The organism is Fundidesulfovibrio putealis DSM 16056 (genome assembly GCF_000429325.1).
Classification (GTDB): Bacteria; Desulfobacterota; Desulfovibrionia; order Desulfovibrionales; family Desulfovibrionaceae; genus Fundidesulfovibrio; species Fundidesulfovibrio putealis.
The window spans coordinates 284,396-396,575 of the sequence record NZ_AUBQ01000004.1; the positions used below are offsets into that span (position 1 = coordinate 284,396).

Consider the following 112,180-nt stretch of genomic DNA (forward strand, 5'->3'; position numbering starts at 1 on the left):
CCAAGGCATCCATCTGGCCCTGCACCGGGCCATCCTGCGCCTCGGGAAGATGCCCAAGGTGGTCTACCTGGATAACGGAAAGGGCTTCAAAGCCAAGGTCTTCACCCAGGATCTGGACTTGAGCCAGACGGGAATGGCGGGCCTCTATGGCCGCCTGGGCATCCTGACCGTGTTCGCCAAGCCCTACAACGCCCGTTCGAAAGTCATCGAACCCTTCTTCAAGACCTACGGCGATCACTGCGAACGCTTCATGCCCAGCTATTCGGGTGCATCCATCATGGACAAGCCTGCCCGCATGCGCCGCAACGAGAAGTTCATGCAGAGTCTCGCTCCCGGTGCGCCCATCAGCCTCGAACAGGCCGCGAACGCCTTCGAATCCTGGCTCGAACTCTACTACCGACAACGCCCGCACTCGGGCCTGGGCAAGCGCTCACCGGGTGAAGTGTTCATGGCCGGGCGCGGCGAGGGCGTGGACGCTTCGGATCTGCGTTTCCTCATGATGCACGAGGAAGTGGCGCACCTGGAGAACAACGGCGTGCCCCGCTTCGGCGGCCACTACTGTCACGACGCCCTCTATGGCCTGCGCACTCGGGTGCTCATCCGCTACGACTGGCACGATCTGCGCTCGGTCCACGTCTACGACATGGACGGCAACTACATCTGCGAGGCCAAACGCACTCAGGGCGTGCATCCCATGTTCGCGTTGATCGGGGGCAAGAACGCCCCTGGCTATGCGGAATTCCGAGAGCAGAAGAGGGCTCAGGAGGCGCTCAAGCGGGGCACCAAGAAGATCGTGGCCGAGGCCGCGCGCCTGGGCAAACTGGACGGAATCCGCGAGGTGCTGCCCATCGCCGCCGACCCGCGCATGCTCGCGGATCTGGAACGCATCGCAGCCGAGAACACGCCTGCCGCGCACCTGCCGGACATCGAATTTCCCGAAGAAACCCTCCCAGCGAGGCCGGGCAAGCTCATCGACCCGACCTCGCTGGATTGGCTTGACCAAACCGACCTGGACGACGCCTGCCAGCGCGCCCAGGCAAGCACAAGGAGGTAGCCTTGCGCAAGCAGTTCGCCATGACGGCCAACGTAAAACGCTACGTGACAGCGGTCAACAATGCGGTGGCCAGCCCGCCGGGCATCGACAAGTTCGTGATCGTCACGGGCGAGGTGGGCCAGGGCAAAACTGAGACGAGCCTATGGTGGAAGAACCATCACAGCCCGCATTCGGTGCTGGTTCGCGTGAAAAAGGCCATGGGTCCCAAATGGCTGCTTTCCGACATCGCCAGCGAATTGGGGCTGATGCCCGCAAAAACCAGCCAAGCGCTCTTCGACCAGATCGTGGAGACGCTCATGGGGTCCGACCGGGCGCTGATTCTCGACGAGGTGGACTACGTGGCGGACAAAAACACGCTGGTGGAAACCATCCGCGACATCGGCGACATGGCGGGCATCCCCATCATCCTGATCTGCATGCCCTGGGCCGACCAGCGGCTCAAGCGCTACCCGGCGCTCATGCGCCGCGTGAGCCAGCGGGTCGTATTCCAGAACCTCGAATTCGAGGACATGCGCATGGTCATGGACCAGATCTGCGAGGTCAGTGTGTCGGATGACGCTCTCCATGCCATCCTGGCCAGCGAGAAATCCATGCCGGTCTATAGCCTCTACCGCTGGGCGCAGGCATGCGAAACGCTGGCCCGCAAGCACACCGTGTCCGAAGTCCGGGCCGAGCACCTGGCCCGCAAGGGGTAGGACGTGACCAACCTGACCGTGCTTGGGCCGGTGAAGGCCCTTCTGGCGGAACTGAGCGTGAAGGACGGGACCTTCAGGCCAGGGGCGGAAGTGAGCCTGGAACAGGCCATGGACCGCCTGACCGGGCTCAAGCGTTCACCGGTCTTGCGAGTGCTCGAACGGCTCCGCCGGGAAGGAGACCTTGAGCTGGTTGAGGAGACGAAAGCCGACGTCAAACCAGGGGAGAATGGTCCGCGCCGCCGCAATCCGACGTTCAAAGTCGTTCGAGACATCCGACAACGCCGGGATGCCCAGGCCAAAGGGGAAGTCACCTGCCGCGACAAGGTTTGGGGGACGCTCCGAGGGCTTCGCCCACGGGCCACGACCATATCGGAACTAGTTCGCTTGACCGGCTGCGAGGAACAGACCGTCCGTGAATCGATCAAGGCTCTGGAGGCGGGGGGCTTCGTTAAAGCCAGGGGCAAGATCGGACGGGAAAAAGCCTGGATTCTCATGAAAGACGCCGGGGTGAAACGCCCTGAGATTCCCGAAACGGAACTGAGGTCGGCATGAACTGGCTCTCCATCCTGAACGAGGCCGTGCAGGCTCAGGGCATGGCCACGGTGGCCGCCGCGCTGGGCTACCGTTCCAAGTCAGTGATCTGCGAGGCGCTCAAGGGCACCTACAAAGGCAATCTGGAGCGTCTGGAGGCGCGGGTGCTGGAAGCCTTCGGCCAGCCTGAATCCGCTTGTTGCCCTGTTCTCGGCACGATCACGGGAGAAGCCTGCGCCACCAACCGCGACCTGGCCAAACGCCTCGGCGTGCGTGGTGGCAACGCCCAGACCATCATGCTCCGCAAGGCGTGTCTGACGTGTCCGAACAACGATTCGAACGCCCGTTCGAACGGGAAAACCACAAAGGAGGTGGTGCATGCTGGTGCTTAGCGTCGAGCAAAGCGCGGCACTCGTCGAATCGGCCATTGGTGATCTGGGCTCGGTCGTCGGCAGTCACGATCCGGTCGAGATCAAGGCGAAGTCCTATGCCGCTTGGAAGAAGCTGGGAGAAGCCAGGGCTCTGCTGCGCAGGCCCGACCTGTTTTCCCCTCAACCCGCTCCGGTCACTCCGGGGGCTTGCCCGGAGGTGCCCCGTGGCTAGGCGTAAACCTGATGAAACGCAGGCCATCACCAGCCTGGACGCGGCTGATGCCGCCCTGGTGGAGCTGGCCAAGCTCGATCGCGAAATGAGGATGATCGAGATCTGCCTGAACGAGGACATTGAAGCCGCGCGAAAGCGCGCCGACGAATTGGCCGCTCCCTTGCGCGAGAAGCGCAGGCTGTTGGAATCAGCGCTGACCACCTACGCGACCGCCAGTAAGGAGGCCCTGTTCAAGAAGGGCAAATCCATCAAGCTGACGCATGGCGTCTTCGGCTTCAGGGCCTCTGACGAACTCAAACCTTTGCCCAAGGGCACCTGGAAGGAGGTGCTCGGCAAGCTGAATGGCATGGCGGCCAAGCTGGCAAAGTTGGAACTGCCCGGCTGCATCCGCATCAAGGAGGAGCCGGACAAGGAAGCGCTGCGGAAGCTGCCCGAAGATCTGCGCGCCGAGGCAGGCGTGCGCATCGTGGGCAAGGACACGTTCTACTACGAACTGAAAGACGAAAACGTCGCCGTGAAAGCGGCCTGAATGCGAAACCGCCCTCCAGGGCGGTCGCCGGGACGTGGTGGTCCCGGCCTGATGAGCAGCCGAAGGAGTCACCCGTGACCATCGCCTACGCAGAACGCCCCAAAGACGCGCCTACGCAGTGCCCATGCATCACCTGCCACGACCACGGGTCTTACTGCGCCGTGAGCTGCGCCCTGTTTGAAGCCTGGGAACGCGCCGGGAAACCAGGGCGCACGTCTTCGACGCAACCTGCACAGCCGCAAGGAGCATGACCATGGAGATGATCACCTCGGGACAGATCACGAAGATCCACGCGCTGAAGAACGCCATCGGCCTGGACGACGCGGCCTATCGGGACATGCTTGATGAACGCTTCGGCGTGTTTTCCAGCAAGCAGCTCACCGCCAAGCAGGCCGCTTTCATCATCGGCGACTGGGAGAAGAAAGCCACCGACGCCGGATCATGGAAGCCCCACCCTGGCCGCAAGCGCTACCAGGAGTTCAAGGGACGCTCGCCGCACCTGGCCTCGCCCAGGCAGCTGCGCATGGTGCGGGCCATGTGGGACCAGGTGGCCCGCGCGCCCAAAGATCAGCGCGACGCGGCGTTCGACAAACTTCTGCGCCGTGTCGTGAAGCGCGACTCCATCAATTTCCTGCGCAAGACCGACGTAGCCGCCGTGGTCGAGGCCCTGGAGGCCATGGGCGCGAAGAAAGAGGCTGCGTGATGGCCATCCATCCCGACGTGCTGGCCCTGGTTACGGTTGATGACCTGGAGGGCGACCTGAAGCTGGTGGCGGAGCAGTGCGGCCTGAACGTCGCCCTGAGCCTCTTTGAGGGCATGGCGGGATGCGTGGTGAACGTGCGCAAAACGGCGTTCAAACGAGCGCTCGATCGGTACGTGCGCGAACACTACGATGGCCGCAACGCCAACCTGCTGGCCATGCGTTGCGGCCTTACCGAACGGGCGATCTACCAGATTGTGGAGAAGGCCCCCATCAAGAACGACCAGCATCTGCTGGTGTGACTCGACCAGCATAAACAATTGTTGCTTGCCACATGTGACGCGTGTCACAAGAGAATCTTCATACACCACAACTTTAAATTTCGTCACCGTTGTCAGGTATTGACCATTTTATATTGACAGATCGTATGCCATTCCATGCGACACAAAGCTGTATAGCAGAGAGAATGCTGGCAACAGAAATAGACCCTATCAGTTTTGACAGTTGATCGAGAGACCAAGTGGCAAACCACCACGTTTGCTTCTCGTCTTTTGTCGTGTATGTCCAATACAAACTAATTGCTACCAATAGAATAAAAGTGAGTCCACCAACTATGGAAACCCAAAATTCGACATGCCGCTTACGCTTCACTTCAGCCCACATGTCTTTTTTAATCACAAGAACTTTGCCAAAGATAATGGGGCGACGAAGCTTCATTTCCAGGATGGTTACAGGTCTTACAAATTGCAAGTCTTTCCCATTTCGTTTGCAATAATCTGCAATATGTCCAACGAGTGCTTCGCATGTCTCCCTTAACGAATATATACCTTCATTCTTTACACGTATTACGTATTGTCCGTCTTCAACGGACACAAAGCCGTAAGACTCGTGCATGGGATAAAAAAAGACAAACAAAGCACCTTCGTGTGCCTTGGGACGATCTTCGTCAGCAACATAATCCATCAATTCATCCAGAATCCTAGTGCCTTCTGAACCAACCGTGAGATCCCAAACTATAGTCTTATTGTTGTCAGGGAAGATTGCTTTAATAACATCACTCTTTAGGGTACTCGTTAAGACAATCTTTGCACGCACATTAACACCTCCGAATTATTGAAAAACGACATCCGGCTCCGCCGTAATCGAAAATCTAATAAATTATATCGCGAATCAAGAGCTTCGGCAATAGGTGGGAAACGGCATCTTGAGATAATACCCTGAAATAACATACACACTCAACCAAGTTGAAACTTGCCCTTAGACAACGCATGGTCTATTCAAGGCAATAGGATAACGTGGGGAGACAGCATGGTTGCGTTTGCAGATTTGTTTTGTGGGGGCGGACTGGGGGCGAGAGGCGCTGTTGCCGCCGGTTGCCGCCCCCTTTTGGCCGTGGACGCATGGACTCCCGCCGCGACGACCTATGCCGCCAATTTCCCTGAAGCCAAGGTGTTCAACGGCAAGGTCGAGGAGATCGACCCCCTTGAAGCCCTTGAGGGCCAAAAAGTCGATTTGCTTCTTTCCTCCCCGGAATGCACCAACCATTCCCCGGCAAAGGGCGCGAGGGAACGCAGCGAAGCCAGTCGCTGCACGGCTTTGCAAACCATCCGATGGGCCAAGGCGCTCAAGCCCAGGTGGATCGTCCTTGAGAACGTCCCTCAGATAGCCTCCTGGCCGCGCTGGTCCGAGATGGTCGAAGAATTGAAAAACACCGGCTATCAGATCGAGCAATACATCCTGGATTCAGAGAAGTTCGGCGTGCCCCAATCCCGCCGCCGCCTCTTCATGGTCGGCGATCTGGAAAAGACCCCTCCCGTTTGCATCAAGGGCAACACTACGTCTTCAACTGTCGAATCAATCCTAGACCCTCCTGGAAGGTGGAAGACGACGCTTCTTTACCGTGCCGGACGTGCCGAACGCACCCTGAAGCATGCCGAGCGGGCTATGGCTGAGAAAGGCCAGGATGCTTCGTTTTTGGTTGTTTATTACGGGTCGGACGGCTCAGGCGGCTGGCAATCACTGGACATGCCTCTCAGGACAGTGACGACGCTCGACAGATTCGCATTGGTAGTCCCCTCCCCGGACGGGCACCGCATGAGAATGCTCCAACCTTCCGAACTGGCTCGCGCGATGGGACTTCCACCGGAACACAAGTTGGTCGCTCCCACACGCAGGGACAGAGTCAAACTCTGCGGCAACGGAATCTGCGCCCCGGTCATGAAGGCCGTCATCGAGCAGGCCGTACTGGCTTCTCGCTAAGGACGTCCCTGACCCGCGTAACGCAATCCTGAAGAGCCTTTTCCACCTCGTGCTCCCAAAATCTGAGAACAACCCAGCCTTCCTTCTCCAGCCTTGCGTTTGTCTCCCTGTCCCGCTCGATGTTTCTGCCGATCTTGCGACTCCAGAATTCTTGATTGGTGCCGGGCATGACTCCGTGCAACGGACAGCCGTGCCAAAAGCAGCCGTCCACGAATATGGCAACCTTCCGGGAGATGAACGCTATGTCTGGTTTTCCCGGCAAGGCGGGGTGAGTACGGTATCGCAGGCCGGAAGACCACAATGCCCGGCGCAAAGCCAATTCGGGGCCGGTATCGCGGCCTCGAATTCGTGACATCACCTCACTCCGTTTCTCAGGAGTGAAACAGTCGCCTTTGCCTTTTTTCATGTCGAAGACGGTTTTATCGGCATGCGCCTGTTTGAAGGTATTGCGAATCCCTTGGCTTTCGGCTTACGAAAAGCGCGGCAAAAAGAGGCAAATCACGTATGCAGGACACCACCAAGAATACCGGCGAAGCACAGATGCGCCCAAGGGCTCGTCTCGTCAAACTGATCGGGGATGAACTGATCAGCGACGAACCGGTCGCCCTCGTCGAGCTCGTAAAGAACGCCTATGATGCTGACGCGAGCGTCGTCAATGTCGTCTTTGAGGGAGCAGACCCGGACAGCCTGGACAGGATCATCGTTGAGGATGACGGTTTCGGGATGTGTCTAGATGATATCCTTAACAAATGGCTGGAGCCAGGGACCATCTCCAAGCGGGGCAAGGAAATGACGCCCAAGGGGCGCATCCTGCAAGGTGCCAAGGGGATTGGTCGATTTGCATCTGCAAGACTCGCGGAACGCCTCATCCTCGAAAGTAAAATGCTTGATCATCCAGGCGTCGTAATCATCATCGATTGGGGTGTTTTCGACGATGATAAATATCTTGAGGAAGTCATTGTTGAATGGGAGGAGGCCGACCCGACTAGCTTACCGCACGGGACACGAATCACCTTGGAAGGGCTTCGGAAAAATTGGAATGCAAAAGATTTCACGCTACTGCACTCACGCCTTGGCAGCCTTATTTCGCCATTCAATGACGTAGTCGACTTTGACATTCACATTGCCATTCCAGGGAATTTCACGGGACATGTTACACCACCTGAAATAATCATGAGCCCGCGCTATAGACTGGAAGGATGCTTAACTGATGATGGCATGTTCACCGGTCAAATAGAGATAGAAGGAAAGGACGTTCATTTTTGCCATGATCTGCGGATACGAGACAAAAATACTAGCGTACTTTGCGGGCCGTTCATGGTTGAAATCAGAGCATGGGACAGAGACACAGAGAGCCTAAAGCCACTTGCGGATAGATTTGGTCAAAGTGTAACCAAGCTACGATCTACTTTGAACGAATACTGCGGTGTAGGTATTTATCGTGATGGATTTCGTGTTCACCCATATGGACAAAAAGGTGAAGATTGGCTTAACTTGGATTTAAGAAGTAGACAAAACCCATCAAAGAACCTTGCGAATAACCAGATAGTCGCCTCAATCCGAATAGGACGGGATCGGAATCCCAATGTAATTGACCGAAGCACACGGGAAGGCTTGGTCATCAATGACGAATTCAAGGATCTCCAGCAATGGTTCGAGCACATATTGAACGTGCTTGAAGGTCATCGATACAAAGCAAAGCCTCGATCCAATGATGTCCGAGCTGATGCTGCATTTTTCGATGGACTCGATCTCAAGGATGAAGTCCAGGCCGCACAGAAAAGCCTTGGTCCAGACCATCCGGTAGCAAAGTTGATGGTCCAGGCCGACAAAAGGGTTCGGGATAGAGCAGAGAGAATTCAAGAACACCTGAACAGACTTTTAACTCTTTCCGGACTTGGTCAGATGGTGGACCTTGTGATGCATGAAATCGGTGCTCCACTCGGCAAGATAAACCGCCGAATTGAAATATTCGAAAACAAACTATTGCCATTTGTATCAGGAATGCCTGGTTCATGTCATGGTTCTGAATCAAAGTGGTTTCGCGATCAGGTGCCTTCGAACATCCGCGACATAAAAGAGTGGTGTGAACAAATCAATCTTCTGAGAGACAGACTTGACACACAAACGCCGGCAAAGCGTGGAAAGGCAACTGCATTTGACGTACGAGAAGAGATTGCTAATACACTTGACCTGTTTTCTATGCTCATTGATCGCCAAAAAATTGTTGTCAAGTGCGACATCCCAACAGAACCATTTATGGTAAAAATGTCCAGAGCCAGTTTAGGGCAGGTCATGTCTAACCTTGTAGACAACGCATTATACTGGCTGACCAAACACCACGGCAAAGGATCAGGTGGCCTACTACAAATTGACTTAGACCCACTTCCATCTGGATTTAAAATCATTGTTGCCGACAATGGTCCTGGGATTTCAGAAGAAGACAAAGAAAGAATCTTTGATTCATACTACACAACGAAACCGGCTGGGATGGGACTTGGACTTTATGTTGCGAGGCTAGCTATGGATAGTTATGGAAAATTGCTTTGCTCAGACAACTGCGACCAGCCGGGAGCATGCTTCGAAGCTATATTCGAAAGGAGTATTGGGCGATGAACGTCTCAGTATCGCGCCTCAAGTGCATAATGATTGATGATGACCATGACTACTGTAAACTGTTTGAAGAAAATCTACCAACTGCTGACGGGATAGAATTAGAGTGGGATGTGTGCAATGCATTTGACATCGCATTGAAAAAAATAGAGTCAAATCATTACTGTATAATTGTGTCAGACATTTACAATGGTGACCCCAGCCGCCGAGACACTCGAGGGGCTTCGGTCTTGACAGAGATCCGAACTAAAAGTTTCACTCCAGTCATCCTTACAAGCACCAGTCCAAAACCTCCTAACATTACAGAATCGAGCTTCGTTAGATTTGTTAAAAAGGTTGGCACACAGAATGATTTAAAACAGGCTATTCAGTCTATAGTTGATACTGGGATACCGCAACTGAAAGAGCGACTCCGAATGGAGATTGACCGTGATGCAAGCGGATTCCTATGGCAATTTCTTGATCAGGAATGGGACAAAATTAAAGAATCTGACATTGTACAACCTGAAAAATTATATGGATTCATACGGAGAAGAACTGCCCAATCCCTTGGACGACTAAAGCAAGGACCCGGTGCAGCTGAGCAATCAACTGTCGATGCGACAGATTACTACATATATCCATCTATCTCAGGTGATGTCCTTAGGATGGGACAAATCATTCGTGAAACCACAACGTCCAAATACTATATTGTTTTAACACCTCACTGCCTTCTTGAGAACCAAACTAGTGTCGGTGTTCGCGCTGACTACATCCTGCTTGCCCCCCTTCGGAAAGCAAAAGATGTATGCAAAGAGCAAGGGGCACACGTCAACGAAATTCAACAATGGGTCGCTCACCCTTGTGGTAAAGGCAAGCCTTCAGGAAGATATTTCTTCCTCCCACGTTTTCTTGAAATGGAAGACATGTATGCAGACATTCTTGCGATTACAAGCATTGCAGGGAGATGGCCACTTACTGATTTTGAAAGACTTGCATGCCTGGATGCGCCATATGCTGAAGCATTGCAGTCGCAATTCTTAAAACTGTATTCAAGTGTCGGCCTCCCTGTTCTTGCCCATACTCAATATGCGGAACTTGCGGCTTTGCGAGATGAAATTTTTTCTGCAAACGACCTAGGCGTACAGGCTGTTGAAAAAAAGACCATGATCAATCAAATAACCATATCAAGAATCCCGACTGATGTATCTCGGAAAGAAGTTGAATTTTGCATAAAAGACGCCGGGATGGCCCTAAATAAACCTACAATTTCCTGGAGTGACTTGAAAGGCAGGTGCAAGAAGCAACAATAGCGCAATTATATCTCGGACAACGTGCGAGCATGATGGCTTAATCAACATGAAACTTGGGCTCTTCACAGTATTTTTCTTAATGCTACTGACGACATCTGCCGCAGCCAGGCCAGTCAACGACTTCACAGTCAAGGACGGCCAGGGTTCGTATCCGTTTGCCCTGTCGGACACGGAGATGAAGCTCTTTTTCTACAATTCCCAGCGCCAGGATTTCGGCGACATGCGCAGCAAGGTGTTCAGCTACAAGCCGATCGGCCCCGCGCCACTGGACAGCGCCCTCGCACGCGAGGAGATTGCCAAGATGGTCAAATGGCTGTTCTTCAACGAAACGGCCAGGGTTGATGCCGCCCGACCGATGGAGTTGCCCGGCGGCATCATCTGCTACCCCGTTGTCATGATAGCTGACGGTTCAGGCATGGATGGGTTGGGCCTGCGCATAACGGTGGAAAGCGGGGCTATCCGCATGGTGGAGGTGGCTGCATGCATGACCTGCGGGGTGATGGGCAGTCTCATCAAGGATTATGAAGGCAGGAAGTGATTTCGAAAACCATGCGAACGCATTCAAAAGGGCGGCTCCCCTGCGGGTAACCGCCCTTTCTCATGCTCTCTATTTTACTTTTATGCGCCCGCTAGCGTCCTGACTGGAGGTTTTTCCCGGCGGAATGGCTACGACTCTTCCATCCTTGCCTTCGCGGGAGGTTCCACCTGGAGGAATGGCTACAACTCTACCATCTTTGCCTTGGCGAGAGGTGTAGCCTTTGGGGATGGCCACAACACGCCCGTCTTGGCCTTCGCGAGAGGTTCCACCTGGTGGGATGGCTACAACTCTTCTATCCTTGCCTTCGCGAGAGGTCCCACCTGGTGGGATGGCTACGACATGTCCATCTTTACCTTGACGAGAGGTATACCCCACTGGAATTTCGACTGCTTCACCATCTGCTCCTGTTCTTTTCATATAATTCTCCTTTTTTGAATCCCTGCCACAACGGCTTTGGACATGGACGAGATAAATATGGCCGAGGTGAATAATGTCAAGACGAGTCTTGATATTTTTATGCCCTACCGCAAGTCATCGAATATCGCCTTGACCACCCGCTCAAGCCGCCTCTCGTCATCCTCGCCGAGCTTCATGAACTCGCGCGCCGGTACCTCCACCTTCTTGCCCCTCCCGGCTTTGCCGCCAAGGTTCTGGATGGCCGCGTAGATCTTGTTGGTGCCGACCGAGGCGGATGTGTCGTCATAGTGGCGGCTGATGGAGCTGGCCAGTTGGCCGGAGCGCTGAAGCATCTTCCCCGGCCAGTTGCCCCTCCGCTCCCGGTCCTTGATGGTGGCAGCTGACAGGGACGGCCAGCGTGGGCGGCCTTCCTCCTCGAAGTTCTCCTCCACGGCGTCGGCCATGATGCCTGCGGCCTTCCTCATGAACGGCTCCAGGATTCGGCCCTTGGCCGCCAGTTGCCTGAGTTTGTCCAGGCCCTCGGTGTTCGTGACGCGGATCTCGATCATCTCTTGCCACCTCCGCCCGTGGGCGTTATGTAATTCTCGTATTTGAAAGTCGGCGGGGTCTGAATCCTGGAGCGTCCGGGCGCTGAGAAGGGAGGAGGCACTGTCGTGGGTCCCAGGAACCCACGGGGGTCGGACCCCCGCCGATTTTTCATTTTCCGTGCAGCAGTTTCCCGACGCGCTGCTTGTTCATGCTCTTGTCGTCCGCCTGCATCATGTTCCAGAACAGGCTCCCGTCTTGGTTGACCCTGGCCACCACCATCAGATCGTTCTTGCCCTTGAACAGCCCCAGATAGCGCTCACGGAAACCGTCCTCGTATTCGGTCAGGTAGACCTCGAACGGATTTTCGAACGTGGGCAGGATGAAGTTCGCGTAGCGTTCGCGTCCGTGCTCGGTCTTTTCCACCATGTGCGCGAGCAGCTCGTGGCGCATGAACAGCTTGCCCACCGGCGTCTGGACCGTGACCAGCGGTTTCGCGTCCAGTCCCAGAGCCCTGGCCATCATGTCGCGGGCCTCAGCCTGGGTTGCAGCGCGCGGCAGAAGCTGCGGCGCGTCCTGGCGTTGACTGGCCGCGACGGTTCTCAGATCCTGGCGGCCCTGGCTCTTCCAGTCGGGCTGGCCCGCCACGATCCTGATGCAGCCGGTCTTGCCGTCCTTTTCAGCGAAGGATGCACCCGTGCAGTCCGGCAGATGCCCGGCCTTGTCGAACAGCGGCCATTGCTGGCCGGGGTTGTAGGCCCAGCCGGGGTCTGTGCGCACTTTTGCGCCCTCGGGCGTGGTATAGACCGCCGCCGTGGTCGGGCGGAGATCGCGCCCCACCGGCACTTCCACTAGCTCCATGCGCCCGTTCGAATCCTCAACAGTGAGGCCCTTGGACGCCACGTGCTCGCCGTCCATGGCCCGCACCCGGCAGCGGCAGTTCCATCCGTTGGGCGGGTACATGGAACCCCAGAGCGGATCGCCATGATGGAAGACGCGCCCGTTGAGCACCCGGTGCGCCGGGCGGGTGCGGGCGTCCATCACGGCCACGTACTGCCAGTATGGCTGGTTGTCGGCGTTGGCCTTCTGTTCGCGGTAGCGCCCGGCCATGTAGGCCGTTTGCAGGTTGGTCTGGTAGATGGTCTTGAGGCGGCGCGGGCTGCCGAGCTGGACCTTCTTCACCTCGCCGGTGAGGGGGTCGGCCATCTCCTGCTTGCCCCACCAGCCCAGGGACTTCAGGCGCGGTTCGAGGGATTTTCGGAACTGGGAGAGGGTCAGGCCCTGGTCCAAGGCGCGTTGGGTTTCCTCGCGGATGGCCTGGAGCACGTCCAGCTTCATGGCCTTAGCCACAGTGAAGGCTTTGGCGTGGGCTTCGGCCAGCATCTCGCGCCAGTCGAAGGTGATGGCGTAGCCCTTGGCCTTGAAGTAGGCGATGGCCCGTTCTGGCGGCAGGCCCAGGGCGAAGGAGAGGTCAACGTCCTTCGGCGGCATTCAGCATCCCCCAGAGGTCTGCGATAAAGATGGCCATGGTCAGGCGCTTCTCGAACTCCTCCGTGTCCAGGTCCGGGAAGGCATCCACCAGCCCGGTCATGATGTCCTCGATCGAGGCCGCCTCGCGGCACAGCGCCAGCACCGGCCCAAGCAAAGCCTCGGCCTGGGCTTGCAACTGCTCTGGCGGGATATTCCCGGCCAGCATGTCGATGGCCGTCTGGTCGGAGATGTCCTCGCCCTCGTTGAATTCGGCGGGGGGCTGGCCGGGCGGAAGGCTTGAGGCGGGCTTTTCCTCCACCAGCTCGATGTCGTCCTCTTCGAAACCGTAGGTGCGCATCCAATACTTCTTCGAGAACCGGAGCTGGCCGGTGTCCGCGAGAGTCTTGTCCCGCTCGGCCTGCTTCTGGTCCACGTCCTCCTCTTCGAACAGCACGAACTCAGGGCGTTCGCAGTCACCAAAATTGAAGTGGCAGATCCAGTCGATGAGGCGGTTGAACGCCTTGGCCACGATCTTCTTGTCGCCGTCCTTGATCTCGCGGCGCACGCGCTCGTGGACCTCGGCAGCAGCCAGGGAGCCGCCCGACACGTTGGTGGTCAGGTTCTGGCCCAGGATGGAAATGGCGATGTCCTCGTCGCAGGAATTCTTCAGGTCCCGATAGAGCGCGGAGCTGCCGGACTTGCCCGCCGCCTCCTTGAGTTCCACCGAGGCGTCGTCCGGCACCACGATGACCGCGTCCTGGACCGCCGCCTCCAGGGCTTCGGCCAGCTCGCGGATCTCCTTGTCCTCGCAGCCGCGCGGGTGCCGCCCCATCAAATAGGGCATGCCGAACTTCTCCACGAACCGGACCCAGAACTCCATACCGCCGCGCTTGAACACCACGGGCCAGAACACCCGCGAAAGCACGCGCTCACCGTAAGGATCATCAAACGTGGCGTTGTAGCGCGGCAACAGGAACTTGCGCTCCGGCAGTTCCTCGCCCTCAAGCAGGTTGTCCCTGGTGCGCAGGCGCAGGTTGTTGTCCGCATCGAACACGAACCAGCGAAGCGGTTTGCCCACCACGTCCACCGGCACCACGGACCCGCCTACCTTGCCCCAGTCCACTTCCATGGGCTGCATGCCGAAAAGCGGCGCGTCCAGAATCTCGCGGATAATGCGGTCCAGGTCGAGATCCTTGAACACCCCCTCTACGAACTTGGCCTGGCGGCTCTTGGCCCGGCCTCGGCCTATCTCCCATTCCATGGAGATGACGGCGGCCTTGCGCGACTCCACGCAGGGACCGACGCGCGGGTCGGAGAGCAGCTCCTTGTAGACGGACACGTCCTGCCCCAGCTTGCGCAGCACCGGATCGGGGTCCGGGATGGTCTTCAGAAGGCCGGAAAAGTCCGGCGACCGCTCGCGTGTGGCGAACTGATCGAACAGGGACCGGCGCGGCGAGGCCGAGGCGAAATTGACCGCTTTGCGGTTCCGGCGTGGATGTCGGGTCATGGCAACTCCTGGACAACGCCGTTTTGGCGTTCGAAAGGCGTTCGAATTCAACGATGAAGCATTCGCCGCGCCAATGCCTTGAGAAAGGCCCCTGCGCGCGTTCCTGGGGCATTCTCGCGCGAAGCGGTCAGAATGCCTCCGCGCGGCGCGGCGGTGACAATGGTGGGCATGCTCCCGCCGTTGCCTGCGGCGTGGTTGGCCAGGGCCGCAGCCCAGAACCGGTCGGCGTGTCCCTTGGCCTCGGAGGCGGTCACGTCGAACCGGATGTTCCCGGCGATGGTGGTGGACTTGCGTACGCTATGCAGGTCCTCGCGGATCTCGTGGTCGGGCGGGATGAGGAAGGCGCGGTCCTCGATGGTGGTCCGCAGCCCGAAGGCCATATCCTCCTTGACCTTGGCCGAGAAGGTCACGGCCTCCACGCGGCTTTTGCCGAACTTCGTCTGGGATTCCTCGGCGAGCTGCATGCCCAGGCCCGTGGCGTCGATGCAGGCCCGGCGCATGCGCGGATGGGAGAGCACGTCGAACAGGATGCGGCGCTGCTCCGCGAAAGGCATGCGTTCCAGGACGATAACCTGGCGGGTGATCCTGACGGGACCCACGGCCTGGATCACCCAGATCACCGTGAGGTCCTTCTTGCGGCCTATGTCCACGCCCGCGAACAGCTCGCCGCCGGAGACTTCGGAAAGAGGGGCGAGGATGCTCTCGCGCTCCACGGTGGCCAGCATCTCATAGGTGAGGAAGGCGGCTGCCTCGTCCACCGGGACGCAGCAGTATTCCTGAAGCCAGGTTTCTTCGTCGCCTGTGTCGGCGCGCTCCTCGGCCAGCCACGCCTCGCGCTCGGCCTCGGTGAGCGTGCGGCCCGCGATGCGGTCGGCCAGGCCCTCGGCCACGGCCAGTTGGATGGGCGTGGAATGCAGGCTCCACTTGAGCTTGCCCTTTTTCACGTCCTCCACGAAGCGGTAGTAGCGCCCAGCTCGGCCATTGTAGGTGGAGAGTATGCGCAGCGGGAAACCCCAGGTGATGCAGGGGCGGGCCGCCTTCCACATGGCGTCGGGGTCGTCGTGGAAGGCGAATTCGTCCAGCACGGCCTTGCCGCCCTTGGAGCGGAATCCCTTGGGATTCGAAGACAGGGCGTTGATGCGCGCGCCATTCTTGAACGTGATGGAGTAGACCCGGACGTCCTTGTCGTCGAGCAAGGGCATCTCCAGGTAGTCGGCAGCCACCTTGAACAACCCGGCCCATTTCTGACCGTATTGGATGTACTCGCGCGCGGCAGAGTCGTCGGCGGAGGTGAACCACACTGCGGGCACGGCTCCGGTGACGCAGTCCTCCACGTCTTCGTAAGCCTGGACGTAGGTCGCGCCGATGCGGCGGGACTTCTCCCAGATCTTCACGCGGGCGCGGTCGGCCAGCCAGCGGCGCTGGTAGGGCAGGAAGTAGGGATCAGGAGGGGCCAAGGAGCTGACTCCGTATAAGATCCACGACATCCTCGGGCCTGGCCCCTCCTGCGGGATGATCCTGCCTTGCCTTGGCCACGGCCTCGTAGTCCTTCACGTGGACCAGCTGCGGCAGCAGCCGGGCCAGGAAGTTCATGCGGCTCGGGGACACCTCGCGTTTTTCCTTGATGTCCTCCCGGATGGACGCGGCGATGTCGCGAGCCAGGTCGTAAAGCTCTTCGTGAAAGGACTGCTTGCTGGCCAGCAGGTTCTGGCGCTTGAGTTCCCAGTCGCCGCCCTCCGCCTTGGCTTTTTCCTTCCAGTTGCGAAGCGTCCTCTCGGCCACGTCCAGGCGCTTGGCGATCTCGGCCAGCGTGCATTGCTCGTTGACGTAAAGGTGCTCCACCAGGGGGAGCAGATCAGTCCTGGCCAAGGAAGCGCTCCAGGTCCTTGATTTCGCGATTGGCCGTGAGAAGCTCCTCGCGGATAGCCTCCAGATCCTTCAGGTGCAGCCCTGCGGCCTCGATGTCATATTCGCCGATGTCCTGGGTGAACTGGGACAGGGCTTGACGGATCAGCGCGGCATTGGCCTTGCCCCGGATCTGAAGCTCCTTGACCCGCCGTTTGGCGTCCGCCAGCCGGAATCTCGCTTCCTGGACTTCGCTAGCCACGGGCCTGCCCCCTGTCCTTCTGGTTCGGGCTCAAAAGGCAGAACATCTGCCGGTGCTGTTCCTCCAGTTGCGTGGTCTTCACCACCAGGGCCTGAGTGGCCTCCAGGAGCCCCAGGTAAAGCTGGTGCTGCTGCCCTTCACGGGTCATGTCGTCCGCGCGCCGCTGTTCCCAGGCTTTCATCTGGTCCCGATGGTAGATGAAGAAGATGAGGAAGATGAGCCCCGTGACGCCGTTGTTCACGACTACCTGCGTGATGATTTCCTGCATTCCGGCTACGCCTCCGACTTTACTGCGTTTGATTCCATGAGCATGACCTAGCCGCACAAACAAGAAAGCCTCCACTGAACCGTTCAGTGGAGGCTTTTCGCGTTGTTCCCCTAGGGTGCGCAACATGAACGCAAACGTCAATACCGGAGCGCAGTACAAACTGCCCCTGCTCGGCAAGGTCATCACGCTCGCTGGCGGCGACGCCTTCGAGCGCATCATTCCCTTCACCCAGGCCTACGAGGGCGGCGAGTCGGACGACGCTGACGATCCCGGCGGCTGGACCCGCTACGGCTGGACCCTGGCCACGTTCCTGACGCTGGCCCCGTCCCTGGCCGACTTCGACGGCGACCACGATGTGGACCTGGAGGACTTCCACCAGCTCAGCGTGACCAGGTCGGTGCCTCTCTACAGGGCCGTGTTCTTCGACAAGTACGCCCTGGGCAAAATCGGCGGGCGCACGGCTGCCGTCACTTTCGACGCCTCCGTGAACACCGGGCCGGGCCGTGGGGCGCGCTTCCTCCAGCAGGCGTTCAACGACCTGCCGCTCTCCGTTCGGGAGTTCGCGCCTGTTCTCAGCCTCACGGCGGACGGCGCGCTCGGCCCCAAGACCCTGACTGCGGTGGCGAACGTCTGCGCCCGCCCTGGCGTGGACGCCGAGCTGGCCCGCAAGGCGCTGAAACACCGGCTCGCCTACTACGACTCCATCAAGGACGCGCCCGTCACCAAGAACGGCGTCGTCACCTATCCGTTCCGCAAGTTCCACGGAGGACTCACCAACCGGGTGATGGACCTGGCTTCCTTCCTGGAGCGGGTCTTCCAATGATGTCCAGGATCGTGACCGTTGCCGCCGCCCTGGCGCTGGCCGCCGTCCTGATCCTGCTTTCCAATGAACTCGTAACGGCCCTGAACTGGAATCGATAACCCGACCGACAACCCAAAGGAGACTTATGAAACGCCTTCCCGTCCTTCTCCTGCTGCTGGCGCTCCTGGCCCTGGGGGCCGCCTGCACCGTGCCCGCCGGTCCGTCCGGCGAGGCCGTACCGGACAGCTCCAAGCTGTCCATCGCCGGGCATGTCCTTGATCTTTCCGTGATGGCCCTGGAAAGCGGCGTCGGCCAGCTGAAGGCCAGCCACCCGGACAAGGCACAGGCCCTGGATGAAAAGACCGCCCCGGCCCTGGCGGGCGCGAAGATCGCGCTGGCCGCCTACCACGCCGCCGTGGCGGCTGGCGATTCCACGCAATCAACCGATGCGCGCTGGGCTGCGGTGAAGAGCGCCTTGGGCGAGGTCATCGACGCCGCCATGCCCATCGTGGGCGGGGCTGCCATGGCCGCGCTGGGGCTCTGACAGTCTGACGTGAATCAACAGGCGTGATCCCAGGGGGCCGCGTGAGTGCGGCCCCCATCCCAACACCATGCCCAACACCATGCCCAACACATGGAGGTCCCATGAATTTCAACGGCGCATTGGCCGGACTCGGATGGAAGACCATCCTGGGCGGCGTTCTCTACGCGGCGGGGCAGCTGGCCCCCATGATCCCGGTCCTGGCTCCCGCCGCCCCGGTGTTTCTGGCCGCTGGCGCGGTCCTTGGCGGGGTGGGCGTGTCCCACAAGGTGGCCAAGGTCATCACCATCTTGAAAGAGCCGAGGGCCTAGCCATGTCCAAGGCCATGTTCAAGGCCGTTGAGGTCTTTCGGGCCGGTTCCCACGTCGATTCCAAGGGGCAGCCGCACGTCTTCACCGAGGCGGATCTGGACAGGATCGCCGCCAGCTACGACCCGGCGACCCACGAAGCCCCCGCCGTCATCGGCCATCCCAAGGACAACGATCCGGCCTACGGCTGGGTGGAAAAGGTCTGGCGCGACGGGACGGTGCTCAAGGCGGACTTCACGGACGTGGCCCCGGAGTTCGCGGACCTGGTTTCAAACAAACGGTTCAAGAAGCGTTCGATCAGCCTCTACCCGGACGGGACGCTTCGCCATGTGGGCTTCCTGGGGGCCGTGCCCCCGGCGGTGAAGGGCCTCAAGGACGTGAGCTTCGCCGAGGGTGAGGCCCTCACGTTCGAGTTCAGCGAGGACTACCGCGTCAGCGCCCTGAGCCGGATCATGATCCGCCTGCGGGACTGGATCATTTCCAAGTTCGGCCAGGAGGCCGCCGACACCATCATGAACACCTGGGACGTGGAACAGGTGCTCGAAAAACCGGAGGACCCGACGTCCTTCGAGGAGGAAGTGATGCCTGGCAATCCCGACATCATGAAGCAGCTCAAGGCGCTGCAAGACCAGGTGGCCAGCTTCAGCGAGAAGCTGACCGCTGTGGAGAAGGAAAACGCGGACCTGAAGCAGGCCAACGCGGACCTGTCCGGCAAGGTGAACGCCCAGGCGGACAGCCAGGTCGCGGCGTCCTTCGCCAGCTTCGCCGAGGGGCTTGTGAACACGGGCAGGATGACGCCCGCCCAGCGCGACAAGGCCCTGGCGCTGCTCCCGTCCTTGTCAGGGGCCAAGCCCCTGGAGTTCGCGGAGGCCGACGGCAAGACCACGTCCGTGCCCGCCGTGGACGCCCTCAAGAGCTTCCTGGAAGGCCTGCCGGTGCAGGTCGATTTCAAGGATCGGGCCACCCGTGACCGCTGTGCCGAGCTGCCGCCTGGCGTGAGCGACGGCAAGGCTTTCTCGGAGAAAATCGAGAACGTCATGAGCGAGCACGCCAAGAACGGCAAGGCCATCAGCTTCTCCGAGGCCGCCGAGATCGCGGAACGCCAGCTGAAGCAGGAGGGCTCCAAATGAACCGTGGACTCGTGAAGGTCTACACCGCCGAGGGGACCATCGCCCCCTGCCGCATCGTCAAGCACGGAACGGCTGACGGCGCAGCTGCGCTGGCCGCTGCCGCCACCGACGCCATCATGGGCGTTTCCGACACCCAGATCACCCGCGACGCCGGGCAGCGCCTGGACGCCGTCAAGAGCGGCATCGCCGCCGTGGAGCTGGGCGGCACCGTGGCCAGGGGCGAACCCATCACCTCCGACGCCAACGGCAAGGGCGTGAAGGCAGCCCCCGCAGCCGGAGCGAACGCCCGCATCGTGGGCTTTGCCGAGGTGTCCGGCGTTTCCGGCGACATCATCGACGTGGCCATCAGCCTGGGCCAGATCCAGGGATAAGGAGTAGTTTTCATGCCTGGCAGTTATCCGTTTCCGGTCGACCCGGTCCTGACCGGTCTGGCCATCGCCTACCAGAACCGCAAGTGCATCGCCGACGAGGTGCTGCCGCGCGTTCCCGTGGGCAAGAGCGAATTCAAGTGGTGGAAGTACGACTTCGCCGAATCCATCACCATCCCCGACACCCGCGTGGGGCGGCGTTCCAAGCCCAACGAGGTGGAGTTCTCGGCCACCGAGCAGACCAGCTCCACCGATGACTACGGCCTGGACGATCCCATCCCGCAGAAGGACATCGACAACGCGCCCCCGAACTTCAGCCCGGTGAAGCGCGCGGTGGAGGGCATCACCGACCTGATCGTGCTGGATCGCGAAGCGCGCGTGGCCTCGCAGGTGTTCAACCTGAACGCCTTCCCCGCCGGGCAGCGGACTACCCTTTCCGGCGCGTCGCAGTTCTCGGACTACACCAACTCCGACCCCATCACGGTCATCATGCAGGCCCTGGACATCCCCATCATGCGTCCGAACATCCTGGTCTTCGGTCAAGGTGCCTGGACCGTGCTGCGCATGCATCCCAAGGTTGTCTCCTCCGTGAACAAGAACAACTCCAACGCGGGCGTCGTGTCCCGCGAGGAACTGGCCGACAAGCTGGAGGTGGACGAGATCCTGGTGGGCATGGCCCTGGTCAACAACGCGCGCAAGGGTCAGGCCCCCAGCATCGTCAAAGCCTGGGGCAAGGACATGGCCGCCCTCTACCGCAACAGGCTGGCCACCAACACCAGCGGCGTGACCTTCGGCTTCACCGCCCAGCACGGCGACCGCGTGGCAGGCCAGTGGGAGGACAAGGACATCGGCCTGAAGGGCGGCGTCCGGGTTCGCGCCGGTGAAGAGGTGAAGGAAGTGATCTGCGCGCCGGATTGCGGCTACCTGTTCAAAAACTCCGTGGCCTAGGAGGGAATCCCATGAGCTTCAAATATCAGGTGCTCGACACCCTGGACCACGACGGCAGGCGCTTTGAGCCCGGCGAATTCATCGAACTGGAGGACGGGCAGGCCACGAATCTGTCCAGGATCGGCGTCGTCTCGGACACCCCGGTCGAGATGGATGACTCCGGCCTGACCGTCAGCGGCGGTTCCTCGCCCCGCGCCGCCTCCGGCGCTGCCAGGAAGGCCAAGGACAAGCCCGCGACCGAAGCCGGGAAGGACCAGGCTCCCGAAAACGCCGACGCCAACGAAGCCGATGGCGGCGACACCGGGGCCAAGGAGTAGCGCGTGGCCTACTGCACCCAGGCGGACATCGAACGCACGCTGCCCAGGCAGCTCCTCGTGCAGCTCACCGACGATTCGGACATGCCCGAAACCGTCGACCAGGTCGTTCTGGACGGCCTGATCGAGGACGCAGGCGAGGTGATCGAGGGCTATCTGCGCGAGCGTTACGTCCTGCCCCTGGAGCCCGCGCCCAAGCTGCTCACGAAGCTCGCCGTGGATCTGGTGGTCTTCGCCCTCTACGGGCGCAGGCCGGAGACCCACGGCGAGCCTCCCAAGCAGGTGCTGGAAAGCTGGCGGCAGGCGTTCAAAACCCTCGAACACATCCAGAACGGCAAGGTGACGCTTGGGGCGACCGGCCAGCCGGACCCCGAAGTTAAATCCGCCGTGATCCGCGTGAACAAGACCCCCGAGGACCGCATCTTCGGCGGCGGCTTCCTGGAGAAGTACCGGTGATCAAGCAGATCGAGGACGCAATTCTCGCCCGGTTGAAGGCTGAAATTCCGGGCTACGAAGTCAGGAGCTTTCCCGAGAAGCCCGGCGAATTCCGCCTGACCCACCCCAAGGGCGCGGTACTGGTGGCCTACAGCCGGGGCACGTTCGGGCGTTCGGAGAGCACGGACGACACCTCGCGCCAGCAACGGCGCATGGAGTTCGACCTGTTCATGGTGGTCAGGAACCTGCGCGAACACGGCGGTGCCTACGATCTGTTGGACGCGGTGCGCCTGGCTCTGACCGGCTGGGGGCGCGATACGCTCGGCGGGGCGTTCTTCCCGGTGTCCGAGGGCTTTCAAGACGCGGCCAACGGCGTGTGGACCTACCGGCTTACCATGGCCGTGATCATCCCGGCCCAGGCGCTGGAAACCGACCTCACCCGAGCCGTTGCCGCCGCGCCCACGGCCTCGGAGATCCGGGCGGCCAACCTTGGCGAACTCATCATCGTCAACAACCCGTAAGCGAGCGCAACATGGACAAAATCTACATCTACAGCGGCCCGCCCTCGGGCGTCACCCTGCCGGACGGGCGCGAGACCATGCTCCACCCCGGCCAGGATGCGACACTGCCCGAGGACAACGCCTGGGTGCGCACCAATCTGGCCCTGGGCAACCTGACCGAGGCCCCGGAGCCGGAGAAGCCCGCCCGCAAGCGCAAGGAGGAACCCACCGATGCCAGCTAACTTCCTGCACGGCGTCGAGACCATCGAAATCGACTCCGGCCCGCGCCCGATCCGGCTGGTGAAGACCGCCGTCATCGGTCTGGTGGGCGTCGCGCCCATCTATCAGCTGGCCGACGCCGACCGCACCGTGGACAAACCCACGCTCATTTTAAATGACAAGGCCGCCGCGCAGTACGGCGGCGCGGTCACGCCCGGCTTCACCATCCCCCAGGCCATGGACGCCATTTTCGACCAGCAGTTAAGCGGCAGGGGCAGCGGCGCGGTGATCATGGTCAACGTGTTCGACCCGGCCCGGCACAAGACCTCCGTGGCCGCAGCAAACAAGACGTTCGACGCCGACGGCCTGGTCGAGCTGGGGCACGCGGGCGTGGCCGCCGTGGTGGTCAAGAGCCAGGACGGCGCGACCACCCACATTGCCGGAACCGATTACACGCTGGCCCCCGCCACGGGCGTGATCACCCGCGTCGGGACCGGGGCCATCGCGGCAGGGGCCACCGTCCAGGTGTCCTACGACTACGCAGACCCCTCCAAGGTGACGCCTGCGGACATCATCGGCGAGGTGGACCCGGTCACGGGCAAGCGCACCGGCATGCAGGCTCTGCGCGACTGCTTCGGCCTGTTCGGCTTCAAGCCCAAGATCCTCATCGCGCCGGGCTTCGGCGCGCTGGCCTCCGTGGTCGCGGAGCTGGACGTGATGGCCAACGCCTTGCGCGCCTTCGCCTACGTGGACGCCCCCATCGGAACCACCTTCCAACAGGCCATCGAAGGGCGCGGACCCTCCGGCGCCATAGCCTTCAACACCTCCAGCAAGCGTCTCATGCTCTGCTACCCGCACGTGAAGGTATACGACGAGAGCCAGCCGGACAGCACGCGGCTCCAGCCCTATTCGGCCATCCTGGCGGGCATGCGCGCCGCCGTGGACATGGAGAAAGGCTACTGGTGGAGCAGCTCCAACCAGGAGATCAAGGGCGTCATCGGCATGGAGCGCCTGCTCACCGCCGACATCGCCGACCCCAACTCCGAAGTGAACCTGCTGAACGAGTCGGGCATCACCACCATCTACAACGCCTGGGGCACGGGGCTGCGCACCTGGGGCAACCGCTCGGCGGCCTGGCCCACGCTGACGCACCCCCGCAACTTCGAATGCGTGCAGCGCACGGCGGACGTTATCGCCGAATCCATTGAGTATTTCGCGCTCCAGATGATCGACGCGCCCATCACCAACGCCTGGATCGACGCGGTCACGGAGTCAGTCAACGCCTTTATACGCACACGCATGGCCGAGGGCGCGGTCATCGACGGGCGCTGCTGGTACGACAAGGGCCACAACGAGGCCACGGAGCTGGCCGCCGGGCACGTCACCTTCGACTACGACTTCATGCCGCCCACCCCGGCGGAGCGCATCACGTTCCGGCAGATCGTCAACATCGAATACCTGAAGTCCCTGGGCAACAAGACCTGGGCGCGCGAGGAGGCGTAAGTCATGGCCATCACAACGAACCAGCTGACCAACGCCAACGTCTTCCTGGAGGGCAAGGGCCTTCTGGGGTGCGCGGAAGAGGTCAAGTGCCCCGGCCTCAAGCACCTCATGACCGAAAAGAAGGCCCTGGGCATGGTGGGCAAGACTAAGCTGCCCAGCGGCTTCGACGTCATGGAGGCCGAGTTCAAGTGGAACGGCTTCTACGCCGACGTGTTCGCGGCAGCGGCCAACCCCTACAAGGTGTGCGCCATCCAGGTGCGCTCCTCCAACGAGACCTGGAGTGGCCAGGGCCGGGAAAAGGAAGTGGCTCTTGTGGTCCACATGCGCGGGCGCTTCGAGGAGATCGCCCTGGGCTCGTTCAAGCCCCACGACAACGCCGAATACCCCAGCAAATTCATCTGCGACTACATAAAGGTCGTGGAGGACGGCACGGAGATCCTGGAGGTGGACGTGCTGGCCAACATCCACAAGGTGAACGGCGAGGACATGCTCGCCACCTACCGCCAGAACATCGGCCAGCAGTAAAAGGAGCTGATTCATGAGCGAGAAGAACATCACCGGCGCTGCCGGACAGAATGGGGCCGGTGCCGCCGGGCAGAACGGGGCTGGCGCTGCCGGATTGGCCGGGGCTGCCGGACAGGATTCGAACGAAGCCGCGAACGCGCCGCAGGACAAGGAAATCACGCTTTCCGACGGGCGCAAGGCCATCGTGCGCAGGGGCAAGGGACGCGATCTGCGCGAGGCCATGCGTCGCGGCAAAATGGACCCGACCCAGATTCAGTTCGAGCTGATCGCCGTGCTGTCCACCATCGACGGCAAGCCGGTCTTCTCGGACGAATTGATGGACATGTCCATCGAGGACGTCACGGCCCTGATGGGGGGCGGAGAAACGCCGGATTTTACCCTGAAGACCGTCACCTCCTCCACCTAGCCTCGGTATCCGGCTGGACCCTGGAGCAGCTCCTGAACATGGAGGCGCGGGAGCTGTGCCACTGGGTCAAGGAGGCGGTGAACTACCACAACTCGATGCACAAGGCGGAATGACGATATGAACACCTGGCAGCTCGGCATGGTCCTGATGGCCATAGACAAAATGTCCGGCCCCATCACCCAGGCGTGCAGCACAGCCTCTCGCGGCCTTGGCGGTCTTCAGGCCAAGGCCATGGAGACCGCCAGGAAGATGGCCGAGATCGGCACCGCCGCCAGTCTGGCCGGGCATCAGATCCTCCAGGCCATGCAGACCCCCATCACCGCCTTCGCCGACCAGGACGCCGCCTTCAACAACCTAGGCGTGGCCCTCATGGACAACCTGGGGCGCATCCCGCCCCAATTCGCGGAAATCAAGAGCCAGGCCCTGGAGCTGGGCAACCTCCTGCCCGGCACCACGGCGGACATGATCAACGCGGCTGCCGCCCTGTCCGAGAAGGGCGCGGGGCTGGAAGCCATCGTGGGCGGGGGCCTCAAGGCCTCCGCCTACCTGGCCGTCCTCCTCAAGCAGACGCCTGCATACGCCGCTGAAATGGTGGCCAAGTTCCGCGAAGCCTACGGCCTGAGTGAGAACGAGCTGGTCAAGATGGCGGACCTGACCCAGAAGGCCAAGTTCGCCTTCGGCATGGCTCCAGACGAGATCAAGGCCGCCGCGTCCTATTCCGGTGCCATGCTCAACACGCTCAAGCTCACCGGAGCGGAGAACGCCAAGATGATGCTGGCGTTCCAGGGCGCTGCCAGCCAGCGCATGCTGGAGGGCAGCCAGTTCGGCACCAACTTCTCCATGATGCTCTCCCAGATCGGCCAGCTGGACTCCAAGCTGGGGCGAAACTCCAAGGCGATGAAGCAGGTCAACGCGGAGCTTGATCACTACGGGATCAATCTCCAGTTCTTCAACAAGAAGGGAGAGTTCGGCGGCCTGGAAAACCTGTTCAAACAGATGGAAAAGCTCCGGGTGCTCTCCCAGGAAGAGCGGCTCCTGGTTCTGACCAAACTGTTCGGGCAGGAGGGCATGCGCCCGGCCAGCCTCGCCGTGGACATGGGAGTGACGGGGCTGCACGAGGCGGTGGCCACCCTGGACCGGCAGGCCGACATCATGCAGCGCATCGACCACGCCACCAAGTCGGCCAAGAATACCTGGGAGGCTTTCACCGGCACCCTCACGAACCTGGCGGCTGCCCTGGGCGGCCCCATGGTCACGGCCTTGTACCCCCTGCTGAACAAGCTCAACGAGCTGACTGGAGGCCCGCTCATGCTTTGGGTGGAGCAGAACCAGGATCTTGTGAAGTGGTTGGGCATCGGCGCGCTGGCCACGGGAGTGCTGCTCATCGGCCTTGGCGGCCTGGGCATCGCCGCATCGTTTGCGGCGCGCGGATTCGCGGTGGCCGCCGGGGGCCTCAAGCTGCTGGCTGGCGGCATCGGCTGGGCCGTCACGGCGGTCAGGGGGCTTTCCCTGGCCATGCTTTCCAACCCTGTCGGGCTGATTGTGGGCGCGCTGGTCGTGGGAGCGCTGCTCGTCTACAAGTACTGGGTTCCCATCAAGAACTTCTTCATCGGCTTCTGGGAAGGGCTCAAGCAGGGGCTCGCGCCGGTCCTGCCGCTTTTCGCGCGTCTGGGGGCGGTGTTGTCCTGGGCGGCCACGCCTCTCAAGATGCTGTGGCGGTGGTTCATGAACCTGCTCACGCCCGTTGACGATGCCGGAAACAAGGCGCTGGCGTTCGGCCAGAGAGTGGGTTTGGCCCTGGGAAAAATCGGCCACTACGCGATCGCCGCCGTGACCGGTCTGGCGGAGCTGCCGAAAGTGTTTTTCGAGGCTGGTTCGAACATCATCACCTCGATCTATCAGGGTGTGCAGTCCAAGGCGCAGATGCTGCTGGACAAGGTCAAGGAGATCGCGGGCAAGGTCCGCGCGTACTTCCCGTTCAGCCCGGCCAAGGAAGGCCCGCTGCGCGACATCCACAAGATCAAGTTCGTGGAGACCATCGCCGCAGCCATGCAGCCCGGCCCGCTGGTCAAGGCCGCGTCCGGCGTGGCGGCTGCGGGCATGCTGGCCCTGGCCCCTCTTTCGACCCCGAACGCCCTGGCCATGCCGCGCCCGGCCCCGACGCTGGCCTCTGGCTCTGCGGCCCATGCCCCTGGAGCAGGCGGAGCTGGCGGACAGATCACCGTCAACTTCTCGCCCCAGATCACCGTGAACGGCCAGGGCGGGCAGGAAAGCGCCGACCAGGTGCTTGCCGCCCTGCGCTCCAAGATGCCCGAGCTTCTGCGCATGATCTCCCAGGCCCAGGCCGTCCGGGACAGGAGGGCCTTCTAAATGTGGGCGCAACTGGGCGAAGTCGTCTTCGACATCCTCACCGCGCCTGATTCGTTCGAAGGCTCGAACAGCTGGGACTACGCTGAGCACAAGGTCGTCGGGGGCAAGCCCAAACTTCAGAGCACCGGCCAGGGGTTGGAAGAGCTAAACCTCGGCTACAGCCTGCACGTCAGCTACGCGGACCCCAAGGCCAGCCTGGACCGCTTCAAGGAAGCCGCCGGGAAGAAAGAACCCCTGGCGCTGATGATGGGCAGCGGCGAATACCGGGGCCGGTACGTCATCACCGCGTTGTCCGAGACGTATGGCCACACGGCCCCGGACGGGCGCATCCTGTCCATTTCCGGCAGGCTCACCCTCAAGGAGCATGTGGGGCAGACCGCCGCGCCCCTGGGCGAGGCGCAGATCCTGGCCGGGGAGTCCCCCGCCGTGGCGGTCAAGGCGCTGGCGGACGCCGTCCCCGAAACCGGGCAGGAGGATGGCGTCAAGCCCTGGGTCAACCCCAACCTTCTGCCGGAAGACGTGGAAGCCTCCCTGCATGATCTGGACATCACTCCGGTCGAATGGCCGGACGCCCGCAACGTCCTGGAGAAGGGCTCGGAGCTGTCCGGCTGGAAGTCCTCCACGTTCGTAAAGGGCGTGACCGAGGTGGCCAAGGCGGCGGCAGGCATCGGCGCGACCGGCGTAAACGGGCTGGCCACCTCCGCAGCCGGGCTGCTCACCGCCGGGATGACCACGCGCGACCCGTCCCAGGCCGTGGGCATGACCAAGGGTTTTCTCAGCTCGGTCCCCACCACGGCCATCTGGCAGACCGTTCAGCCCGCCATGCAGGGCGACTTCTTCGGCACCGCAGCCACCGCTGCGAAGAAGCTGGCCGGAAACCGCCTGGACACCCTGGCCCAGCACTTCCCCACCCGCGAAGCCGAGCAGATGGCCAGGACGCTCGTCACCCGCCTGCCGGTCTATACCAAAATGCGCGGGACGCTGCTTGAGGCCGCCAACCGGGAGTCGCCGGTGCCGCGCGACCTGTTCGGGCAGGGCCGCTCCTTCTCCTGGATGCGCGACCAGGTGAGGTTCCCCACGACATGACCACCTTCCTGGAACACCTGACCGTGGAGGGCGAACGCTGGGACCTGCTGGCCTGGCGCTACTACCGCGACGCCCTGGCCTACGAGCGCATCATGGCCGCCAACCCGGACGTGCCCGTGTATCCCATCCTGCCCGGCGGCATCATGCTGCTCATTCCCGTGGTCGAGGTCCAGACCGCCGCGCCCAAGGAGAAGCTGCCGCCATGGAAACGATAAGGGAAACGGTAAGGGAACCCGCCTGGTTCATCACCTGGTCGGGCCGCGAGGCGTCCACCGCGCTTGGGCCGTACCTCGAGAGCCTCACCTACACGGACGCGGCCCACGGCGAGTCCGACGAGCTGACGCTCACCCTGGAGGACGCCGAGGGCGGCTTCATGAACGAATGGTACGTCACCAAAGGCGACGTGATCAGCGCCCGCATCGGCTACGTGGGCGAGGCCACGGTGGACTGCGGCCTGTTCGAGGTCGAAGAGGTGGGCTTCGACGGCCCGCCATCCATCGTGAACATCCGCGCCCTGGCCGCCGGGGTGTCCAAGACGCTTCGAACCGAGCGTTCAAAAGCCTACGAGGGCAAGACCCTGCGCCAGATCGCCCAGGAGATCGCGGGGCGGCACGGCTTCACGGTGGTGGGCGACGTGGCGGACGTGGAGCTCAAGCGCGCCACGCAGAACCAGGAGAAGGATCTGTCCTTCCTCAAGCGTCTGGCCGAGCAGCATGGCCACCTGTTTTCGGTGAAGGGCGACCAGCTGGTGTTCGCGCGCTCCGGAAGCCTCACCTCGCGCGCGCCGTCCTGCGTGTTCAATGAAAAGACCCAAGTCACCTGGAGCTTCAGGGACAAAGGCGTCCAGACCTACAAGTCCGCCCACGTGGCCTACCACGACCCGGCCACCAAGCGCGTCAACGAGCACACGCAGCGGGAAGACGCCCCGGACGGCGTAGCCGACACCCTCAAGCTCACGAAGCGGGCCGAGAGCAAGGCCCACGCCGCACTCATGTCCAAGTCCGCCCTGGACGCCGCCAACGACTCCCGGTTCGAGGGAACGCTCACCATGGAAGGCGATCCCCTGGCCATGTCCGGCAACACCGTGGCCGTGGCCGGGTTCGGAAAGCTGGACGGGACCTGGTTCATCGACAAGTCCACCCACACCATCACGCGCGGCGGGGGCTACTCCACCAGTCTGGAGGTGAAGCGTGGGGCTTAAGTTCGGCGTGGTCTGCGCCGTGGACGCGGCCCGCGCCGTTGTCCGCGTGAAGTTCGCGGACAACGAGGATCTGGAATCCTGGTGGCTGCCGGTGGCCGCGCCGTTCACCCTGGCCAACAAGGCGTACCTGCTGCCCCAGGAGGGCGAGCACGTGGCCTGCCTGATGGACGAGAACTGCGAGGCGGGCGTGGTGGTCGGCGCGATCTACTCGGAGGCGGACAAGCCGCCGGTGGACGAGGCCAGCAAGTTCCACATCCTGTTCGAGGACGGAACGGCGCTGGAATACGACACCAAGGCCCACCACCTGAAGGCGCTGGTGAAGGGTTCAGTGGAGCTGACAGCGGAGAAGTCTGTACGCGTGGAGTCGGAAACGGAGCTTGAGCTGGTGGGACGACGGCGCATCGTGATGCGCTCCCCGCGCATCGAATGGCTGCCGCTCGAAGGCGAGGAAGACTGCGAGGCCGAGGTGGCCGCCAACTTCCGCCTCCGGGGAACGCTCCGGCACGAAGGGCTTTACGACCACGTGGGCGATCAAGTCAACGACGGCGACGTGAAGGTCACCGGAGAAATCAGGGACGAAAAGGGCAACACGAACCATCATGAGCATTGACGCGCGCAGCATCAGATCGGCGGACTGGTCGCCGGAGGTTGGGAGCATCGGCCAGGTGGTCGAGGCCCTGAACGACATCCGCCAGGCCATCTCCATCCTGCTCAAGACGCCCAAGGGTTCCGACCCGCACCGCCCCGAATTCGGCTGCGACGCCTGGCGCTACCTGGACAAGCCCGTGACCGTGGCCGTGCCCAACGTGATCCGCGAATGCACCGACGCCGTGGAGCGCTGGGAGCCCCGCGCCAAGCTCAAACGCATCACCTGGAGCGTGGACGGCTCCACCCTGGAACTCACCCTGGAATGGACCGCCGCCCTGGCCGGACAGACGCAAACCCAGCAGGTTTCCTATGGCTTCGTCGACGCTGCCTGAACCCTCCTTCGTGGACCGCGACGGCGCGTCCATCACGGCGGACGCGGTGGCCATGTACGAGGCCATGACCGGCAAGACGCTCTATCCCGCCCAGCCGGAGCGCCTGCTGGTGGACGTGGTGGCCTACCGCGAGCTGATCTGGCGCATCGCCCAGAACGAGGCGGCGAAGCTGAACCTCGTGCGCTACTCGCGCGGCCCCATCCTGGACTACCTGGGCGAGCTGGTGCGCGTCTACCGCTTGGAAGCCCAGCCCGCGCGCTGCACGGTTCGCGTGCGCCTAAAAGAGGCCCAGGCCGAAGCCGTGGTCATCCCGATGGGAACGGCCCTCACGGCCAAGGGCGGCGAGCTGACCTTCTCCACCATGGCGGCGCTCTTGATCGAGCCGGGACTGATTACCGGGCAGGCGGAGGCCCGCGCCGATGCGGCGGGTACTTCGGGCAACGGCTTCATGGCCGGTGAAGTGGAGGCCGACGGCGTGCTGCCGGACGCGGTGGAATCCATCAGTTCGATCACCATGACCTACGGCGGCGCGGACGTGGAGGACGACGAGCGCCTGCGCCTGCGCATCCTGCTCGGGCCTGAAGGGTTCGCGGTGGCCGGTCCTTACGACGCCTACCGCGCAAACGCCCTGGCCGTGCATCAGGACATCGTGGACGTGGGAGTGTCCCAGCCCTGGCCGGGGCTTGTCGCGCTCTATCCGCTCATGAGGGCCGGGCAGCCCTCGCGGGAAATCCTGGATCTGGTGTTCGCGGCCTTGAACGACCGCTCGGTGCGGCCCCTGTCGGACACGGTGTCCGTGCGTCAGCCGCGCCGGGTGGTCTTCGAGATCCGCGCCGGAATCACCCTGGCATCCTGGGCCGATTCTGTTTCCGTGACCGCACAGGCCAAGGCTCTGCTGGAAGACCACGCCGCCGGGCTGCGTCTGAAGCTCGGCGGCGCGGTGGTGGCCAGCCGCATTCTCACGCTGATCGGACAGGTGCCGGGCGTGCAGGACGTGGTCATGGAGGCCCCCGCTGCCAATATGACCCTGGCCGCCAACGAATACGCGGACTGCACGGCCATCGCCGTGAACGTGACGGGGTTCGTCAATGCTGACTGAAGATCTGCTGCCGCCCGGCATCGCCGACGAATCGGGCAAGGCCCTGGCCGCCATCGTGGACGGGATCGAGCTGCTGGACCTGTCTGTGCCCCTGGTGAATCTGGTGGACCGGGCAGCCCCGGACATCCTGCCGCACCTGCTCGATCAGTTCCACGTGGACTTCATCCGCCCCGACGCCTCCGAGGAGGACAGACGGGAGAAGGTCAAGAATTCGGTGGACTGGCACCGCCGCAAGGGAACGCCCGCCCACCTGGAAGCCCTGGTCCGGGAGATGACCGGGCTCACGTCGCGCATCCGCGAGAAGAAGTATTTCCTGCTCGGACGCACCGGCCTGGGGCAGCCCCTGGCCCAGCCGCCCAGGTCGGGCTTTAGGCTGGGAAGCTCCAAGCTCGGCAGGGACGGCCTGGGCATGCCCGACCGCTGGTTCGAATTCGACATCAACCTGGACAGCCGCCAGGCCCGCGAGTCCGCCGTCGCCGCCCGCGACGTGGACGCCCTGGCCACGGCGGTCAAGCCCGCCCGCTGCCGCCACGTCACGCGCTTCGGCCCCATCCTGCTGGGACATCCGCAGTACGCCCGGCTGGGCGTGGACACCTTTTAGGAGACACTATGCCGATACCCGCATTCGCCACCGGCCCCGGCTACATCAAAGGCCGTTCGCACACGTTCGAACACGAGGAACCGTTGCCCGAGCAGATGGTCAACCTGCTCCAGGACGATCTTTCGCTGCTTTCGGGCGCGCTGACCACAACCATCGCCCAGCTGTTCATGCCCGCCGTGTTCACTACGGACCACAAGATGCCCTGCATCGCCGGGGCGGACCAGGTCACGGTGGAGGACAACGTGCTGTTCATGGTGGGCGGGGTGCTCTTCAACACCCGCGACCTGACCAGCCGGGTCTTCCAGGTGCCGGACTACGCCACACGCTTCCTGCGTGCCTCCGTTGCCCCAGAGTGCGGCGAGCTGGCGGCCTACGAGACCCTGCCCGGAGTCATCGCCGACCCGTTGGACCGGCAGCTCAAAGTCACCCTGGCCATGGTGAACGGCGACGAGACCGACCCGCCCGGCACCGGCGGCGGAGCCACCACGCGCACCAACATGCGCCTGCTCAAGGCCGTGAAGGGCGGGCCGGGCAGCATCCCGGCCATCACCCTCTACGCCAACGCACCCAGCGAGGTGGCCCAGAGCGGAGGAGCGTCCGGGGCGCTGCCCGCCGGTCTCATCGTGCCCAGCACGAATCCCGTTGAACCGTGCGCCCTGCGCTGCAACGGCGGAGTCTACAGCCGGACCACGTATTCGGCGTTGTTCGAACGCCTGGGCACCATTGAGGGCGACATCCTGCCCGCCGATGGCGTGAGCGCCATCTCCGTGGACTCCAGCTCAGACCGCGTCACCATCGACCGCGCCCTTCCGGTGGGTTCGGTCATCCGCCTGTCCAGCACCGGCAGCCTGCCGGGCGGGCTTCAGCCCGGCACGGACTACCATGTGCGCGAACAGTCCGGCGCGTCCTTCAAGGTGAGCGAGACGCCCAACGGCCTGATCGTGGACCTGACCAACAACGGTTCCGGCACGCTCACGGTGCTTTCATGGAGTTTCCGCACGCCGGTGCTGGGCGGCTACTTCCTGCGCGGCGTGGACGACGGCGCTGGCGTGGATCTCGGTGCCGAGACGCGCCAGGCGCGCGGCGACGGCCAGACCGGAGACAAGCCGCTCACCGTCCAGATGGACAGCCTGAAAAGCCACATCCACCCGCTCGACATGGGCCTGCAAGGCATTGGCGAGGGCAGCGCCTGGGCGTTCGGCGACCGCGAGGCGGGCCAGTGGGGCAACCCGAATCCCTGCCCCATGAACACCACGACCTGTCAGCCCACCGGGGGCGTGGAGAACCTGGTCCGCAACAAGAGCGTCTACTACCACATCACCCACGGACTGCCGTTCTAAGGAGGCGTTCGAATGCTGTTCTATCGCTATCACCCGGTCACGAAGGAATACCTTGGCCCGGTCCAGGAATACCCGGACCCGCGCACCGGCGGCCACACCGCCCCGGCCAACGCGACCCATGTGGATCCTCCCGCCGTGGCGCGACGGCAGGTGGCCATCTTCGACGAGGTGCAGGGCAAGTGGTCCGTGGCCGCTGACTTCCGTGGCGTGCTCTTCTGGGACATAACCTCCGGCGAGCAACTGGCCATCACGCAGATCGGCGTGACCCCGGACGCGGACATGACCGAGACGGCCCCGGCAGCGCCGGTCAAGACCGAAGCCGAGCTGGCCAGGGAGGCCCTGGCTCGTTCCGACTCCATGGACATGGCCCGCGTCTCCGAAGACCTTATCGACACGCTGGTGGCCAAGGGGGTGATCGCCATGGCCGACCTTCCCCAGGCCGCCCAGGACAAGCTGATCGCCCGCAAGGCCGAGCGCGCCAAGCTCGCGCCCCAGCTCACGGGAGATGCGTCGTGAAGGAACTGATCAACCGCTCAGATTACGTCCGCACGCTGCTCGGGGTCATCCCGACGCCCGACCACGTGGACAACCTGGTGCTGGCTGCGGACGTGTCGCAGACCGTTCCCGTACCCAGCGGCGCGGTCCACGTGCTGATGACCGGCGAGATGAACTACTTCGTCAAATACGGCCCCGGCCCCGCGCAGATCCCGGCGGAGTCGGTCACGAACGGAACCGGCCTGGAGTTGAACCCGCAGGGCAGGCGGCTGGAAGGCGTCACCCACATCACGGTGGCGGCCAGGGAGCCGGGCATCGTGCAGCTGGCGTTCTGGGGGTAAACCATGGCGTACAACCACTTCCCACGCACCGGCAAGGCCGGGCCGCAAGGCGTCAAAGGGGACAGGGGCGACCCCGGCCAGCAGGGTGCCCAGGGGCCGCAGGGTCTTCAGGGTGCGCAGGGCGCTCCAGGCCCGGAAGGTCCGCAGGGGCCTCCCGGCCAGAACGCCTCGGGCGGCAGTGACCTCTTCTTCGCAACCATCCGAAAGCACTTCGGGGACTGGGGGTAATCATGGCGACCGAAATCTCCTGGCCGGGCACTCCCCCGGTGTCCGTGGGCCTCGCCGTCACCAGCGCGGACAACGGAGCCTGGAAGAAGTTCTATGACAGCCCGGTGGACGGCAACGGCACGTTGCTCGGGCGCGTGCGCGCCGTCAGCGACGACACGGCGGGCGTGAGCCTGCTCGCCGCCCGCAACATCGGCGGAACCTACTATCCCATCGGCTGCGTCACCGTGCCAGCGGGCGCGGGCAACAGCGCGGGCGTGGCCTGGAAGGACCTGCTGGCTGACCTGAACCTGGGCGAGTCCATGGCCCTGGCCCCGTCCGAAGGGCTGTACGTCAAGCCCGTGACCAACGTCACCGCCGCGAAGACCATCTGGCTGCACCTCGAAGGCGCGCCGCTCTAGGGGGATGGCATGAGTCTCTATTCACTGAAAAAGGCGGGCGGGGCAGCCCAGACTTGGGCCTGGACCTGGACGCCAGGCGCGAATCTGGCGAACTTCTTCGCCCTCTATGATAGCCGAGGCGACGTGACTATCAGCGTGCCCACTTCCATCGCCACCAATCTGGATGGCCCGATTCAGGTGGTCCGCTACGGGGCGCTCGTCGTAAACGCTGCTTTAACCGTCACGCAGCGCTGCCGGGGCCTGATGCCCATCGCAGACAGCCTCTCCATGGGGGCGTCCGGGTCCATATCCATGACCGGAATGGGCGCTCACGGGTCACGGCATTGGGCCGTCTCTCGGGATATATTCGTCCCGCAATCTATCACGTTCACCGGGCGCAACACATCGCTCAAGCAGTTCCTGGATTGGATTCGGGCCACCAGCTACTGCATTTTCGACCCATCCATGTATGCCGCGCCCCTGCCGGGAATGGGTGATGTGCAGTGCGACTGGGCAACGTGGACGCCGTTCGGCGGAACAATCATTTCGGTGTCCGGCTGCGGTGCACAAGTGAAGGTAAACACTGGCGGAGCCGCAGTATCTGCCGGCAATGCCGGTGTAAACGCGCCTGGATCAGGAGCCACAGGATACACGCAGAATGGTGGCAGCGCAGGAGGCCCTGGACGTACATGGGGAGGTGGGTCTAGCGGCGGGTCATCATCGTATAGCGCCAGCGTAGCCGACCAATACGGAGGCCCAGGCGGAGAGTCCGTATATGCTGCGGGTGTGTCGCAGGGCGGCGGATTCCTATGTTGTATCGTTCGAGGAAATGTATCTCTCACTGCGGGGCACGTTTTTACCGCAAACGGGACAGCAGGCATCCCTGGAAACTCTTATGCAAGTGGTGGATCAGGTGGTGGTAAGTGCGGTGTTTACTACCTTGGCACATTGACTGGCACATTTAACCAAATGGCTTCCGGTGGGCCTGGAGGTGTGAACGCCGGATTCAATGGTGCTGCTGGCGGTGCTGGGCATACTGAAAGCAAAACTTTCGCTGTTATGGGGTATTAATCCATGATCTACATCCTTCTCCACGACCCCAACAATGCGGCCTCCCGAATCCTTATGGCAGAACTCGGCGGCGAACCTGCCGGAACCGACGTGAATATTATTTATGACGGGCGCGAGGTTCGCGTCATCTCCAAGCACACCTTGGCCGTGGCTGCCTGCCCGAACTTCAGCGCCTACCCGGCCATCGTGGTCCAGGACGGCGAGATCGTGCGGGTCAAATCCCCCGTGGTGTCCTGGGCGGACTGCCTGGACTTCATCGACAATCCGCCCGCGCCGTCGATCCCGACCCCGAAGATCGAGCACACCAAGCTCGAATTCTTAGCTCTGTTCACCGACGAAGAGAAAATACGCCTCAAGGCCCTGGAAGCCACGGACCCCACCGTGGGCCTGTTCTGGGAGGAGTACCGCACGGCGGACTCCATCCGCCTGGACGATCCGCGCACCGTCCGGGCCGTAGAGTACCTGGCCGCCCAGGGCTACATCACGGCGGCGCGCAAGGCCGCGATCCTCGGCCTGTAGCAGTTCGGCTCTTTGACATTGGCCGCGCATGTGCGGCCACCATGAAGGGATTGTCCAGAAGTGGAGGAGGCGGGGCGCTACGAACGCCCCACCGGCCCGGTGCGCTAACACCGGACCACGGCCAAGGCCGCTCCTCCCTGCCCTTAACGTGTGGACGCGAAGGGTAGGGAGTTCTAGGCCAAGGCAAACCAATAAAGCAAGGAAGATGCAGGAGATCAGATGCGCCAAGTGCAATAGGTTGTTGGCCAAAGGCAGCGCGGCGGAGCTTGAGATCAAATGTCCGCGCTGCGGCGTTTACAATCACTTGAGGGCCATGCCGAGCCCCGACCAAGAGCCCCAAGAGGCCATTCAGCCTGGAGGGGTTCGTGTATGTGGGAAGTCTGTTCAGCGGGGCGGGGCTTGGTGACCTTGGGTTGCACCGGGCGGGCCTCAAGCATCGGTGGTTCTGTGAGTGTGATCCGTATGCCCGGAAAATCCTGGCCGCACGGTGGCCGGGCGTGCCGATCCTGGAGGATGTAAGGGATGTCAGCGCAGAAACAGCCCATCCAGTCGACGTCCTCGCCGGAGGATTCCCGTGCCAGGACGTCAGTTCCGCAGGAAAGCGCAGAGGCGTCAAAGAGGGAACCAGGTCCGGCCTCTGGTTCGAGTACCTGCGTATCATTCGCGAGATTCGACCCCGCTACGTCATCGTGGAGAACGTCAAAGCCCTCCTCAGCAACGGAATGTCCACCGTACTCCAAGGCTTGGCCGAGAGCGGGTATGATGCGGAATGGGACGTGTTTCCGGCGGCCGCCTTCGGCGCCCCTCACCTGCGTGAGAGGGTTGTCATTGTTGCCTACCCCCACGGCCTTCGACAACCAGGGGCTGGCCCAATACTTGAGGCGGACGCACACTTGGCAAAATGTGGGCGTCCTGACGGCCCGTCTGATTGGAATGGTCTACGGCTTGAAGGACCGCGAGCCCAGGCCGCCCTATCGGCTCATCCCGGACCCGTCCTTCGTCGAGTGGATGATGGGGGTCCCTACTGGGTGGACCGACTGCGCTGTCTCGGAAACGGCATCGTGCCGGACCTGATGGAGCATGTGGGGCGGCTGGTTCTGGCGGCTGAAACATGCAGAGCAGCCAACCCATAGCAGCACAAAACATAAGGGCCATCGGCGTCTCAGTCGATGGCCCTTTACTGAAAGGGGTAAAGGTGGTTGGAACAAAGGACTACATTGCCATAACAGTAGGATATTTGTATAATATCCTGGAATAATGAAAAAAATGCCCTTTAAAGTGAGGCCGTCATGGCGAACCAAGAGCATCTGGACATACTGGCCAAAGGCGTTGAGGCCTGGAACGCATGGCGGGGAGAGAATCCCATCGTGGTTCCTGATCTTAGTTATGCGGAACTTGCTAACAGAGCCCTGGCGGTTAATGAACCTAACCTGGATAAAGTGGGGATTAATCTTTCTGGGGCCATCCTCAGGGGGGCCATTCTCGAGGGGGCCGTACTCGTTTTTGCCACTCTCAAGGGGGCCGATCTCACATGGGCCAACTGCAGTGTTACCAATCTCTATGAAGCCAATCTCGAAGGGGCCTTTCTCTTTGAAGCCAATCTCGAGAGGGCCTATCTCTTGAATGCCAATCTCAACGCGGCCTGTCTCGTTGGGGCCGATCTCAATTGTACCGATCTAAATTGTGCCAACCTCAGTTGTGCCGATCTCAGGTGGGCCAATCTCAGGGGAGCCAATCTCTCGAGGGCCGATCTCAAAGAGGCCAATCTTAAGGGAGCTAATCTTTCAGAGGGCGATCTCGAGGGGGCTGACCTCAAAAACGCCGATTTAACATCAACTAACCTCGAAAACGCGAACGTCGCAGGCGTTAAATTCAACGGTAAAGCACTGTATGAAGGCATCCGTGTTGATTCATGCTACGGAAGCCAGATGTTCAAAACCTTTGCAATGGATCAGAACTACATCGAAGAATTCCGCAATAAATCGAAATGGAACCGGTTTCTCTATCGTCTGTGGTTGGTTACTTCCAATTGCGGCAGATCGATGCTGCTGTGGGCAGCATGGTCCGCTGTGTTGTTGGCTATCTTCGCCTGGGTGTATCATCTGCTTGGCCACAACGCGTTTGTTCATCCCACCTCCGTCGGTTCCCCCCCACCCACACCTGGGACTGGCTCGCGCCGATCTACTTCAGCTTCGTCACCTTCTCCACTCTAGGGTTTGGTGATATTCATCCGGTAACCCCGGAAGCACGAATATGGGTCATGGCCGAAGTGATGCTCGGCTACATCATGCTCGGCGGGTTGATCTCCATCTTAGCCAATAAACTGGCCCGAAGGGCTTGAGCCTCGTTCCGAATCCTCGGGATTAACTTCCCGGCCCCCTTTTCCAACCATGTCCCCAAAGGGCCAACAAGCCAGTCCGAGGCGCTGATCTCGGGACGCCGATACGCCTAGTGAAGCGTTCACCAGAATTCTCAAACTATCTTGCAGGAATTCTCAAACTGTTTTGCGCGTTCTACCTGCCCCAAAATCCGCTTCACGGTACCGGACTCGTTGTCGCTTGCCTGGAGCTGCGTCCTGGTTGGGCCTTCCGAGCCTCGTACTTCTGCGCCCAGTGGCGAAAGGTCGCAAGCTTGATGCCGATGGTCCGGGGAAACCGGCCTGCTGCCCGTCGGGCTAACCATTCTGCCGGATTTCTCCGGACTGATTCCATCCGGAAGGCCATGACGTCCTGCTGGGTTGACGTCCGGCTCGACCCTTCCCGCACGCCCGAGGGACTGCGACAGCAGACTTCTTGCGCATCGGCTGATCGTTACGATTGCACTCTTTTGCCGTTGTAGCTACTGCTGATCATTCGAACTTGATAGTCCTGTTTATTACGCCGTTGGGCTTCGCTCCACCCGGAAGGATCAGCAATGAAAATCAACAACGTCAGTATTGGAACCCGCCTGGCTGTCGGATTCGGCCTGATGACCGCCATTACGGCGCTGACCGGCCTTCTGGCGATCTTCCAGGCCTACCAGTTGTCCGGGTTGACGGACGCCCTGTACGACCATCCTTACACCGTTACGAATTCCATGCGCGACATTCGGGGCAATATCCGCATGGTCGAGACAGCCCTTGCGGACATGCTTGTGGACCCGAGCCCCGCCAAAATCGATCACATGAGATATGAAATCCTGGATGCGCAGAAGAACATCCGTCAGCTCTTTGCCATCGTCAACGAACGCTTCCTGGGCAACAAGGCCGACGTCGCTGCCGCCGAGGACGTCTTCAACGAATGGGTCGTCCTGCTGGACAAGGCGCTGGCGGCGCAACGCGACAACCTCAGCGACGCTGCCAAGAAAGCCGCCATCCAGGAAGCCAGGGCACTTACCACCCGACTGGTCCGCAAATCCCAGGTGATGATCGACTTCGCCACAAATAAAGCGGTCGAATTCAATGATGAAGCTGCGAAGCAAGGCCAGCGCGCCACTATTGTCCTCATCGTGATTGTGGCTGCGGCCTGCCTGGCGGGACTGGTCGTCTCCAGGTTCATCTCCAACAGCATCACCGTCCCGCTCTCGGCCATGATCGCCCGGGTGAAAGGCGTCGCCCGGGGGGGCATCGGGCAGGATCTCGACTATTACAGCGAGGATGAAGTCGGCGATCTGGCCGATTCCTTCCGGCTCATGCGCAAGAATCTGCTCAGCAAAGTCCGTATTGCCGAAGCCGTGGCCGCAGGCGACTACAGCGTCTCCGTGGATACTGTCGGCGATGAGGATGTCTTGGGCAAATCGCTGGCCATAATGACGAAATCCCTCAAGGATGCCGCCGATGCCAACACCAGGACGGACTGGATCAAATCCGGACGGAACAAGCTCAATGCCGTGATCGCTGGAGAGAACGACCTGCGCTCCCTGTGCTCGAACGTCATCAGCTTCCTGGCTGGCTACATGAACGCGCAGATCGGTGCCGTGTATGCCTTGTCGTCCGATGGCAGGCTCGTCCTTGCTGGCAGCTACGCCTTCACCAAACGAAAGGACCTGGCGGACTCCTACGCGTTGGGAGAGGGCATTGTCGGCCAGGCAGCCCTTGAAAAGAGCATGATATCCTTAAGCAATATTCCCGATGATTACATCAGGATCAAATCGTCGCTCGGGGACGCCCATCCGCGCAACATCGTGGTCCTGCCGCTGCTGCACGTGGGCGAGCTCAAGGGTGTTATCGAGCTGGGTTCGCTCGAGGAATTTTCAGACACCAAGCTTGAGCTCCTCCAGGCCGTGTCGGAGACCATGGGCGTCGCCCTGCAATCAGTGGACAGCCAGGACAAGCTGCGCGCCCTGCTGGAACAAACCCGCCTCCAGGCCGACAAGCTCCAGGCCCAGCAGGAGGAACTGCGGGTCAGCAACGAAGAGCTGGAGCAGCAATCTTCGGCACTGCGCAGCTCCGAGGAGGAACTCCGCCAGCAGCAGGAAGAGCTCCAAAGCATCAATGAGGAACTTGAGGAAAAGAACCATTTCCTCGAGCTGCAACGCGCGGAGATGGGCATCAAGAACACCGAGCTGAACAACATCCGAAAAGGGCTTGAGATAAAAGCCAGGGAGCTGGAGCTCACCACCAGGTACAAGTCCGAATTCCTGGCCAACATGTCCCACGAACTGCGCACTCCGCTCAACAGCCTGCTGCTGCTTTCGCGCAGCCTCATGGAGAATTCTTCCGGCAACCTGAACGAGGCCCAGGTCGAGTATTCCCGCATCATCCACAGAAGCGGCAACGACCTGCTCTCGCTCATCAACGAGATTCTCGACCTCTCCAAGATAGAAGCTGGCAAGATGACCATCACGCCGGAAGATGTTCCGGTGCTCTCACTCGTGGAGGCCATGGCCGCCAGTTTCAAACCCCTGGCCGAAGAGAAGCAGCTGGCGCTCACCTTCCACGTCGACGAGCGGATTCCAGCGGTGATCCAGACCGACAGGCAACGCATCGAGCAGGTTCTGCGCAACCTGCTCTCCAATGCCATCAAGTTCAGCGATCAGGGCTCGGTAAGTCTTTCGCTGCGCCCCCCTACCCCTGAGGAATGCGTGAATCTCGATGGGCTTTCTGAAGCAAACGCGTTGGCCGTGGCCGTGACCGATACGGGTGTGGGCATCGCAGCCGAGAAACAGCAGGAAATCTTCGAGGCCTTCCGGCAGGTGGATGGCGGCACCGACCGAAAATACGGCGGAACGGGGCTCGGTCTGACCATCTCCCGGGAACTGGCGAAGCTGCTGCACGGCGCTTTGAGGCTCCAAAGCTCGCCCGGCCAGGGTTCCACCTTCACGCTGGTCATCCCGCAACGGCTCGACCAGGGCAGCGCGGACCAGCCGTTGGACGCCACAACAGGCCCTGCGCAGGGCGGCGGGGAGCCCCCCATCCCGGTTCAGGCCAAATTCATGGCATGCACTGCGGCTGCGCAACCGAAGCATCTGGCCGATGACCGCAACGGAGCTTCCGCCGGACCCGGCTATATCCTCATCATCGAGGACGACCCTGCCTTCGCCAGAATCCTCATGGACCAGTGCCGCTCAAAGGGCTTCGGCGTGCTCCACGCAGCCAGCGGCGAGGAAGGCATCGAGCTCGCCCGCAAGTACGCAGTCGGCGGCATCGTGCTGGATATCCGCCTGCCCGGCATGAACGGCTGGCAGGTGCTGGAAGAGTTCAAGCAGGACCCTGAGCTGCGCCATATACCGGTTCACATCATGTCCGCCGAGGAGGCAACCCTGGACGCCCAGAAAAAGGGCGCGGTGGGTTTCCTGGCCAAGCCGGCTTCCCGCGAAAACCTGGACGAAGCCCTGGAACGGCTCGAAGGGTTCATGTCCAAGAAGGTCAAGGACCTGCTGGTCGTCGAGGACAACCAGGACATGCGCAAGGGCGTGCTCAGCCTTTTAGGCGACGCGAACATCCGCATCCAGGAAGCGGACACGGGCGTAAGAGCACTGGAAGCCATGCGCCAATGCCGGTTCGACTGCGTGATTCTCGACCTGGGGCTCCCGGACATGACCGGCTTCGAACTGCTGAACCTGATCGAGCAGGATAAAAATCTGCACATTCCGCCCATCATCGTCTACACCGGTCGTGAACTCACCCGGGAGGAGGAGCAGGCGCTGCACGGCCACGCCGAGTCGATCATCATCAAGGGCGTGAAGTCCGAAGAGCGCCTGATCGATGAAACGGCGTTGTTCCTTCATCAGGTGGTCAAGGCCATGCCGGTGAAAAAGCGTGAGCTCATCGCCACCCTCTACGACAAGGACAAGGCCCTGCGCGACAAAGTCATCCTGCTGGTGGACGATGACATGCGCAACCTCTACGCCCTGTCCCATGTGCTTCAGGAGAAGGGCCTCAACGTGCTGAAAGCCGAAGACGGAGAGAAAGCACTGGAGATGCTCGAGGCCCGCCAGGATGTGAGCCTTGTCCTTCTGGATATCATGATGCCGGTGATGGACGGCTATGAGACGCTGGCGCGCATACGCGCCAACCCGCGCCTGTCGCGGCTGCCCGTCATCGCGCTGACCGCCAAGGCCATGCTCGAGGACAAGGAGCGGTGCATCGCGGCTGGAGCCAGCGATTACCTCTCCAAGCCCGTTGACCTGGACCGCCTGCTCTCCAAGCTGAGGGTCTGGCTGTACAACCAGGAGTCCGGAAGTCGGCGGACCTGATGGAAGACCATGAGATAGAGCACATAGAGATCGATCTCTTTCTGGAGGGCGTCTTCAGGCGATACGGGTACGATTTCCGCAACTATGCGCGGGCTTCGGTGCAACGGCGCATCAGGAGGCTCATGGAAATGACCGGGCACAAAAGCGTGGTGGCGATGCTTCCGCCCATGCTGCACGACCGCGCGTTCCTGTCCCAGGTGGTGGACGCGCTGTCCATCAACGTGACCGAGATGTTCCGTGACCCCCAGTTCTTCCTGGCCCTGCGCCAGACAGTGATCCCCTACCTGAAGACCTATCCCTTCATCAAAGTATGGCACGCCGGTTGCGCCAGCGGAGAGGAGGTCTACTCCCTGGCCATCCTCTTCAAGGAGGAAGGGCTCTACGACCGCACGACTTTTTTCGCCACCGACTTCAACGCCACCACCCTGGAAAAAGCCAAAGCCGGGATATATCAATTGTGCTCCATGCGGGCGTTCACCGACAACTACCAGGCTGGAGGCGGCAGGGAGGCATTTTCCGACTATTTCCTCGCGGACTATGACAGCGTCATCATCCAAAACTCCCTGAAAAAGAACATCACCTTCGCGCTGCACAACCTGGCCACGGACGGCGTGTTCGGAGAAATGCATCTGATCCTGTGCCGCAATGTCCTCATCTATTTCGACAGGCGCCTCCAGGCCCGCGTGTTCAAGCTCTTTGACGACAGCCTCATCCATGGCGGCGTGCTGGCGCTCGGCAGCAAGGAGAGCCTTCAGTTCGATGAAGTTGCCGAACGCTACGACATGATCGACGCCAAATGGCGGCTTTACAAGAAGCTCGGCCATACCGCAGTCAACATGCTGTGGGGGTCGCCGTCATGAGCATGCCCGGACGTAGGATCGAAGCCGTGGTCATGGGCGGTTCTGCCGGTGGTTGGGAGGCGATTTCCCTGATTCTGTCCAGGCTGCCAGAAGATTATCCGCTGCCCGTCGCAGTGGTTCTGCATGTCCACCCCGACCAGGGAGAGGACTTCGCGGAACGGCTGGGCCGGACATGCAAGGTCAGGGTCAGGCTGGCCGTCGAAAAGGACTCCATCCTTCCCGGCGTTGTCACGCTCGCGCCGCCGGACTACCATCTTCTGATCGAATGGGATAAGAGCTATGCGCTCTCTGCCGACCCAAAGGTGTGCTTTTCACGTCCCTCCATCGATGTGCTGTTTGAGAGCGCGGCATCGGTGTATGGTCCAGCGTTGGTGGGAGTCCTTCTTACGGGGGCCAGCCGCGACGGCAGCGCCGGAATCCTCAGGATCAAGGAACTCGGCGGCATAACCGTGGTCCAGGCCCCGGAAACCGCTGAACACCCCACCATGCCCCGCGCCGCTGTGGAAAAAGCGTCCCCCCTGCACGTGCTTTCGCTCGAAGAAATCGCCCTGTTCCTGCAGCGCTTGGGAGAAGAGGCCAGAAACGCAGCTGGCCTCACGCATCTGAACATTCTGTCCGAGGGGAACCCGCAGTGATATCCGTACCCAAAATCCTCATCGTCGACGACAAGTCTGAGAACCTGATCGCCCTCGAAAGCGTGCTCAGCCGCCTGTCGGTAGAGATTCTCAAGGCCACCACAGGGGATGAGGCCCTGCGACTGGCCCTGCGCCACTCCTTTGCCCTGGCGATCCTCGACGTGCAGATGCCCGGCATGGACGGGTTTGAGATCGCACGGCTCATGCGTTTCGATGAATCGTCCAGGAATACGCCGATCATCTTCCTCTCGGCTGTCTACTCGGACGACTATCACCAGTTCCTGGGCTATAAATCGGGTGCCGTCGACTTCATAACCAAGCCGTTCAACCCGGAATTCCTCCTTCAGAAAGTCAATGTGTTTCTTGAAATATTCAAGAGCAGCCAGGCGTTGATATCCAGCAAGTTGCAGCTTGAGGAGGTTCTTCAGGCGCAGCGCCAGATGAACGAGGAACTGCAAAAGGAAATCGCCCAGCGCAAGGTCGTTGAATTCCAGCTCCAGGCCGCAAAGGAGCAGGCCGAAATATCGAGCAGCACCAAAAGCGAATTTCTGGCCACCATGAGCCACGAGATACGCACCCCGCTCAACGGCATCATGGGCATGCTCCAGCTGGCGCAGATGATGCCCATGGACGAAGAATTGAAAGACTGCGTGGACAACGCCCTGTCCTCCAGCAGGAGCCTCCTGCGCATCCTGAGCGACATCCTGGACATCTCCAAGGTGGAGGCAGGCGCGCTGCGGCTGGTGATCGAGGATTTCGACATTGACGAGGTCCTACGCCCGATTATGGCGTCCTTCAGCGAAGTCGCCAGCCGTGCGGGGATAGAGTGCAAAGTGCTGGTGGACCCGGCGGTTCCCAGACGACTTACGGGCGATCCCAGCCGTCTGCGCCAGATTCTCTTCAATCTGGTGGGCAACGCCGTCAAATTCACGTCCTCCGGGTCGGTGGTGGTCGAAGTGTACATGCTGCCCTACTGCGCCAAGCCAGGGCACCGGAACATGCACTTCTCGGTGACGGACACGGGCCTTGGCATCCCTCACGACAAGGTTGACGACATTTTCGGACTCTTCACCCAGGTAGAGGGGAGCTACAGCAGACGATACGGCGGAACCGGCCTTGGACTGGCGATCGTCAAAAGGCTCGTCGACCTCATGGGGGGGAGCATCACCGTCTACAGCGAGCTGAAACAAGGCACCCAGATGCACGTCACCCTTCCCTTGATGACACCATTCCAGAAAGAGACGTACCTGGAAATGCCTGGTGCGGGAAACATCTGCCAGCCTCCGAAAATGACCGGCAGGGTATTGGTGGTGGAAGACGAAAACACCAACCGCCTGACAGCGATCCGCTTTCTCCAGCGCCTGGGATTCGAGGCCGAAGGAGCCGCCGACGGCCTGCAAGCCCTGGAGATGCTCGGCGAGTCGCACTTCGACGCCGTCCTCATGGATATCCAGATGCCGGAGATGGATGGCCTGGAGGCAACGCAACGTATCCGGCAAAGCATCGGCGCTGCGTTCGATCCGCGCATCCCGATAGTCGCGCTCACGGCCCACGCCATGGCTGGCGACCGGGAACGTTTTCTTACCGCCGGCATGGACGACTACCTGACAAAACCCCTGGAAATGGCGGCGCTGCGTTCGGTGCTTGCCAAGGTGCTGCCCGCCAGCGTCCCCTGCTGATTATGGAATGTTGACAGCCAAGGCGCGCACTCCACAGGATATCCCTGTGTGCAACGCCACTTCCTGGGCAGCCTTCTGGTTTCTTCCTCATGCTCCATATTGGAGTGAAACTTTTTACCTCGCCGCTCCCTCTATCCTCAAGGACCTCTTTGAATGTGCATGGTACTGCCCTGCCACCGCAGGCACGCTTCCTGCTTTTAATCCCGTGGGGAAATATTTTCCCAGTTTCTCACGAAACGGACGCGCAGAAGCCCTGAATAATTATTGCACATACTTTCAAGGTGTTGACAATGTCTCAGAGTACGTTCCCGGTCGAGGATACCAATATTGACCTGGTGGTTTCGGGGGAAAAGGCCGCCTGGGATCATTTTGTGGAAAAATTTTCCGGGTTGCTCTTCGGCGTGACCATCAGGACTTTGCGGGCGCGTACCGCAAGCCTGGACCAGGAAGACGCCAAAGACGTGGTGCAGGACATCTTCCTGCGCCTCGTCAAGGACGACTTCAAGCTGCTGCGCACATACGATCCCGAACGCGCTTCCCTCTCCACCTGGCTCACGGTCGTGGCCAGATCCATGGCCATCGATTATCTGCGCAGGCCCGAACGCAGCCGTGAAACAGTGGAGCTGGACGACACCATGGCCGCCGATGGCGACGCGCCATTCGGAGGACGGCTCGAACTTCCCCAGGGTCTCCTCTCCGAACGCCAGGCCCAGATACTGCGCCTGCTCTTCGACGAAGACATGGAAGTCGCCGAAGTCGCGACGTTCCTGCGCGTCCAGGCCCAGACCGTGCGGAGCCTTAAGCACCAGGCCCTCACGAAACTTCGCGAGCACTACGGAGCGCTCCGCCCCGCCTAACTTCCGCCCGCCCTCTAAAGTTACCGATCTGTCAGGTCGATAGTGTCTTGCGCCCTAGTTCTTGACCCTTAGGTGCACGCACGGTATTGAAATCCACCCAATAGTTGAAAATCGTACGATGTTTGGCACGGGAGCACGCATGTCCATGGACTGCGGCACGAACGGACCAGACCCCAAGGAAGGGGTGAATCCCGAAGCTATGGAAAATTGCCCTGACGAAATGACCCTGGCGGCCTACCTGGACGCACGGCTGGACGCACAGGAGCTGTCGCGGATGGAGCTCCATCTCGCCCGTTGCGAGAAGTGCGCGAAAAGCGTTCAGGAATTGCGTGACATCCTGGGCCAGGTGGAACTTGCCGAGGAAGACCCTGCCCTGTTGCGCGAGGTTGCCGAGCGCGCCAAGAAGATAATCGACCGCTGACGCGCAAGGGCTCTGTCCTTGACCCGGCGGGCTCCGCCCTGCACCCGCCAGGGGGATGATCCCCCTGGACCCTGCAATTAGCTTCGCGTAACGCCCTGCTACAAATTAGAATATTGGCAAACAAAAGCCCTGAAGCGCGCAAAGCCGCGCTTCAGGGCTTCTTTCTTGAAATCGCCGTATTGGACGAGCGCTGGCGCTGGGTGCTGTCACGGTCGGGTTCTGGCGGGCGGGCGACGAATCGTCTTCAAATCGGTTCTAGCCCGCCCGCCAGGACACGAACGGGACAGCACCCAGCGCCTGGCCCCAGCACTCAGCAGTGCTACGAATCAAGCTGGGCGATCTGCGACTCCAGGCTGGTCTGGAGCGCGTCGTATTGACCGAGCAACGTATCCAGGCGGGAGTATCTGTCTCGCAATCTGGTCTCCATGGTAGCTATTCTCTTGGTTTCATAATCAATCTTTTCCTGGATGTTGTCGGAGATCGTTGTGTAGTTATCCTCAAGAATTGCCAGAGGCCCGGTGTCGGCGTTGGTCAGGTCGGCCAGCCGGTCCACCAGCTCCCCCGCCTTGCCCTGGCGCAGGTTGACCTTGTGGGTGTAGGTCCCATCGGTCAGGTTGCCCACGGTGAGCACCATGCCTGCTTCCGCGAACCCGGACTGACCGGTGATGGTGGATGAATTGGAATAGAAGATCGCTGCGTGTCCGCCGATGCTGGCGGAAGTGATCTTGCCGTTCTGCACCGTGTAGCTCACGTCGTATACTCCGGCCTTGGTGATGCCGTCGATGTAGGAGGTGTAACTCACGTCGGCGCTGTCGGTGTCGCCGATGTACTGCGCTCCGAAAATTCTGCCCACCGCGTTGGCGTTGGAGGCCAGGGCCGCCTCAAGTATGTCCTCGTCCAGCAGGAGCTGGCCGAAGGTGCTGGAGCCTTCCGTGGCGTCTGTGCTTATTCCCAGGGACGACAGCGAGATGTATGTATCGCGCTCGGAACTGAACCCAACGCCTGGCGCCGACGTAATGCTCTTGATCATCGAGTCGATCATCTGCAGGCCGTAGTTTCCGGTCAGCAGGGAGCCGGTTTCGGTCGTGGAGTCGTACTCGGTCAACTCCTTCAGCATCGCCTTCACCTCGTTCACCTGGTCGATGAAGTTCTGCACGTTTTCGACCACGGCGTCAGTGTCGGTCTCTACGGTTATGTTCCCCGAGCCTGTAGATTTCAAACTGAGGCTCAGCCCGTCGATCACGTCAGTCACGGTGTTGGTGGACCTGCTGATCCAGGCGCCTGAAAGCGGCCAGCCGTTAATTTTCAGCTTGGCGTCCTGACATTCCTGCGTGACCATGAAGTCCGACCCTGTGAACCCGGACAGGGTGCTGGCCCCCGAGATGACCAGATCATTGGCTTCACCGGTATCCAGGCCCCGCAGTTGCAGGTAGTAGTTGGAGCCGTCGTAGATGGTGGAGGCGCGCACCCCTGTGTTGGCCGAGTTGGTGTTCACGATGTTCACGATGTCCGTGAGGGTGGATCCCGCCGGGATGGCGTCGGACACGGTGACTCCCGCGTAGGTGTACACCAGCGACCGGGACGCGCCGGTGGAATTCACGACGGTTGTCAGCGATGAATACCCCGAGGTCGTGACCATCATCTTGTTCTTGGCCAACTGTCCCACGGTGAAGGAGTAGGAGCCCGTTTCGGCGTCTCCGTCCGCCGTGGCGGAAAGGACGTCCGTGTCTGAGGAACTGGCGCCCTTTTGCAGGAATTCGCTGATGGTATCCATGCTTTGCAGCGCGGTACGCATGGACAGCATGGCGGTGTTCAGTTCCTGGAAGGCCGTTTTTTTGTCCTCCCAGGTCTGCTGCCAGGTCTTGTAGGTGGTCACACGGGACGACTCCACCTCCACGAGCTTGGTGATAAGGGTATCGAAGTCGGTACCGCTGCCGATGCCTGTGAAGTAGATGCCGCCCGAAGTGCTCATTCCCGATGTGACGTCGCCGATAGCCATGACTGATCCTCCCGTGAGGCCGGTTATCTTTTTAGATGTAGTCGAGAAGGCTCATGCTCATGATCTTGGACGATGAGGACAGGACGCTCTGGTAGGCGTACTGGTACTTCGCGAGGTCCAGCAGCAGTTGCGAGAGGTCCGCGTCCTCCACGGCGGAGAGCCGGGTGTCCGCGTTGTCGCGCAGCACCTCGATGGTGTTCTCCGCGAAGTCCAGGCGGTTTTCGCGCGCTCCCACGTCTGCCGCGCAGGATTCCAGATGTTCCTGGGCGGTGGTCAGCTTCTCCAGGCAGTCGCCAACGCCGTCCATGTTGTTGGTTTCCAGGAAGCCGACCAGCTCGCCCACTGTCTCGAAGATGTTGATGTTTGCCCCGGCCCCGAACACGGGCGAGGCGTTGCTGGCTCCGGATTCTCTGTAGAGGCCGCCGAAAACGTCCTTGCCCACGTTGTTTATGACGATGCCCCCGCTGGGCGAGATGTTCACCGAGATGTCCGCCGTATTGGGGACGATGGTGAACTGGTCGCCGGCGGCCAGGGTGTTCCCCGCGCCGGAACTCAGTTCCAGGAAGCCGCCCGGCACGGGGAGCTTGGCGCCGCTGGCCACGTTGCCCCCGACCCAGGAGAGGCCGCCGTCGGTGCTGTAAGAGTAGGAATAGGGTCCGGGAAGACTGGCGTTGGAATCCAGGCGGACGCTCACGTTGACCGAGAACACGCCGTCGGCTGCGGCGCTCACCTGGCCGCTCCCGTAGCTGCGCACCGTGGCTCCGTCCTGGTCGTCCCCCAGATAGACGGCCGAAGGGCGTACAACCAGGGAGGTGCCCTCCCCGCTTCCCGTTTCGGTGAGGTGCGACCCGCTCTTGAGCGTTACGGAGCACCCGCCCAGGTCCAGGGTGTTCTCCCCGGCCGCGAGGGTCTTCACGGTCCAGGTGGTCCCGCCGTCAGAGGAATAGCGGTAGCCGATGTCGTCCGTTCCGCCCACGTCGCCGCTTTCGGTGAACTGCACCAGCACGCTGGTGTCGCTGCCGCCCTGCACCTTGACCACGGCGTCCTGGGTGAGGGTCTTGTCGGACACGGTGGCGAAAATCGTCTGGGTGAAAGCAGCCCCGCCGGTTTTCTGGCCCGCAAACAGGCTCTTTCCGGTCACAGAGGTGTTGGCCAGGGAGACCATCTCCTCAAAATAACCCCGCACCTGCGCGGCGATCTGCTTGCGGTTTTCGTCGGAGAGCGTTCCCGTGGAGGCCTGTTCGGCCAGCTCCTTGATGCTGGTCATGAGCGTACTGGCCTCAAGCAGCGTGGAGTCGGCCTGACTCAGCCAGGACCTGGCCACGCCGATGTTGTCCGAATACTGGTCCAGCCCCTTGATGATGGAATCGATCCCACGGGCCTCGGCGTACCCGGAAGGGTCGTCCGAAGGGCGGTTGATCCTCTTCTGGCTGGCGTTCTGCTCGTTGGCCTCGGCAAGCTTGGACAGGGAGCCGTTCATGTAGCCGATGGACGACGAATAGAGCATATTTTGCGAGATACGCATGGGTTCCCCCCTACTTGAGGCTCATGACCACATCGAACATTTCGCCTGCGGTCTGTATGAGTTTGGCCGCCGCCTGGTAGCACTGCTGGTACTGCATGACGCGGGTGAGCTCCTCGTCCAGGCTGACGCCGGAAACGGATTCGCGTTGCGTGGTGAGGTCCTCGCTGAGTGTGGCGGCGTAGGTCTGCTGCGTCGCGGCCGCCGAGGTGTCGGAGCCCACTTTGGAGCAGAGCGAGTTCATGTAGTCCTGGAGCGTGCCGCTGGTAGTTCCGCCCGCCTCCTTGAAGGAAACGGAGGTGCCTGCCAGGGCTGCCAGAGCCAGGGCCGTGGTGTTGTCTCCGGTGTTGACCTCGCCCGCGCCGTTGACGTGCCCTGCGCACAGCCTGGACGGATCGTTGGACACGGCGCTGGCCAGGTCCACGTTGGAGGCGTCCGTGCCCGAGAACAGCGTGTTGATGCCAAGCCCGGCCAGCAGTCCAGACGTGTCCTCCGCGAACTGGAATTCCACACCGCTGGCGGCTTGAAGCGAAAGCTGGCCGTTCTGGATGGAGGCCGTGAGCTGGCCGGGGTAGCTTGCGTTTATGGCGTCGCGCACGTCCTCCAGCGAGTGCACTGAGGGATCGAAGTTGGAGGTTCCGGGGGTGACCGAGCTGAAATCCAGGGCGGTCACGGAGAGGTTGTCCCCGGTGGTCGCGTCGTAGAGCGCGATGGAAATGTTGCCGGACTCCAGCCTGTCCGCCCAGTGCAGCCCGCTTTGCGCAAGCGGCAGGCTCTGGTTGTCCACCGCGTATTCACCCTGCGCCGAACTCATGTTGGTCAGGCCAGCGCCTTGGCTGTGCACGCGGTTCATGTTCCAGATGAAGCTCTCGGCGAAGGCGTCCAGCTTGTCCTGGTATTCGCCCACGTACTCGTCGCGAAGCGTCAGCAGCGCGGCCAGCGATCCGCCGGAAAGCCTGCCCGCCGAATCGTTCCCGGTGAGTGGGGTCACGTTCACGTCGCCGCCCGCGCTGGTCACCCAGTAGACGCCGTTTTTCGGCATGATCGTGAACTTGTCACCGGCACTGATGGAGGTGCTTGGCGCGGTTTCCGCGTCCGTGGCCGTGCCGAACCAGATGGAGACGCCGTCCACGGTCTCTTTGTGGCTGGTGTCCCCGGCAGTGAAGACGCGTGTATTGCCGTCCTCGTCCTCCACCCAGGTCTTGCCGCCGTCGAGAGACACCTGGTAGGTGGCGGCTCCGGCCCCGCCGGACGTGTCGCCGCCGGTCACAAACCGCACGGTCATCTCGTTGGAGGACGCCCCCTCGAAGTAGATCTTCCCGTCGAAGCCGGAATCCGCGCTCAGGGCAGCCACGGACTTGGGGCCTTCCACCTTGAGCGTATAGGACGACGCGCCGTCCACCAGGGACTGGCCTTCGCCGGTCGTCACACGCACCTGGCCGTCGTCCTGGGTGACCACGTTTATGTCCACGTATTCGGCCAGGTCGCGCAGCAGCTGGTCGCGCTGGTCCAGCAGGCCGCTCGATTCGGAGCTCCCGGATATGGACTTGTTCAGCGCGGCGATCTGCTTGGTCAGGCTGTTGACCGATGAAACCTGGCTGGCGATGGAGGCGTCCAGGGATTGGGTGATGGAGTTCAGGCTGTCATCCATGGACGCGAGCATTTCTGTCAGCGACCGCGCCGTTTCAATGGCCTCGGTGCGCACCGCGGCGTTGGATGACGTGGCCGAGAGGTTCTCCAGGCTGGCCATGAAGTCGTCCAGGACCGCTGATATGCCGGAATCGCTGGAGCTGTTGAACAGCGACTCCACCTGGGCCAGGTTGGTGGCGATGGTGTCGTAATAGGACGTCTTCGAGGACTGCGTCAGGCAGCGCCGCTCCAGAAATGCGTCCAGCTCGCGCACGATGCCCTGGATGCTGGCCCCCACCCCGATCTTGCCTGTGGTGACGCCATCCGTGGCGAAATCCACGGTGCGGCGCACGTAGCCCGTGGTGGAGGCGTTGGCGATGTTGCCGCCGTGAACGTTCAAGGCAACCTGGAAATTGGAGAGGGCCGATTGGCCTATGGTCAGCAGATTGTTCAGCATGGCTTGCCGCTCCCTGCCGCGCAATGCGCGGCGGGTTTTGTGGTCTCGCCGCAACCGGACCGGCTGTCCCTGCCAGTGCGGTTGCGATGCTTCGCGTGTGCCGAAGCGTTCATGATCAATGCGTCCATGCTTTTCACCTGTTCGTATTCAAGGCACTGTTGCGTTCTCAAATGATTGTGTTTGTGTTTTTCACAAACGCGACACTAGCGTTTGAGCTGAATGACTTCCTGGAGCATGGTGTCCACGGTGCTGATCACTTTGCTGTTGGCCTGGAAGCCGCGCTGGTAGCTGATCATGTTGACCATCTCCGTGGCGGTATCCACGTTGGACTGCTCCAGCTTTCCCGAGGCGATGCTGCCCATGCCCGCGCTTCCGGCAGTGCCAATGCGCGGCTCGCCCGAGTCGATGGTCTTGCTGTAGAGGTTGCCGCCCTCGCGGCGCAGGCCCTGGAGGTTGGTGAAGTCGGCCATGCCCACCACGAAGAGGTTCTTGCTCTGGTTGTTGGAATAGGTTCCCACCACCACGCCTTCGGAAGTGACGGAGACTCCCTGGAGGAAACCGCTGGCGTAGCCGTCCTGGGCTTCATCGTTGATGCTGAAGGCGTCGGAGTAGCTGGTTGTGGTGGTGCTGCTGGTGGTGGACGCGTTCATTGTCGGCAGGTTCGTGATGTCCGTGCCAACCTGGGACGCGTTGGTGATGCTGCTGGTCCAGCCGCCGTAACTGTTCGTACTGTGGATGCCGAGGTCCAGCTTGATATTGGCAGCGTTCGTCGACAACGATGAACTGGCGTTGGACGAGGCCGTGAAGTTGGCCGTCAGCTGCGGATAGCCGTCCTGGGAGAAGGTGGCGGGCACCCAGTTGGAAAGGTCCTTGTAGTTGCCGGAGGCGTTTGAACTCAGAACGAAGGAGGTCATGTTGGTGATGCGCCCGGCCGAATCGAAGCTCAGGGTGCCGGTCATGAGCAGGCCAGCCGAGGACGTGGTGGAAAGCTGGGTGCCGTTGATGGTCCGGCCGTCTTCGTCAGGGGCGCAGGCCACGACGTATTCCCAGACGTTCTTGCCTGCGGCGTTGCTCACCTTGTCGTAGTAGATGCTGACGTCGTGGGCGGTGCCGGACTCGTCGTACACCTTGATGGTGCTCTGATAGGAGTAGCTGGAATCCGACAGGGCAGTATCGGCCTGCCCGGACCAGCTCCCGAACAGGGCGAAGAAGGGGTTGGTGGCGTCGGTGGTCTTTTCGGTGGCGTTGGAGTTCAGGTTGGTGACCATGCGCAGCGTGGTGGTGGCCGAAGGCGCCAACTGGAAGCTGTCCAGCTTGATGTCGCCAAGCGAGCCGATGTTGGAGACCTCGCCGGTCTTGGTGTCGGTGGTGGCGCGCCAGCCCTGCACCGTGTAGCCGTTGGTGTCACGGAGGTAGCCGGTCTTGTCGAAGGTGAAGTTGCCGGCCCGGGTGTAGTAGATGTTCCCGGTGTTGTCGTTTTGCACCATGAACATGCCGTTGCCGGAAATGGCCATGTCGGTTGCGGAGTTGGTGTCAAGGAAGGCTCCCTGGGAGAAGTCGCCGTAGATGCTGGCGATGTTCGCCCCTAGGCCCACCTGGCCGAAGCTGTTGCCGGTGGCGATGTTCGAATAGAAGAAGTCCTCGAACTGGGTGCTGGAGCGCTTGAAGCCCATGGTGCTGGTGTTGGCCAGGTTGTTGCCGACCACGGACATGGCCTGGCTATGGATGCCCAGGCCGGAAATGCCGGTGTACATCGCGGACATGAGTGACATGGCGAATCTCCTTTTGGCTTGGGTTAGGCGTCGACGTCTTTGACGCTGGAGACGTTGGCGAGGCTGACTTCCCTGCCGTCCTTGAGGGTCAGCATCACCACGCCGCTCTTCACCGCCACTCCGTTCACCACGCCGGATATGGTGGTGCTGGCCGTGAGTTCCGCTCCGTCCGTGCCGGTCCCGGCAATGGCGATGGAGTAGGTTCCGTCTTCCATCACGTCGCCGTCGTCGTCCTTGCCGTCCCACTGGTAGTCGTACTCGCCCGCCTTCTTGGCCCCGATGTTCTCGGTGCGCACCAGCGACCCGTCCTCGTCGTAGATGTAGGCCTTGAGGGTGGCCGCGTCGGATTCCAGCGTGTACGTGCTGGAAGATGCTTTTCCGTCCTCCACCGAGAGCGTGTAGCCCGAAGCCATGACTGTTTTGCCGATGTAGGAGACGGAGCTTGTGGCGGTCTGGAGGTTGAGCGCCGAGAGCCCTGTGGTGAGGGTCTCGTTCATGTTGGTCATCTGCTCCAGCATGGAGAACTGGGTCAGCTGGCCAATCATTTCCGCCGGATCTGTGGAGTTGAACGGGTCCTGGTTTTCGAGCTGGGCGACCAGGATGGCCAGGAAATCGTCCTTACCCATGGAGGAGGACGCCGTGTCAGACGAGCTGCTGGTCTTTATGCTGTTAAGATATGACGTGGTGTCGACGTACATGATGATTGCCTCCTGCTCGCGAAAAGTGTTTCACCGTTCCAGACGCAACAATGTGCGGGAAAATCAATGCGACCTGGGATGCGAAGAAGACAATCGGCGTAAAATCATCTTTGCGTGTCGTCGCGATATGCGATGTTTTCTATGCTGTGCTTAGTTATGCGGCAGTGTTCTCCGTTTTCATCAGTTGCGTGTTCCAGGAACCCCGTAGCGAAACCCGTTTGCGTTGGTCTGGCGCGGATGGGAGCCGTCCACCAGAGACATGCTCCTGGTAAGGCACTCCTCGCCGGGATCGAGCGGTTCCAGGAGCAAAAGCATTTTCAGTTCTTCCAGATCCTTGCGGCATTTGAGGCACTGCCGGAAGTGGTCATCCCAGCGGATGCGCTCCGCGTGGGTTACGGCTCCGTCCAGATAGGCCGCCATTTCATTGGTTTCAGGACATCTCACGGCAACACTCCCTGTTGACTCGTCCGGCGATGCGAACAAGCGTGATTCCACCATCCCGGATCGCGAACCGACGGATTGACCGGTGCGCGCCCTCCCCCACCGCTTCAGCAACGTCCGCCCTTGCGGAGCGTCAGCCATTCGTGCTGCAAAAGTTCCATGGCCTGCCATTGGAGCGTCTGAACCTCCTGCGGAGAAACGCCCAGCATTCCGGCAGCCTGGATGACCGTGCAGCCTTCACCGTAGATCAGGCGCAGCACGCAGCGCTGCGAGGGGGAAAACATCTGATCCAGACCGTCCAGGTACGGCCCCGCACCCTCCACATCCACGTTCATGGCCCTGAAGATGTCCGCCAGAGAGGACTGCGCGTAATGGGCGCTGCGCACGTAGTTGAGCGTCACCTCGCGCGTCATGACCACGATGCAGGTCTGAACGGAGCAGCGCTCCACGTCCTCGTAGTAGGAAGGGTTGTCCACTTCCTGAATCAGGCGATTCAGGATGACTCTTTTGACGCGGTCAACGTCTTTGTGACTGTAACTGCCCATATGCTTTGTCAGACAGATGCGTGTCACACGGTCAATCATGGTCCATGCGTCCCGAGCTGTGTTCATGTTCACCATGAACACCTTCGTCAACAGGTCATGTGCGCAACTTTCGATAATGCTCTGCATACGATTAACCCCACTGAAAAGATGTATCCTCAGCCGGACAGATCACGCTAAAGACGCCGATTGTCTTTTTCGCATCCCATGCATGAGATACGAGGGGAGATCGGCAAACATCCACGGAGGGCGAAAAAAAAGACGCCAAAGGGCGTCCAAAAGTGTGGAATCTGGTGAAAATCAAGGCGATTTATGGCAATTATTTCATTTTATTTCATGTGATTACATGTACTTTAGGGGTGTTTTGAAAATATCTTTCCCAAGGCGGCCAAATTCCTCGTCTGAGGCTCTTCCAAAGAGCCTTTGGCCACCGACTCAGGACCTGTGAATCGAGCCTCCTGGACTTCGATGAGTTGGCATGCCCTTCTGCGCTTCGCGGCGCGTCCGTGAAGAACTGGACATATTTTTAACCAACAATAACAAATTGTTATCTTCTCTTTGTTCAAAAATCATACGAACGAACCATGAGGACACTAAACGAGGGGCACGCCAGGCGTGCTTCACTGGACTGCGAAGAGAAAACCAACCGGAAGAACCTGGGGCAAGTCGTGTCCGGTAGTAGACCAATTCGGACTGAATACTTCCCGTGGTTGACTTCCCGCCTGTTTGCTTTCATGAAATTGTACAACTCTCGAACCATAGAGTTCCTGTTGGCCATCGCCGCATGCGCCAGCCTCACATACACCACGGGACACCCATGATACGACGCCGCGTTTCCATCATTCTGCCGGTCTGCGCACTGCTCTGCCTCGCCCTTCTTCCCGGATGCGGCAAAGAGAGTCCGCCTGCTCCCAAAGCACGTACGATCACGGCAAAGACCCAGCAGATGCGCTCCGAGGAGGTGGTGGAATGTCGCTCGTTCCCGGCCCAGGTGGAGTCTCGAAACAGCGTGACCCTGGCCAGCAAGCTCTCGGGCAGCGTTGTGGAGGTCTTCGCCCAGGAAGGCGCGGCCCTTCGCGCAGGCGCGCCCATCCTGCGCATCGACGACAAGGACCTGCAAAGCCGCGAACAGGGCCTCACGGCCACCGTGGCCCAGGCCGCGTCCGAGCGCCAAGCCGTGGCCGCCAAGGCCGCCCACGCCAAGGCCAACCTGGACCGGCTCCAGAAGCTCCTGACACAGAAGGTCATAAGCCAGGACGACTTCGAGCGGGCACGCACGGAATACCTGGCCCTCTCGCGCGAGGAAGAGGCCATCGCCGCGCGGGAGCGCTCCGTGGCCGCCCAAAAGGGCGAACTCAAGGCGCTCGGCGGTTACACCCGCATAAACGCACCCTTCGACGGCGTGCTGGCGCGGCGCTACGTGGATCTGGGCGCGTTCGTGAACGCAGGCCAGCCCCTTGCGCTCCTGGACGACGTTGCCAGCGGTTTCGACCTGACCGCCCAGGTGGACGAGAGCCTGCTGTCCAGCCTGAATGCTGGGCAGACCTTGATAGGCGTCGTCCCCTCGCTCTCGCGCGATCCGTTCGCCGCCAAGGTCAGCGCCGTAATCGGACGGGTGGACCCGGCCACGCGGACCTTTCGCGTGAAGGCCGAGCTGCCCAGGCAGGCTTGGGAGCGCGGAGCCGGTGACGCCGCCGGGCTTCAGGCCACCCCGCTCCCTAAGGCAGGCATGTTCGGACGCCTGTTCACCCCGGCCCGCATTTCCAAGAAGCTCCTGCTGCCTTCCGACTGCCTGCGCATGCGCGGCGACCTCCCCTCGGTGTTCACCGTTGACGGCGACGGGCTGGTCAGTTTCCGGGTGGTCAAGCCGGGCGGGCGCTTCATCAAGGTCGTGCTGGACGGCAAGCCGTTCCTCACCGACTCGGAAGCCTTCGAGGAGCCTGGGCGAGAGAGTTACCTGGAAATTCTCTCAGGTCTCTCCGACGGTGACCGCGTGGTCTGCTCTGCCACGGAAACCCTGCGCGAGGGCGACCGCATCGCCAAGGATAACCCGTGAGCGCTCCCGCCCCTGCCGATCCTTCAGGCGGACACGATCTGCTGACACGCATCACCGCCGCCTTTGTGGACTCCAAGCTCGCGCCGCTGATCATCCTGGCGGCCATGCTGCTGGGCGTGTTCTCCGTGATGTCCACGCCAAGCGAAGAAGAGCCGCAGATCATCGTCCCCATGATCGACATCCACGTGCAGATGCCCGGCGCGTCTCCCAAAGAAGTGGAAAACCGGGTGGTCGCTCCCATGGAGAAGATCCTCTGGGAGATTCCTGGCGTGGAATACGTGTACTCCACGGCCCAGGACGGGCGCGCCTTGACCATCGTGCGCTTCAAGGTGGGCGAGGACACCGAGAAGAGCACGGTGAAGACCTACGCCAAGCTCTACCAGCACCTGGACTGGATACCGCCCGGCTGCTCCCAGCCCATCCTGAAGCCCCGCTCCATCGACGACGTGCCCGTGGTGGCCCTGACCTTCCACGGCGGGGGCCTGGATTCGCGCCAGCTGCGCACCGTGGCCCTCCAGGTGAACGAGGAACTCCGCCAGATTCCGGGCGTGGCCGAGACGGCGCTCATCGGCGGGCGCAAGCGCGCGGTGATGGTGGAGCTGGACCAGGAGCGCCTGCGCGTCAATGGGCTGGACGCCGTGGACGTGCTGGAGACGCTACGCGGTCAGAACCAGGGCGAGACCATCGGCGAGACCGTGCAGGAAGGCCGTGCGGTCAGCATCCGGCTGGACAGCTTCTTCCGCAGCGCCAAGGAGCTCTCGCGCGCAGTGCTTACCGTGCGCGACGCGCGCCCCGTGTACCTGGGCGACGTGGCCGCCATTGCCGACGGCTATGACGAACCGGCCGACTATGTCTTTTACCTGTCCGGCCTCGCGGGGGCGACGGGAAGAGAACCCGGCGCAATGGAGCCCGCCGTGACCCTCACCGTGGCCAAGCGTGCCGGTGTGAACGCCACCCAGCTGGCCGAGGCGGTCTTCGCCAAGGTGACGGACCTGAAGGGCTTCATGATCCCGTCGGGCGTCCTGGTGGACACCACCCGCAACTATGGCTCCACAGCCAAGGCCAAGGTCCACGAACTGCTTGAGCATCTGATGCTGGCGGCGGTGTCCGTGGGGATCATCGTGGCCCTGTTCCTGGGCGGGCGGGCCAGCCTGGTGGTGATGGTGGCCGTGCCCGTCACCCTTGCGGTCACGTTGGCCACCTATTGGCTGCTTGGCTACACCCTGAACCGGGTGACGCTCTTCGCGCTCATCTTCTGCATCGGCATCCTGGTGGACGACCCCATCGTGGACGTGGAAAATATCGTGCGGCACCTGGAACTGCCCGGACGCAAGCGCCAGCCCATGTCCCAGGTGATCATCGAGGCTGTGAACGAGGTGCGCGCGCCCCTGGTGCTGGCAACGTTCACGGTCATCGCGGCCATCATGCCCATGGCCTTCGTGGGCGGGCTCATGGGGCCGTACATGCGGCCCATGCCCATCGGGGCCTCTATCGCCATGCTTCTTTCCATGTGCGTGGCCTTCGTCATCACCCCCTGGACGGCAAAACGCGTGCTGAAGCCCTCGAACAAGGCGCACGCCCACGGCGACGACGCCGGAACCCGCTTGTACAAGCGCTTCATGAACGACCTGATCCGCAAGCCATCAAAGCGTTGGGCGTTCCTGGGGCTGGTGGGCCTGCTGCTCGTCCTGGCCTGCTCCCTGTTCCCGCTGCACGGGGTGCTGGTGAAGATGCTGCCCTTCGACAACAAGAGCGAGTTCCAGGTGATCGTGGACATGCCCCTGGGGACCACCCTGGAGCAGACCACGCAGGCTGCGGGCGACATGGCCGCCGGGATACTCAAGCGACCGGACGTGTCCGACGTGCAGATCTACGCCGGGACCGCCGGGCCGGTGTCCTTCAGCGGGCTTATCCGACACTACTACCTGCGCCGGGGGCAGAACGCGGCGGACATCGCCGTGAATCTTGCGCCCAAAAGCGACCGTAGCGTGCAAAGCCACGATATCGCCAAGGCCGTGCGCCGGGATATTCTGCCCATCGCCAAGCGCCACGGCGCAAAGATCAAGGTGGCCGAAGTGCCGCCCGGACCTCCCGTGCTTCAGACCCTGGTGGCCGAAATCTACGGGCCGGACGCCGAGGGTCGGCTTCGCGTGGCCCGGCAGGTGAAGGACGTGTTCACGCGCACGCCAGATGTGGTGGATGTGGACTGGTACGTGGATGATCCCCAGCCGGAGCGCGTCATCCGCATCGAGCGCGACAAGGCCCTGGCCAACGGCATCGACCCCAAGCGCGCCCTGGAAGCCGTCACAGCCGCCCTGCGGGGCTCGGTCGTGGGCCTGTTGCACGACGACTCCGCCCGCGAGGACGCCCCCATCCTGGTGCGCCTGCCGCTCAAAGACAGGGGCCACGCCGTGGACATCCCGGCCATCTCCGTGCGCGGGGAAGGCGGGCAGATGGTGTCCTTGTCGCAGATCGCCACCATCGAGGAGCGCACGGTCGAGTCCGCAATCTACCACAAGAACCTGCAACCGGTGGTCTACGTCACGGGCGACATGGCCGGAGGCGAGGAGAGCCCGGTGTACGGCATGGGGCGCATAACCGACGAACTGGAGAGGCTGGGCAAGGCTGGCGAGGGAGCCTGGCAGGTGGAAGAGCGCGAGCCGCTGCCCATCCTCTATTCGGACCAGCCCGCCTCGCTCAAAGGCTACTCCATGAAGTGGGACGGCGAGTGGCAGATCACCCTGGAGGTTTTCCGGGACATGGGCGTCGCCTTCGCGGTGGTGATGGTGCTCATCTACATCCTGGTGGTGGGCTGGTTCGGCTCCTACACCACCCCCATCGCCATCATGAGCCCCATCCCGCTGTCGCTCATAGGCATCATCCCGGCGCACGCCCTGGCCGGGGCCTTCTTCACGGCCACGTCCATGATCGGCTTCATCGCCGGGGCAGGAATCGTGGTGCGAAACTCCATCATCCTGGTGGATTTCATCGAGATGCGCCGTCGCGAAGGCGCAAGCCTGGAGGACGCCGTGGTGGAGGCAGGAGCCGTGCGCTTCCGGCCCATGCTGCTCACGGCAATAGCCGTGGTTGCCGGGGCCTTCGTGATCCTCTTCGACCCCATCTTCCAGGGGCTGGCCATCTCGCTCATGGCGGGCGAGATCGCGGCCACGGTGTTCTCGCGCATGGTGGTGCCGGTGATGTACTACCTGGACCAGCGGCGCAAACCTCACGCGCAAAGCCAGGCCATGCCAGAGGAGCAGGAATCGCCGGAGGCTTCAGAACGCTGACGTGCGCCCTACTCCAGCCCGTATTCCAGAATCTTGCGGTAGAGAGTCTTGCGGCTGATGCCAAGCGACAGTGCAGCCAGTGAGCGGTTGCCGCCGTGGTACTGGAGCACGCGCTTGATGTGCGTGCGCTCCACGGAATCCAGCGACAGGACTCCCTGCTGCTCGTCTCCCTTGTCCAAAAGTTCGCGCGGCAGGGCCTGTTCGGTGATGAGCCTGTTCTCGGCCAGGATGATGCCACGCTCGATCACGTTTCGCAGCTCGCGCACGTTTCCCGGCCAGGAGTAGTTGAACAGGCAGCGCATGGCCCCCTCCACCACTGTGCAAGGGGTCTGACCGGCGCTCAGGCGGTTCAGGAAGTACTGCACCAGCAGGGGGATGTCTTCGCGCCGCTCGGCCAGGGTGGGGATGTGTATCTTGAAGACGTTGATGCGGTGGTAGAGCGCCTCGTGGAAGCGCCCGGCCTCCACTTCGGTCTGCAAATTGCGGTTGGTTGCGAACACCAGCCGGATGTCGGTCTGGCGCTCGTCCTTTTCACCCACGCGGCGGTAGGTCTTGCTCTCCAGCACCCGCAGGAGCGACGCCTGCACCTCCAGGGGGAGTTCCCCTATCTCGTCCAGGAAGAGCGTGCCCTGGTGGGCGAAGGTCATGAGTCCTTCCTGGCTCTCGGTGGCTCCGGTGAAGGCCCCCCGGCAGTGGCCGAACAGCTCGCTGCGCGAAAGTTCTTTCTGCAAGGTGGCGCAGTTCTTGATGATGAGCGGCTTGTCGGCGCGCTTGCTGGAGGTATGGATGCCGTGGGCCACCACGTCCTTGCCCGCGCCGGACTCTCCGGTGATGAGCACAGGCACGTCCGTGGGGGCCACCTTGTCGATAAGGTAGCGAATTTCCCTGACCGCCTGGGATTCTCCGATCAGCATGGGGGGCTTCACGCTCATCTGGGAATGCTTGAGGCTGCGGTTCTCGCGTTGGAGACACACCCGCTGCCAGGCCCGGTCCACGACGATCTCCACCTCGTCCAGCTTGAAGGGCTTGGTGATGTAGTCGTAAGCGCCAAGGCGCATGGCCTCCACGGCGCTGTCGATGTTGCCGTGCCCGGTGATCATGATCACTTCCAGGTCCGGGGTGCGGTGGCGGAAATCCACCAGCAGCTCAAGGCCGCCGCCGTCCGGCAGGCGAAGGTCCAGCACCACGACGTCGTAACGGGTCTTGCGGAACATCTCGCGAGCCTGTCGGGCGCTTCCGGCAGTGTGGATGGTGCGCTCAGGTGTGGTCAGTTCTTTCTTGAAGAGTTTCGTCAGGGACTGTTCGTCGTCCACCACCAGGACTGTATAAGGGCTATTCACTATCTTCATCCGGTGTTGAGGGGAGCCTGACTATGAAGCGCGACCCTTTCTGGGGTTCGCTGAAGGCGAGAATTTCGCCGCAATGTTCTTGCACTATTCCATAACAGGTCGAAAGTCCGATGCCTATGCCCTTGCCGACAGGCTTCGTGGTGAAGAACGGCTCGAAGAGCTTGTCCAGGTGTTCCTTGGGGATGCCGCACCCCGTGTCGGACACCACCAGCCCCACCCCTTCGTCGTTCTCGGGATAGGTTCGGATGCAGATGGTTCCTTCGCCGCGCCCGGTCTGGTCCACTGCGTCCACTGCGTTGACCAGCAGGTTCAGCATCACCTGCTTGAGCTGGGGTTCGTCGCCGTAGATGATGGGCAGGTCCTCGGACAGGTCCGTCTTCAGGGTGAGGCGCAGGTCCTTTTGCTTCAGGTGGCTGCGCAGGAGCTTCAGGGTGTCTTCCACCACGGCGTTCATGTTGACCGGCGAGAACCCCGAGGAAACCGGGCGGCTGAAGGTGAGCAGCGTACGCACGATGTCGCGGCAGCGCGTGCACTCCTTGAGGATGGTGTCCACGTAGTCCTTGATGTCGTCCAGGTCGGCTCCGGCGGGCAGGTCCATGCGGCCCAGGCGGCGCTGGATGCCCTCGGCGAAGCCGGAAATGGAGGCCAGGGGATTGTTCACCTCGTGGGCTACTCCTGCCGCCAGCATGCCCACGGTGGCCATCTTTTCGGCCTGGTAGAACTTGGCCTGGTACTCCTTCTCCATGGTCACGTCGCGCTTGAAGATGAGGATTCGGCGCTCGTCCTTGTCGGGGTCGCGGATGGGCGAGGCCACCATCTCGAACTGAAGGTTGCGGTCGCCGAGCTTGAAGATGGCCGTCTCCCGGCAGACGTCGCCGGTCAGGAAAGACCGGTGCGCCGGACACTCCGGGCAGGGCCTGGATTCGTTGCGGAAGATCTCGTAGCAGTAGCGGCCCTCGGGCTCCTCGATGCCGATAACCTCCTTGAACACGTGGTTCACGGAGATGATGCACAGGTCCTCGGACAAGACCATCATGATGTCCGTGATCCCATCCAGCACTGCAGCGATCTCCCTGCGGTTCTGCTCGGACTCCCGGTTGCTCTCCTGGAGTTCCTCGAGCTTCAGGCGCAGTTCCTGGTAAAAACCCAGTTTGCAGTGCTCGATGCCGATCAGGTCTTCGACCGAGGGGTGATGCTTCATCACCAGGCCTCCTCGCAGATGCCCAGCAGGCTGTCTTCATCCGCCGTGCGCGGATTGGTCAGGTTGCAGGCGTCTCCCACGGCGGCCTTGGCCAGGGTGGCCAGGGTGGAACGCTCGGGCAGGATGTCGCGCAGGCGCACCGGAACCCCGAACTCCCCGAAATACTGCTTGAGCTTGTCGATGCCGTCCAGGGCGGCTTCCTCGTCCGAGCGCGCGCCGGGGCCGAGAATCATCCTGCCGATGTTGCCGATCTTCGCGGTGCAGGCCGGAATGTTGAAGCTCATCACCGCAGGCAGCAGGATGGGGTGCACCAGCCCGTGGAGCACGTCGAACATGCCGCCCAGGGAGTGCGCCAGGGCGTGGCCCGCGCCGAGACCGGCGTTGCTGAAGGACATGCCCGCCGCAGTGCTGGCGATGGAGAGCTGCTCCAGGGCGTGGATGGATTTCTTCTCCAGGGCGGGTTTCAGGTGGCGCAGGATGAGCTCCATGGCCCGCAGCGCCTGGATTTCCGTGAACGGCGACGCGATGCGTGACACGTAGGACTCCACGGCGTGGGCAAACGCATCCACGGCCGAGGCGATGATGAGCTCCTGGCTTTTTGTGAGCAGGATGAGCGGGTCGATGATGGAGATGTTGGGCACCAGCGAGCGGCTGATGATGGACATCTTGAGCTGGCGCGCCACGTCGGTGATAATGCAGAACTGCGACACGTCCGAGCCGCTGCCCGCCGTGGTGGGTAGGAAGATCATGGGCGGCAGGGGGCGCTCGATGCGGTTCGCGCCCTCATAGTCCGAGATGACCCCGCCGTTTCCGGCCAGGATGGCGATTCCCTTGGCCGCGTCGATGGGGCTTCCGCCGCCGATGGCGATGATGACGTCGGCCTTGGCTTCCAGGTACAGCTGCGCCCCGGTGTGCACCTGATGGTCGCGGGGGTTCGAGTTCACGTCCCCGTAATAGACCCACTCCAGGTTGTCCGCCTCAAGCAGCTCGGTGACCCGTTCCACCCAGCCGGACTGTTCCAACCCCTGGTCGCTGACCAGGAGGACCCGCTTCGCACCCAGCCTTCTGGCGCATTGACCAACGTGAACCATGGACCCGCGCCCGAAGATGATCTCCGGGATCGCGAACTTCGTTACATTCATCCGGTCTCCTCACCAAACAAGCTGGCATTCGTTGGAGCGCGAGCGGCCAGGGCGGCTTTCGACCATCACCCTGCCCTGCTCAAATTGCCCCACGCAATGAATGTACCCCATGTCCACAAGGGTGCTCAAGGCCGGAAGAGCCTGTCCGGCGAAAACCCTGGGAGGTATTTTCTCCCTCCCGCACAGGATTCGCAGACGTTCCAGGTCCAGACGGCAGCTCTGACCGCCCAGGACGAACACCAGGCCAGCCAGCCATTTGGTGAGAGGTCTCGCTCCCAGGCTGAAGCGCACCCTGGCCAGCGCCTCGATGTCCCCCACGCCCTGGAACGCGGCCTTCACCTCGGGCGACACCTGGACGCGGCAAGCGCCGTACACCCTGTCCACCAGCACTGATTCCACCAGCTGGATGGAGCATCCGAAGCGCGAGTCGCCAAGCTCGATGCGGGCCGAGCCGAGCCTGAAGAGGCTGGCTTCCAGCCGCGCCATCTGCTCTGGGGTGTGCCTTCGCCCCATGGTGCGCAGAAGCTCTCGCATGGAGCGCCTCGCGGGCCTCTGCCCCCGGATCTCGCCCAACAGGCAGGCGATGAACACATCCTGATCGAACTGATCCAGGCTCTCGCCGCTGTAAAGCGCCGTCTGCCCCTGGGTCTGGACCGTGAGCGCGGCGCGTTCCAGATGACGCCTGCGCCGAAGCGAGCAGGCCGGAAACAGGTCGGAGGCCAGGAACAGCGGCGCCCCGCCGTCAATCATGCTCCGGGCGTAGGGAAGCGTCGGCCCCTCCGGGACCCGGAAAGTCTCCTGGGCAAACACGTTGGCCGCATTCAGGGAAAACTCTTCGAGGAACATGTGCACTCCTCATGCCCGATGTGATGGCCGGGACGAGCCCGCGAGCCGGGCTTGCCGGTCCTGGTCAGAGGCTCAGGTCTGGAGCATGGCCGCCAGCTGCCTCAGGTGCCTCCGCTCCTCCTCGATGCACTCCTGGATGAGGGGATGTTCCGAACCGGGCACCAGGTAGAGCATCTCCTGGAAAAAGAGCATGGAGTCCTTTTCCAGGCGCATGGCCTGGCGCACGGCGTCGTCCAGGTTTACCGAAGCCGCAGCCAGCGACTCCGTGAATCCGGGCGAAAACAGGGCGTGGGAATCGAGCAGCGCGCCAAGATAGGCGCTATACTCCTCCATGGAACTCCAGGCGGGCAGCTCCGCCGGACCGATCCGTTCGGCCATTGCCTTGAACATCTCCTCGTGCCTGGCCTCTTCCACCGCCAGATTCTCAAACAGACGCTTCACCTTGGGGTCCGTGGTCGCCTTGGCCGTCTGCCGGTAGGCCGCCTGGCCGCGCCGTTCCATCTCCACGGCAGCTCCGACCACGTCGGACGCATTGAAGAATTCCGCCATATACTATCCCCGCTTGGCTTTTACAGTTCGTTGGGCAGCTCTTTCAGCTGCGCGTAAGTGAACACCGGCCCGTCCACGCAGACGTACTTGCCGCCGATGTTGCAGCGCCCGCACAGCCCCACGCCGCACTTCATGCGCTTCTCCAGGGTGGTGACGATCTGGTCGTCCGCAAAGCCTAGCTCCTTGAGCGCCTGGAGCGTGAATTTTATCATGATGGGCGGCCCGCAGGTGATGGCCACGCAGTTTTCCGCCTTGGGGGCCATCTCGCGCAGCACGTTGGGGATGAGCCCCACCCGGTGCTCCCAGCCTGGAGCCTCGCGGTCGATGGTCAGCACGGTGTTCAGGTCCTTCCGGGAGAGCCACTCGGGCAGTTCGTCGCGAAAGGCCATGTCCTCCGGACTGCGCGCGCCGTAGAGAAGCGAGATGCTCCCGTAATCCTTGCGGTTGTCCAGCATGAACAGCAGGAGCGTGCGCAGCGGGGCCATGCCGATGCCGCCGCCGATGAACACCACGTCCTTTCCTTTCATGGACTCGTAGGGGAAATGGTTCCCCAGGGGGGCGCGCACGCCGACTTTGTCGCCGGCTTTCAGGCCATGCAGGCTGGAGGTCACCTCGCCCGCGCGCATCACGCTGAACTGGAGGTAGTCCATGCGGGTAGGGGGCGAGTTTATTACGAAGGTGGACTCGCCAGCGCCGAATGAGGTCAGCTGCCCCACCTGCCCCGGCTGGAACCTGAAGGCCGCCATACGGTCGGGATTGTCCAGACGGACCCGGAAAGTCTTGATGTTGGGCGTCTCCTGGACCGTTTCAAGAATCGTTGCCATGTCCGGCAGATAGGGGTTCACTGAGCAGCTCATGCGCGTTCTCCTGTCGTGTTGCCCTGGCTTGTTGCCTTGGCGCGGTCCATGGCGGCGAGGACGATCTGGCGGATATCCACCCCGGCAGGACAGCTCTTGATGCAGCGTCCGCAGCCGCAACAGGCAATGGCCCCGCCATGCAGGCCCGGATAGTACGAGAACTTGTGCCCCACCCGGTTCTTCAGGCGGTGTGCCTTGGTGGGCCTGGGGTTGTGTCCGCTGGCTTCCAACGTGAACTGAAACGACATGCAGTTGTCCCAGGTGCGAAGACGCGAGCCTTCCATGCCTTTGTTCTCGTCGGTGATGTTGAAGCAGTAGCAGGTGGGGCACAGGTAGGTGCAGGCCCCGCAGCTGATGCACTTGGCTGACATGCGGTTCCAGAACTCCATGTCGTCGAAGACCGCCAGCAGCGATTCGGGAGCGGGCTTCAGGTCCGCTGCGGACTCCAGGGATTCCATGGCCTTGGCCTTGGCCGCCTTGGCCTCTCCGGCGTACTTGTCGCCAGGGGCCAAAAGCGGCGAGTCGAGAAGCTCGCGCCCCTTGTCGCTGACTCCCTCCGCCAGCCAGCCGCCCTTCACCGGGACCAGCAGCACGTCCGATCCTGAGGCGTCCGCCGGGCCTGACCCCACCCAGTGGCAGAAGCAGGCGCTGCCCGCCTCGGAGCAGGCCAGGGTCACGAACAGGGTATTCTGCCTGCGGGCCACGTAGTAGGGGTCATGCATGGCCGGTGCGTCGAACACCCGGTCGTACACCGTGAAGCCGCGCGTCCCGCAGGGGCGCGCGCCAAAGACAACCCTGGACCCGGAAGGCATGACCTCCTCCATCCGGACCAGCGTCCTGGACGGGTCGTCGGCGTCCTTCACGGACGAATAGCGCATAAGCTCCTCGCAAGCCGGGAACACGGTCGACTTGGGAGGAGCCGTGGCGTCCCTGGATATATCCGGGGACACAGCCGGGTCGTAAGGCCCGAACACGATGGCGTCGCCCTCGCGCCTTGGAACGATGAGCTCGTGCGAGGACGCAAGCTCCCCGAGCCAGGCGTCCAGCGACGCTTCAGGAAGATACCTGGAGGATTCCATCACCACCCCCGCTCGTTGATTTTGGCCTCTTCCACCTGGAAGGTGAACAGGGGCGGCACGGCATTGGGATCAACCCCGGCCTGGTAGTCGAACAGGTTCTTCACCACGCTGCTCAGTTTTCGTCTGAGCGCCAGAATGGGGATGTCCACCGGGCAGGCGCGCTGGCACTCGCCGCACTCGGTGCAGCGCCCGGCCAGATGCAGGGAATGTATCATCTGGAACATGAGCTTTTCCTTGACCGTGTCGTCCTGGGATATCCAGTGCGGGTCGCGGGTCTGGGCGATGCAGTGATCCCGGCAGACGCACATGGGACAGGCGTTGCGGCAGGCGTAGCAGCGGATGCAGCGGTCCATGGCGTCCTTCCAGTGGGCGAAGAGTTCGGCGGGAGCCAGGGCCTCAAGAGCGGCCAACTGCTCGGCGGCGGGGTCCCGCCCAAGTGTGGGCGGCAGGGGATCGCCCTTGAAGTGGTCCGAGATGATCGCGTTGGGATACTGGCAGGACAGGCACTTGTCGGCGGCGGCCTCCTCCCAGGGGATGTCCAGGCTGCCTTCGTGCGTTGTGACGCTTAACGTGCCGTTGGTGCGCTTTGCCCCGCTAATCATGCCCAGGTCGCCCACCTTGCGGGCGATTTTGGTCGCGTCCACCACGCCCGTGCAGGGCATGCCGAACACGGTGAGGTCTTCGCGCCTGATGAGCTTTTCCTGGAGCAGCTGGACCACGGAGCGGCTGTCGCACCCCTTGACCACCACGCCGACCTTCTTGCCCTTGAGGGCCGACAGGTAGGTGGCGGGGTTGTTCACGTTGAACGGCCCCCAGGTGAGCTTGTCCACATCCTCTGGAGCGTACATGAAAAGCGGCGTGGCCAGCAGCGGATTCCAGCCGCTCTCCCAGCCGATCACGAAATCAAGGCCAGGCAGGGCTTCTTTGATAGCGGCCTTCAGGTCCTCAAGCGGCTGCATGTTTGCCTCCTTCCGGCATGGCCGACATGGCCGTGGTCATGCCCAGGCCGAAAGCCGTCTTGATCGGGGATGGCCCCAGCGTGTGAATCTGCTCCGTGAAGCTGGTGACCACATGCTGCCAGCGCTGGCCTTCCGAGGCCGAGACCCAGGTGTATTCGAAGCGTCCGGGTTCCAGGCCCAGTATGGGCAGCATGCCCTTGAGCACCTCCAGCCTGCGCCGTGCGTAGAAGTTGCCGCTGGCGTAGTGGCAGTCGCGCGGGTGGCAGCCCGACACCAGCACGCCGTCCGCTCCGCCCAGAAGCGCCTTGACCACGAACAGCGGGTCGATGCGCCCCGAACACGGGACCCGGATGATGCGCAGGTCCGTGGGCTGGGTGAACCGACCCACGCCTGCGGTGTCGGCCCCGCCGTACGAGCACCAGTTGCACAGAAATCCGACGATGCGCAGCTCCCTGCCTGCTAAAACTGGCATAAGGCCTCCACCTCCGCGAGAATCTGATTGTCCGTGAAGTGTTCGAGCTGGATGGCTCCCTGCGGGCAGGTGACGGCGCAGATGCCGCAGCCCTGGCAGACCGTCTCGATGACCTCGGCCTTTTCCTGGCCCCTGAAGTCGATCATGTGGATGGCCCCGAATGGGCAGGTTGTCTCGCACTTGCCGCAACCCACGCACCGTTGCAGGTTCACCTGGGATATCTGCGGGTCGCTCTCCAGCTTCTGCTTGGAGAAGAGCCCCAACACCTTGGCCGCCGACGCGCTGCCCTGGGCCACCGAGGACGGGATGTCTTTTGGCCCCTGGGCGCATCCGGCCAGATAGACGCCCGCCGTGTTGGTCTCCACCGGGCGCAGCTTGGGGTGGCTCTCCATGAAGTAGCCGTATTTGTCGTAGGAGATGCGCAGCTTCTCGGCCAGCTGGGGCGAGCCCACGGCGGCCTCGGCGCCCACGGCCAGCACCACCAGGTCGGCCTCGACCTCAAGCTGGCTGCCCATCAGGGTGTCTGCGCCGCGCACCAGGTACTTGCCATTCTGAGGCACTATCATGGACACGCGCCCGCGCACGTAGCGCGCGCCGTACTCTTCCATGGCCCGGCGGGTGAACTCATCGTACATTTTGCCCGGCGCGCGGATGTCCATGTAGAACACGTAGGACTGCGAATCCGGGATGTGGTCCTTGGTGAGGATGGCCTGCTTGGCCGTGTACATGCAGCAGAAGCCCGAGCAATACGGGCGGTCCACCGACTTGTCGCGCGAGCCCACGCACTGGATGAACACCACGGTTTTGGGCTCCTTGCCGTCCGAAGGTCGCTTCACGTGCCCGCCCGTGGGGCCGGAGGCCGAGAGCAGCCGCTCGTACTGGAGCGCGGTGATCACGTCGGGGTAGCGCCCGCCGCCGTATTCGCCGTACTTGGAGTGGTCGAACAGGTCGAAACCGGTGGCGGCCACGATGGCCCCGACCTTTTCCTCCACGACCTCGTCCTGCATCTTGTAGTCGATTGCCCCGGTGGGGCAGATTTTGGCGCACACGCCGCACTTGCCCTTGATGAACTGGCGGCAGTACCCGGCGTCGATGACTGCTTTCTTGGGGATGGCCTGGGGGAAGGGAATGTTGATGGCCGGAGCGCCGCCGAGGGATTCGTTGAAGCGGTCCAGCGATTTCTTGCTGGGGCACTTCTCCATGCAGGCTCCGCAGCCGGTGCACTTGACCCAGTCCACATAGCTGGCTTTTTTGCGAATCTTCACGTTGAAATTGCCCACGTAACCGGCCACTTCCTCAACCTCGGCGTAGGCGTAGAGCGTGATGTTCGGGTGCTGGGCCACGTCCACCATCTTGGGTCCAAGAATGCAGCTGGAGCAGTCCACGGTGGGGAAGGTCTTGTCCAGCTTGGCCATCTTGCCGCCGATGGAGGAGGTCCTCTCCACGAGGACCACCTCCATGCCCCCATCTGCGCAGTCCAGGGCTGCCTGGATTCCCGCGACACCCCCGCCTATGACCAAAACCCGGCGCGTGATGTCGAAACTTTTAGGCGTGAGCGGCCTGTTGCGGCGAAGCTTCTCCACCGCGATGCGCACCAAGTCGGCGGCCTTGTTGGTGTTGGCCGTGCGGTCCTTGCCGATCCAGGAGACGTGCTCGCGAATGTTGGCCATCTCCAGCATGTAGCGGTTCAGGCCCGCGCGCTCCACGGCGCGCCGGAAGGTCGGCTCGTGCATGCGCGGCGTGCAGGAGGCCACCACCACGCCGTCCAGGCCATGGGTGCGCACCGCGTCGATTATTGCCTCCTGCCCAGGCTCGGAGCAGGAATACATCACGTCCTCGGCGTGGCTTACCTCGGGAAAGAGCATGGACGCCCGCGCCACGGCGGCGGTGTCCACGGTGCCTTCGATGTTGCTGCCGCAGTGGCAGACGAAAACTCCGATCTTCATACCCGGCTCCCGCGTTCGGTCTGCTTGTTGGCGACGGTCGATGCGGCCATGGCCTCGAAGGCCCGGGCCGGGCTCACGCAGAGCTTGTCGAATCCGAGCTCGGCCTCGGCCACGCCAAGCGCCATCCCCATAAGCTGGGTGAAATAGAGCACCGGCATGGAATAGGCCCTGCCGCTGTGCTGGGAGGCCTGCTCCTGGCGAAGGTCCAGGTTCATCTGGCACAGGGGGCAGGCCGTAGCCATCACGTCGGCCCCCAGGCTCACCGCCGTGTCCAGAAGCCTGCTGGAGAGCCTTGCCACCACATCCTTGCGGGCCACGCCGTAGGACGCGCCGCAGCACTCCACCTTCAGCGGGAAAGGGACCACTTCCGCGCCCAGGGCCGCCAGGATGCGGTCCATGGCCATGGGGTTTTCGTGGTCGTCGAACTGCATGATTTCGGGCGGACGGTTCATGATGCAGCCGTAGTACGGCGCGACCTTGAGGCCCTTGAGCGGCTTCTGGACTGACGCCGCGATCATCTCCAGGCCCACGTCCTCAAACAGGATCTGAAGCACGGACTTGGCCTGGACGTCGCCCTTGCAGGGCGTGTCCAGGAGCGAGTTCACCCTGGCGCGAAATTCCGGCTTCTCCATGCGGTGCCCGGCGGTGCGCAGGTTGGTCAGGCAGCTTGGGCACGGGGTGATCACCGTCTCCCGGCCTGTGGATTCCACCTTGGCCAGGTTCCGGGCGGACAGCGCGGCGGAGAGCACGTGGTCCACGGTGTGCGCGGGCGAGGAGCCGCAACAGCTCCAGTCCGGAACGTCGTGAAGCTCCACGAACAGGGCCTTGCACACGGCCCGCGTGGAGCTGTCGTATTCCATGGATGTGCCAAGCCCCGAGCAGCCGGGGTAATAGGCGAAGGAATGGCCCCTCATAGACAGCCCCCCTGCTCCTCGAAGCGCTTGAAGATTTTCTCCATCTCCTGAAGGCCCTTCACAGGGTGCGGCTTGAGCGCCAGCTTGCCCTTGGGGATGATACGCGGGGCCAGATCGAAATCGGTCCAGACCCGGCCCGTGCGGGCCACGTACTTGGCCAGGAGCCCTGCCTCGAACACGCGCCCGTGCTTGCGAACCGACTCCAGGAAGCTGTCCCAGAACACCTTCACGGCCCGTTCCGGCGCGTGGCCCTCACATCTGGCCATGTGGCGCAGCACATCCATGATCCTGGCCACGTCGATGTCGTTGGGACAGCGGGTGGTGCAGGATTCGCAGGTGGCGCACAGCCAGAGCGACTTGCAGGTGAGGGTCTTGTGCTTCTGTCCAGCCTGCACCAGACGCATGATCTGGTTGACCGGAATGTCGTAGGCGAAGGTGTAGGGGCATCCTGCCGTGCAGTTGCCGCACTGGTAGCAGAGCGCGAGGTTCTGCTCGCTGGCGGCCTGGACCTGGGCCACGAAGTCCGCGTCGAAAGACGCGCTCATGTTCACTCCATCCATGGGTATGATTCCAGTGCCATAGGCGTTTGCCGGACCGCTCCGGGAGGGCGCGAGCCCCCCCGGACGGCCGGATTTCGGGATGGATGATGCTACAGGGCGGCGGTGTAGATGGCCGCTACGTCCTTGTCGGTGGGGCAGCGCGGGTTGGTGAAGCCACAGGCGTCCTTCTGGGCGTTCTTGGTCATGGTCTCGATGTCCTTGGCCTGAACGTCCTTGCCGTAGCGCTTGCCGAGCTCCACCAGGCCGGAGGGGATGCCCACGTCGGTGGACAGCTGGCGGATGGCGCAAAGGGCCTTCTCGGCGGCGGCGCGCAGCGGCATGCCTTCGATGTTCTCGCCCATGATCTCGGCCATCTTGGCGAAGCGCTCGACCTTGGCGATCAGGTTGAACTGCTCCACGTGAGGCAGCAGGATGGCGTTGCACTCGCCGTGGGGCAGGTCATAGAAGCCGCCCAACTGGTGCGCCATGGCGTGCACGTGGCCCAGGCTCGCGTTGTTGAAGGCCATGCCGGCCAGGTACTGGGCGAAACACATGCCTTCGCGGGCTTCCAGGTCGGAACCGTTGGCCACGGCCTTGCGCAGGTACTTGAAGATCAGCTCGAAGGCCTTTTCGGCGCAGGCGTCGGTCATGGGGTTGGCGATGGTGGACACGTAGGCTTCCACGGCGTGGGTCAGGGCGTCCATGCCGGTGGCGGCAGTCAGCGCGGGGGGCATGCCCACCATGAGCAGGGGATCGTCGATGGCGATGTTGGGGGTGACGCGCCAGTCCACGATGGCCATCTTCACCTTGCGGCTGGTGTCGGTGATGATGCAGAAGCGGGTCATTTCGGACGCGGTGCCTGCGGTGGTGTTCACGGCCAGGTACGGGGGCATGGGTTTGGTGGACTTGTCCACGCCTTCGAAGTCATGGATCTTGCCGCCATTGGCGACCACGAGGCCGACGCCCTTGCCGCAGTCGTGCGAGGAGCCGCCGCCCAGGGTGATCAGGCTGTCGCACTTGTTCTTCTTGTAGACTTCGACGCCTGCGTGGACGTTGTCGTCGGTGGGGTTGGGGATGGTGTCGTCGTAGACCACGTAGGACATCTTGGCCGCGTCGAGAAGGTCGGTGATCTGCTTGCAGATGCCAGCCTTCACGATACCCTTGTCGGTGACGATCAAGGGCTTGGAACCACCCAGGGCCTTGATTTTCTCGGGAATGGACTTGGCGGCGCCGATGCCGATCAGGGTGACGCTGGGGATGAAGAATCCGTAGACTTGTTCGATCACGGCCATGACTTCCATCTCCTTGGGTTGGGGGTTGTGGTCATGAGCATGCGCTCATCTGTTGCTCCTCCCCAAGGCAAGTTTCAGGCCAAAATTATTGTCTTTAAATTTCAAAGTATTAACACAGGGGACGTTGGTCGGAGGGAGAGAAAGGATGCACACGGGTTTTGCAGGATGCAGTACCCATGCTCCGAAAGCCTGCGACATCGCAGAAAAGTCTGAATTTTAACGCAACAATTCAGAGTGTTAGAGTGGTGTGTGGCAAAATGACATCATTTTTAGCCGACGTGTGGCAAAATGCCCCCTGCTCGTGAAGCGCGCGGGCAACACGTTTTATTCTACATTCAATATCACCGAAAAGGCCTTGAACAGGGCGCATATGTCGTCGCCAACCTTCAGGTCCAGCGCCCTGACGGACTCGTCGGTCACCAGGGAACATATCTTGGTGCCGTCGGCCAACTCCAGGATCACCTCGGCTGAAATCTGCCCCTCGTTCACCTTTATGATCTTCCCGCAGTACTTGTTGCGGGCGCTGGTTTTGAGCTTCATGTCCTCCTTGACCAGGATGACCCATGGAGCCTTTACCGTTGCGACGACCAGGGACCCGACCGATATGCCTAGAGCCCCGAGGCTGTCGTGGGTTATGACCGACGATACCTTGAGGCCACTCGGCGTGGTTACTTCAACCTCCGCCAGGATGTTGCCCGACCGGATGGACGTCACCTTGCCGGTGAACGAATTGCGGGCGCTGGTCTTCCTCTCCGTTTCCTTGAGGATGTAGAAGTTTACGATGCGCTGGATGTCGTCTTCGGAAAAATTGATGTACTGGGCCGTGAGGTTCACGCTCTGGTGCCCCATGATGGCCTGAACAACCTTGAGCGGCACGCCCTCTCTCAGCAGTTCCACGGCCCGCGAATGCCTGATGACCCTGGGGTTGGCCAGATCCCTGGGCAGGCCGCATTCGTCGGCGCGCTCATAGAATTTTCTGCGCACGAAGCCCTGGTCCAGCTTGAACACCTCTCCCCGAAGCGACGCCGCCATGGGTTCCTGAAGCAGGCATTCGATTTCCTGGGCTATTTCCTTGGGAAGTTGCACCCGGCGCTGGTGTTCGCCGCGCACCTCCAGTTCGGAGCGCTGGAAATCGAAGTCGCGATGGTCGTCCACGGCGATGGCCTCGCCGAGTTTCAACGCGCCGTAGCGGATCAGCAGGAACAGCAGCCAGATGCGCGCGCGCGAGCGTCTGCGGGCCGGGCTTTCCACGGCTTCGTACCAGGAGCGGAACGCCTGGGTCAGTTCCATCAGCTGGACATGGTCCAGGTGCTTGACGTCGGAGGGCACATCGAAGGTCTTCGCCGGACAGGGAGCTTTAACGTTGCGGCGTTGTCCTGCTGCGCTCTCCGCCGTGGGCGTATTCCCGTCCGTAACGGGGCTGCCGCCGATTTTTTCCAGGACAAATCGGAGATCGTCGGAGCCGAGCGAGTTCAGAAATGTGACCAGATTGTCTCGAATCATGCTGAAGCACCTCAGGATTTCTTATTACCACCGAATTTCGCATTTGTCCCATTGTCACGAATCACTCAGAATACGTGTGTGGATTGGCGATGATGGCTCCAGGACGTATACGTGAAACTCCGGCTGGTATCTTTGGCCGGAAGGAGAACTCCATGGAACTTGTCGTCATCCTGGCAGCCTGCTTCACGCTGCTCTTTATCGTAGAGGTTTTTCTGGGAGGCGCATTGCCCGCGCCGGAGATCGGCTGCAAGAGCGTTGGCGGCCGCATGAAGATGGGGGCATTCTTCGGACAGGCCCTGCCTCTCTCCTTAGCGGGAATCGGCCTGCCCATGTCCATCCAGCACGGCTGGGCTATCTGGCTGGTGGCGGGCGGGCTCATCCTGCACATGCTGGTCTGCCGTATCATGAAGGCCTGCTGAGATGCGCCCCATAGCTGTGCCCATCGCCTTGCGGAAAACAACAGACGCCTAGCGGCTCCTGGCCTGTCTCGCGTCGCCGCAAGGACAGGCACTGCCTGCCTGATACGGGCACGGGAAACAGTAGCGCAACGCAGCCACCCGCCCCTTCCGTACAATTGCCGCAAAATAGGGCAGCCTCGCTTTCGCGGGGCTGCCCTTCTGATTTCATGGAGAAAGCGAGACTACTTGGTCCAGACCAGCTTGGGGTCCAGGGAGTAGGTCCAGGGCAGGCCGTAGTTTTTCCAGCCGTTCTTCATGCGTTTGTTGTTGTAGACGCTCTCCGGGTCGGTCACCATGTCTCCCTCGAAGCTGTCCACGATGTTGTATGCATTGGTGTATCCGGCCTGGGCGAGCAGGTTGACCGCTGCGGCGGCGCGCTGGCCGCTGCGGCACATCACCAGCACGGTGGCGTTCTTATCGACGGACTTGGCGACCTGGGCGACGAAATCCGGGTTGGCGGCCATGCCGTAGGTCTTCTTCTCTGCGTCGAAAATCCCCGAAAACAGTTGTACAGGAATGTTCACAGCCATCTCAGGGTGGCCCACAAAGCTGTATTCCTCGGGGGTGCGCACATCCAGGATGACGACCTCCTTGGGTTTGCCGCGCCACATCAGGTAGGCTTCCATGGAGTTGCAGTACTTGCCCAGAGACGTCTGCTTGCGGGTGTCCGTGGGAACCGGAGTGCTGGGCGCGGGCTGCGCCAGGACCAGGGCGGCCCAAAGCATGGTGCTCGCGGCGACCGCAGTCAGGATGATCGTGAGTTTCCTCATAGTTATCCCTCTTCAGTAGTGGTTTCCGAATGAAATGAGCAGCTTTTCATTCCATACAGAAGCTTGTTGCAAAGGACAATGGGCAAATAATTCGACCATTTTACGACGAATTCCACTGATACCGGACAAAAATACGATGCATACTGGCAGACAACCCGCTTGTTCAGCAAAAGCTGATGATCATTGATCCCTGTCAAGCGGCGTGTAGGACCGGAAAAGCCCCTTGGGCGCCCAGAATCCTTTCTGCGGATCGAAGAAGACCCGCATTCCCACGCCGCCGAAGGCTTCGCGATAGTCGGCGGCGTTGCTGATCCCGCCAAAGACCCCTGCGGCAAAATAGGGAGACAGGAGCTTCAGGGCCTCGCCTTTGGCGGAATAGGCGAATTTTGTCTCGCTCTTCCCGGAATAGTGTCCGGCGTACTCTTCAAGCTGCGCTGAGGAGAGCCCGAAGACCGACGCGCCCGCCAGGGGATACTTGGCCGCGCTGGCGGTCCGCTCGTACATGTAGCCCACCGAGCCTTCCAGATCGAACCAGTAATCCCGGCATTCGGGCGAACGCAGCCGCACGAATGGCCCGGTGATGAACAGCAGGTCCGGACTGTAGTAGCCGCCGTTGCCGAAGGTGTAGAAGTTCAGGTTGCGGCTGTAGTGCTTGATGGTGGCGAAAACGCCCAGCGCCAGTTCGTTTTCCGCCAGCTTGAAGGTGCGCCCGGCGGACGCGTTGCCTTTCAGGCCCACGTTGTCGGCCACGTGCTCACCCCAGAGGTACTCCGCTCCGCCGCCAAGGCTCATGAACCAGTCGTCTGCCGGAGCGAACACGTACGAGCCCTGAGCGCCGCTTCGCATCACCCGGCCCCAGGTCTTCGAACTGTACGGATCGCGCTGGCCGATCCAGGACAGCATGGATTCCGTCACCGGCTTCTGGTGCAGTTGCAATTCCCAGGTGGGCGAAGAGACGTTGGCGCTGAAGGTCGGCATGACGGACACGGGGCCGCCGATGGGGCTCGTGCCGGCAGTAAGCCGCCAGCGGTAAGGCCCTTCGATGTCCAGGGACAAGGTCGGCGTGTAGACAGTGGCCTCCGTGATGAGCGAGTTGCGCGGAGCCACGCCCGATACGCGGGCGTAATAGGAACCGGCGTACGGATCGGCCGGGGCGCTCCCGCTGTTCAGGAAGCTGGGTGCGACGGTCGCTCCCACTCTCCAGCCATTCTGGCTGGCCCAGGAATACCCCACGGGCGCGGTCCATTCGGTCAGTCTGGAGAAGCCACTGTCCCCGGTTTTGGAGCGCACGAAGGCTCGCACATCCACCATCTGGGTATCGGCATTGGCGCAGCAGTCGTCCGCGACGCCACCGGATTTCGCGGCTTGGGCTGCCAGGATGGGGGCGTTCTGCTCGCGATAGAACCGCGCGGCGGCCTTGTGCGATTCCGGGTTCTGGTCCGCAGCCATCCGGGCTGCGGTTTCAAAAGCCTTCACGCGCTGCCCGCTGTTGGAAAGCGACAGGACCATGGGGGAGAGAAAGCGCGAGTCGCCGGTCGCCTTGTAGCGTTCCTGGAACGCAGCGTAGGCGGTGGCGTAATCGCCTTTGCCGTAGGCCGTCCAGGCTTCGGCCTCCCGCACCTGGACGCCGTCCGGCCAGATGGCCCGCGCCTTGGCCGTAAATGCTCCGGCTGCGGCGTAGTCCTTGGCTTCCACGGCGGCAAACGCCTGCTGCACATAAGCCTGATAGGCAAGATCCTTCATCAAGGGATCATCGGTCTTGCCCGAAGCGGCCACAACGGAAAGCGCCTCGTCCGCCCGGCCCAGCTTGAGCAGGCTGTAGCCCAGCCCCAACTGCACGTCCTCGCGTTTGGGATATTGCCCGGCCAAGGTGCGGAAACTGTCGAGGGCCTTGGTGAAATCACCCTGGTTGAGGGCGTCCCAGGCCAGCATGGCGCGCGCGTCCGGGTCGGCAGGGTCGGCGTTCAGGATGGAGCGCGCCAGTTCCACTCGCGTGGCCTGGGAAACGCCCGGCCTGCCCATCTGCTTCTTGTCCAGCACCAGGGCCAGGTCACGCAGGGCCATCTGCTGGCGCGGGGTCAGGCCTCGGGCCGTCTCCTGGTAGCGGTGCAGGCTGTCGCGCACGATCTCCGGGTCCGTGATGGCTGCAAGATCGTAGAAAGCCCCCATGCGGACGCCGAAATCAAGCTTCGGACAGGACAGGAGCCGCGCGAATACCGGCTTGGCCTGGGCCTCAAGCCCCTGGCCGACCAGCCCCTGGGCAATCTTGAGATACACGTCCGCGTCGGCGCAGGCGGATAACCCGGTCGCGTGCTGCGAAAGGATGGCCTGAAGCCGCGAGGCCGACGGATTGTTCCCGGCCTGGGCAATCGCGGCACGAACGCCGCTCTCCGGGGCATCGGCAACCTGCCTGGGTGGCTCGACTGGCGCAAGCTGCGCCCACTGGGAGCGTTGGTTTTCGGGCAGCTTCTGAATGTAGCGCGCCAGGGTTTCCCTGTCGCCCTGAGCCTTCAGCACGGTCAGGAGCGCCGGGAGGGTTTCCTGCACGTTGTAGCCGGCGTCAAAAGCCTTCTGGAAGTTCTCGCGGGCCTTGGGAAGATCGCCCAGGCGAAGCGAGGCGTACCCCAGCCCGAGGCGCGCGCGCATCTGGGCGTCTGCGTTCCCGGAGGCAAGCGCCAGGGAGAAGGCCTCCTCGGCCTGCTTCCAGTCGCCTGCGCTGAAACGCTCCCAGCCCATGGAAAGGAGCTGCTCGGCGGACAGGGATACCCGCGAGGCCTGCCCGGATTGTCCGGCCCCGCTGCGGCGGCCTTCCTGGACTGAACGCTCCACCGCCACGGGCTCCTGGGACTCCGTTCGCACCCCTGCGGATGGTTCACGGACCACGGAAGGTCCCTGCGCGCTCCGTTCCACGCTGCCCTGGGCCAGTGCGGAGGTTGCGCAGCCGAACAACATGGCTGCCAACATCAGGACGTACACGAGCTTCATTACAGACCTCGCGTTTTGGCCATCAGGAACAGAACGTAGGAATAGTAGTTCTGCTTTTCGTTGGGGAGAACGGACTCTGCCTTGCGCCACAGGTCCGAGGCGGTCTGGCCGTCGCCCAGCGTCTGCGCCGCGCGGGCCAGGATCGCGTAGAAACCGGCTGAGGCGTCACCTCCGTTCCCAACTCCCGGAGCGACCCCGATACTGGCGGGCAACGCGCCCTTTTCCCTGAACATGTCCAGGAGCGCAGTGAACCCGGCCAGACTTTTGCGGTCCAGGTCCCAGGCCAGATACAGGGGCACGCGGATGGCATCGTAGGAGAAGGCGCGCCCCTTCTCTCCCCAGGGAGAGAAGACGCCCTTGGCCAGAAGCACCCAGTCCGGCGGCAGCTTGAGCGGTCCGGCCAGGGATTTCGACAAGAGCTCCCGGCAGGAGGCGTGCAGCGCCCGCCAGAAGTCGGCGTCGCCGGTGCGGGCCAGGTCGTAAAAGGCCGGGAAGATGAAGTACGAGGGGTTGAAGGCCACTTCGCCCTGGTCGACGAACCCTTCACGACCAGGCAGCAGGATGGTGTAGCCGCCGGACGCGACGGTCAGGCGCGCCCGGATGGCCTGGGCGATGGCCTTCGAAGCGTCGACATACTCATGCCGCTTCCAACGCTCCCCGGCGCGAAGGAGCGTCCAGGCCAGGAAGATGTCCGCGTCGGTGGCGTTGTTCGCGTCCAGCACGCCCCAGGAACCGTCTTCGCGCCTGCCCCAGGACCATGCAAACAGCCCATCCGATTGCGACGTGGACAGATTGTTGCGGGTCCACGTCCAGACTGTGTCGAAAAGTTCAGGCTCGTCGAAGGACAGGGCCAGATACATGGTAAAGCTCTGGCCTTCGGAATGGCTCATCTGTTTATTGAAGAAATCGATGACCCGGCCATCCTTCTGGACGAAGGTCGCCTTGTAGTATGTCCATTCCGGAGGCGCATCGGCAGCCTGGATGGAATCGGGTGAGGCCAGCAAGAGCGCTGCCAGGGCGCATAATCCGGCCAGACGGGTTGCGCGGAAAAGACTCATGACACCTCATTGGCGAATGTCGCGTTGCTGCCGCAGGGAAGGCAGCCGGATGCAATCCATTCGAACGGCCCAGGCACATTGAGAACCGCTTTATACATGCTCTGTCAAGTGTCAATGACGCGATTTGTTTTAATTTGTCATTGAACATCTTGGCCAGCCATAATGGCTGTTCCAAAATCAGCACAAAATTCCTGACGCGAGGCGACCCGTTGCCTCGGATAATCCCCATCGCAAAGCCGTACGGCTCATGTCGACGCGCGCCGATAGCCTGAAGAAATGCGACGGTCCGGCCCGACACGGCAGGTAATCTTCGTAATTTTGTCATGCAGAAGGAGGAAAAGTGCGCTAGAGTTCTCCAACGTTTGAATACTGGAGGCTGAACATGGGAGAGAAAACCGTTCTCATGGATGTTGAGGAGACCGTCCTGCGCTACGACGCGGCCGTCATGCTGAGGAAAATCGCGGACGACCTGGCTCAGGGCAAGCTGGTGACGCCCGACGGCGAAGTGGAAGTGGGCGGGCAGATCGAAGTGGAGTGCAAAGGCAAGATCAAAGCCAAGGAAAACGGCCAGAAGGGTTCCATCAAAATAGAATTGTCCTGGTGCGTCCCGACCGCCTAGCCTTGCGGACTGGATGACCAGTTCCCGTTTGTCCACCGGTCCGTGCCGCAAGGCACGGGCCGCTGTTGTTTTGGAAGAAGGCGCCTTGCCGCCCTGCTACGCGTCCGTGCGGTTGGCCGCCAGCCAGTCGAAGAATTCCCGGTCCTGCACCTTGACGTGCTTCACCAGCCAGACCAGCAGGAAGCGCAGCAGATCAAGCGATGTCCACTCGCTGTCGATGAGGGCCTCGCCGCCGAACATGCTGGTCTTTTGCAGAAATTCGCCGTGCAGACATTGATGCTGGGCAAGCTTCGGCCATCCGGCCCTGGCCATGAAATGCTCCTCGGCGGCGAAGTGTGAAGCCGCGTAGCTCTTCATGCCCTGCAACGCGTCCAGCACCCCCTGGCCGAACTCACCCTTGGAAACGCGCCTGTCCAGTTCGAGGATCATGTCGAAAAGTGCCCTGTGCTGCTTGTCGGTGAGGTCATGCCCCAAATTCAGGCTCGGATCCCATTCGGCAGGCGCATTGATCATTTATGAGCTCTCCTGAGTTCCTTGATGAACGTGTTCACGTTCTTGTCGCCTTTGATCTGGCGGGCAACCACCCAGGTCCCCCAGAAAATCGGGATGTTTCGATTGGCGGCGTCTTCATAGAACGTATCCAGGCCGGTCGCGAGCTGTGCGGTGGTCACGTTGTCCATGTATTTCGCGGTCTGCGCCATGATGCTTTCGATCACGTCGGAACAAACCGAATAGTTCTCACGGATTACAATGTGGATGAGGCTTTCGGAAAGGGCCATGCCGTCGAACAGCCCCAGCAGGATGTCCAGCTTTTCGGTTTCGGGGATGGCACGCCAATAGTGCCCGTCGCGCTTGTCTTGCGCACTGAGCGGCTGGATCAGCGCCGACAGCAGGACCAGCACGAACGTCGAGCATAGGACCATGCGCCGAATTACAAGCGCGATACCGCTTCGAGGACAGGCGCTATGCGCCACCGCCACATTCGTCACCGTCACCCCTCCAACATCGAACTCTATATAGAAAAAGGCCGTGCCCCCGTCCAGGGGCACGGCCTTTTTTTAAGGCATTTCGGCGAATTATTTTTTCAGCCAGCTCATCATGGAGCGCAGCTTGCCGCCGACTTCCTCGATCTGGTGCGCGGCGTTGACGCGGCGCATGGCCAGGAAGTGGGCGCGGCCACCGGCTTTGTTCTCCAGGATGAAGTCCTTGGCGAACTGGCCGGTCTGGATCTCGGTCAGGATCTTCTTCATCTCGGCCCGGGTCTCGTCGGTGATGATGCGAGGGCCACGGGTGTAGTCGCCGTACTCGGCGGTGTCGGAGATGGAGTAGCGCATCTTGGCCAGGCCGCCCTCGTAGATCAGGTCCACAATGAGCTTGAGCTCATGCAGGCACTCGAAGTAGGCGATCTCGGGCTGGTACCCGGCGTTGACCAGGGTCTCGAAGCCGGCCTTGACCAGCTCGGAGACGCCGCCGCACAGAACTGCCTGCTCGCCGAAGAGGTCGGTCTCGGTCTCTTCGGTGAAGGTGGTCTGGAGCACGCCGGAGCGGGTGCCGCCAACGCCCTTGGCGTAGGCCAGGGCGGTCTGGAAGGCCTTGCCGGTGGCGTCCTGGTGGACAGCCACGATGCAGGGCACGCCGGAGCCTTCGGTGTAGACGCGGCGCACCATGTGGCCGGGTCCCTTGGGGGCGATCATGATCACGTCAACGTCGGCCGGGGGCACGATCTGGTTGAAGTGAATGTTGAAGCCGTGTCCGAAAGCCAGGGTCTTTCCGGCCTTCAGGTTGGGCTTGATGCTGGATTCGTAGATCTCGGCCTGGAGCTGGTCCTGCACCAGGATCATGATGACGTCGGCGGCGGCGGAAGCCTGGGCGGCGTCCATGGGCTCGAAGCCGTGCTCTTTGGCGAGCTTCCAGTTGGGGCCGCCTTCGCGCTGGCCGATGACGACCTTGACGCCGGAATCGCGCAGGTTCTGGGCGTGGGCGTGGCCCTGGGAGCCGTAGCCGATGATGGCAACGGTTTTATCTTTCAGCAGGGACAGGTCGGCGTCGGAATCGTAGAAGACTTTCATCGAAAGGGCTCCTTTGCATCTTATAGAGAGGGATGGCTGATTGTCGCGGGACGTGCAGATTAGACGAAAACTGTCTGTTCCGCAAGCAGGAATGGGGCGCGCCCCAAGGCGCGCCCCACGATTGATCTGAATTGACCGCTACTGCATGGAGCGGCGCATGGCCACCGCGCCGGTGCGCGCGATCTCTTTTATGCCGAAGCGCTGCATCAGGTTGATGAGCGCGGTCAGCTTGTCCTGCGTGCCGGTGATCTCGATGGTCAGCTCGTCGAAGCCCACGTCCACCACCTTGCAACGGAACACGTCCACGATGCGCAGTATTTCCGCGCGCTTGCCCTCTTCTGCGGACACCTTGAGGAGCATCATCTCGCGTTCGACGTTCTTCACCTCGGTCAGGTCCACGACCTTGATCACGGTGACCAGCTTGCGAAGCTGCTTAATTATCTGTTCTATGATCTGCTCATCCCCAGTGGTGGAGATGGTCATGATGGACACCCCTTCCTCGAGGGTGGGGGCCACGTTCAGGGTCTCGATGTTGAAGCCTCTGCCGGAAAACAGGCCCGAAACGCGCGAGAGGACGCCCGGCTCGTTTTCCACGAGAATGGAGAGAATGTGGCGCACGGCGTCCTCCTTAAACCAGGATCATTTCAGTGAGGGATTTGCCGGCAGGGACCATGGGATAGACGTTCTCCTCAGGGTCCACGACCACATCCACAATGCAGGGCTTGGGCGTCGCGAAAGCCTCTTTGAGCGTGGCTTCCAGGTCCTTGGCCTGCGTGACGCGGAAACCCGCCGCGCCGTAGGCCTCGGCCAGCTTCACGAAGTCCGGGGCAACGTCCATGCAGGTGTTGCAGTAGTTCTTCTCGTAGAAGAGTTCCTGCCACTGGCGCACCATGCCCAGGTAGCCGTTGTTCAGGATGACGATCTTCACGGGCAGGTTGTAGCACACGGCAGTGGCCAGCTCCTGGATGCACATCTGGATGGAGCCGTCGCCCGCCACGTCTATGACCAGCTTCTCCGGGAAGGCCGCCTGCGCGCCTATGGCCGCAGGGAAGCCGTAGCCCATGGTGCCAAGTCCCCCCGACGTCAGCAGGGTCCGGGGCTTTTTGTAGTTGAAGAACTGGGCGGCCCACATCTGGTTCTGCCCCACCTCGGTGGCGATGATACAGTCGCCCTTGGTGATCTTGTACAGGGCTTCCACCACGGACTGGGGCTTTATCATGCCGCCCTTGGCAGCAGGCTTGTACTTGAGCGGATGCTTGGCCTTCCATTCGGCGGTCTGCTCAAGCCACTTGGTCTTTGGCGGACACCCCTCGCCCTCTTCCACGATGGCCGCCATCTCCTTGTTGAGGGCTTCCATGAACAGGCGGCAGTCGGCCACGATGGGCACATGCACGTGCACGTTCTTCTGGATGGAGGTGGGGTCGATGTCGATGTGGACCATGGTGGCCTTGGTGGCGAACTCCGAGAGCTTGCCGGTGACCCGGTCGTCGAAGCGCGCCCCCACCGCCAGGATGAGGTCCGCGTTGGATATCGAGTGGTTGGCCGCGTAGGTGCCGTGCATGCCGAGCATGCCGAGCCACATGGGGTCGTCGCCAGGGAAGCAGCCCAGGCCCATGAGCGTGGCCGTAACCGGGACGCCGTAGGTCTGGGCCAGCTTGGTGACTTCCTTGGACGCGCCGGAGCTTATGACGCCGCCTCCGGCATAGATGACGGGATGCTTGGACTTGCAGAGCAGCTCAGCAACCTTGCGCACCTGCTTGACGTTGGGATCGTAGTGCGGGTTGTAACCCCGCATGGAGACCTTTTTGGGATAGCTGTAGGTGCACTTTTGCTGCTGGAGATCCTTGGGCAGGTCGATGAGCACAGGCCCGGGGCGGCCTGACTGGGCAAGGAAGAAGGCTTCCTTGATGGTCTTGGCCAGCTTGGTGATGTCCTTCACCAGGTAGTTGTGCTTGGTGCAGGGCCGGGTGATGCCCACGATGTCCACTTCCTGGAAGGCGTCGTTGCCGATGAGCGGCGTGGGCACCTGCCCGGTGATGATCACCACGGGGATGGAATCCATGTAGGCCGTGGCGATGCCCGTGACGGTATTTGTGGCGCCGGGACCCGACGTTACCAGGCATACCCCTACCTTGCCCGTGGCGCGCGCATAGCCGTCGGCCATGTGGATAGCGCCTTGCTCATGGCGTACCAGCACGTGCTTCAAGTTGGGATAGTTGGGGATCTGGTGGTAAATGTCTATCACCGCGCCCCCGGGGAAGCCGAAAAGAACGTCCACTCCCTCGCGTCCCAAGGACTCGAGGAGTATCTGGGCCCCGGTCAGTTCCATAAATTAATTAGCCTCCGCCTGACGGTATTTATCCAGGATGGTTTGGATACGGGTTTTGCCTGCCAGCTTCTTTTTCTTGAGTTCCTTGATTTCCAGGTCCTCGGTGGCATTGAGGAAAGATTTGCCTTCCAGCTTGTCGATAAGCTTGTCGAAGGCCACGTGTTCGCTGTAAAGCGCCCTGAGCTCCACGTCCGACTCGCTGTGCTTGGCGATAAGCTCCAGATCGCGACTGTCCATGGCCGTTGCCTCCTGTTAAGGTTACTCCGAATCCTCCATTGCCTGTTCCATTGCGCCCCATCCGGGCGTGTAGCCCGATGATACGCGTATCGTCTTTTTCCTGCCGGTCTGGCCAGCGGAAATTTCCAGGGCGCTTCTGGGAAGCCCCCAATACTTCGAGAGAAAGAGCACCAGCGCCGCATTGGCCTTGTTGTCCACGGCGGGGGCGCGCAGCTTCAGTTTGAGCCTGCCGTCCACCACGCCAAGGGCGGCGTCCTGTTTGGCCCCCGGCTGCACCCACACCCGGACGCGGTATCCGCCGTCCTTGGCCGCCTCGGCATAGGACGGAGTGTCCATGGCCTAGTGCCGCGCCCTCAAAATTCGTTCATACTGCATATAAGCCTAACCAAAGAGAATTATAAACCCGTGAAAACATACTCATGTCTTTCAAAGACGTTACGCTATTCCCGCCCTTCGACGAAGGTGAACTCCCCGTCGGACTGGCCCGAAGCCGAAGAGGTCTCGGAGGACTCCAGCAGCCGGAAATGGTCTTCGAGGAGCTTTCGCAGCTCCTGCTCGAAGGCTTCGCGCTGGGCGCGCATCTCGGCGATTTCCTCGAAGATGCGGGCCTTCATGAGGTTGGCGTCGGCTTTTATACGCGCGGCCTCCAGGCGGGCGTCCTCGAGAATGCGCTGCGCGTCGCGCCGGGCGTTGCCGTGGATTTCCTCCACGATCTTGCGTCCGGCGGCCAGGGTGCCGCGCATGTCCGAAGCTGGCTGGGAGAGGGCAGGGTCCGGGCTGCGCGAAGCCTGCACGCGTTCGAGCTCCACCAGACGCTCCATGAGCCTGCGGTTCTCGTCGGCGGCCTCGCCCAGCGCCTCGGCGGCGTCGTGCATGACCAGGTCCACCTCTTCGGTGCAGTACCCGCGCATGCAGCGGTTGAATTTCTTTCCCAGGAGGTCGATCTTGGAGACCGTCACGCAGTTCTCCCGGTTAACGCACCATGAAGGCCAGTTGGAACAACGACTCGACGATGAACACCTGTCCGATGAACTGCAAGGCCAGAATGACCACTACAGGGGAGAGGTCCATCCCGCCGACCATGACGAAGGGCATCATTCGACGCACCCGGTAGAGCACGGGCTCCGTGGCGGAGTAGAGAAAGCGGACGATCGGATGATACGGATCGGGCCGGATCCAGGAAATCACGGCGGCGATGATGAACACCCACTTGTACGCACCGAAAGCGAAGTCCAGAATCATGGCCAAAGTCTTGATCAACGGTCCCACGAAAGGCATGTCGTTCCCCGTATTGCAGGCTAGGCCGGATTTTTCACGGCTAGGTTAGAGTCTCACACGTTGCCCTGCGAATCAAGGGCTTTTCCCCTACCGTTTTGCTCCGCAAAGCTCCGGAACGGCCTAGCAGGGCCCGTCCAGAAAGCATGCGTGCAGGCTTTCAAAGCTCGTCACGTGATGGTGTGCGGCAAGCCTGGAATTCTTGTAGGCCCAGAAGGCCACCCCGGCGGCGCGGGCGGTCTGCTCGTCCACGATGGAGTCTCCGATGTAGGCCACCTCGTGCCGGGTGAGGTTCCAGTGTTTCAGGATGCTGTGGACGCCCTCCGGGTTGGGCTTGGGATGGCTGACCTTGCCCGCAGTGATCACCGGGGAGAAGTATCCTTCCAGTTCGAAGTTCTCCAGCAGCATCTCCATGGAGTCCGTGCGGTTGGTGTTCACGGCCAGCAGGTACTTCTTCGCCCGCAGCATATCCAGGAACTCGACCAGACCGGACTCCAGATACGTGAACGGCATGATCTCGGAATAGTCGATCTCGCGCCGGATGGCCTCGGCCTCCGCCAGACGCTCCACCGGAACGATGTGCGCGATGGAGGCCATGACCGCGTGGGCGTGGACAAAGTCCTCTTCGTCGGGGGTCATGGGCAGCATGCCGAGCCTCTGGCGCACCAGATTGTAGTACATGCGGTTGGCGTCCTTGGAATCGACCAGAACGCCGTCGCAATCGAAGATGATGCCTTTGATGCCGTGCAGCAAAGACTCGCGGATGACAGTTATGCTCTCGGACATGAATCAGACCTCGCTGGGGGCGACAACCAGACGCGGGGCGTCCAGCCAGGGCTTGGCCGGGTCGGGCCGCTTGGAGAAACAGAGCAGATGCCCGGGCAGGCTGGCCTGACGGAAGGCCCCCTTCAGCCCGAAGCGGGCCAGGGTCTCCGGGGTGGCCGGGACAAAGGCCGCGCCGTACTCCTCCCAGTCGCCCAGGAGGCGCTCGTCGGCGCAGTAGAGCCCGCACTGCGGGGGCACGAAAGTCAGCACGGCGTCCATCAGCACCGCAGAGGGCACGCCCGGACCGCCGGGCACGAGGTCCGGCCTGGCTCCCGCCAGGGAAGCGCCCTCGCCGCCGATGGCGTCGTCGTCTTCAAGGCCCAGTGACTGTTCGAACACGGCCCACTGGCTGTCGAGCTTGTCTTCCAGACCGGCCAGCTCCAGGGCGACCTCTTCCAGGGCCCAGGCCAGGCACAGCTCGGTCTGCGCCGTGGACAGGAGCTTCGCGTTCTCGAGCGCGGCTGCGTCCCCGGACTGAACGGCCCGGATGTCGTCGCGAATGGCGAAGCTGGTGCCGGAGTGGAAGTCCTGCCTATGGGCGGAGGCGAACGCGGAGAGGTCTCCGGCGCGCCTGGCGTCCCTGGCCATCTGGACGAACTGGGCAAGCATGGACTTGACCACTGGCTCGGCCATGGGGAGGTTCTCAGGCCTGAACCATGCGTTTGGAGCGTTTGCAGCTTCTGGAGCGCCCTGCTCCGCCGGGGCGGCAAGGCCCGGATTCAGGAACCGGACAGCCTCGGGGGCGTTTGGAAAGGTCCTGGGACTGAGGGCGGGGACATTGACGAGAAAATCTTTTGTTTCCAAGCTCATAGACCGTGGGTCATCCCCGTGGTTTGGGTGTGTAGTTCCGGCAGCGTCCGCCGCACTCCGGGAGCCTGATCACGCAGACGTCCCCCAGGCAGAGCGCACAGCCGGGATAAGAGTTCGTATCATCCGGCTCATATTCCTGACAACCCGTATCCTCGCTGCAGACTTCCCGGAAACGCTTCTCCCAGATGCCCGTGGCCTTGGATTCATCCAGGTCGAAGGCGTCGGCCTGGGCCAGGAAGGTGTCGTAGACCTGCTGCAGGCGCACCAGCACCCGGCAGCGGTATTCTGGGTCGTAGCCGGGATTGAGGATTTCCTCGTAATCGCAACGCCCGCGCACGTTGTGGCGGCAGGCGGGCGCGGGCAGGCGCAGTATCTGGCTCACGCCGCGCCCGCCCTGGCTTGACCGGGCGCATACGGCGGTGTAGCCTTGCCTTCAATCGACAACCGGAGGCTTGGCATGTTCGGACTCGGAGTATGGGAACTTTCACTCATTCTGATCGTCATCCTGCTTCTTTTCGGCGGCAGCAAGCTGCCGGAACTGGGTCGCGGCCTGGGCAAGGCCATCAAGGATTTTCGCCGCTCCGCATCGGAGCCTGATGAAATCGACATCACCAAGGACAAAGACAAGGACGACAAGCCAAAGCCCTAGTCCTTCCCCTGCCCGCCCGTGAACATGGCCAGCCCCCTGGCCACGTAATGCCCGCCTGAAACCACCGTCAGCACGGCCGTAGCCCACACCAGGGCCTCCACGGCCCAATCCGCCATGCCTTCCCAGCCTGCGGCGTCGTGCAGGAACACCGCCAGGATGAGCGCCATCTGAAGAAGCGTGGTCGCCTTGCTGACCAGGCTTGGCCGGATGCGCGAGCGCATGTCCTGGCCCCAGAAGTTCAAAAGGGCCACTCCGCCCAGGATGATAACGTCCCGGCTGACCACGGCCACGGCCAGCCAGGCCGGAATCCATCCCGCATATGCCAGGCAGACGTAGGCCGCCACCAGCAGGAACTTGTCCGCCAGCGGGTCCAGGATGGCCCCAAGAGGCGAGCGCTGGTTGAGCACGCGGGCCAGGAACCCATCCAGCGCGTCGGTGACGCCTGCCAGGAAGAACAGGGACAGGGCCGCCAGATGTTTTCCGTCCAGGAAGAAGACCACGAAAAGCGGCGTGAACAGGATACGCGCCACGGTGAGCGCATTGGGGATCGTCCAGTTTTCCGAGGCGGAGCCCATGCGCATTCAAAACCTCATCCGAGGCTTCGCGTCAAGGCCCCGGCCAGTGCCGAGGCCAGCTTGTCAAGCGTTTCCGAGGTCTTGAGCTGCGCCTCGTCCGCCGGACTGGAGAGAAATCCCGCCTGCACAACCAGGGCCGGGCAGCGCGCGCCGGACAGCACCTTCAAAGGCGCGCCGCGGACAGGAACGCCCTGCGCCTTCTCGGCCTTGAGTTCGGCAGCCAGACGCTCCGCCAGCAGGCGGCTCGAGCCTGCCAGACGCCGGGTCTGCCAGGAGGCCAGGAACTCCGGAGCGGCGGGCAGGGGCGCTCTGGGAGGAAGCGAGCGCTCGAATCGGGTGACGCCGTTCTCCATGTCGGCCACGGCCTGGGCCTGGGCGTCCGAGGCCTCTGGCGCGTACGTATAGAGCTCCAGCCCGGAATGTCCGGGCAGCGAGGCCGTGCAGTGCAGGGAGATGAAAAGATCTGCCCCGAAAAGCCCGGCAGTGGCGGCCCTGGCCCAAAGAGGCTGGTCGTGGTCCGTCTCGCGGGTGAAGAGCACGCGCAGGCCCGCCTTGCCTTCGGTTTTGGAGGCCAGCGCCTGGGCCAGCTTTTTGGCCAGTTCCAGGGTGACGGCCTTTTCGGCAAGGCCAGTCGCGCCCGAGACCCCCTTGTCCGTGCCGCCGTGGCCGGCATCCAGCACGATGAGCCGCGCGCCAGGAGGCTTGCCGCTGGCGGCGTAACTCTCGAATTCCCTGGCGGCGTCTTCCTCCATCTGGGATTTGCGCGCATGGCGGGTCGGCCTGCCCTCTCCCTTGGGGACGGGGACAGGATTCTGGGAGAGCATGTCCAGCATCATGCGGGAATAGCCGTCGGATGGGTCGATGCGAAGGGCAGCGCGGAAGCTCTCCGCAGCCTGATAGGGTTGTCCGGCCTGCGAATAGGCCCGGCCCAGCAGGTTGAACACCCAGGGGTTGGCTGGGTCCAGGCGGGCAGCCTCCTTCAGGGCGGTCACGGCCTCTCCGGGCTTTCCGGCAAGAAGCAGTTCGCGCCCCTTGGTGGCCAGATCGCCGCTGGCGTCTGAAGCAGCCCGCACGCCGGATGGCACGGCCAGGGCCAGGCAGGCGGACGCCAGGACGCTCAGGGCGTTTCGTCTGGTGAGGGTCCGGGCCGATGCGGACTCAACAGGAGGGTCCACTTCAGGAGCCATTGCCAGCCCGATGCCGACAGGTGATCCGCACGCACCAGGAGAACGCCCTGATGAAGAGGCGTCGCCGTCATGCGACGAAGAAGAATCGGGAGGAATCGTGCTGATAATGCGGCTCATGGATGTGACGACTCATAGCAGCCCGCAGGGCGCGTCACCACAATTTTCGTCAGACAAAGTCCGGCGGCTATAGAAAGTCCGGGTCGATGCCAGCCCTGCCGCTGGCGGTCATGAGCTTCATGAACCGCACGGTCTTCTCGTCGGCGGGAACCACCGGGAAGCGCTGATGGCAGGCGTCGCACTGGGCCATGGTGGGCTTGGTGGGCGCGATGAGGGGCACCTCGCGCACGCAAAACGGGCACGGATACAGGTAAACAAGCTCCAGCCCGCTGGGCTTGACCGGGGTGACGGGCTTCTTCTTCTCGGACACGGATCAGTCCTCCACCAGGCAGCGCCCGGTCATCTGCTGGGGCTGAGCGAGCCCGGCCAGTTTGAGAATGGTGGGGGCCAGATCGGCCAGCTTTCCGTCCGAAAGTTTCGCGTCGACGCGTGACGGGTCCACCAGGATGAGCGGGACCTCGTTCAGGGTGTGCGCGGTCATCTTGCCGCCGTCAGCGGTGATCATCTCTTCGGCGTTGCCGTGGTCGGCGGTAACCAGAACGCGACCATTCGAGGCCAGCACGGTGGACACGATCCGTCCCACGCACTCGTCCACGGCCCTGCATGCGGCCACGGCGGCCTCCACGATGCCGGTGTGCCCCACCATGTCCAGGTTAGCCAGGTTGCAGACCACCAGATCGTAGCCCTTGGCCCAGGCCTGCTCGAAGGCGGCGGTGACTTCGTACACGCTCATCTGGGGCTTGAGGTCGTAGGTGGCCACCTCGCGCGGCGAGGGGATCATCACCCGGTCCTCGCCGGGGAAGGCCTCTTCGCGCCCGCCGTTCAGAAAGTAGGTGACGTGGGCGTACTTCTCGGTCTCGGCGATGCGCAACTGCTTCAGGCCCGCCTCGGAATAGACCTGCCCCAGGGTGTTGGTCAGCTCTTCAGGCGCGAAGGCCACGGGCAGCCCGAAGGTGGACTCGTATTCGGTCATGGTGGCGTAGGCCGCCAGGGCTGGAGTCTTTGCACGCGTGAACGCGTCGAAGCCGGGATCGATGAAAGCCTTGGTGATCTCGCGGGCGCGGTCAGCGCGGAAATTGAAGAAGAACACGGCGTCGCCGTCTTCGATAAGCGCCAGCGGCTTGACGTCCGCGCCGCAAACCAGGCTCGGCTTGACGAACTCGTCGGTGACGCCCGATGCGTAGGAATCCCGGATTGCGGCCACAGGATCGGCCACCAGCGTGCCCTGCCCGTCTGTCAGCGCGGCGTAGGCTTCGGCCACGCGCTCCCAGCGCTTGTCGCGGTCCATGGCGTAGAAACGCCCGGTAACGGAGGCCACGCTCCCGCATCCGATGCGCTTTGCAGCCGCCATAAGCGACTCCACGTAGCCCGCGCCGCTCTCTGGTGGGGTGTCGCGCCCGTCCAGGAAACAGTGCAGGAACACGTGTTTCACGCCCAGGTCGCGGAAAACCTCAAGTAACGCTTCAACATGTCGCTGATGGCTGTGGACCCCGCCGTCCGAGACCAGGCCCATCAAATGGAGCTTCCCGCCGCTGGCTGCGACCTTGTCGGCCATGTCTTTCAGCACAGGGTTGGCCCACAGGCTGCGGTCCTCGATGGCCACGTCGATGCGGGTCATGTCCTGATAGACCACCCGGCCAGCGCCGATGTTCATGTGCCCCACTTCGGAGTTACCCATGAACCCGTCCGGGAGGCCTACGGCCCTTCCGGAACATTTGAGGCGCGCGTGCGGGTATTTTTCGGCCAGCCCGGTCAGGTTCGCGGCGCAGGCCAGCGTGACGGCGTTTCCCGGTCCGGCCGGGGCGATGCCCCAGCCGTCCAGGATAAGAAGCAGAGTTGGCGTCTTGTTCATGAATCGAAGTCGGAGTCTTTGTCAGTGGAGGGAGCGGGAGCCTTGGGCAGGGGGATTTCCGTGCCTTCGGACCACAGGCCCTCGATGTTGTAGAATTGGCGGAACTCGTCCATGAAGATGTGCACGAACACGTCGTTTAAGTCCACGAGGATCCACTGTCCGGTCTTGTAGCCGTCCATGCCCAGGAAGGAGAAACCCTCCAGGGCGCACATGGCCAGCACGTGATCGGCCATGGCCTGGGCCTGGCGGATGTTTGCGGCGGTGGCCACGATCATGGATTCGGTGACGGTGCACACTTTGGTCAGGTCCAGGGCCACGAGGTCCTTGGCTTTCTTTTCGTAAAGCCAGGTGGCCACGAGGCGGACTTTTTCACTGGTCGCGATGGTGTCTTTCTTGGTTTTTTCCATATTTTTTCTTCCGTGGCCCCTTCCTACAGGCTTTGACCTCAGTCCGCAAACGCAAAGTGCCCACTTTGGGCGCACGATGTCCGCGTTCTGGATGTTGACGGAAACATGCGCCGTCAGGCAGGAATCACCTCACGCGCAAACGACGGAGGTGACGCCCCTATGATCTATGATGTCGAGATGGAAACCCTGCCCAGGGAGGACCTGGAAGCCCTGCAACTCAGGCGGCTCAAGTCGCTTGTGGAACGTGTTCACGCCAACGTCGGCTTCTATCGCCAGAAGTTCGACGACATGGGCGTGAAACCCTCGGACATCCGCACCCTGGCCGACCTGAAGCTTCTGCCCTTCACCGAGAAGCAGGACCTGCGCAACCACTACCCCTTCGGCATGTTCGCGGTGCCCAAGGAGAACGTGGTGCGCATCCATGCTTCCTCCGGCACCACGGGCAAGTCCACTGTGGTGGGCTATACCAACCGCGACGTGCGCAACTGGGCCAGGCTCATGGCCCGCTGCTTCGTTGCCTCCGGGGCCTCGCCCAAGGACATCATCCACAACGCCTACGGCTACGGCCTGTTCACGGGCGGCCTTGGAGCGCATTACGGCGCCGAGGAACTGGGCGCGACCATCGTGCCGATTTCAGGCGGCGGCACCAAGCGCCAGGTGATGCTCATGAAGGACTTCGGGCCCACGGTGCTCTGCTCCACCCCCTCCTACGCCCTGGTTCTGTACGAGGCCGCGCAGGAAGCGGGCATCGACATCAAGGACCTGCCCCTGAAGACCGGCATCTTCGGCGCGGAACCCTGGACTGAAGAGATGCGCCGCGACATCGAGGACAAGATGGGCATCACGGCCCTGGACATCTACGGCCTCTCCGAGATCATGGGGCCGGGCGTGGGCATCGAGTGCAACATCGCCCAGAAGGGCCTGCACATCATGGAAGACCACTTCCTGGTGGAAATCATCGATCCCGAAACCTGCGAAGTACTCCCTCCCGGCGAGATCGGCGAGCTGGTCATCACCACCCTCACCAAGGAAGCCCAGCCGCTCATCCGCTATCGCACCCGCGACATAACCCGGCTGGACGTGGTCCCCTGCCGCTGCGGGCGCACCACCGCCCGCGTGCACCGCATGATGGGCCGCTCCGACGACATGCTCATCATCCGGGGCGTGAACGTGTTCCCCAGCCAGATCGAATCCATCCTGCTGGAGACCGAGGGCCTGGCTCCGCACTACCTGCTGGTGATCAAGCGCGAGGCCAACCTGGACACCCTGGAAGTGCAGGTGGAAGTGGACGAGAAGCTCTTCTCGGACGAAATCAAGATTTTACAACGCATCGAAGGCAAGATAGTCAAGAACATCAAGGATTACCTGGGCGTCACCGCGCAGGTGAAGCTGGTGGAGCCGCGCAGCATCCAGCGCTCCGAGGGCAAGGCCAAGCGCATTCTCGACCTACGCAAGCCCAACTAGGGGGAACCCATGAAAGTCGAACAGATATCCATCTTCCTGGAGAACCGGGCCGGACGCCTGGAGGAAGTCACCCGCATCCTGGCCGAAAACCAGGTGAGCATCCGCGCGCTGTCCCTGGCGGACACCTCGGATTTCGGCATCCTGCGACTGATCGTCTCCGACCACGAGAAGGCCAAGAAGGCCTTGAAGGAGAACGGCTTCACCGTGGGGCGCACCTCCGTGGTGGCCGTGGAAGTGGACGACCATCCGGGCGGCCTGAACCAGATCCTGCAGATCTTGTCACAGGGCGGAGTCAACGTGGAGTACATGTACGCCTTCGTCCAGCAGAGCGCCAAGACGGCCATAATCGTCTTCCGCTTCGACAAGACCGATCAGGCCATCGAGCTGTTCGGCCAGAAGGGCATCAAGGTCATTCCCGGAGACGTGCTGTACAATTTGTAGCGTTTCGAGCCGGAGGCGATGAAGCCTCCGGCGGTCAAAGGGATGACTCGGGCCGTCCTGGCCCTTGCCCTTCGGGCGCTGCAAGCAGCGCCCAATTCCGCTATCCTGCGGAATTGGGTCGCCCTCTGGACACCCAGATAGGGGGGCAGGCATTATTTGACTGCTTAGCGTAGAATAAATCGCGCCCGTTTTCGGAAGAACTCCGAAAACGGGCGTGATTTTCATTACAAAGGCCGCCAAGACTGGGTCAAGCTTGTCCCGAGGCCTGGACGATGTGCTATTGTTTGCTCTTGCTTTTGCTCTTCTTTTCCTGCTCGTTGCCGTACAGACCGCCGGCCAACCCGCCGAGTGCGCCGCCGATCGCCGCGCCCACGCCCACGTAACCCCCGGAAATGGCCGCGATTCCAGCACCTGCGCCAGCGCCTATGGCCGCGCCGCTCAGTGCCCCCTGCTGGGTTTTGGTCATATTGGTGCACGCGCCGCCAAACAGCAGAGACATGGCCAGGACACCGGCCGCTATGGATTTGCTCATTTCGTCACCTACTTCTTGATCGTTTTGGGAAGGGCCACTTCTTCGGGGAAGGCCACTTCGTACCACAGAACCTCGACCACCGGCTTGGACTTCAGCTCCGGCTTTTTCTTGAACACATCGTCAAGTGCGGTCACGATGTCCTTCAGTTTGAAGCGCGACAGCCCCTTCACCCACGCGGGGATCAGGCTGCGCTGTTCGGTCAGGGGGCTTATGCCCTGCACTTCCTTTTCCATCTCGATCATGGTCGTAAGTCCAGCGATGAAGGCCAAACGTTCGTCAGGAGTGGCGTTCATCCAGTTCTCGCCGGTTATCACCGGAAAACTAAGTTCCTGGGCTTGCGCACGCTCAGGGGCCGACGCAGCCAGGAAGAACACGCCCAGAAGCACGGCCAGGATTTTGATGCGTTCGAATGCCATCACAAACCTCCGAGTTATTGGTTCCGTGTCGATTCCGTGAGCAGTGTCACGTTCGACTTGGTGAAAAACCCGTCAAAGCCGTCGTAGCGATGGATGTACTCGTTTACCAGGAGCGTGTGCGGGTTCATCTTGGTGAACACCTGCTTCAGCCCCTCTTCGCGCGAACCCACCAGATCGGACAGGAACCCGACCCCTTCGGCTTTTAAAGCGTCGATGGTGGGTTCGATGTTCTCGGTGGTGAAAGCCATGTGATGGCTGCGCGCCCCGTAGTTGTGGATGAAGAGTTCGGTGGGGCCGGACGATTCAGGCGTGGTGAACGGCGCGATGCCCGAGGTGAACACCTGGGCGTAGTCGTCTTGCGAGAGGCGCGCCACGTTGGTGATGGAGTTCAGGAACTCCACGTACACCGCGAAGGCGAAGTCGTAGCTGGTGAGCTCCATGAACTCCAGGATGGCGGCGTCGCGCTCCTCGGCGCGCACGCGGGTGGCCACGTGATCAAGCTCCTTGATGTTTACCAGGAAGGGATGGTTCGGCTTCTTCAGCCCGAGATCCAGCGGCTTGCACTCGGGCGACTGCCAGTCCGATTCCGAATGCTTCCACTGGACCACACCCACCGAGTTGCCCGTGAAGCGCGAGGGCATGGTCTGCGCGTAAAGGAAGTTCGGCGTGTCGTAGATCTGGTCGTCCTGGAAGACGGTGCCGCGCTTCTTCTGGAGCGCGACGTATTCCTTCACGTCCGGGCACTTGAAGACGAAGGTCTCCAGGCGGGTGTTGGGGATGGCATCGGTCTTTGCGCCCTTGTTGAAGGGCAGGAACGGATTCGCCTCGCCCTTGCGGGTCATGACGATAAGGTCTGCGGAGCCTTCCTGGGAGAGCAGGCACACGTCCCGCTTACCCCTCGTGTAGGACCGGGCGATGTCGTGACCAGTGGTGGAAAGGAGCCCGCTCACCGCCGGAAGGAAATTCTGCGACTCGGTGGAGATGACCACCGCCTCCAGCCCGCCGACCAGCCCCTGCAACCCTGCGGCGCGGCGCTGTTCCCGGATGTGGTCCACCGCAGCCAGCAGGACGGAATCATCGTTTTGCTTGAAATCGACCATCGGCATACCTCTCTCGAATGTGAACTCTTCGTTTTGAGGTAATACCCTTTTCAGGCGGATTGTCCAACGGGGTTTTGCCAGCCTTTGATTGATTCACCCGTTCAGGGCGACACGCCTCCCGTGAGGAATGTTCCAGCCACGGACACGAGAGCCAACAGAAGAAATGGCAGAACAGTCCCCACGGCAAGGACCGCCATCGCCCTCCTAAATCCCAGTATTTCCCCACTCTCCACGTCACATCCCCTGCCAAGGACGTAGGACGCAAGAAGGAATCCACCGGCCAGCATCACAAGCCCCATCGCCCAGATGGCAAACTCGCCAAGTCCGAGGGAAACCGACAGCACGACACCGGCGTTCATAAGCACGCCCGACAGGTTGGCACTCAAGAGCGCCCCCAGCGATCGCATGAATGACGGTCGGAAGGCGAAAAGAACCCGCGCTGCCAGTCTCACCAGCAATGCCAACACTGTCGTGGCGAATGCCATGCCGATGAGCCAGCTTGCCAGACGGTACAGAAACATCTCCACGGCCACCCTCCTCCTGGGCTTGCGTCACATCATATCCACCGGATCCAGGTCCAGCTGGAGCCGCAGCTTGGTGGACGATCCCAGCACCCGCAGGGCCTGGGCGTAGCTCTGGCGGATCGACGGCCAGTCCGCCGCCTTCAGCAGGCAGTTGAAGCGCCGCCGGTCGCGCACCACGGCGATGGGCGCAGGCGCAGGCCCAAGCACACGCACGCCCGGAACGCCGCGCAGGGCGCGGGCCAGCTCGGTCATGTCCTCCTGCCCCATCTCGTAGTCGCGCGGGTAGCTGGCCCGCACTAGCCCGAGCTTCACGAAGGGCGGATAGGAGTACTTGCGCCGTTTTTCGATTTCCTGGGCGAAGAACCCCGTATAATCGGCGTTTCGCACCAGATTCCAGAACGGATCGTGCTGGTTGCGGGTCTGGATGAGCACCCTGCCCGGCTTTTCGCCGCGCCCGGCCCGCCCGGCCACCTGCACCAGCATCTGGAAGCTGCGCTCCCCGGCCCGGTAGTCCGGCATGTTCAGCCCCATGTCGCCGTCGGCCACAACCACAAGGGTGACGTCCGGGAAGTCGTGCCCCTTGGTGAGCATCTGCGTGCCCACCAGCACCTGGGAGCGGCCCTGGGCGAAATCCCCCAGGATGGACTCGGCCTTTCCGGCGCGCCGGGCCACGTCGCGGTCCAGCCGGGCCACGCACGTCTCCGAGGGCAGCACCGCGCAGAGCTGCTCTTCCAGCAGTTCCGTCCCCTCCCCCATGGGCAGGAAGTTGCACCCTCCACAGGAGCCGCACGGGCGCGGAAAGCCGAAGCTCTGCCCGCAATAGTGGCACACCAGCCGCTCGCGTCCCTTGTGATACGTGAGCGACACCTCGCAACTGGGACAGCGCAGCACCTGCTCGCAGTCCAGGCAGAAAATAAGCGGCGAATACCCGCGCCTGTTGAGCAGGATCATGGCTTGATCGCCGCGCGCCAGGGTTTCCCCCAGTTCCATGACGGCCCGCTCGGTCAGGAGGCCCGCGCCGCCCTTGTCCAGGCGTCCGGCCAGCTGCACGGCCTTGTCGCGCGGCACGAGATCCACAAGCTCCACTTCCGGCAGACGCCCTGCCCCGGCCCGGCTGGGCATGACAACCATGGGCGTTACGCCTTCAAGTGCGGACTGATACGTCTTCACGTCCGGCGTGGCCGATCCCAGCAGCAACAGAGCCTTGTCCTGGCGGGCACGGTAATATGCCACTTCCTTGGCCTGATACGGCAGGCGCTCGTCCTGCTTGAAAGAAGCGTCATGCTCCTCGTCCAGTATGATCAGCCCCAGGTTTGGTGCGGGCAGAAAGAGCGCCGAGCGCGTGCCCACGATCAGGCGCGCCGAACGCGATTGGGCGGATTCCCGGAAGGTGCGTTCGCGCCGAACGGGTGACTGGTAGCCGTGGGAATACACCGGATCGAAGCCGAACCAGGCCCGCGCCCGGTCGCGCAGGGCAGAGGCCAGAGCCACTTCCGGAGCCAGGAGCATAACCGAGCGCCCCTGCTTCAAGGTCTTTGCGGCCAGCTCGAAATACAGGCGGGTCTTGCCGCTTCCGGTAACGCCATGAACCAGCCTCTCCCCGCCCGTCTCGGACGCGATCAGCGGCACGAGCTCGTCAAAGGCGGCCTGCTGGCCTTCAGTAAGCGGCGGGCGCTCCTCGGGCTCCACCGGGATCAGCTCTTCGTCAGGTTCCTCGGGCGGTGGTCCCAGGATGATGTGCCCCTTGCCTTCCAGGGTCTTGAGCGCCTGGCTGATGCCCGGCCCAAGCGCCTCGCGCAGTTGCGACGGCGTGGCCTGTCCGCGCGTGAACAGCATTTCCAGCGCGGCCAGTTGGGCAGACGCAGCCGGGCGCACCGGCCAGGGCGGGTCCACCAGCAAGCGGTAGGCTGGCTCGGCCTCGGCAGCGCTCACCGACAGGAGCGCCTCGCCGCCGCGCCAGGCAACGGCCAGTTCGGCTGGCGCAACCGGAGCCTCGATCAATTTGCTCAATGGATACTTTAACTTTTTCCCGCCGTGCCGGAAGGACAAGGTGGCCTTGGCCAGCTTGAGCCCCGCAGGCAAAAGCGTGGCGAGCACCTGGCCGACGTGGGCCATCTGGCGCGAGGCCAGATTTTCCGCCAGGGTGACGTAGGACGGAGTGAGCAGCGGCGAAAGCTCCAGTGGCCAGATGATGTCTTTCGCCTCGATGCCCTCGGGCATTGCGTCCGCCGGGCCGAGCACCACCCCAGCGCGCACGGACCTGCCCATGGGAACCGCGACCCGAAGGCCCGCAGGGAAGTCCCAGCCGGAGAAGTGCTCGGGCAGCGAATAGGTAAGCGCCGCAAACGGCGGTGAAAGGAGCGCTACGCGCAGCAAGGGGCGAGATGGAGATGTCATTGTGATGCCGAACGATTGTGGGAAGACAGAAGATGCCTCCGGCGGCCAGAGAGGAAACTTTTTGGAAAAAAGTTTCCTCTCTGGACTCTCCTTCAAAAACATTTAAGTAGCTTCGCGTCGTTATTCGACAATTGTGACGGATTATGACGCGAAGCCCACTGAGGGGCCAGGGGGATCATCCCCCTGGCGGGTGCAGGGCAGCGCCCTGCCGGGTCCGGGCGGAGCCCGGCTCTCAAAGTAAAGCGCCGCTCGCCGGGGTTGGCAAGCGGCGCTTTGCAAATCAAACGATCCCGATGATTAGACGGGCATGAAGTCGCGCAGCTTGGAGATCAGCGGATAGCGCAGTTCTTCGTCCTGCAGGGCGAAGTAGATGTTGGCGGCCAGGTAGTCCACCCAGTCGCCAGCGTCGAAGCGCTGACCACGAATCTTGACGGCCAGCAGGCGGCCGTTCTTGGCTAGGCCCTTGAGGGCGTCGGTGAGCTGATACTCGCCGTCCTTGTTGGGTTTGAGCGCTTCCAAATGCTCGAAGATGTCCGGGAAGAGCACGTAGCGCCCGACGATGGCCAGCTTGGACGGTGCCTCGCTGGGCTTGGGCTTTTCCACAAGGTCGCGCACGCGGTACAGACCGGAGGAGAACTCCTCGGCTTCGATGATGCCGTAGCTGGAGACCTTGTCCGCAGGCACTTCCATGACGCCGACCACGGGCATGTGCTCGGACTGGGCGACGTTTATGAGCTGCTTGATGCCCGGCTCCATGCTGAACATCAGGTCGTCGCCCACCATGACGGCAAAGGGCTCGTTCTTGACGACTTCCTTGGCGCAGAGCACGGCGTGGCCCAGGCCCAGCTGCTTCTTCTGGCGCACGGTGATGATGTTGGCCATCTCGGCGGTCTGGCGCACAGTGTTCAGCAACTCGGTCTTGCCGGAGCTCTCCAGAAGGGTTTCCAGCGCCAGGTTGTAGTCGAAGTGGTCTTCGATGATGGTCTTGTTGCGGTTGGTGATGAACACCACATCCTTGAGTCCGGCCGCCTGGGCCTCCTCGACGATGTATTGCACCACCGGTTTCTTGAAGATGGGGAGCATCTCCTTGGGAACGTTCTTGGTGGCCGGAAGCGACCGGGTGCCCCAGCCAGCAACAGGAACGACGACTTTCGTGATCTCCATGGCCCTTCTCCTTGACGGCGAGGCGCATTCGGGACGCCGCACTCGCAAACTGGCGCTTATCAACGCGAAATTGCTGTATTCTCCACAGGTTGGAACAGGGCGTACCCTTTATCCAACGGTCAAGTTTAGGAGAATCGCCTGAAATGTCCAGCGAAAATGGCGAACGCCCGGCGGCGTCTGGCAAAAGTCACACTGTGCGAACATGACCGTTCACCATGCGGGCCAGTGCGTTCAGGGTACAGCCCGACGTCTTGGCCGACTTCTTGTCCGGCTCCATACCCGGCGCAACACGCCCACCGCGCCGCACCGTCATTCGCCCGCCACTGTCGGCGCTCGTGTGGCGTCCTCAAAATACATCCCTGATTATTATGTTTTTCAGGGACGCGACACTAGCGCAAATGTTCCTTGAGCGTCCCGACCAGGGAGTCGGCCAGGGATTTCACCTGAGTCGAATCGCAGCCCTCCACCATGATGCGGGCCACGGACTCCGTGCCGGAATAGCGCAGCAGCACCCGCCCCTTGCCGCACAGGGAGGCTTCGGCGTCCTTGACGGCCTCCATGACCGCCGGGGCCTGCTCGAAGGGGATCTTGCGCTCCACGTGCACGTTCACCAGCACCTGCGGGTACGGTTCCAGGAGGTGCGCCAGCTCGGAGAGCGGCTTGCCCCGCTCCAGCATGATGCGGATGAGTTGCAGGGCGGCCAGGGTGCCGTCGCCGGTGGTCGCGTGGTTCTTGAAGATGATGTGCCCGGACTGTTCGCCGCCAAGCACCGCGCCCTCGCGCTGCATGGCCTCGAACACGTAGCGGTCGCCGACGTTGGTGCGCAGCAGCCGCCCGCCGCGCTCCTCCATGAACACCTCCAGGGCCATGTTGCTCATCACGGTGGACACCAGGAGGTTGCCCGGCAGCTCTCCCTTCTCCATCAGGTCCAGGGCGCAGATGGCCATGATCTGGTCGCCGTCCAGCACGTTGCCCTTCTCGTCCACCACGATCACCCGGTCTGCGTCGCCGTCCAGGGCGATGCCGATGTCCGCGCCGGTCTCGCGCACCATCTGCGCGGTGACGTTGGGATAGAGCGAACCGACCTTGCGGTTGATGTTCTTGCCGTCGGGCTCGACGCCGAGCTTGATCACCGTGGCCCCGAGTTCCTCGAAGATGAGCGGCGACACGCGGTAGGCCGCGCCGTTGGCGCAGTCCAGCACGATCTTCAGGCCGTCGAACTTGAGCTCCGCGGGGATGGTGGACTTGAGGTACACGTTGTAACGGCCCGGGCTGTCCTGGATCTTGAAGGCGCGGCCCACTTCCTCGGGCGCGGGGTATTCCCAGTCGCAGCAGTCGGCCATGACCCGCTGGGCGATGCGATCCTCCGCCTCGTCCGGCAGCTTGAAGCCGTGTCGGTCGAAGAACTTGATACCGTTGTCCATGTAAGGGTTGTGCGACGCGGAGATCACCACGCCCACATCGGCCCGCATGGACCGCGTAAGGAAGGCGATGGCCGGGGTGGGCAGCGGCCCCACCAGGAACACATCCATGCCGGAGGCGCAAAAGCCCGAGGACAGCGCGTACTCGAAAATGTAGCCGGAAAGGCGGGTATCCTTGCCGATGACCACTTTGTGGCGGCCACTTCCGTTGCGAAAGTGCGCTCCCGCCGCAAGCCCGAGACGCAGGGCCACTTCGGGAGTCATGGGGTGGATGTTCACCTGTCCGCGCAATCCGTCAGTTCCGAAAAGGCGTTTATTCATCTCGTCTCCTGTCATTTGATCAGCACAGCGACTTTCTCGGGCCGGGCCTGAATAAGCTCGCAACCCTGCGGCAGGGTCACGCGGTATGTCACTTCATGGCGGCCGGGAGCCGCCTTGGAATCAATTTCAACGAAGGCGTCCAGCAGACCCCGCCATGCGCCTTCACGCAAAAGCGACAGCGGCGCCTTGAAGCGCAGCATCACCACTTCCGGCGAAACGCTCACTCCCGTTCTTTCGTGGGAGACGATGCGCACCGGCACGTCCACCGCAACCTCGCGGGTGTTCAGCTGGTAGGCCACCTGGGCCTTAACCACGCGGGGAGACGCCTCGACCTGATCGGGAGACACCACGTTCGCCAAGGTCTCGAACTGGCCGGAGCTGTCGTCGGGAAGCCCCAGGGCCTGTATGGAAACGTCGGTCATCTCCCGGACCAGTGATTCCGGCCCGGAAACCGTAACCTGGGCCGGTTCGAGATGTCCGGAGAGCTTGTAGTCGCGCTTGAGCCCCTCGCGGAAGACCATGCGCACCGGAACCGTCTTGGATATGCGCCTTTCTACCGCTATTTCAAGCTTGGAGGGGCGGATCTCGGTCACCTCGAACAGCTTGGAGAGCGGGATGGCGTCCGGCTCGATCACGATGGTGTTCAGGCCCGGAACCAGCTTACGCGCATCCAGCGTGTAGACCAGGGCGCCCGGCTCGATCTTCCTGACCAGCCCCTTGGGACCGTGCACCAGGACATCCAAGTATTCGCGCGGCACGCCTCGCAACACAAGCCCGTCGGCCAGCCCGGCGGTCTCGATCTTCACCTGGAACCACGTGTCCACGCGTTCCCTGCCTATGACCAGATACCAGGAAAGAAGCGCAAGCAAAAGGGCCAGCGCCCGGTAATGCCAGTGAGAGTTCATGAACGCCCCACCCATTTGGCCCGCAAAAGGGCCAAAAGCGCCGAATCGTCCAGCGGTTCAGTGAGTTTGCCCGCCGACGCGGCCCTGATCTCGCCGCGTTCCTCGGAAACGACCAGGGCCAGGGCGTCCGTCTCTTCGGTGACGCCCACCGCAGCACGGTGCCGGGTGCCGAAGGAGGCTGGCAGGGCCTGATACGAAGCCAGGGGCAGAATGCAGGCCACCGCGACCACCTGGTCGCCGCGCGCGATCAGCGCGCCGTCGTGCAGGGGGCTTTCCCGGTTGAAGATGGTCAGCAGGATATCGGCGGTCAATTTGGTCGAGAGTTCCACGCCGCGCGCGGTCAGATCGCCCAGCAGGATGCCCCGCTCCAGGACCACCAGCGCGCCGATGCGGGCATGGGCCAGCGTGCGCAACGACTCGCAGAGGGCCTGGGCGGTTCCGGCGTCGCGGCTGCGGGAGCGGCTGCCGAACCAGCGCAGGCCCACCTGGGCCAGGGCCTTGCGGAGGTCCGCCTGAAAGAGAATGACCACCACCAGGAAGAACGACCCAAGGAAGTTGGCCAGGAGCCAATGCAGGGTGAACAGGCCGAATTCGCCCGAAAGATAATAAGCGAGAAGCACCACCAGGATGCCGTGGATGACCGACACCGCACGGGTCCCCTGCACCAGCAGGATAACCCGGTAGAACAGCACGGCCACAAGCGTGATGTCCAGAAGCTCCCGCCAGCCGAGCGGGAGAAATGCCGGGAGGTTGTCCAAGAAAGGACGGAGCTTCTCCATCAGCATGGCATTCTCCGGGGTAACGGCGAAGAATCGGATCGAACGCCACACAGGCAGGATGGGGTAGCCGGTCTCAGCACAGGGCCTCCGCCAGGACCAGGGCCTCGACCGCCTGCGCCACCTGGTGAACGCGGTGAATCCGCGCCCCGTGGGTGTGGCTCAGGGCCGTGGCCACCTGTGTGGCGGGGCCGCGCCCTCCCACATCCTGGCCCGTGAGCGCGCCCAGGAAAGATTTGTTGGAAAGTCCCATAAGCACCGGTCTCCCCAATGAGGAAAAAGTATCAACCCTCTGGATAAGCTGGATATTATGCTCGATGTTCTTGCCAAACCCGACGCCGGGGTCCAGCACGACACGATCCTCGGGCAACCCGGCCCGGACCAACCGGGCGAGGTTCTTCTCGAAGAAATCCAGCACTTCGGCCACGACGTCGTCGTAGCGAGGCTCCACCTGCATGGTCTTGGGCGTACCCTGGGAGTGCATGAGCACGTAGCCGGGTTTGTGCTGGACCAGGACGTCCAGAAGCTGCGGGTCGAAGCGGCAGGCTGACACGTCGTTGACGATAAGTGCTCCAGACGCAAGGGCACGAGCCGCAACCTCAGCCTTGTAGGTGTCCACGGACACGGCTGCGTCGGGGCGTTCCCTCAGGATGGCCTCGACCACCGGCAGCACGCGGCGAAGCTCCTCGGCTTCCGTGACCGGGTCAGAAAAGGGACGGGTTGATTCGCCGCCCACGTCCACGATGGCCGCGCCTTGGTGCATCTGGCTCAGGGCGTGTTGCAGCGCCTGGGCAGGATCAAGTAAGAGGCCGCCGTCGGAGAAGGAATCAGGAGTGACGTTGACGATGCCCATCACAAGAAAGGGGGCGGGTCCCAAGACCCTCCCCCCTTTTACGGTCCAAGCAACCCCGTTGGCGGGGCGGATATCGTCTCGTCCGAGGCGTGCGTTTCGTTTCGTCATGTACAAAACGGCCAAAGACCTGTGTTGCGGGTGAAGCCAGGCACAGAGGCCATGTATCGTCCCATCGCGCCCACCTGCCGTGCTTTTCCGAAGCCGATCAGGAGGATTTGGGGCCTTCTGCGGGTTTATCGCCCGTGGCCTCGCCCTCGCCTTCCTGACCAGCCTCCTTGGGAGCCTCGGGGGCAGCCTTCGGAGCCGAAGGCGTATTCTCGGAGGCCTGGGCCGCATCGGGAGCGCCAGCTTCAGGCTTGGGAGTCTCGGAGGCGGACCCCATATCCTTGGGCACGTCCGCCTGGATTTCCACCGGAGGCAGCGTCTCGCCCTTGAGCAGCATGTCGATTTCCGCGCCGCTGATGGTCTCGCGCTCCAGGAGCGCCTTGGCGATGGCGTGGAGGTGCTCAAGGTTATCGGTGAGCAACTGCTTGGCGCGGGCGTGGCAGCCCTCAACGATGGCGCGCACTTCCATGTCGATCTGGCGGGAAGTGTCCTCGCTGAAGTTCTTGTGGGCCACCATGTCGCGGCCCAGGAAGATCTCCTCGTCCTTCTCGCCGTAGGACAGCGGGCCGAGCTTCTCGCTCATGCCCCATTTGCAGACCATCTTGCGGGCCATGCCCGTGGCGCGTTCGATGTCGTTGCCAGCGCCCGTGGTCAGCTGGTCGAGCACCAGCTCCTCGGCCACCCGCCCGCCCATGAGCATGACGATGGTGTCGGTGAGGAACACCTTGGAATAGGTGTGGCGATCGTCCTCGGGCAGTTGCATGGTCACGCCCAGGGCGCGGCCGCGCGGGATGATGGACACCTTGTGCACGGGGTCGGACCCCTTGATGAGCTTGGCCACCAGGGCGTGTCCGGCCTCGTGGTAGGCGGTGGTACGCTTTTCCTCGTCCGAGAGGATGAGGCTGCGGCGCTCCTTGCCCATGAGGACCTTGTCCTTGGCCATTTCGAAGTCGGCCATCAGCAGGCGGTCGCGGTTCAGTTTGGCGGCTGAAAGCGCCGCCTCGTTCACCAGGTTCTCGAGGTCCGCGCCGGAGAAGCCGGGCGTTCCCTTGGCCAGCACATCCAGGTCCACCGACTTGTCCACGGGGGTGCGGCGGGTGTGCACTTCCAGGATGCGCTTGCGACCGCGAACGTCAGGGGCGGGAACCACCACCTGGCGGTCGAAACGGCCAGGCCGCAGGAGCGCCGGGTCCAGGACGTCCGGGCGGTTGGTGGCCGCGATGAGGATGACGCCTTCGTTGGACTCGAAGCCGTCCATTTCCACCAGGAGCTGGTTCAAGGTCTGTTCGCGCTCGTCGTGACCGCCGCCCAGGCCAGCGCCGCGCTGACGGCCCACGGCGTCGATTTCGTCGATGAAGATGAGGCAGGGGGCGTTTTTCTTGCCCTGGGTGAACAGGTCGCGCACGCGGGCAGCGCCCACGCCCACGAACATCTCCACGAAGTCGGAGCCGGAGATGGAGAAGAAGGGCACGCCCGCCTCACCAGCCACGGCCCGCGCCAGCAGGGTCTTGCCGGTGCCGGGCGAGCCGACCAACAGCACGCCCTTGGGGATGCGCCCGCCCAGGCGGGTGAATTTCTTGGGGTCGGACAGGAACTGCACGATCTCGGCCAGTTCCTCCTTGGCTTCGTCCACGCCTGCCACATCCTGGAAGGTGACGCGCTGGCTGTCCTGGTTGATGAGGCGCGCGCGGGAACGGCCAAAGCTCATGGCCTTGCCGCCGCCGCCCTGCATCTGGCGCATGAAGAAGATCCACACGCCGATAAGCAGCAGCATGGGGAACCAGGAGACCAGGACGGATACGTACCAGGGGGATTCCTCTTCCGGTTCGGCGCGCACCTGGACCTTGTTGTCGATGAGCGTCTTGACCAGTGTGGGGTCCGAAGGCGCATAGGTGGAGAAGCGCTCCTTCTCCGTAGTGAGACCGTCGATGCGGTGTCCCTGAATGCGAACGGACTCAAGCTGGCCCGAAGTCGCCTTCTTGAGGAAGTCGGAATAAGGGAGCTTGGAAGACTGAACAGGCTGTTGGTTCAACAGGTTGAACAGGACAATCATCACGATACAGATGACAGCCCAAATGCCTAAATTCTTGGTGAAATTATTCAAGTCGATTCCTCCGTGGGGGTTTCCCCCAGCGGTCTGAGTAACACTTCCAAACCGGGCTGTCCATTCGCCGCAGTTGAATTCATGAGCTGTTAAGGTTACAAGCCCCCTTCACCCGGCTGGAAGCGTATCGTCACCGGTGTGGCGCACGGTCTTCAAAACCGTTGGGCGGCTCATACCCGCCGGTAGGTTCGACTCCTATACGCTTCCGCCATCACAGCCCCGCAAGCCAGCCCTCAAGCGTCCCGATCTGCTCCTTCACCCGTTCGGGCGAGGTGCCGCCTGACGTATTGCGCCGCCGCATGGCCGCCTCATACGTCAATATCTCGGCCACGTCCGGGCCGATCTGGGCGCAGAGTCCCTGCAATTCAGCCAGGGTCAGTTCCTCAAGCCCCCTGCCCGACTTCTCGGCCAGGGCCACCGCCGAACCGGCCACGTGGTGCGCCTCCCGGAACGGAACGCCCTTGGCGGCCAGATAGTCGGCCAACTCCGTGGCGTTCAAAAAGCCCAGCTTCAGCGCCTGGCGCATGCGCTCCGGCCTGAAGCCCATCACCTTCATCATCTCGGCCATGATGGCCAAAGAATCGCTGACCGTCCGGTCTGCGTCGAAAAACGGCTCTTTGTCTTCCTGCATGTCCCTGTTGTAGGCCAGAGGCAACCCCTTCATGATGGTCATCAGCGTGAAAAGCGCCCCGTACACCCTGCCCGTCTTGCCGCGCATGAGCTCGGCCACGTCCGGATTCTTCTTCTGGGGCATGATGGAACTGCCCGTTGCATAGGCATCCGGCAGGGCCACGTACCCGAAGTTGGGGTTGGCCCAGATGATGAGCTCCTCGCACAGGCGAGACAGGTGCATCATCACCGTGGTGCCCACGAACAGCGCCTCGAGGGCGAAATCCCGGTCGGACACGGCGTCCAGGCTGTTGCCGAAGGTGCCGAAAAGGCCCAGTTCGTCGGCCACGGCCTTGGGGTCCAGGGGAAAGGTCGTCCCGGCCAGGGCCGCAGCCCCAAGCGGAGACACCGCAGAGCGCTTCAGCGCGTCCTGGCAGCGCTCATGGTCGCGCTTGAACATCCAGGCGTAGGCCAGCAGGTGGTGCCCCAGGCTCACGGGCTGGGCGGGCTGCATGTGGGTGTAACCCGGCAGGATGGTCTCCACGTGCTCTTCGGCGCGCTCCGACAGCACCTTCACCAGCGCGGCCAGCAGTTCGCTCCAGACTTCGAGCCGTGCGCTCACGAACAGGCGGAAATCCAGGCAGACCTGATCGTTGCGGGAGCGCCCGGTGTGCAGCTTGCGCCCGGCGTCGCCGATCATCTCGGTCAGGCGCGCCTCGATGTTCATGTGCACGTCTTCCAGTTCGTCCTTCCAGACGAACCGGCCTTCGTGGATGTCATTCAGGATGATGTCCAGGCCGCCGACGATCTTCCTGGCCTCGTCCTGGCTGATGACGCCCTGCTTGGCCAGCATCCGGGCGTGGGCCTTGGAACCGGCGATGTCCTGGGCGTAGAGAGCCTGATCGAAACGAACCGAGCCGGTATAGCGTTCGACTATCTTGGAAGTGGGTTCGGTGAAACGACCGCCCCAGGGTTTGTCAGACATGGTATGTGAGCCTCCGGCTTGATGGCGACGTGGGTAGTTGGAAGAGAGCCTCCGGCGGCCAAAGGGCTTCGCCCTCTGGACACCCTCTCCGCTTCGCAACGTGATTTGTGAAAGTAGCGGTCCAGCGCAGAAGTATCAAGGGCCGCAGGCTTAAAGATATTTAACAATATCTTTCACCTGCGGCCCTGAATAATTCACATGGCGTGTCCCAACCCCCTATTGCAGGGTCCAGGGGGATCATCCCCCTGGCGGGTCCAGGGCAGAGCCCTGGCAGGGTCTGGGACAGCGTCCCAGCGGGTGCAGGGCAGAGCCCGGCGGGGTTTGGGGCGGAGCCCCAATATGCACCCCTGAGCTACATCTTCTTGTAGCCGCGCAGGCGCAGTCCCTGAAGCCTGATGAACCCGGTGGCGTCGGACTGGTCGTACACCGAGTCCTCCTCGAAGGTCACCAGCTCGGTGTTGTACAGGCTGTTGGGGGACTTGCGTCCCACGGGGGTGGCTTGACCCTTGAAGAGCTTCACGCGCACCACGCCGCTGATGCGCTCCTGGCTCTTGTCCACCAGGGCCTGAATGGCCTCGCGCTCCGGGGCGAACCAGAACCCGTAGTAGACCATCTCGGCGTAGCGCGGGATGAGCGAATCGCGCAGGTGCATGACCTCGCGGTCCATGGTGATGCCTTCCAGGTCGCGGTGTGCGGCGTGGATGATGGTGCAGCCGGGGGTCTCGTAGACGCCGCGCGACTTCATGCCCACGAAGCGGTTCTCCACCATGTCCAGGCGTCCCACGCCGTGCTTGCCGCCAAGCTTGTTGAGGGCGCGGATCATGGCGGCGGGAGAAAGTTTCTCGCCG

Annotated in this window: 119 protein-coding genes, 1 tRNA gene and 1 other RNA gene (2 of these 121 cut by a window edge); 58 read left to right on the forward strand and 63 right to left on the reverse strand. The window is 62.2% G+C overall.

What is annotated here, in order from left to right; genetic code table 11:
• The 9 genes from G453_RS22270 to G453_RS0104280 form a co-directional block, all read left to right on the forward strand.
• Positions 1 to 1,054 carry the 3' portion of a Mu transposase C-terminal domain-containing protein gene (locus tag G453_RS22270; protein WP_051271632.1) on the forward strand. It extends 986 nt beyond the left edge of the window, so only the last 1,054 of its 2,040 coding nucleotides appear in the window; its start codon lies beyond the left edge, outside the window; the stop codon is at positions 1,052 to 1,054.
• Between the two features lie 2 nt (positions 1,055 to 1,056).
• Complete coding sequence (locus tag G453_RS25995; RefSeq protein WP_027190049.1) at positions 1,057 to 1,749, forward strand: AAA family ATPase; 693 nt, start codon at positions 1,057 to 1,059, stop codon at positions 1,747 to 1,749.
• A gap of 3 nt (positions 1,750 to 1,752) precedes the next feature.
• Entirely contained in the window at positions 1,753 to 2,301 is a 549-nt protein-coding gene (locus tag G453_RS0104255) for a hypothetical protein (protein ID WP_027190050.1), read from the forward strand.
• Positions 2,298 to 2,672 carry a hypothetical protein gene (locus G453_RS26000; protein ID WP_051271635.1) on the forward strand — a complete coding sequence of 125 codons (375 nt, stop codon included), beginning with the start codon at positions 2,298 to 2,300 and terminating at the stop codon, positions 2,670 to 2,672. The genes G453_RS0104255 and G453_RS26000 overlap by 4 nt, the downstream gene beginning before the upstream one ends.
• On the forward strand, positions 2,659 to 2,883 hold the full coding sequence (locus G453_RS28355; protein ID WP_027190051.1) for a hypothetical protein: 225 nt from the start codon (positions 2,659 to 2,661) through the stop codon (positions 2,881 to 2,883). Before G453_RS26000 ends, G453_RS28355 begins: the two co-directional genes overlap by 14 nt.
• Positions 2,876 to 3,412, forward strand: a complete 537-nt coding sequence (locus G453_RS0104270; RefSeq protein ID WP_027190052.1) for a host-nuclease inhibitor Gam family protein — start codon at positions 2,876 to 2,878, stop codon at positions 3,410 to 3,412. Before G453_RS28355 ends, G453_RS0104270 begins: the two co-directional genes overlap by 8 nt.
• An RNA gene (locus tag G453_RS27010) (hammerhead ribozyme type II) lies at positions 3,413 to 3,477 on the forward strand. It begins immediately after the preceding gene.
• Between the two features lie 188 nt (positions 3,478 to 3,665).
• A complete protein-coding gene (locus G453_RS22285) occupies positions 3,666 to 4,115 on the forward strand; it encodes a regulatory protein GemA (protein WP_043644365.1) in 450 nt (149 codons plus the stop codon).
• Positions 4,115 to 4,414, forward strand: a complete 300-nt coding sequence (locus tag G453_RS0104280; RefSeq protein ID WP_027190053.1) for a Mor transcription activator family protein — start codon at positions 4,115 to 4,117, stop codon at positions 4,412 to 4,414. Before G453_RS22285 ends, G453_RS0104280 begins: the two co-directional genes overlap by 1 nt.
• Before the next feature lie 73 nt (positions 4,415 to 4,487).
• On the opposite strand, the gene G453_RS27760 is transcribed toward G453_RS0104280, so the two are convergent.
• A complete protein-coding gene (locus G453_RS27760) occupies positions 4,488 to 5,207 on the reverse strand; it encodes a hypothetical protein (protein ID WP_156920797.1) in 720 nt (239 codons plus the stop codon).
• Between the two features lie 213 nt (positions 5,208 to 5,420).
• Here G453_RS27760 and G453_RS0104285 point away from each other — a divergent pair, with 213 nt between their 5' ends.
• Positions 5,421 to 6,371 (forward strand): DNA cytosine methyltransferase, encoded by a 951-nt coding sequence (locus G453_RS0104285; RefSeq protein WP_027190054.1) that lies wholly within the window; start codon positions 5,421 to 5,423, stop codon positions 6,369 to 6,371.
• Here G453_RS0104285 and G453_RS27015 read toward each other — a convergent pair.
• On the reverse strand, positions 6,340 to 6,777 hold the full coding sequence (locus G453_RS27015; protein WP_084502092.1) for a very short patch repair endonuclease: 438 nt from the start codon (positions 6,775 to 6,777) through the stop codon (positions 6,340 to 6,342). The genes G453_RS0104285 and G453_RS27015 overlap by 32 nt on opposite strands.
• A 98-nt stretch (positions 6,778 to 6,875) precedes the next feature.
• Between G453_RS27015 and G453_RS27020 the strand changes: the two genes are divergently transcribed.
• The 3 genes from G453_RS27020 to G453_RS0104300 are packed head-to-tail and all read left to right on the forward strand — an operon-like array spanning position 6,876 to position 10,814.
• Positions 6,876 to 8,987, forward strand: a complete 2,112-nt coding sequence (locus G453_RS27020; protein WP_084502093.1) for a sensor histidine kinase — start codon at positions 6,876 to 6,878, stop codon at positions 8,985 to 8,987.
• On the forward strand, positions 8,984 to 10,276 hold the full coding sequence (locus G453_RS27765; protein WP_156920798.1) for a DNA-binding transcriptional response regulator: 1,293 nt from the start codon (positions 8,984 to 8,986) through the stop codon (positions 10,274 to 10,276). Before G453_RS27020 ends, G453_RS27765 begins: the two co-directional genes overlap by 4 nt.
• 46 nt (positions 10,277 to 10,322) lie before the next feature.
• Complete coding sequence (locus G453_RS0104300; RefSeq protein ID WP_156920799.1) at positions 10,323 to 10,814, forward strand: hypothetical protein; 492 nt, start codon at positions 10,323 to 10,325, stop codon at positions 10,812 to 10,814.
• Positions 10,815 to 11,335: 521 nt separating this feature from the next.
• On the opposite strand, the gene G453_RS0104305 is transcribed toward G453_RS0104300, so the two are convergent.
• The 7 genes from G453_RS0104305 to G453_RS0104335 form a co-directional block, all read right to left on the reverse strand.
• Complete coding sequence (locus tag G453_RS0104305) at positions 11,336 to 11,779, reverse strand: phage virion morphogenesis protein (RefSeq protein ID WP_051271638.1); 444 nt, start codon at positions 11,777 to 11,779, stop codon at positions 11,336 to 11,338.
• 148 nt (positions 11,780 to 11,927) lie between these two features.
• Complete coding sequence (locus tag G453_RS27025) at positions 11,928 to 13,247, reverse strand: phage minor head protein (protein ID WP_084502094.1); 1,320 nt, start codon at positions 13,245 to 13,247, stop codon at positions 11,928 to 11,930.
• On the reverse strand, positions 13,228 to 14,733 hold the full coding sequence (locus G453_RS0104315) for a DUF935 domain-containing protein (protein WP_027190058.1): 1,506 nt from the start codon (positions 14,731 to 14,733) through the stop codon (positions 13,228 to 13,230). Before G453_RS0104315 ends, G453_RS27025 begins: the two co-directional genes overlap by 20 nt.
• A 47-nt stretch (positions 14,734 to 14,780) precedes the next feature.
• The gene (locus tag G453_RS22300) at positions 14,781 to 16,190 is read right to left on the reverse strand and encodes a terminase large subunit domain-containing protein (protein ID WP_051271641.1); all 1,410 of its coding nucleotides are present in this window, start codon (positions 16,188 to 16,190) and stop codon (positions 14,781 to 14,783) included.
• Complete coding sequence (locus tag G453_RS0104325) at positions 16,177 to 16,602, reverse strand: DUF1804 family protein (RefSeq protein ID WP_027190059.1); 426 nt, start codon at positions 16,600 to 16,602, stop codon at positions 16,177 to 16,179. Before G453_RS0104325 ends, G453_RS22300 begins: the two co-directional genes overlap by 14 nt.
• The gene (locus G453_RS0104330; protein WP_027190060.1) at positions 16,589 to 16,840 is read right to left on the reverse strand and encodes a hypothetical protein; all 252 of its coding nucleotides are present in this window, start codon (positions 16,838 to 16,840) and stop codon (positions 16,589 to 16,591) included. The genes G453_RS0104325 and G453_RS0104330 overlap by 14 nt, the downstream gene beginning before the upstream one ends.
• On the reverse strand, positions 16,833 to 17,108 hold the full coding sequence (locus tag G453_RS0104335; RefSeq protein ID WP_027190061.1) for a hypothetical protein: 276 nt from the start codon (positions 17,106 to 17,108) through the stop codon (positions 16,833 to 16,835). Before G453_RS0104335 ends, G453_RS0104330 begins: the two co-directional genes overlap by 8 nt.
• 124 nt (positions 17,109 to 17,232) lie before the next feature.
• Here G453_RS0104335 and G453_RS26005 point away from each other — a divergent pair, with 124 nt between their 5' ends.
• From G453_RS26005 to G453_RS0104520, 37 genes are all read left to right on the forward strand, one after another.
• Entirely contained in the window at positions 17,233 to 17,931 is a 699-nt protein-coding gene (locus tag G453_RS26005; protein WP_027190062.1) for a glycosyl hydrolase 108 family protein, read from the forward strand.
• A 124-nt stretch (positions 17,932 to 18,055) separates the two neighbouring features.
• Complete coding sequence (locus G453_RS0104350; RefSeq protein ID WP_027190063.1) at positions 18,056 to 18,454, forward strand: hypothetical protein; 399 nt, start codon at positions 18,056 to 18,058, stop codon at positions 18,452 to 18,454.
• Positions 18,455 to 18,555: 101 nt separating this feature from the next.
• A complete protein-coding gene (locus tag G453_RS0104355; RefSeq protein WP_027190064.1) occupies positions 18,556 to 18,762 on the forward strand; it encodes a hypothetical protein in 207 nt (68 codons plus the stop codon).
• Between the two features lie 2 nt (positions 18,763 to 18,764).
• Positions 18,765 to 19,889, forward strand: coding sequence for a hypothetical protein (locus G453_RS22310; RefSeq protein WP_051271643.1), 1,125 nt, complete (start codon positions 18,765 to 18,767; stop codon positions 19,887 to 19,889).
• Positions 19,886 to 20,260: a DUF2190 family protein gene (locus G453_RS0104365; protein WP_027190065.1), complete on the forward strand. Its 375-nt coding sequence runs from the start codon at positions 19,886 to 19,888 to the stop codon at positions 20,258 to 20,260. Before G453_RS22310 ends, G453_RS0104365 begins: the two co-directional genes overlap by 4 nt.
• Before the next feature lie 12 nt (positions 20,261 to 20,272).
• Positions 20,273 to 21,205, forward strand: coding sequence for a hypothetical protein (locus G453_RS0104370; RefSeq protein WP_027190066.1), 933 nt, complete (start codon positions 20,273 to 20,275; stop codon positions 21,203 to 21,205).
• A gap of 11 nt (positions 21,206 to 21,216) precedes the next feature.
• Positions 21,217 to 21,522, forward strand: coding sequence for a hypothetical protein (locus G453_RS0104375; protein WP_027190067.1), 306 nt, complete (start codon positions 21,217 to 21,219; stop codon positions 21,520 to 21,522).
• 3 nt (positions 21,523 to 21,525) lie between these two features.
• Entirely contained in the window at positions 21,526 to 21,975 is a 450-nt protein-coding gene (locus tag G453_RS0104380; RefSeq protein WP_027190068.1) for a gp436 family protein, read from the forward strand.
• Complete coding sequence (locus G453_RS22315; RefSeq protein WP_051271646.1) at positions 21,972 to 22,475, forward strand: Gp37 family protein; 504 nt, start codon at positions 21,972 to 21,974, stop codon at positions 22,473 to 22,475. Before G453_RS0104380 ends, G453_RS22315 begins: the two co-directional genes overlap by 4 nt.
• Before the next feature lie 11 nt (positions 22,476 to 22,486).
• Positions 22,487 to 22,696 carry a hypothetical protein gene (locus tag G453_RS22320; protein ID WP_043644371.1) on the forward strand — a complete coding sequence of 70 codons (210 nt, stop codon included), beginning with the start codon at positions 22,487 to 22,489 and terminating at the stop codon, positions 22,694 to 22,696.
• The gene (locus tag G453_RS0104395) at positions 22,686 to 24,176 is read left to right on the forward strand and encodes a phage tail sheath subtilisin-like domain-containing protein (RefSeq protein WP_027190069.1); all 1,491 of its coding nucleotides are present in this window, start codon (positions 22,686 to 22,688) and stop codon (positions 24,174 to 24,176) included. Before G453_RS22320 ends, G453_RS0104395 begins: the two co-directional genes overlap by 11 nt.
• 3 nt (positions 24,177 to 24,179) lie before the next feature.
• Entirely contained in the window at positions 24,180 to 24,701 is a 522-nt protein-coding gene (locus tag G453_RS0104400) for a phage major tail tube protein (protein WP_027190070.1), read from the forward strand.
• A gap of 13 nt (positions 24,702 to 24,714) precedes the next feature.
• Positions 24,715 to 25,107, forward strand: a complete 393-nt coding sequence (locus tag G453_RS0104405) for a hypothetical protein (RefSeq protein ID WP_027190071.1) — start codon at positions 24,715 to 24,717, stop codon at positions 25,105 to 25,107.
• 117 nt (positions 25,108 to 25,224) lie between these two features.
• Complete coding sequence (locus G453_RS0104410) at positions 25,225 to 27,477, forward strand: phage tail tape measure protein (protein WP_027190072.1); 2,253 nt, start codon at positions 25,225 to 25,227, stop codon at positions 27,475 to 27,477.
• Entirely contained in the window at positions 27,478 to 28,563 is a 1,086-nt protein-coding gene (locus G453_RS26010) for a phage tail protein (RefSeq protein ID WP_051271651.1), read from the forward strand. It abuts the gene before it with no gap.
• A complete protein-coding gene (locus G453_RS0104420; protein WP_027190073.1) occupies positions 28,560 to 28,778 on the forward strand; it encodes a tail protein X in 219 nt (72 codons plus the stop codon). The genes G453_RS26010 and G453_RS0104420 overlap by 4 nt, the downstream gene beginning before the upstream one ends.
• Complete coding sequence (locus tag G453_RS22330) at positions 28,766 to 29,764, forward strand: phage late control D family protein (RefSeq protein WP_051271653.1); 999 nt, start codon at positions 28,766 to 28,768, stop codon at positions 29,762 to 29,764. The genes G453_RS0104420 and G453_RS22330 overlap by 13 nt, the downstream gene beginning before the upstream one ends.
• Positions 29,754 to 30,374 (forward strand): phage baseplate assembly protein V, encoded by a 621-nt coding sequence (locus G453_RS0104430; RefSeq protein ID WP_027190074.1) that lies wholly within the window; start codon positions 29,754 to 29,756, stop codon positions 30,372 to 30,374. The genes G453_RS22330 and G453_RS0104430 overlap by 11 nt, the downstream gene beginning before the upstream one ends.
• On the forward strand, positions 30,364 to 30,744 hold the full coding sequence (locus tag G453_RS0104435; RefSeq protein ID WP_027190075.1) for a GPW/gp25 family protein: 381 nt from the start codon (positions 30,364 to 30,366) through the stop codon (positions 30,742 to 30,744). Before G453_RS0104430 ends, G453_RS0104435 begins: the two co-directional genes overlap by 11 nt.
• The gene (locus G453_RS0104440) at positions 30,722 to 31,843 is read left to right on the forward strand and encodes a baseplate assembly protein (RefSeq protein WP_027190076.1); all 1,122 of its coding nucleotides are present in this window, start codon (positions 30,722 to 30,724) and stop codon (positions 31,841 to 31,843) included. Before G453_RS0104435 ends, G453_RS0104440 begins: the two co-directional genes overlap by 23 nt.
• Positions 31,833 to 32,444, forward strand: a complete 612-nt coding sequence (locus tag G453_RS0104445) for a phage tail protein (protein ID WP_027190077.1) — start codon at positions 31,833 to 31,835, stop codon at positions 32,442 to 32,444. Before G453_RS0104440 ends, G453_RS0104445 begins: the two co-directional genes overlap by 11 nt.
• 8 nt (positions 32,445 to 32,452) lie before the next feature.
• Positions 32,453 to 33,784, forward strand: a complete 1,332-nt coding sequence (locus tag G453_RS0104450) for a phage tail protein (RefSeq protein WP_027190078.1) — start codon at positions 32,453 to 32,455, stop codon at positions 33,782 to 33,784.
• A 12-nt stretch (positions 33,785 to 33,796) separates the two neighbouring features.
• On the forward strand, positions 33,797 to 34,300 hold the full coding sequence (locus G453_RS26015; RefSeq protein WP_051271656.1) for a hypothetical protein: 504 nt from the start codon (positions 33,797 to 33,799) through the stop codon (positions 34,298 to 34,300).
• The gene (locus G453_RS0104460; protein ID WP_027190079.1) at positions 34,297 to 34,620 is read left to right on the forward strand and encodes a hypothetical protein; all 324 of its coding nucleotides are present in this window, start codon (positions 34,297 to 34,299) and stop codon (positions 34,618 to 34,620) included. Before G453_RS26015 ends, G453_RS0104460 begins: the two co-directional genes overlap by 4 nt.
• A 3-nt stretch (positions 34,621 to 34,623) precedes the next feature.
• A complete protein-coding gene (locus tag G453_RS28360; RefSeq protein WP_043644375.1) occupies positions 34,624 to 34,848 on the forward strand; it encodes a hypothetical protein in 225 nt (74 codons plus the stop codon).
• Between the two features lie 2 nt (positions 34,849 to 34,850).
• Positions 34,851 to 35,246, forward strand: a complete 396-nt coding sequence (locus G453_RS0104470; RefSeq protein WP_027190080.1) for a hypothetical protein — start codon at positions 34,851 to 34,853, stop codon at positions 35,244 to 35,246.
• A gap of 1,053 nt (positions 35,247 to 36,299) precedes the next feature.
• Positions 36,300 to 36,815, forward strand: coding sequence for a hypothetical protein (locus G453_RS0104475; protein WP_027190081.1), 516 nt, complete (start codon positions 36,300 to 36,302; stop codon positions 36,813 to 36,815).
• Between the two features lie 205 nt (positions 36,816 to 37,020).
• Positions 37,021 to 37,221 (forward strand): Com family DNA-binding transcriptional regulator, encoded by a 201-nt coding sequence (locus G453_RS27030; RefSeq protein WP_084502098.1) that lies wholly within the window; start codon positions 37,021 to 37,023, stop codon positions 37,219 to 37,221.
• On the forward strand, positions 37,187 to 37,948 hold the full coding sequence (locus G453_RS22345; RefSeq protein WP_235731693.1) for a DNA cytosine methyltransferase: 762 nt from the start codon (positions 37,187 to 37,189) through the stop codon (positions 37,946 to 37,948). Before G453_RS27030 ends, G453_RS22345 begins: the two co-directional genes overlap by 35 nt.
• Positions 37,949 to 38,104: 156 nt before the next feature.
• Positions 38,105 to 39,028: a pentapeptide repeat-containing protein gene (locus tag G453_RS26020; protein ID WP_051271659.1), complete on the forward strand. Its 924-nt coding sequence runs from the start codon at positions 38,105 to 38,107 to the stop codon at positions 39,026 to 39,028.
• Positions 38,995 to 39,156: a potassium channel family protein gene (locus G453_RS29165; protein WP_407635548.1), complete on the forward strand. Its 162-nt coding sequence runs from the start codon at positions 38,995 to 38,997 to the stop codon at positions 39,154 to 39,156. The genes G453_RS26020 and G453_RS29165 overlap by 34 nt, the downstream gene beginning before the upstream one ends.
• Before the next feature lie 572 nt (positions 39,157 to 39,728).
• Positions 39,729 to 43,490 carry a response regulator gene (locus tag G453_RS0104495; protein ID WP_027190082.1) on the forward strand — a complete coding sequence of 1,254 codons (3,762 nt, stop codon included), beginning with the start codon at positions 39,729 to 39,731 and terminating at the stop codon, positions 43,488 to 43,490.
• Complete coding sequence (locus tag G453_RS0104500; RefSeq protein ID WP_027190083.1) at positions 43,490 to 44,350, forward strand: CheR family methyltransferase; 861 nt, start codon at positions 43,490 to 43,492, stop codon at positions 44,348 to 44,350. The genes G453_RS0104495 and G453_RS0104500 overlap by 1 nt, the downstream gene beginning before the upstream one ends.
• Before the next feature lie 2 nt (positions 44,351 to 44,352).
• The gene (locus G453_RS22355; RefSeq protein WP_051271662.1) at positions 44,353 to 44,985 is read left to right on the forward strand and encodes a chemotaxis protein CheB; all 633 of its coding nucleotides are present in this window, start codon (positions 44,353 to 44,355) and stop codon (positions 44,983 to 44,985) included.
• Positions 44,982 to 46,664 carry a response regulator gene (locus G453_RS0104510; protein WP_027190084.1) on the forward strand — a complete coding sequence of 561 codons (1,683 nt, stop codon included), beginning with the start codon at positions 44,982 to 44,984 and terminating at the stop codon, positions 46,662 to 46,664. The genes G453_RS22355 and G453_RS0104510 overlap by 4 nt, the downstream gene beginning before the upstream one ends.
• Before the next feature lie 290 nt (positions 46,665 to 46,954).
• On the forward strand, positions 46,955 to 47,521 hold the full coding sequence (locus G453_RS0104515; protein ID WP_027190085.1) for an RNA polymerase sigma factor: 567 nt from the start codon (positions 46,955 to 46,957) through the stop codon (positions 47,519 to 47,521).
• A gap of 139 nt (positions 47,522 to 47,660) precedes the next feature.
• Positions 47,661 to 47,942 carry an anti-sigma factor family protein gene (locus G453_RS0104520; protein ID WP_051271666.1) on the forward strand — a complete coding sequence of 94 codons (282 nt, stop codon included), beginning with the start codon at positions 47,661 to 47,663 and terminating at the stop codon, positions 47,940 to 47,942.
• A 319-nt stretch (positions 47,943 to 48,261) separates the two neighbouring features.
• On the opposite strand, the gene fliD is transcribed toward G453_RS0104520, so the two are convergent.
• The 7 genes from fliD to G453_RS22360 all read right to left on the reverse strand — a co-directional run bounded on the left by fliD (position 48,262) and on the right by G453_RS22360 (position 57,005).
• A complete protein-coding gene (fliD, locus tag G453_RS0104525; protein ID WP_027190087.1) occupies positions 48,262 to 49,941 on the reverse strand; it encodes a flagellar filament capping protein FliD in 1,680 nt (559 codons plus the stop codon).
• 31 nt (positions 49,942 to 49,972) lie between these two features.
• Complete coding sequence (gene flgL / locus G453_RS0104530; protein ID WP_027190088.1) at positions 49,973 to 51,466, reverse strand: flagellar hook-associated protein FlgL; 1,494 nt, start codon at positions 51,464 to 51,466, stop codon at positions 49,973 to 49,975.
• Positions 51,467 to 51,476: 10 nt separating this feature from the next.
• A complete protein-coding gene (flgK, locus tag G453_RS0104535; protein ID WP_027190089.1) occupies positions 51,477 to 53,549 on the reverse strand; it encodes a flagellar hook-associated protein FlgK in 2,073 nt (690 codons plus the stop codon).
• A 203-nt stretch (positions 53,550 to 53,752) separates the two neighbouring features.
• Positions 53,753 to 55,321: a flagellar hook protein FlgE gene (locus tag G453_RS0104540; protein ID WP_027190090.1), complete on the reverse strand. Its 1,569-nt coding sequence runs from the start codon at positions 55,319 to 55,321 to the stop codon at positions 53,753 to 53,755.
• A gap of 23 nt (positions 55,322 to 55,344) precedes the next feature.
• Positions 55,345 to 56,019 carry a flagellar hook assembly protein FlgD gene (locus G453_RS0104545; RefSeq protein ID WP_043644381.1) on the reverse strand — a complete coding sequence of 225 codons (675 nt, stop codon included), beginning with the start codon at positions 56,017 to 56,019 and terminating at the stop codon, positions 55,345 to 55,347.
• A 180-nt stretch (positions 56,020 to 56,199) separates the two neighbouring features.
• Positions 56,200 to 56,463, reverse strand: coding sequence for an anti-sigma factor (locus tag G453_RS0104550; RefSeq protein ID WP_156920802.1), 264 nt, complete (start codon positions 56,461 to 56,463; stop codon positions 56,200 to 56,202).
• A 104-nt stretch (positions 56,464 to 56,567) separates the two neighbouring features.
• Entirely contained in the window at positions 56,568 to 57,005 is a 438-nt protein-coding gene (locus G453_RS22360) for a sigma-70 RNA polymerase sigma factor region 4 domain-containing protein (RefSeq protein WP_027190093.1), read from the reverse strand.
• A gap of 814 nt (positions 57,006 to 57,819) precedes the next feature.
• Between G453_RS22360 and G453_RS0104560 the strand changes: the two genes are divergently transcribed.
• Positions 57,820 to 59,058, forward strand: coding sequence for an efflux RND transporter periplasmic adaptor subunit (locus G453_RS0104560; RefSeq protein ID WP_027190094.1), 1,239 nt, complete (start codon positions 57,820 to 57,822; stop codon positions 59,056 to 59,058).
• Entirely contained in the window at positions 59,055 to 62,345 is a 3,291-nt protein-coding gene (locus tag G453_RS22365; RefSeq protein ID WP_051271671.1) for an efflux RND transporter permease subunit, read from the forward strand. Before G453_RS0104560 ends, G453_RS22365 begins: the two co-directional genes overlap by 4 nt.
• Before the next feature lie 8 nt (positions 62,346 to 62,353).
• On the opposite strand, the gene G453_RS0104570 is transcribed toward G453_RS22365, so the two are convergent.
• The 14 genes from G453_RS0104570 to G453_RS0104635 all read right to left on the reverse strand — a co-directional run bounded on the left by G453_RS0104570 (position 62,354) and on the right by G453_RS0104635 (position 76,993).
• Entirely contained in the window at positions 62,354 to 63,685 is a 1,332-nt protein-coding gene (locus tag G453_RS0104570; RefSeq protein WP_027190095.1) for a sigma-54-dependent transcriptional regulator, read from the reverse strand.
• Entirely contained in the window at positions 63,678 to 64,895 is a 1,218-nt protein-coding gene (locus tag G453_RS0104575; RefSeq protein ID WP_027190096.1) for an ATP-binding protein, read from the reverse strand. Before G453_RS0104575 ends, G453_RS0104570 begins: the two co-directional genes overlap by 8 nt.
• Positions 64,895 to 66,037 carry an iron-containing alcohol dehydrogenase gene (locus tag G453_RS0104580; protein WP_027190097.1) on the reverse strand — a complete coding sequence of 381 codons (1,143 nt, stop codon included), beginning with the start codon at positions 66,035 to 66,037 and terminating at the stop codon, positions 64,895 to 64,897. The genes G453_RS0104575 and G453_RS0104580 overlap by 1 nt, the downstream gene beginning before the upstream one ends.
• Before the next feature lie 9 nt (positions 66,038 to 66,046).
• The gene (locus G453_RS22370) at positions 66,047 to 66,883 is read right to left on the reverse strand and encodes a replication initiation protein (protein WP_051271674.1); all 837 of its coding nucleotides are present in this window, start codon (positions 66,881 to 66,883) and stop codon (positions 66,047 to 66,049) included.
• Between the two features lie 72 nt (positions 66,884 to 66,955).
• A complete protein-coding gene (locus G453_RS0104590) occupies positions 66,956 to 67,432 on the reverse strand; it encodes a ferritin-like domain-containing protein (protein ID WP_027190098.1) in 477 nt (158 codons plus the stop codon).
• 20 nt (positions 67,433 to 67,452) lie between these two features.
• Entirely contained in the window at positions 67,453 to 68,289 is an 837-nt protein-coding gene (locus tag G453_RS0104595; RefSeq protein ID WP_027190099.1) for an FAD/NAD(P)-binding protein, read from the reverse strand.
• The gene (locus tag G453_RS0104600) at positions 68,286 to 69,368 is read right to left on the reverse strand and encodes a 4Fe-4S dicluster domain-containing protein (RefSeq protein WP_027190100.1); all 1,083 of its coding nucleotides are present in this window, start codon (positions 69,366 to 69,368) and stop codon (positions 68,286 to 68,288) included. Before G453_RS0104600 ends, G453_RS0104595 begins: the two co-directional genes overlap by 4 nt.
• Positions 69,368 to 70,327, reverse strand: a complete 960-nt coding sequence (locus tag G453_RS0104605; protein WP_027190101.1) for a 4Fe-4S dicluster domain-containing protein — start codon at positions 70,325 to 70,327, stop codon at positions 69,368 to 69,370. Before G453_RS0104605 ends, G453_RS0104600 begins: the two co-directional genes overlap by 1 nt.
• On the reverse strand, positions 70,314 to 70,799 hold the full coding sequence (locus tag G453_RS22375) for a hydrogenase iron-sulfur subunit (RefSeq protein WP_084502099.1): 486 nt from the start codon (positions 70,797 to 70,799) through the stop codon (positions 70,314 to 70,316). Before G453_RS22375 ends, G453_RS0104605 begins: the two co-directional genes overlap by 14 nt.
• Positions 70,787 to 72,745, reverse strand: a complete 1,959-nt coding sequence (locus tag G453_RS0104615; RefSeq protein ID WP_027190102.1) for a CoB--CoM heterodisulfide reductase iron-sulfur subunit A family protein — start codon at positions 72,743 to 72,745, stop codon at positions 70,787 to 70,789. Before G453_RS0104615 ends, G453_RS22375 begins: the two co-directional genes overlap by 13 nt.
• Positions 72,742 to 73,659 carry a CoB--CoM heterodisulfide reductase iron-sulfur subunit B family protein gene (locus G453_RS0104620; protein WP_027190103.1) on the reverse strand — a complete coding sequence of 306 codons (918 nt, stop codon included), beginning with the start codon at positions 73,657 to 73,659 and terminating at the stop codon, positions 72,742 to 72,744. Before G453_RS0104620 ends, G453_RS0104615 begins: the two co-directional genes overlap by 4 nt.
• Positions 73,656 to 74,219 carry a 4Fe-4S dicluster domain-containing protein gene (locus tag G453_RS0104625; protein ID WP_027190104.1) on the reverse strand — a complete coding sequence of 188 codons (564 nt, stop codon included), beginning with the start codon at positions 74,217 to 74,219 and terminating at the stop codon, positions 73,656 to 73,658. Before G453_RS0104625 ends, G453_RS0104620 begins: the two co-directional genes overlap by 4 nt.
• 89 nt (positions 74,220 to 74,308) lie before the next feature.
• Complete coding sequence (locus G453_RS0104630; protein ID WP_027190105.1) at positions 74,309 to 75,490, reverse strand: iron-containing alcohol dehydrogenase; 1,182 nt, start codon at positions 75,488 to 75,490, stop codon at positions 74,309 to 74,311.
• Between the two features lie 324 nt (positions 75,491 to 75,814).
• Positions 75,815 to 76,993, reverse strand: coding sequence for a TOBE domain-containing protein (locus G453_RS0104635; RefSeq protein WP_084502100.1), 1,179 nt, complete (start codon positions 76,991 to 76,993; stop codon positions 75,815 to 75,817).
• 152 nt (positions 76,994 to 77,145) lie between these two features.
• Here G453_RS0104635 and G453_RS0104640 point away from each other — a divergent pair, with 152 nt between their 5' ends.
• Positions 77,146 to 77,412 (forward strand): hypothetical protein, encoded by a 267-nt coding sequence (locus G453_RS0104640; RefSeq protein ID WP_027190107.1) that lies wholly within the window; start codon positions 77,146 to 77,148, stop codon positions 77,410 to 77,412.
• A 221-nt stretch (positions 77,413 to 77,633) separates the two neighbouring features.
• Here the strand turns inward: G453_RS0104640 and G453_RS22380 are convergent, their stop codons facing one another.
• From G453_RS22380 to G453_RS22385, 3 genes are all read right to left on the reverse strand, one after another.
• Positions 77,634 to 78,221, reverse strand: a complete 588-nt coding sequence (locus tag G453_RS22380) for a rhodanese-like domain-containing protein (protein ID WP_043644387.1) — start codon at positions 78,219 to 78,221, stop codon at positions 77,634 to 77,636.
• Positions 78,222 to 78,401: 180 nt separating this feature from the next.
• Positions 78,402 to 81,206: a cellulose synthase subunit BcsC-related outer membrane protein gene (locus G453_RS0104650; protein ID WP_027190108.1), complete on the reverse strand. Its 2,805-nt coding sequence runs from the start codon at positions 81,204 to 81,206 to the stop codon at positions 78,402 to 78,404.
• The gene (locus tag G453_RS22385) at positions 81,206 to 82,264 is read right to left on the reverse strand and encodes a glycosyl hydrolase family 8 (protein WP_051271677.1); all 1,059 of its coding nucleotides are present in this window, start codon (positions 82,262 to 82,264) and stop codon (positions 81,206 to 81,208) included. Before G453_RS22385 ends, G453_RS0104650 begins: the two co-directional genes overlap by 1 nt.
• A gap of 382 nt (positions 82,265 to 82,646) precedes the next feature.
• Between G453_RS22385 and G453_RS0104660 the strand changes: the two genes are divergently transcribed.
• Positions 82,647 to 82,883: an amphi-Trp domain-containing protein gene (locus G453_RS0104660; RefSeq protein WP_027190109.1), complete on the forward strand. Its 237-nt coding sequence runs from the start codon at positions 82,647 to 82,649 to the stop codon at positions 82,881 to 82,883.
• Between the two features lie 96 nt (positions 82,884 to 82,979).
• Here the strand turns inward: G453_RS0104660 and G453_RS22390 are convergent, their stop codons facing one another.
• From G453_RS22390 to G453_RS0104720, 12 genes are all read right to left on the reverse strand, one after another.
• Positions 82,980 to 83,396 (reverse strand): bacteriohemerythrin, encoded by a 417-nt coding sequence (locus G453_RS22390; RefSeq protein WP_051271683.1) that lies wholly within the window; start codon positions 83,394 to 83,396, stop codon positions 82,980 to 82,982.
• Positions 83,393 to 83,872, reverse strand: a complete 480-nt coding sequence (locus G453_RS0104670; RefSeq protein ID WP_156920803.1) for a hypothetical protein — start codon at positions 83,870 to 83,872, stop codon at positions 83,393 to 83,395. The genes G453_RS22390 and G453_RS0104670 overlap by 4 nt, the downstream gene beginning before the upstream one ends.
• Positions 83,873 to 83,959: 87 nt before the next feature.
• Positions 83,960 to 84,952 (reverse strand): ketol-acid reductoisomerase, encoded by a 993-nt coding sequence (gene ilvC, locus G453_RS0104675; protein WP_027190111.1) that lies wholly within the window; start codon positions 84,950 to 84,952, stop codon positions 83,960 to 83,962.
• A 138-nt stretch (positions 84,953 to 85,090) separates the two neighbouring features.
• On the reverse strand, positions 85,091 to 85,570 hold the full coding sequence (ilvN, locus tag G453_RS0104680) for an acetolactate synthase small subunit (protein WP_027190112.1): 480 nt from the start codon (positions 85,568 to 85,570) through the stop codon (positions 85,091 to 85,093).
• 10 nt (positions 85,571 to 85,580) lie between these two features.
• A complete protein-coding gene (gene ilvB / locus G453_RS0104685; RefSeq protein WP_027190113.1) occupies positions 85,581 to 87,281 on the reverse strand; it encodes a biosynthetic-type acetolactate synthase large subunit in 1,701 nt (566 codons plus the stop codon).
• A 3-nt stretch (positions 87,282 to 87,284) separates the two neighbouring features.
• A complete protein-coding gene (locus tag G453_RS0104690; RefSeq protein WP_027190114.1) occupies positions 87,285 to 87,518 on the reverse strand; it encodes a DUF465 domain-containing protein in 234 nt (77 codons plus the stop codon).
• 21 nt (positions 87,519 to 87,539) lie between these two features.
• Entirely contained in the window at positions 87,540 to 87,854 is a 315-nt protein-coding gene (locus G453_RS0104695; RefSeq protein WP_027190115.1) for a DUF167 domain-containing protein, read from the reverse strand.
• 104 nt (positions 87,855 to 87,958) lie between these two features.
• Positions 87,959 to 88,477: a DivIVA domain-containing protein gene (locus G453_RS22395; RefSeq protein ID WP_051271692.1), complete on the reverse strand. Its 519-nt coding sequence runs from the start codon at positions 88,475 to 88,477 to the stop codon at positions 87,959 to 87,961.
• 13 nt (positions 88,478 to 88,490) lie between these two features.
• Complete coding sequence (locus tag G453_RS0104705) at positions 88,491 to 88,796, reverse strand: YggT family protein (RefSeq protein WP_027190116.1); 306 nt, start codon at positions 88,794 to 88,796, stop codon at positions 88,491 to 88,493.
• A 120-nt stretch (positions 88,797 to 88,916) separates the two neighbouring features.
• A complete protein-coding gene (locus tag G453_RS0104710) occupies positions 88,917 to 89,579 on the reverse strand; it encodes an HAD family hydrolase (RefSeq protein ID WP_051271696.1) in 663 nt (220 codons plus the stop codon).
• Between the two features lie 3 nt (positions 89,580 to 89,582).
• Positions 89,583 to 90,251 (reverse strand): hypothetical protein, encoded by a 669-nt coding sequence (locus tag G453_RS0104715; protein WP_027190118.1) that lies wholly within the window; start codon positions 90,249 to 90,251, stop codon positions 89,583 to 89,585.
• Positions 90,252 to 90,438: 187 nt separating this feature from the next.
• On the reverse strand, positions 90,439 to 90,810 hold the full coding sequence (locus G453_RS0104720) for a hypothetical protein (protein WP_027190119.1): 372 nt from the start codon (positions 90,808 to 90,810) through the stop codon (positions 90,439 to 90,441).
• 75 nt (positions 90,811 to 90,885) lie between these two features.
• Here G453_RS0104720 and tatA point away from each other — a divergent pair, with 75 nt between their 5' ends.
• On the forward strand, positions 90,886 to 91,077 hold the full coding sequence (tatA, locus tag G453_RS0104725; RefSeq protein ID WP_027190120.1) for a twin-arginine translocase TatA/TatE family subunit: 192 nt from the start codon (positions 90,886 to 90,888) through the stop codon (positions 91,075 to 91,077).
• Here the strand turns inward: tatA and pgsA are convergent.
• The 5 genes from pgsA to rsfS form a co-directional block, all read right to left on the reverse strand.
• Positions 91,074 to 91,658 (reverse strand): CDP-diacylglycerol--glycerol-3-phosphate 3-phosphatidyltransferase, encoded by a 585-nt coding sequence (gene pgsA, locus G453_RS0104730; RefSeq protein WP_235731694.1) that lies wholly within the window; start codon positions 91,656 to 91,658, stop codon positions 91,074 to 91,076. The genes tatA and pgsA overlap by 4 nt on opposite strands.
• Positions 91,659 to 91,666: 8 nt before the next feature.
• Positions 91,667 to 92,956: an N-acetylmuramoyl-L-alanine amidase gene (locus G453_RS0104735; protein ID WP_084502101.1), complete on the reverse strand. Its 1,290-nt coding sequence runs from the start codon at positions 92,954 to 92,956 to the stop codon at positions 91,667 to 91,669.
• 67 nt (positions 92,957 to 93,023) lie between these two features.
• Positions 93,024 to 93,266: a hypothetical protein gene (locus G453_RS0104740; protein ID WP_027190123.1), complete on the reverse strand. Its 243-nt coding sequence runs from the start codon at positions 93,264 to 93,266 to the stop codon at positions 93,024 to 93,026.
• A 3-nt stretch (positions 93,267 to 93,269) separates the two neighbouring features.
• Positions 93,270 to 94,808, reverse strand: coding sequence for a 2,3-bisphosphoglycerate-independent phosphoglycerate mutase (gene gpmI / locus G453_RS0104745; protein WP_027190124.1), 1,539 nt, complete (start codon positions 94,806 to 94,808; stop codon positions 93,270 to 93,272).
• Complete coding sequence (rsfS, locus tag G453_RS0104750) at positions 94,805 to 95,215, reverse strand: ribosome silencing factor (RefSeq protein ID WP_027190125.1); 411 nt, start codon at positions 95,213 to 95,215, stop codon at positions 94,805 to 94,807. Before rsfS ends, gpmI begins: the two co-directional genes overlap by 4 nt.
• Before the next feature lie 159 nt (positions 95,216 to 95,374).
• Between rsfS and G453_RS0104755 the strand changes: the two genes are divergently transcribed.
• Together G453_RS0104755 and G453_RS0104760 are read left to right on the forward strand one after the other, a co-directional pair.
• Positions 95,375 to 96,679 carry a phenylacetate--CoA ligase family protein gene (locus G453_RS0104755; RefSeq protein WP_027190126.1) on the forward strand — a complete coding sequence of 435 codons (1,305 nt, stop codon included), beginning with the start codon at positions 95,375 to 95,377 and terminating at the stop codon, positions 96,677 to 96,679.
• Between the two features lie 9 nt (positions 96,680 to 96,688).
• Positions 96,689 to 97,120, forward strand: coding sequence for an ACT domain-containing protein (locus G453_RS0104760; RefSeq protein ID WP_027190127.1), 432 nt, complete (start codon positions 96,689 to 96,691; stop codon positions 97,118 to 97,120).
• Between the two features lie 277 nt (positions 97,121 to 97,397).
• Here the strand turns inward: G453_RS0104760 and G453_RS0104765 are convergent, their stop codons facing one another.
• From G453_RS0104765 to ftsH, 11 genes are all read right to left on the reverse strand, one after another.
• Positions 97,398 to 97,652: a glycine zipper domain-containing protein gene (locus G453_RS0104765; RefSeq protein ID WP_027190128.1), complete on the reverse strand. Its 255-nt coding sequence runs from the start codon at positions 97,650 to 97,652 to the stop codon at positions 97,398 to 97,400.
• An 8-nt stretch (positions 97,653 to 97,660) separates the two neighbouring features.
• Positions 97,661 to 98,068 (reverse strand): hypothetical protein, encoded by a 408-nt coding sequence (locus G453_RS22400; RefSeq protein WP_051271700.1) that lies wholly within the window; start codon positions 98,066 to 98,068, stop codon positions 97,661 to 97,663.
• Between the two features lie 14 nt (positions 98,069 to 98,082).
• Positions 98,083 to 99,174, reverse strand: coding sequence for a hypothetical protein (locus G453_RS0104775; protein WP_235731695.1), 1,092 nt, complete (start codon positions 99,172 to 99,174; stop codon positions 98,083 to 98,085).
• A 95-nt stretch (positions 99,175 to 99,269) separates the two neighbouring features.
• Complete coding sequence (locus G453_RS0104780) at positions 99,270 to 99,695, reverse strand: hypothetical protein (protein ID WP_043644392.1); 426 nt, start codon at positions 99,693 to 99,695, stop codon at positions 99,270 to 99,272.
• A gap of 24 nt (positions 99,696 to 99,719) precedes the next feature.
• Positions 99,720 to 102,089, reverse strand: coding sequence for a replication restart helicase PriA (gene priA, locus G453_RS0104785; RefSeq protein WP_043644394.1), 2,370 nt, complete (start codon positions 102,087 to 102,089; stop codon positions 99,720 to 99,722).
• 297 nt (positions 102,090 to 102,386) lie between these two features.
• On the reverse strand, positions 102,387 to 103,253 hold the full coding sequence (galU, locus tag G453_RS0104790) for a UTP--glucose-1-phosphate uridylyltransferase GalU (protein WP_027190132.1): 867 nt from the start codon (positions 103,251 to 103,253) through the stop codon (positions 102,387 to 102,389).
• Between the two features lie 389 nt (positions 103,254 to 103,642).
• Positions 103,643 to 104,995 (reverse strand): phosphoglucosamine mutase, encoded by a 1,353-nt coding sequence (gene glmM, locus G453_RS0104795; RefSeq protein WP_027190133.1) that lies wholly within the window; start codon positions 104,993 to 104,995, stop codon positions 103,643 to 103,645.
• Between the two features lie 11 nt (positions 104,996 to 105,006).
• Positions 105,007 to 105,900 (reverse strand): CdaR family protein, encoded by an 894-nt coding sequence (locus G453_RS0104800; RefSeq protein WP_027190134.1) that lies wholly within the window; start codon positions 105,898 to 105,900, stop codon positions 105,007 to 105,009.
• Positions 105,897 to 106,685, reverse strand: coding sequence for a diadenylate cyclase CdaA (gene cdaA / locus G453_RS0104805; RefSeq protein WP_235731696.1), 789 nt, complete (start codon positions 106,683 to 106,685; stop codon positions 105,897 to 105,899). The genes G453_RS0104800 and cdaA overlap by 4 nt, the downstream gene beginning before the upstream one ends.
• 67 nt (positions 106,686 to 106,752) lie before the next feature.
• The gene (folP, locus tag G453_RS0104810; RefSeq protein ID WP_051271708.1) at positions 106,753 to 107,637 is read right to left on the reverse strand and encodes a dihydropteroate synthase; all 885 of its coding nucleotides are present in this window, start codon (positions 107,635 to 107,637) and stop codon (positions 106,753 to 106,755) included.
• Between the two features lie 97 nt (positions 107,638 to 107,734).
• Positions 107,735 to 109,738: an ATP-dependent zinc metalloprotease FtsH gene (gene ftsH, locus G453_RS0104815; protein WP_027190137.1), complete on the reverse strand. Its 2,004-nt coding sequence runs from the start codon at positions 109,736 to 109,738 to the stop codon at positions 107,735 to 107,737.
• A gap of 118 nt (positions 109,739 to 109,856) precedes the next feature.
• On the opposite strand from ftsH, the gene G453_RS0104820 reads away from it, so the two are divergent.
• Positions 109,857 to 109,949: transfer RNA gene (locus G453_RS0104820), tRNA-Sec, on the forward strand.
• On the opposite strand, the gene argH is transcribed toward G453_RS0104820, so the two are convergent.
• Both argH and G453_RS0104830 read right to left on the reverse strand, forming a co-directional pair.
• Positions 109,950 to 111,332 carry an argininosuccinate lyase gene (argH, locus tag G453_RS0104825; protein WP_027190138.1) on the reverse strand — a complete coding sequence of 461 codons (1,383 nt, stop codon included), beginning with the start codon at positions 111,330 to 111,332 and terminating at the stop codon, positions 109,950 to 109,952.
• 352 nt (positions 111,333 to 111,684) lie between these two features.
• A protein-coding gene (locus G453_RS0104830; RefSeq protein WP_027190139.1) for an argininosuccinate synthase crosses the window boundary here: on the reverse strand, positions 111,685 to 112,180 show its end. It continues 698 nt past the right edge of the window; 496 of the gene's 1,194 nt are visible here — the last part of the coding sequence; the start codon falls outside the window, past its right edge; it ends in the stop codon at positions 111,685 to 111,687.

Coding starts and splice junctions, on each gene's coding strand:
- G453_RS26000 (WP_051271635.1), top strand. CDS start 2,298: ATGAACTGGCTCTCCATCCTGAACGAGGCCGTGCAGGCTCAGGGCATG.
- G453_RS28355 (WP_027190051.1), top strand. CDS start 2,659: ATGCTGGTGCTTAGCGTCGAGCAAAGCGCGGCACTCGTCGAATCGGCC.
- G453_RS22285 (WP_043644365.1), top strand. CDS start 3,666: ATGGAGATGATCACCTCGGGACAGATCACGAAGATCCACGCGCTGAAG.
- G453_RS0104280 (WP_027190053.1), top strand. CDS start 4,115: ATGGCCATCCATCCCGACGTGCTGGCCCTGGTTACGGTTGATGACCTG.
- G453_RS0104285 (WP_027190054.1), top strand. CDS start 5,421: ATGGTTGCGTTTGCAGATTTGTTTTGTGGGGGCGGACTGGGGGCGAGA.
- G453_RS27015 (WP_084502092.1), bottom strand. CDS start 6,777: ATGAAAAAAGGCAAAGGCGACTGTTTCACTCCTGAGAAACGGAGTGAG.
- G453_RS27020 (WP_084502093.1), top strand. CDS start 6,876: ATGCAGGACACCACCAAGAATACCGGCGAAGCACAGATGCGCCCAAGG.
- G453_RS27765 (WP_156920798.1), top strand. CDS start 8,984: ATGAACGTCTCAGTATCGCGCCTCAAGTGCATAATGATTGATGATGAC.
- G453_RS0104300 (WP_156920799.1), top strand. CDS start 10,323: ATGAAACTTGGGCTCTTCACAGTATTTTTCTTAATGCTACTGACGACA.
- G453_RS0104305 (WP_051271638.1), bottom strand. CDS start 11,779: ATGATCGAGATCCGCGTCACGAACACCGAGGGCCTGGACAAACTCAGG.
- G453_RS27025 (WP_084502094.1), bottom strand. CDS start 13,247: ATGCCGCCGAAGGACGTTGACCTCTCCTTCGCCCTGGGCCTGCCGCCA.
- G453_RS0104315 (WP_027190058.1), bottom strand. CDS start 14,733: ATGACCCGACATCCACGCCGGAACCGCAAAGCGGTCAATTTCGCCTCG.
- G453_RS0104335 (WP_027190061.1), bottom strand. CDS start 17,108: ATGCAGGAAATCATCACGCAGGTAGTCGTGAACAACGGCGTCACGGGG.
- G453_RS26005 (WP_027190062.1), top strand. CDS start 17,233: ATGAACGCAAACGTCAATACCGGAGCGCAGTACAAACTGCCCCTGCTC.
- G453_RS0104350 (WP_027190063.1), top strand. CDS start 18,056: ATGAAACGCCTTCCCGTCCTTCTCCTGCTGCTGGCGCTCCTGGCCCTG.
- G453_RS0104355 (WP_027190064.1), top strand. CDS start 18,556: ATGAATTTCAACGGCGCATTGGCCGGACTCGGATGGAAGACCATCCTG.
- G453_RS22310 (WP_051271643.1), top strand. CDS start 18,765: ATGTCCAAGGCCATGTTCAAGGCCGTTGAGGTCTTTCGGGCCGGTTCC.
- G453_RS0104365 (WP_027190065.1), top strand. CDS start 19,886: ATGAACCGTGGACTCGTGAAGGTCTACACCGCCGAGGGGACCATCGCC.
- G453_RS0104370 (WP_027190066.1), top strand. CDS start 20,273: ATGCCTGGCAGTTATCCGTTTCCGGTCGACCCGGTCCTGACCGGTCTG.
- G453_RS0104375 (WP_027190067.1), top strand. CDS start 21,217: ATGAGCTTCAAATATCAGGTGCTCGACACCCTGGACCACGACGGCAGG.
- G453_RS22320 (WP_043644371.1), top strand. CDS start 22,487: ATGGACAAAATCTACATCTACAGCGGCCCGCCCTCGGGCGTCACCCTG.
- G453_RS0104395 (WP_027190069.1), top strand. CDS start 22,686: ATGCCAGCTAACTTCCTGCACGGCGTCGAGACCATCGAAATCGACTCC.
- G453_RS0104400 (WP_027190070.1), top strand. CDS start 24,180: ATGGCCATCACAACGAACCAGCTGACCAACGCCAACGTCTTCCTGGAG.
- G453_RS0104405 (WP_027190071.1), top strand. CDS start 24,715: ATGAGCGAGAAGAACATCACCGGCGCTGCCGGACAGAATGGGGCCGGT.
- G453_RS0104410 (WP_027190072.1), top strand. CDS start 25,225: ATGAACACCTGGCAGCTCGGCATGGTCCTGATGGCCATAGACAAAATG.
- G453_RS26010 (WP_051271651.1), top strand. CDS start 27,478: ATGTGGGCGCAACTGGGCGAAGTCGTCTTCGACATCCTCACCGCGCCT.
- G453_RS0104420 (WP_027190073.1), top strand. CDS start 28,560: ATGACCACCTTCCTGGAACACCTGACCGTGGAGGGCGAACGCTGGGAC.
- G453_RS22330 (WP_051271653.1), top strand. CDS start 28,766: ATGGAAACGATAAGGGAAACGGTAAGGGAACCCGCCTGGTTCATCACC.
- G453_RS0104435 (WP_027190075.1), top strand. CDS start 30,364: ATGAGCATTGACGCGCGCAGCATCAGATCGGCGGACTGGTCGCCGGAG.
- G453_RS0104440 (WP_027190076.1), top strand. CDS start 30,722: ATGGCTTCGTCGACGCTGCCTGAACCCTCCTTCGTGGACCGCGACGGC.
- G453_RS0104445 (WP_027190077.1), top strand. CDS start 31,833: ATGCTGACTGAAGATCTGCTGCCGCCCGGCATCGCCGACGAATCGGGC.
- G453_RS0104450 (WP_027190078.1), top strand. CDS start 32,453: ATGCCGATACCCGCATTCGCCACCGGCCCCGGCTACATCAAAGGCCGT.
- G453_RS26015 (WP_051271656.1), top strand. CDS start 33,797: ATGCTGTTCTATCGCTATCACCCGGTCACGAAGGAATACCTTGGCCCG.
- G453_RS28360 (WP_043644375.1), top strand. CDS start 34,624: ATGGCGTACAACCACTTCCCACGCACCGGCAAGGCCGGGCCGCAAGGC.
- G453_RS0104470 (WP_027190080.1), top strand. CDS start 34,851: ATGGCGACCGAAATCTCCTGGCCGGGCACTCCCCCGGTGTCCGTGGGC.
- G453_RS0104475 (WP_027190081.1), top strand. CDS start 36,300: ATGATCTACATCCTTCTCCACGACCCCAACAATGCGGCCTCCCGAATC.
- G453_RS27030 (WP_084502098.1), top strand. CDS start 37,021: ATGCAGGAGATCAGATGCGCCAAGTGCAATAGGTTGTTGGCCAAAGGC.
- G453_RS26020 (WP_051271659.1), top strand. CDS start 38,105: ATGGCGAACCAAGAGCATCTGGACATACTGGCCAAAGGCGTTGAGGCC.
- G453_RS0104495 (WP_027190082.1), top strand. CDS start 39,729: ATGAAAATCAACAACGTCAGTATTGGAACCCGCCTGGCTGTCGGATTC.
- G453_RS0104500 (WP_027190083.1), top strand. CDS start 43,490: ATGGAAGACCATGAGATAGAGCACATAGAGATCGATCTCTTTCTGGAG.
- G453_RS22355 (WP_051271662.1), top strand. CDS start 44,353: ATGCCCGGACGTAGGATCGAAGCCGTGGTCATGGGCGGTTCTGCCGGT.
- G453_RS0104515 (WP_027190085.1), top strand. CDS start 46,955: ATGTCTCAGAGTACGTTCCCGGTCGAGGATACCAATATTGACCTGGTG.
- G453_RS0104520 (WP_051271666.1), top strand. CDS start 47,661: ATGTCCATGGACTGCGGCACGAACGGACCAGACCCCAAGGAAGGGGTG.
- fliD (WP_027190087.1), bottom strand. CDS start 49,941: ATGGCTATCGGCGACGTCACATCGGGAATGAGCACTTCGGGCGGCATC.
- flgL (WP_027190088.1), bottom strand. CDS start 51,466: ATGCGTATCTCGCAAAATATGCTCTATTCGTCGTCCATCGGCTACATG.
- flgK (WP_027190089.1), bottom strand. CDS start 53,549: ATGCTGAACAATCTGCTGACCATAGGCCAATCGGCCCTCTCCAATTTC.
- G453_RS0104540 (WP_027190090.1), bottom strand. CDS start 55,321: ATGTCACTCATGTCCGCGATGTACACCGGCATTTCCGGCCTGGGCATC.
- G453_RS0104545 (WP_043644381.1), bottom strand. CDS start 56,019: ATGTACGTCGACACCACGTCATATCTTAACAGCATAAAGACCAGCAGC.
- G453_RS22360 (WP_027190093.1), bottom strand. CDS start 57,005: ATGGGCAGTTACAGTCACAAAGACGTTGACCGCGTCAAAAGAGTCATC.
- G453_RS0104560 (WP_027190094.1), top strand. CDS start 57,820: ATGATACGACGCCGCGTTTCCATCATTCTGCCGGTCTGCGCACTGCTC.
- G453_RS0104575 (WP_027190096.1), bottom strand. CDS start 64,895: ATGAAGCATCACCCCTCGGTCGAAGACCTGATCGGCATCGAGCACTGC.
- G453_RS0104580 (WP_027190097.1), bottom strand. CDS start 66,037: ATGAATGTAACGAAGTTCGCGATCCCGGAGATCATCTTCGGGCGCGGG.
- G453_RS22370 (WP_051271674.1), bottom strand. CDS start 66,883: ATGTTCCTCGAAGAGTTTTCCCTGAATGCGGCCAACGTGTTTGCCCAG.
- G453_RS0104590 (WP_027190098.1), bottom strand. CDS start 67,432: ATGGCGGAATTCTTCAATGCGTCCGACGTGGTCGGAGCTGCCGTGGAG.
- G453_RS0104595 (WP_027190099.1), bottom strand. CDS start 68,289: ATGAGCTGCTCAGTGAACCCCTATCTGCCGGACATGGCAACGATTCTT.
- G453_RS0104600 (WP_027190100.1), bottom strand. CDS start 69,368: ATGGAATCCTCCAGGTATCTTCCTGAAGCGTCGCTGGACGCCTGGCTC.
- G453_RS0104605 (WP_027190101.1), bottom strand. CDS start 70,327: ATGCAGCCGCTTGAGGACCTGAAGGCCGCTATCAAAGAAGCCCTGCCT.
- G453_RS22375 (WP_084502099.1), bottom strand. CDS start 70,799: ATGCCAGTTTTAGCAGGCAGGGAGCTGCGCATCGTCGGATTTCTGTGC.
- G453_RS0104615 (WP_027190102.1), bottom strand. CDS start 72,745: ATGAAGATCGGAGTTTTCGTCTGCCACTGCGGCAGCAACATCGAAGGC.
- G453_RS0104620 (WP_027190103.1), bottom strand. CDS start 73,659: ATGAGGGGCCATTCCTTCGCCTATTACCCCGGCTGCTCGGGGCTTGGC.
- G453_RS0104625 (WP_027190104.1), bottom strand. CDS start 74,219: ATGGATGGAGTGAACATGAGCGCGTCTTTCGACGCGGACTTCGTGGCC.
- G453_RS0104630 (WP_027190105.1), bottom strand. CDS start 75,490: ATGGCCGTGATCGAACAAGTCTACGGATTCTTCATCCCCAGCGTCACC.
- G453_RS0104635 (WP_084502100.1), bottom strand. CDS start 76,993: ATGATTCGAGACAATCTGGTCACATTTCTGAACTCGCTCGGCTCCGAC.
- G453_RS0104640 (WP_027190107.1), top strand. CDS start 77,146: ATGGAACTTGTCGTCATCCTGGCAGCCTGCTTCACGCTGCTCTTTATC.
- G453_RS22380 (WP_043644387.1), bottom strand. CDS start 78,221: ATGAGGAAACTCACGATCATCCTGACTGCGGTCGCCGCGAGCACCATG.
- G453_RS0104650 (WP_027190108.1), bottom strand. CDS start 81,206: ATGAAGCTCGTGTACGTCCTGATGTTGGCAGCCATGTTGTTCGGCTGC.
- G453_RS22385 (WP_051271677.1), bottom strand. CDS start 82,264: ATGAGTCTTTTCCGCGCAACCCGTCTGGCCGGATTATGCGCCCTGGCA.
- G453_RS0104660 (WP_027190109.1), top strand. CDS start 82,647: ATGGGAGAGAAAACCGTTCTCATGGATGTTGAGGAGACCGTCCTGCGC.
- G453_RS22390 (WP_051271683.1), bottom strand. CDS start 83,396: ATGATCAATGCGCCTGCCGAATGGGATCCGAGCCTGAATTTGGGGCAT.
- ilvC (WP_027190111.1), bottom strand. CDS start 84,952: ATGAAAGTCTTCTACGATTCCGACGCCGACCTGTCCCTGCTGAAAGAT.
- ilvB (WP_027190113.1), bottom strand. CDS start 87,281: ATGGAACTGACCGGGGCCCAGATACTCCTCGAGTCCTTGGGACGCGAG.
- G453_RS0104690 (WP_027190114.1), bottom strand. CDS start 87,518: ATGGACAGTCGCGATCTGGAGCTTATCGCCAAGCACAGCGAGTCGGAC.
- G453_RS0104695 (WP_027190115.1), bottom strand. CDS start 87,854: ATGGACACTCCGTCCTATGCCGAGGCGGCCAAGGACGGCGGATACCGC.
- G453_RS0104705 (WP_027190116.1), bottom strand. CDS start 88,796: ATGCCTTTCGTGGGACCGTTGATCAAGACTTTGGCCATGATTCTGGAC.
- G453_RS0104710 (WP_051271696.1), bottom strand. CDS start 89,579: ATGTCCGAGAGCATAACTGTCATCCGCGAGTCTTTGCTGCACGGCATC.
- G453_RS0104715 (WP_027190118.1), bottom strand. CDS start 90,251: ATGGCCGAGCCAGTGGTCAAGTCCATGCTTGCCCAGTTCGTCCAGATG.
- tatA (WP_027190120.1), top strand. CDS start 90,886: ATGTTCGGACTCGGAGTATGGGAACTTTCACTCATTCTGATCGTCATC.
- pgsA (WP_235731694.1), bottom strand. CDS start 91,658: ATGCGCATGGGCTCCGCCTCGGAAAACTGGACGATCCCCAATGCGCTC.
- G453_RS0104735 (WP_084502101.1), bottom strand. CDS start 92,956: ATGAGCCGCATTATCAGCACGATTCCTCCCGATTCTTCTTCGTCGCAT.
- gpmI (WP_027190124.1), bottom strand. CDS start 94,808: ATGAACAAGACGCCAACTCTGCTTCTTATCCTGGACGGCTGGGGCATC.
- rsfS (WP_027190125.1), bottom strand. CDS start 95,215: ATGGAAAAAACCAAGAAAGACACCATCGCGACCAGTGAAAAAGTCCGC.
- G453_RS0104755 (WP_027190126.1), top strand. CDS start 95,375: ATGATCTATGATGTCGAGATGGAAACCCTGCCCAGGGAGGACCTGGAA.
- G453_RS0104760 (WP_027190127.1), top strand. CDS start 96,689: ATGAAAGTCGAACAGATATCCATCTTCCTGGAGAACCGGGCCGGACGC.
- G453_RS0104765 (WP_027190128.1), bottom strand. CDS start 97,652: ATGAGCAAATCCATAGCGGCCGGTGTCCTGGCCATGTCTCTGCTGTTT.
- G453_RS22400 (WP_051271700.1), bottom strand. CDS start 98,068: ATGGCATTCGAACGCATCAAAATCCTGGCCGTGCTTCTGGGCGTGTTC.
- G453_RS0104775 (WP_235731695.1), bottom strand. CDS start 99,174: ATGCCGATGGTCGATTTCAAGCAAAACGATGATTCCGTCCTGCTGGCT.
- priA (WP_043644394.1), bottom strand. CDS start 102,089: ATGACATCTCCATCTCGCCCCTTGCTGCGCGTAGCGCTCCTTTCACCG.
- galU (WP_027190132.1), bottom strand. CDS start 103,253: ATGGAGATCACGAAAGTCGTCGTTCCTGTTGCTGGCTGGGGCACCCGG.
- glmM (WP_027190133.1), bottom strand. CDS start 104,995: ATGAATAAACGCCTTTTCGGAACTGACGGATTGCGCGGACAGGTGAAC.
- G453_RS0104800 (WP_027190134.1), bottom strand. CDS start 105,900: ATGAACTCTCACTGGCATTACCGGGCGCTGGCCCTTTTGCTTGCGCTT.
- cdaA (WP_235731696.1), bottom strand. CDS start 106,685: ATGCTGATGGAGAAGCTCCGTCCTTTCTTGGACAACCTCCCGGCATTT.
- folP (WP_051271708.1), bottom strand. CDS start 107,637: ATGACGAAACGAAACGCACGCCTCGGACGAGACGATATCCGCCCCGCC.
- argH (WP_027190138.1), bottom strand. CDS start 111,332: ATGTCTGACAAACCCTGGGGCGGTCGTTTCACCGAACCCACTTCCAAG.